The 115,343-nt window shown below is 42.2% G+C and carries 112 protein-coding genes, 1 tRNA gene, 2 pseudogenes and 2 riboswitches (1 of these 117 running past the window's edge); of the genes and pseudogenes, 55 read left to right on the top strand and 60 right to left on the bottom strand.

Annotation, left to right across the window (positions count from 1 at the left end; genetic code table 11):
• Positions 1-48, bottom strand: partial view of an RDD family protein gene (locus LC586_RS08625; RefSeq protein ID WP_229484151.1) — the 5' end (the start) only. 510 nt of this gene lie to the left of the window's left edge; the window shows 48 of its 558 coding nt (coding positions 1-48); the start codon lies at positions 46-48; the stop codon falls past the left edge of the window.
• A gap of 531 nt (positions 49-579) precedes the next feature.
• Here LC586_RS08625 and LC586_RS43395 point away from each other — a divergent pair.
• Positions 580-702, top strand: coding sequence for a DUF8629 family protein (locus LC586_RS43395; protein WP_041565249.1), 123 nt, complete (start codon positions 580-582; stop codon positions 700-702).
• Positions 703-1,001: 299 nt separating this feature from the next.
• Entirely contained in the window at positions 1,002-2,669 is a 1,668-nt protein-coding gene (locus LC586_RS08620) for an MBL fold metallo-hydrolase (RefSeq protein WP_229484150.1), read from the top strand.
• A 310-nt stretch (positions 2,670-2,979) separates the two neighbouring features.
• Here the strand turns inward: LC586_RS08620 and LC586_RS08615 are convergent, their stop codons facing one another.
• The 10 genes from LC586_RS08615 to LC586_RS08570 all read right to left on the bottom strand — a co-directional run bounded on the left by LC586_RS08615 (position 2,980) and on the right by LC586_RS08570 (position 10,020).
• Positions 2,980-3,291, bottom strand: coding sequence for a DUF6679 family protein (locus LC586_RS08615; RefSeq protein WP_012408115.1), 312 nt, complete (start codon positions 3,289-3,291; stop codon positions 2,980-2,982).
• Positions 3,292-3,509: 218 nt separating this feature from the next.
• Entirely contained in the window at positions 3,510-3,662 is a 153-nt protein-coding gene (locus tag LC586_RS08610; protein ID WP_229484197.1) for a hypothetical protein, read from the bottom strand.
• A gap of 245 nt (positions 3,663-3,907) precedes the next feature.
• Positions 3,908-4,126: a hypothetical protein gene (locus LC586_RS08605; protein ID WP_229454773.1), complete on the bottom strand. Its 219-nt coding sequence runs from the start codon at positions 4,124-4,126 to the stop codon at positions 3,908-3,910.
• Positions 4,127-4,417: 291 nt separating this feature from the next.
• Positions 4,418-5,206, bottom strand: a complete 789-nt coding sequence (locus LC586_RS08600; protein ID WP_229484149.1) for a Nif3-like dinuclear metal center hexameric protein — start codon at positions 5,204-5,206, stop codon at positions 4,418-4,420.
• Between the two features lie 39 nt (positions 5,207-5,245).
• Positions 5,246-5,995 (bottom strand): hypothetical protein, encoded by a 750-nt coding sequence (locus LC586_RS08595; RefSeq protein ID WP_229484148.1) that lies wholly within the window; start codon positions 5,993-5,995, stop codon positions 5,246-5,248.
• 281 nt (positions 5,996-6,276) lie between these two features.
• Positions 6,277-6,690: a secondary thiamine-phosphate synthase enzyme YjbQ gene (locus LC586_RS08590; RefSeq protein WP_229484147.1), complete on the bottom strand. Its 414-nt coding sequence runs from the start codon at positions 6,688-6,690 to the stop codon at positions 6,277-6,279.
• Positions 6,691-6,733: 43 nt separating this feature from the next.
• On the bottom strand, positions 6,734-6,958 hold the full coding sequence (locus LC586_RS08585) for a hypothetical protein (RefSeq protein WP_229484146.1): 225 nt from the start codon (positions 6,956-6,958) through the stop codon (positions 6,734-6,736).
• Positions 6,955-7,452: a hypothetical protein gene (locus LC586_RS08580; RefSeq protein ID WP_229484145.1), complete on the bottom strand. Its 498-nt coding sequence runs from the start codon at positions 7,450-7,452 to the stop codon at positions 6,955-6,957. Before LC586_RS08580 ends, LC586_RS08585 begins: the two co-directional genes overlap by 4 nt.
• A 2-nt stretch (positions 7,453-7,454) precedes the next feature.
• Positions 7,455-8,561 (bottom strand): glycosyltransferase family protein, encoded by a 1,107-nt coding sequence (locus tag LC586_RS08575; protein WP_229484144.1) that lies wholly within the window; start codon positions 8,559-8,561, stop codon positions 7,455-7,457.
• A gap of 265 nt (positions 8,562-8,826) precedes the next feature.
• Positions 8,827-10,020, bottom strand: a complete 1,194-nt coding sequence (locus tag LC586_RS08570; protein ID WP_229484143.1) for an aminotransferase class V-fold PLP-dependent enzyme — start codon at positions 10,018-10,020, stop codon at positions 8,827-8,829.
• A 299-nt stretch (positions 10,021-10,319) separates the two neighbouring features.
• Here LC586_RS08570 and LC586_RS08565 point away from each other — a divergent pair, with 299 nt between their 5' ends.
• The 10 genes from LC586_RS08565 to ftsH2 all read left to right on the top strand — a co-directional run bounded on the left by LC586_RS08565 (position 10,320) and on the right by ftsH2 (position 22,558).
• On the top strand, positions 10,320-11,780 hold the full coding sequence (locus LC586_RS08565) for a TM0106 family RecB-like putative nuclease (protein WP_229484142.1): 1,461 nt from the start codon (positions 10,320-10,322) through the stop codon (positions 11,778-11,780).
• Positions 11,781-11,911: 131 nt separating this feature from the next.
• Positions 11,912-13,096 (top strand): esterase-like activity of phytase family protein, encoded by a 1,185-nt coding sequence (locus LC586_RS08560; RefSeq protein WP_229484141.1) that lies wholly within the window; start codon positions 11,912-11,914, stop codon positions 13,094-13,096.
• Positions 13,097-13,381: 285 nt separating this feature from the next.
• Positions 13,382-15,010: a serine/threonine protein kinase gene (locus tag LC586_RS08555; RefSeq protein WP_229484140.1), complete on the top strand. Its 1,629-nt coding sequence runs from the start codon at positions 13,382-13,384 to the stop codon at positions 15,008-15,010.
• 95 nt (positions 15,011-15,105) lie between these two features.
• The gene (locus LC586_RS08550; protein ID WP_229484139.1) at positions 15,106-16,632 is read left to right on the top strand and encodes a serine/threonine protein kinase; all 1,527 of its coding nucleotides are present in this window, start codon (positions 15,106-15,108) and stop codon (positions 16,630-16,632) included.
• Between the two features lie 110 nt (positions 16,633-16,742).
• Positions 16,743-16,816, top strand: a tRNA-Asp gene (locus LC586_RS08545).
• Between the two features lie 138 nt (positions 16,817-16,954).
• A complete protein-coding gene (gltX, locus tag LC586_RS08540; protein ID WP_229484138.1) occupies positions 16,955-18,427 on the top strand; it encodes a glutamate--tRNA ligase in 1,473 nt (490 codons plus the stop codon).
• Between the two features lie 942 nt (positions 18,428-19,369).
• On the top strand, positions 19,370-19,630 hold the full coding sequence (locus LC586_RS08535) for a transposase (protein ID WP_229484137.1): 261 nt from the start codon (positions 19,370-19,372) through the stop codon (positions 19,628-19,630).
• 158 nt (positions 19,631-19,788) lie between these two features.
• Complete coding sequence (locus LC586_RS08530; RefSeq protein ID WP_229484136.1) at positions 19,789-20,283, top strand: hypothetical protein; 495 nt, start codon at positions 19,789-19,791, stop codon at positions 20,281-20,283.
• 3 nt (positions 20,284-20,286) lie between these two features.
• Positions 20,287-20,565 (top strand): hypothetical protein, encoded by a 279-nt coding sequence (locus LC586_RS08525; RefSeq protein WP_229484135.1) that lies wholly within the window; start codon positions 20,287-20,289, stop codon positions 20,563-20,565.
• A 106-nt stretch (positions 20,566-20,671) separates the two neighbouring features.
• Entirely contained in the window at positions 20,672-22,558 is a 1,887-nt protein-coding gene (gene ftsH2 / locus LC586_RS08520; RefSeq protein ID WP_229484134.1) for an ATP-dependent zinc metalloprotease FtsH2, read from the top strand.
• Between the two features lie 136 nt (positions 22,559-22,694).
• On the opposite strand, the gene LC586_RS08515 is transcribed toward ftsH2, so the two are convergent.
• Positions 22,695-22,970 carry a hypothetical protein gene (locus LC586_RS08515; protein ID WP_229484133.1) on the bottom strand — a complete coding sequence of 92 codons (276 nt, stop codon included), beginning with the start codon at positions 22,968-22,970 and terminating at the stop codon, positions 22,695-22,697.
• Positions 22,971-23,386: 416 nt separating this feature from the next.
• Between LC586_RS08515 and LC586_RS08510 the strand changes: the two genes are divergently transcribed.
• Together LC586_RS08510 and LC586_RS08505 are read left to right on the top strand one after the other, a co-directional pair.
• On the top strand, positions 23,387-23,710 hold the full coding sequence (locus LC586_RS08510; protein WP_229484132.1) for a winged helix-turn-helix transcriptional regulator: 324 nt from the start codon (positions 23,387-23,389) through the stop codon (positions 23,708-23,710).
• A 575-nt stretch (positions 23,711-24,285) separates the two neighbouring features.
• Entirely contained in the window at positions 24,286-24,831 is a 546-nt protein-coding gene (locus tag LC586_RS08505; RefSeq protein WP_229484131.1) for a hypothetical protein, read from the top strand.
• Between the two features lie 176 nt (positions 24,832-25,007).
• Here the strand turns inward: LC586_RS08505 and LC586_RS08500 are convergent, their stop codons facing one another.
• On the bottom strand, positions 25,008-25,277 hold the full coding sequence (locus LC586_RS08500) for a coiled-coil domain-containing protein (protein ID WP_229484130.1): 270 nt from the start codon (positions 25,275-25,277) through the stop codon (positions 25,008-25,010).
• Positions 25,278-25,503: 226 nt separating this feature from the next.
• The gene (locus tag LC586_RS08490; protein WP_229484129.1) at positions 25,504-26,814 is read right to left on the bottom strand and encodes an aminopeptidase P N-terminal domain-containing protein; all 1,311 of its coding nucleotides are present in this window, start codon (positions 26,812-26,814) and stop codon (positions 25,504-25,506) included.
• 393 nt (positions 26,815-27,207) lie between these two features.
• Here LC586_RS08490 and LC586_RS08485 point away from each other — a divergent pair, with 393 nt between their 5' ends.
• The gene (locus LC586_RS08485; RefSeq protein WP_229484128.1) at positions 27,208-28,443 is read left to right on the top strand and encodes an FG-GAP repeat domain-containing protein; all 1,236 of its coding nucleotides are present in this window, start codon (positions 27,208-27,210) and stop codon (positions 28,441-28,443) included.
• Positions 28,444-28,557: 114 nt separating this feature from the next.
• Here the strand turns inward: LC586_RS08485 and LC586_RS08480 are convergent, their stop codons facing one another.
• The 8 genes from LC586_RS08480 to LC586_RS08445 form a co-directional block, all read right to left on the bottom strand.
• Entirely contained in the window at positions 28,558-29,325 is a 768-nt protein-coding gene (locus tag LC586_RS08480) for an MBL fold metallo-hydrolase (RefSeq protein WP_229484127.1), read from the bottom strand.
• A gap of 3 nt (positions 29,326-29,328) precedes the next feature.
• Positions 29,329-29,928: an anthranilate synthase component II gene (locus LC586_RS08475; protein WP_118167945.1), complete on the bottom strand. Its 600-nt coding sequence runs from the start codon at positions 29,926-29,928 to the stop codon at positions 29,329-29,331.
• A 284-nt stretch (positions 29,929-30,212) separates the two neighbouring features.
• The gene (locus LC586_RS08470) at positions 30,213-30,668 is read right to left on the bottom strand and encodes a diacylglycerol kinase family protein (protein WP_229484126.1); all 456 of its coding nucleotides are present in this window, start codon (positions 30,666-30,668) and stop codon (positions 30,213-30,215) included.
• Between the two features lie 152 nt (positions 30,669-30,820).
• Entirely contained in the window at positions 30,821-31,348 is a 528-nt protein-coding gene (gene ybeY, locus LC586_RS08465; protein ID WP_229484192.1) for an rRNA maturation RNase YbeY, read from the bottom strand.
• Positions 31,349-31,387: 39 nt separating this feature from the next.
• Positions 31,388-31,543, bottom strand: a complete 156-nt coding sequence (locus tag LC586_RS08460; RefSeq protein ID WP_100899181.1) for a DUF3285 domain-containing protein — start codon at positions 31,541-31,543, stop codon at positions 31,388-31,390.
• A gap of 207 nt (positions 31,544-31,750) precedes the next feature.
• Positions 31,751-32,873 (bottom strand): peptide chain release factor 2 gene (gene prfB / locus LC586_RS08455; RefSeq protein WP_229484125.1). Its coding sequence is split into 2 segments (ribosomal slippage): positions 31,751-32,800 and positions 32,802-32,873, totalling 1,122 coding nucleotides; the frame shifts between segments, so codons are not numbered across the junction.
• 125 nt (positions 32,874-32,998) lie between these two features.
• A protein-coding gene (locus tag LC586_RS08450) for a PCRF domain-containing protein (protein WP_229484124.1) occupies positions 32,999-34,127 on the bottom strand; the annotation gives its coding sequence in 2 pieces (ribosomal slippage) (positions 32,999-34,051 and positions 34,053-34,127; 1,128 coding nt in all).
• Positions 34,128-34,259: 132 nt separating this feature from the next.
• Positions 34,260-34,988 (bottom strand): Bax inhibitor-1/YccA family protein, encoded by a 729-nt coding sequence (locus tag LC586_RS08445; protein WP_229484123.1) that lies wholly within the window; start codon positions 34,986-34,988, stop codon positions 34,260-34,262.
• A 336-nt stretch (positions 34,989-35,324) separates the two neighbouring features.
• Here LC586_RS08445 and LC586_RS08440 point away from each other — a divergent pair, with 336 nt between their 5' ends.
• On the top strand, positions 35,325-36,110 hold the full coding sequence (locus tag LC586_RS08440) for an RNA polymerase sigma factor SigF (protein ID WP_118167949.1): 786 nt from the start codon (positions 35,325-35,327) through the stop codon (positions 36,108-36,110).
• Between the two features lie 112 nt (positions 36,111-36,222).
• Positions 36,223-36,618 (top strand): four helix bundle protein, encoded by a 396-nt coding sequence (locus LC586_RS08435; RefSeq protein WP_229458469.1) that lies wholly within the window; start codon positions 36,223-36,225, stop codon positions 36,616-36,618.
• A gap of 94 nt (positions 36,619-36,712) precedes the next feature.
• Here LC586_RS08435 and bchD read toward each other — a convergent pair whose 3' ends face one another.
• Positions 36,713-38,740 (bottom strand): magnesium chelatase ATPase subunit D, encoded by a 2,028-nt coding sequence (gene bchD, locus LC586_RS08430; protein WP_229484122.1) that lies wholly within the window; start codon positions 38,738-38,740, stop codon positions 36,713-36,715.
• 91 nt (positions 38,741-38,831) lie between these two features.
• Between bchD and LC586_RS08425 the strand changes: the two genes are divergently transcribed.
• From LC586_RS08425 to rnc, 4 genes are all read left to right on the top strand, one after another.
• On the top strand, positions 38,832-39,419 hold the full coding sequence (locus tag LC586_RS08425) for a Uma2 family endonuclease (RefSeq protein ID WP_229484121.1): 588 nt from the start codon (positions 38,832-38,834) through the stop codon (positions 39,417-39,419).
• 179 nt (positions 39,420-39,598) lie between these two features.
• The gene (locus LC586_RS08420) at positions 39,599-40,207 is read left to right on the top strand and encodes a hypothetical protein (RefSeq protein WP_229484120.1); all 609 of its coding nucleotides are present in this window, start codon (positions 39,599-39,601) and stop codon (positions 40,205-40,207) included.
• Positions 40,208-40,720: 513 nt separating this feature from the next.
• The gene (locus LC586_RS08415; RefSeq protein WP_229484119.1) at positions 40,721-41,509 is read left to right on the top strand and encodes an NYN domain-containing protein; all 789 of its coding nucleotides are present in this window, start codon (positions 40,721-40,723) and stop codon (positions 41,507-41,509) included.
• Between the two features lie 138 nt (positions 41,510-41,647).
• Positions 41,648-42,334, top strand: a complete 687-nt coding sequence (gene rnc, locus LC586_RS08410; RefSeq protein ID WP_229484118.1) for a ribonuclease III — start codon at positions 41,648-41,650, stop codon at positions 42,332-42,334.
• Between the two features lie 75 nt (positions 42,335-42,409).
• Here rnc and LC586_RS08405 read toward each other — a convergent pair.
• Positions 42,410-42,622 (bottom strand): annotated as a pseudogene (locus LC586_RS08405) (RNA-guided endonuclease TnpB family protein); the annotation flags it as partial.
• A 195-nt stretch (positions 42,623-42,817) separates the two neighbouring features.
• On the opposite strand from LC586_RS08405, the gene LC586_RS08400 reads away from it, so the two are divergent.
• Positions 42,818-42,970 carry a DUF6364 family protein gene (locus LC586_RS08400; RefSeq protein ID WP_229484117.1) on the top strand — a complete coding sequence of 51 codons (153 nt, stop codon included), beginning with the start codon at positions 42,818-42,820 and terminating at the stop codon, positions 42,968-42,970.
• A gap of 75 nt (positions 42,971-43,045) precedes the next feature.
• Here the strand turns inward: LC586_RS08400 and LC586_RS08395 are convergent, their stop codons facing one another.
• Positions 43,046-44,236: a sensor histidine kinase gene (locus LC586_RS08395; RefSeq protein ID WP_229484116.1), complete on the bottom strand. Its 1,191-nt coding sequence runs from the start codon at positions 44,234-44,236 to the stop codon at positions 43,046-43,048.
• Between the two features lie 1,448 nt (positions 44,237-45,684).
• Positions 45,685-45,913: riboswitch (cyclic di-AMP (ydaO/yuaA leader) on the top strand.
• Between the two features lie 97 nt (positions 45,914-46,010).
• Here LC586_RS08395 and ntrB point away from each other — a divergent pair.
• From ntrB to LC586_RS08365, 5 genes are all read left to right on the top strand, one after another.
• Positions 46,011-46,862, top strand: coding sequence for a nitrate ABC transporter permease (gene ntrB / locus LC586_RS08390; RefSeq protein WP_229484115.1), 852 nt, complete (start codon positions 46,011-46,013; stop codon positions 46,860-46,862).
• A gap of 209 nt (positions 46,863-47,071) precedes the next feature.
• Positions 47,072-48,514 carry an ABC transporter substrate-binding protein gene (locus tag LC586_RS08385; protein WP_229484114.1) on the top strand — a complete coding sequence of 481 codons (1,443 nt, stop codon included), beginning with the start codon at positions 47,072-47,074 and terminating at the stop codon, positions 48,512-48,514.
• A gap of 152 nt (positions 48,515-48,666) precedes the next feature.
• Positions 48,667-49,503 (top strand): ABC transporter ATP-binding protein, encoded by an 837-nt coding sequence (locus LC586_RS08380; RefSeq protein ID WP_229484191.1) that lies wholly within the window; start codon positions 48,667-48,669, stop codon positions 49,501-49,503.
• Positions 49,504-49,541: 38 nt separating this feature from the next.
• A riboswitch (cyclic di-AMP (ydaO/yuaA leader) is annotated at positions 49,542-49,656 on the top strand.
• 247 nt (positions 49,657-49,903) lie between these two features.
• Positions 49,904-50,524 (top strand): universal stress protein, encoded by a 621-nt coding sequence (locus tag LC586_RS08370; RefSeq protein ID WP_229484190.1) that lies wholly within the window; start codon positions 49,904-49,906, stop codon positions 50,522-50,524.
• 261 nt (positions 50,525-50,785) lie between these two features.
• Positions 50,786-52,123, top strand: a complete 1,338-nt coding sequence (locus tag LC586_RS08365; protein ID WP_229484112.1) for an ArsB/NhaD family transporter — start codon at positions 50,786-50,788, stop codon at positions 52,121-52,123.
• Between the two features lie 625 nt (positions 52,124-52,748).
• On the opposite strand, the gene LC586_RS08360 is transcribed toward LC586_RS08365, so the two are convergent.
• Genes LC586_RS08360 through LC586_RS08350 form a run of 3 tightly spaced genes read right to left on the bottom strand, consistent with a single transcriptional unit; the run spans position 52,749 to position 53,469 of the window.
• Positions 52,749-52,961 (bottom strand): high light inducible protein, encoded by a 213-nt coding sequence (locus LC586_RS08360; RefSeq protein WP_229484111.1) that lies wholly within the window; start codon positions 52,959-52,961, stop codon positions 52,749-52,751.
• Between the two features lie 41 nt (positions 52,962-53,002).
• The gene (locus tag LC586_RS08355) at positions 53,003-53,215 is read right to left on the bottom strand and encodes a high light inducible protein (protein WP_229484110.1); all 213 of its coding nucleotides are present in this window, start codon (positions 53,213-53,215) and stop codon (positions 53,003-53,005) included.
• 41 nt (positions 53,216-53,256) lie between these two features.
• Complete coding sequence (locus LC586_RS08350; RefSeq protein WP_229484109.1) at positions 53,257-53,469, bottom strand: high light inducible protein; 213 nt, start codon at positions 53,467-53,469, stop codon at positions 53,257-53,259.
• A gap of 735 nt (positions 53,470-54,204) precedes the next feature.
• Here LC586_RS08350 and LC586_RS08340 point away from each other — a divergent pair.
• Positions 54,205-57,324, top strand: coding sequence for an MFS transporter (locus LC586_RS08340; RefSeq protein WP_229484108.1), 3,120 nt, complete (start codon positions 54,205-54,207; stop codon positions 57,322-57,324).
• A gap of 425 nt (positions 57,325-57,749) precedes the next feature.
• Here the strand turns inward: LC586_RS08340 and LC586_RS08335 are convergent, their stop codons facing one another.
• The 8 genes from LC586_RS08335 to LC586_RS08300 all read right to left on the bottom strand — a co-directional run bounded on the left by LC586_RS08335 (position 57,750) and on the right by LC586_RS08300 (position 62,255).
• Positions 57,750-58,580 (bottom strand): dienelactone hydrolase family protein, encoded by an 831-nt coding sequence (locus LC586_RS08335; RefSeq protein ID WP_229484189.1) that lies wholly within the window; start codon positions 58,578-58,580, stop codon positions 57,750-57,752.
• A 168-nt stretch (positions 58,581-58,748) separates the two neighbouring features.
• Positions 58,749-59,033, bottom strand: coding sequence for a type II toxin-antitoxin system RelE/ParE family toxin (locus LC586_RS08330; protein WP_229484107.1), 285 nt, complete (start codon positions 59,031-59,033; stop codon positions 58,749-58,751).
• Positions 59,021-59,215, bottom strand: a complete 195-nt coding sequence (locus LC586_RS08325) for a hypothetical protein (protein ID WP_229484106.1) — start codon at positions 59,213-59,215, stop codon at positions 59,021-59,023. The genes LC586_RS08330 and LC586_RS08325 overlap by 13 nt, the downstream gene beginning before the upstream one ends.
• Before the next feature lie 76 nt (positions 59,216-59,291).
• Positions 59,292-59,813 carry a DUF29 family protein gene (locus LC586_RS08320; RefSeq protein ID WP_229484105.1) on the bottom strand — a complete coding sequence of 174 codons (522 nt, stop codon included), beginning with the start codon at positions 59,811-59,813 and terminating at the stop codon, positions 59,292-59,294.
• 4 nt (positions 59,814-59,817) lie between these two features.
• The gene (locus tag LC586_RS08315; RefSeq protein WP_229484104.1) at positions 59,818-60,339 is read right to left on the bottom strand and encodes a DUF29 family protein; all 522 of its coding nucleotides are present in this window, start codon (positions 60,337-60,339) and stop codon (positions 59,818-59,820) included.
• 4 nt (positions 60,340-60,343) lie between these two features.
• Positions 60,344-60,865 carry a DUF29 family protein gene (locus LC586_RS08310; RefSeq protein ID WP_229484103.1) on the bottom strand — a complete coding sequence of 174 codons (522 nt, stop codon included), beginning with the start codon at positions 60,863-60,865 and terminating at the stop codon, positions 60,344-60,346.
• A 4-nt stretch (positions 60,866-60,869) separates the two neighbouring features.
• Positions 60,870-61,388, bottom strand: a complete 519-nt coding sequence (locus LC586_RS08305) for a DUF29 family protein (RefSeq protein ID WP_229484102.1) — start codon at positions 61,386-61,388, stop codon at positions 60,870-60,872.
• A gap of 243 nt (positions 61,389-61,631) precedes the next feature.
• A complete protein-coding gene (locus tag LC586_RS08300; protein WP_229484101.1) occupies positions 61,632-62,255 on the bottom strand; it encodes a class I SAM-dependent methyltransferase in 624 nt (207 codons plus the stop codon).
• Between the two features lie 93 nt (positions 62,256-62,348).
• On the opposite strand from LC586_RS08300, the gene hemH reads away from it, so the two are divergent.
• A complete protein-coding gene (hemH, locus tag LC586_RS08295) occupies positions 62,349-63,515 on the top strand; it encodes a ferrochelatase (protein WP_229484100.1) in 1,167 nt (388 codons plus the stop codon).
• Positions 63,516-63,968: 453 nt separating this feature from the next.
• Here the strand turns inward: hemH and LC586_RS08290 are convergent, their stop codons facing one another.
• The 5 genes from LC586_RS08290 to LC586_RS08270 form a co-directional block, all read right to left on the bottom strand.
• A complete protein-coding gene (locus LC586_RS08290) occupies positions 63,969-64,520 on the bottom strand; it encodes a DUF4126 domain-containing protein (RefSeq protein ID WP_229484099.1) in 552 nt (183 codons plus the stop codon).
• A gap of 314 nt (positions 64,521-64,834) precedes the next feature.
• Positions 64,835-66,130: an adenylosuccinate lyase gene (gene purB, locus LC586_RS08285; protein WP_229484098.1), complete on the bottom strand. Its 1,296-nt coding sequence runs from the start codon at positions 66,128-66,130 to the stop codon at positions 64,835-64,837.
• A gap of 40 nt (positions 66,131-66,170) precedes the next feature.
• Positions 66,171-66,722: a DUF421 domain-containing protein gene (locus LC586_RS08280; RefSeq protein WP_229484097.1), complete on the bottom strand. Its 552-nt coding sequence runs from the start codon at positions 66,720-66,722 to the stop codon at positions 66,171-66,173.
• 157 nt (positions 66,723-66,879) lie between these two features.
• On the bottom strand, positions 66,880-67,896 hold the full coding sequence (locus LC586_RS08275) for a YihY/virulence factor BrkB family protein (RefSeq protein WP_229484096.1): 1,017 nt from the start codon (positions 67,894-67,896) through the stop codon (positions 66,880-66,882).
• 287 nt (positions 67,897-68,183) lie between these two features.
• Positions 68,184-68,885, bottom strand: a complete 702-nt coding sequence (locus tag LC586_RS08270; RefSeq protein ID WP_229484095.1) for a bacteriorhodopsin — start codon at positions 68,883-68,885, stop codon at positions 68,184-68,186.
• 470 nt (positions 68,886-69,355) lie between these two features.
• Here LC586_RS08270 and LC586_RS08265 point away from each other — a divergent pair, with 470 nt between their 5' ends.
• Positions 69,356-69,997, top strand: coding sequence for a type I restriction endonuclease (locus LC586_RS08265; RefSeq protein ID WP_229484094.1), 642 nt, complete (start codon positions 69,356-69,358; stop codon positions 69,995-69,997).
• 414 nt (positions 69,998-70,411) lie between these two features.
• Here the strand turns inward: LC586_RS08265 and LC586_RS08260 are convergent, their stop codons facing one another.
• From LC586_RS08260 to tftA, 5 genes are all read right to left on the bottom strand, one after another.
• Positions 70,412-70,780 (bottom strand): hypothetical protein, encoded by a 369-nt coding sequence (locus LC586_RS08260; RefSeq protein WP_229484093.1) that lies wholly within the window; start codon positions 70,778-70,780, stop codon positions 70,412-70,414.
• A 533-nt stretch (positions 70,781-71,313) separates the two neighbouring features.
• A complete protein-coding gene (locus LC586_RS08255) occupies positions 71,314-72,171 on the bottom strand; it encodes a DUF4394 domain-containing protein (protein WP_229484092.1) in 858 nt (285 codons plus the stop codon).
• 634 nt (positions 72,172-72,805) lie between these two features.
• Complete coding sequence (locus tag LC586_RS08250; RefSeq protein ID WP_229484091.1) at positions 72,806-74,335, bottom strand: YifB family Mg chelatase-like AAA ATPase; 1,530 nt, start codon at positions 74,333-74,335, stop codon at positions 72,806-72,808.
• A gap of 371 nt (positions 74,336-74,706) precedes the next feature.
• Positions 74,707-77,304, bottom strand: a complete 2,598-nt coding sequence (locus LC586_RS08245; RefSeq protein ID WP_229484090.1) for a BsuBI/PstI family type II restriction endonuclease — start codon at positions 77,302-77,304, stop codon at positions 74,707-74,709.
• Between the two features lie 326 nt (positions 77,305-77,630).
• Positions 77,631-78,983 carry a hormogonium tapered terminus morphoprotein TftA gene (gene tftA, locus LC586_RS08240; RefSeq protein WP_229484089.1) on the bottom strand — a complete coding sequence of 451 codons (1,353 nt, stop codon included), beginning with the start codon at positions 78,981-78,983 and terminating at the stop codon, positions 77,631-77,633.
• A gap of 144 nt (positions 78,984-79,127) precedes the next feature.
• Here tftA and LC586_RS08235 point away from each other — a divergent pair, with 144 nt between their 5' ends.
• The 4 genes from LC586_RS08235 to LC586_RS08220 all read left to right on the top strand — a co-directional run bounded on the left by LC586_RS08235 (position 79,128) and on the right by LC586_RS08220 (position 81,927).
• Entirely contained in the window at positions 79,128-79,274 is a 147-nt protein-coding gene (locus LC586_RS08235) for a hypothetical protein (RefSeq protein ID WP_229484088.1), read from the top strand.
• Between the two features lie 41 nt (positions 79,275-79,315).
• A complete protein-coding gene (dnaG, locus tag LC586_RS08230) occupies positions 79,316-81,316 on the top strand; it encodes a DNA primase (protein ID WP_229484087.1) in 2,001 nt (666 codons plus the stop codon).
• A gap of 176 nt (positions 81,317-81,492) precedes the next feature.
• Positions 81,493-81,744, top strand: coding sequence for a hypothetical protein (locus LC586_RS08225; protein ID WP_229484086.1), 252 nt, complete (start codon positions 81,493-81,495; stop codon positions 81,742-81,744).
• A gap of 12 nt (positions 81,745-81,756) precedes the next feature.
• Positions 81,757-81,927 carry a hypothetical protein gene (locus tag LC586_RS08220; protein ID WP_229484085.1) on the top strand — a complete coding sequence of 57 codons (171 nt, stop codon included), beginning with the start codon at positions 81,757-81,759 and terminating at the stop codon, positions 81,925-81,927.
• A 229-nt stretch (positions 81,928-82,156) separates the two neighbouring features.
• Here the strand turns inward: LC586_RS08220 and LC586_RS08215 are convergent, their stop codons facing one another.
• On the bottom strand, positions 82,157-83,500 hold the full coding sequence (locus LC586_RS08215) for a DEAD/DEAH box helicase (RefSeq protein ID WP_229484084.1): 1,344 nt from the start codon (positions 83,498-83,500) through the stop codon (positions 82,157-82,159).
• Positions 83,487-83,648, bottom strand: coding sequence for a hypothetical protein (locus tag LC586_RS08210; RefSeq protein WP_220450965.1), 162 nt, complete (start codon positions 83,646-83,648; stop codon positions 83,487-83,489). Before LC586_RS08210 ends, LC586_RS08215 begins: the two co-directional genes overlap by 14 nt.
• An 88-nt stretch (positions 83,649-83,736) precedes the next feature.
• Between LC586_RS08210 and infC the strand changes: the two genes are divergently transcribed.
• On the top strand, positions 83,737-84,225 hold the full coding sequence (gene infC / locus LC586_RS08205; RefSeq protein ID WP_100899045.1) for a translation initiation factor IF-3: 489 nt from the start codon (positions 83,737-83,739) through the stop codon (positions 84,223-84,225).
• Positions 84,226-84,604: 379 nt separating this feature from the next.
• On the opposite strand, the gene LC586_RS08200 is transcribed toward infC, so the two are convergent.
• Positions 84,605-85,219 (bottom strand): TetR/AcrR family transcriptional regulator, encoded by a 615-nt coding sequence (locus LC586_RS08200; RefSeq protein WP_229484083.1) that lies wholly within the window; start codon positions 85,217-85,219, stop codon positions 84,605-84,607.
• A gap of 259 nt (positions 85,220-85,478) precedes the next feature.
• Here LC586_RS08200 and LC586_RS08195 point away from each other — a divergent pair, with 259 nt between their 5' ends.
• Complete coding sequence (locus tag LC586_RS08195; protein ID WP_229484082.1) at positions 85,479-86,789, top strand: HlyD family efflux transporter periplasmic adaptor subunit; 1,311 nt, start codon at positions 85,479-85,481, stop codon at positions 86,787-86,789.
• On the opposite strand, the gene LC586_RS08190 is transcribed toward LC586_RS08195, so the two are convergent.
• Positions 86,751-86,930: a hypothetical protein gene (locus LC586_RS08190; protein ID WP_229484196.1), complete on the bottom strand. Its 180-nt coding sequence runs from the start codon at positions 86,928-86,930 to the stop codon at positions 86,751-86,753. The two genes, LC586_RS08195 and LC586_RS08190, sit on opposite strands and share 39 nt — an antisense overlap.
• 7 nt (positions 86,931-86,937) lie before the next feature.
• Between LC586_RS08190 and devC the strand changes: the two genes are divergently transcribed.
• Both devC and LC586_RS08180 read left to right on the top strand, forming a co-directional pair.
• Positions 86,938-88,113, top strand: a complete 1,176-nt coding sequence (gene devC, locus LC586_RS08185) for an ABC transporter permease DevC (RefSeq protein ID WP_229484188.1) — start codon at positions 86,938-86,940, stop codon at positions 88,111-88,113.
• 95 nt (positions 88,114-88,208) lie between these two features.
• Positions 88,209-88,913, top strand: a complete 705-nt coding sequence (locus tag LC586_RS08180; protein ID WP_229484081.1) for a DevA family ABC transporter ATP-binding protein — start codon at positions 88,209-88,211, stop codon at positions 88,911-88,913.
• Between the two features lie 195 nt (positions 88,914-89,108).
• On the opposite strand, the gene LC586_RS08175 is transcribed toward LC586_RS08180, so the two are convergent.
• Positions 89,109-90,953 (bottom strand): tetratricopeptide repeat protein, encoded by a 1,845-nt coding sequence (locus LC586_RS08175; RefSeq protein WP_229484080.1) that lies wholly within the window; start codon positions 90,951-90,953, stop codon positions 89,109-89,111.
• A gap of 236 nt (positions 90,954-91,189) precedes the next feature.
• On the opposite strand from LC586_RS08175, the gene LC586_RS08170 reads away from it, so the two are divergent.
• On the top strand, positions 91,190-91,426 hold the full coding sequence (locus LC586_RS08170) for a hypothetical protein (protein WP_229484079.1): 237 nt from the start codon (positions 91,190-91,192) through the stop codon (positions 91,424-91,426).
• Between the two features lie 368 nt (positions 91,427-91,794).
• Here the strand turns inward: LC586_RS08170 and LC586_RS08165 are convergent, their stop codons facing one another.
• Positions 91,795-94,176 (bottom strand): hybrid sensor histidine kinase/response regulator, encoded by a 2,382-nt coding sequence (locus tag LC586_RS08165; protein ID WP_229484078.1) that lies wholly within the window; start codon positions 94,174-94,176, stop codon positions 91,795-91,797.
• Between the two features lie 482 nt (positions 94,177-94,658).
• On the bottom strand, positions 94,659-94,958 hold the full coding sequence (locus LC586_RS08160) for an adenylate/guanylate cyclase domain-containing protein (RefSeq protein ID WP_309143367.1): 300 nt from the start codon (positions 94,956-94,958) through the stop codon (positions 94,659-94,661).
• Between the two features lie 427 nt (positions 94,959-95,385).
• Between LC586_RS08160 and LC586_RS08155 the strand changes: the two genes are divergently transcribed.
• From LC586_RS08155 to LC586_RS08135, 5 genes are all read left to right on the top strand, one after another.
• Positions 95,386-97,032, top strand: coding sequence for a DEAD/DEAH box helicase (locus tag LC586_RS08155; protein WP_229484077.1), 1,647 nt, complete (start codon positions 95,386-95,388; stop codon positions 97,030-97,032).
• Positions 96,962-98,176 carry a DUF790 family protein gene (locus LC586_RS08150; RefSeq protein ID WP_229484076.1) on the top strand — a complete coding sequence of 405 codons (1,215 nt, stop codon included), beginning with the start codon at positions 96,962-96,964 and terminating at the stop codon, positions 98,174-98,176. Before LC586_RS08155 ends, LC586_RS08150 begins: the two co-directional genes overlap by 71 nt.
• Positions 98,177-98,191: 15 nt before the next feature.
• On the top strand, positions 98,192-98,428 hold the full coding sequence (locus LC586_RS08145) for a hypothetical protein (protein ID WP_229484075.1): 237 nt from the start codon (positions 98,192-98,194) through the stop codon (positions 98,426-98,428).
• 97 nt (positions 98,429-98,525) lie between these two features.
• The gene (locus LC586_RS08140; RefSeq protein ID WP_229484074.1) at positions 98,526-98,768 is read left to right on the top strand and encodes a hypothetical protein; all 243 of its coding nucleotides are present in this window, start codon (positions 98,526-98,528) and stop codon (positions 98,766-98,768) included.
• Positions 98,749-99,201: a type II toxin-antitoxin system VapC family toxin gene (locus LC586_RS08135; protein ID WP_229484073.1), complete on the top strand. Its 453-nt coding sequence runs from the start codon at positions 98,749-98,751 to the stop codon at positions 99,199-99,201. The genes LC586_RS08140 and LC586_RS08135 overlap by 20 nt, the downstream gene beginning before the upstream one ends.
• Before the next feature lie 28 nt (positions 99,202-99,229).
• Here the strand turns inward: LC586_RS08135 and LC586_RS08130 are convergent, their stop codons facing one another.
• Together LC586_RS08130 and LC586_RS40540 are read right to left on the bottom strand one after the other, a co-directional pair.
• Positions 99,230-99,919 carry a PD-(D/E)XK nuclease family protein gene (locus tag LC586_RS08130; protein WP_229484072.1) on the bottom strand — a complete coding sequence of 230 codons (690 nt, stop codon included), beginning with the start codon at positions 99,917-99,919 and terminating at the stop codon, positions 99,230-99,232.
• Between the two features lie 383 nt (positions 99,920-100,302).
• Positions 100,303-100,431: a hypothetical protein gene (locus tag LC586_RS40540; RefSeq protein ID WP_267921649.1), complete on the bottom strand. Its 129-nt coding sequence runs from the start codon at positions 100,429-100,431 to the stop codon at positions 100,303-100,305.
• Between the two features lie 53 nt (positions 100,432-100,484).
• Here LC586_RS40540 and LC586_RS08125 point away from each other — a divergent pair, with 53 nt between their 5' ends.
• Entirely contained in the window at positions 100,485-100,754 is a 270-nt protein-coding gene (locus LC586_RS08125) for a hypothetical protein (protein WP_229484071.1), read from the top strand.
• Between the two features lie 40 nt (positions 100,755-100,794).
• On the opposite strand, the gene LC586_RS08120 is transcribed toward LC586_RS08125, so the two are convergent.
• Positions 100,795-100,965: a hypothetical protein gene (locus tag LC586_RS08120; protein WP_229484195.1), complete on the bottom strand. Its 171-nt coding sequence runs from the start codon at positions 100,963-100,965 to the stop codon at positions 100,795-100,797.
• Here LC586_RS08120 and LC586_RS08115 point away from each other — a divergent pair.
• The 4 genes from LC586_RS08115 to LC586_RS40535 all read left to right on the top strand — a co-directional run bounded on the left by LC586_RS08115 (position 100,960) and on the right by LC586_RS40535 (position 102,477).
• Complete coding sequence (locus LC586_RS08115; RefSeq protein ID WP_229484194.1) at positions 100,960-101,184, top strand: hypothetical protein; 225 nt, start codon at positions 100,960-100,962, stop codon at positions 101,182-101,184. The genes LC586_RS08120 and LC586_RS08115 overlap by 6 nt on opposite strands.
• Positions 101,185-101,915: 731 nt before the next feature.
• Positions 101,916-102,134, top strand: coding sequence for a type II toxin-antitoxin system HicB family antitoxin (locus tag LC586_RS08110; RefSeq protein WP_229484070.1), 219 nt, complete (start codon positions 101,916-101,918; stop codon positions 102,132-102,134).
• Between the two features lie 2 nt (positions 102,135-102,136).
• Positions 102,137-102,289, top strand: a complete 153-nt coding sequence (locus tag LC586_RS08105; RefSeq protein WP_229484069.1) for a type II toxin-antitoxin system HicA family toxin — start codon at positions 102,137-102,139, stop codon at positions 102,287-102,289.
• Positions 102,290-102,351: 62 nt separating this feature from the next.
• A complete protein-coding gene (locus LC586_RS40535; protein ID WP_267921648.1) occupies positions 102,352-102,477 on the top strand; it encodes a hypothetical protein in 126 nt (41 codons plus the stop codon).
• A gap of 354 nt (positions 102,478-102,831) precedes the next feature.
• Here LC586_RS40535 and LC586_RS08100 read toward each other — a convergent pair whose 3' ends face one another.
• On the bottom strand, positions 102,832-102,972 hold the full coding sequence (locus tag LC586_RS08100; protein ID WP_229484068.1) for a hypothetical protein: 141 nt from the start codon (positions 102,970-102,972) through the stop codon (positions 102,832-102,834).
• A 798-nt stretch (positions 102,973-103,770) separates the two neighbouring features.
• Between LC586_RS08100 and LC586_RS08095 the strand changes: the two genes are divergently transcribed.
• The 4 genes from LC586_RS08095 (at position 103,771) to LC586_RS08080 (ending at position 109,254) form a co-directional block, all read left to right on the top strand.
• Positions 103,771-105,297, top strand: a complete 1,527-nt coding sequence (locus LC586_RS08095) for a PAS domain-containing sensor histidine kinase (protein WP_229484067.1) — start codon at positions 103,771-103,773, stop codon at positions 105,295-105,297.
• A gap of 670 nt (positions 105,298-105,967) precedes the next feature.
• Positions 105,968-106,564, top strand: coding sequence for a cytochrome b/b6 domain-containing protein (locus LC586_RS08090; RefSeq protein WP_229484066.1), 597 nt, complete (start codon positions 105,968-105,970; stop codon positions 106,562-106,564).
• 21 nt (positions 106,565-106,585) lie between these two features.
• Entirely contained in the window at positions 106,586-108,019 is a 1,434-nt protein-coding gene (locus tag LC586_RS08085; RefSeq protein WP_229484065.1) for a bifunctional orotidine-5'-phosphate decarboxylase/orotate phosphoribosyltransferase, read from the top strand.
• Between the two features lie 134 nt (positions 108,020-108,153).
• Entirely contained in the window at positions 108,154-109,254 is a 1,101-nt protein-coding gene (locus LC586_RS08080) for an AI-2E family transporter (RefSeq protein WP_229484064.1), read from the top strand.
• 243 nt (positions 109,255-109,497) lie between these two features.
• On the opposite strand, the gene LC586_RS08075 is transcribed toward LC586_RS08080, so the two are convergent.
• Positions 109,498-111,951, bottom strand: coding sequence for an ATP-dependent Clp protease ATP-binding subunit (locus tag LC586_RS08075; protein ID WP_233715514.1), 2,454 nt, complete (start codon positions 111,949-111,951; stop codon positions 109,498-109,500).
• A gap of 366 nt (positions 111,952-112,317) precedes the next feature.
• On the opposite strand from LC586_RS08075, the gene LC586_RS08070 reads away from it, so the two are divergent.
• Both LC586_RS08070 and LC586_RS08065 read left to right on the top strand, forming a co-directional pair.
• Positions 112,318-112,614, top strand: coding sequence for a DUF3288 family protein (locus tag LC586_RS08070; RefSeq protein ID WP_229484186.1), 297 nt, complete (start codon positions 112,318-112,320; stop codon positions 112,612-112,614).
• 687 nt (positions 112,615-113,301) lie between these two features.
• Complete coding sequence (locus tag LC586_RS08065) at positions 113,302-113,589, top strand: CPBP family glutamic-type intramembrane protease (protein ID WP_233715513.1); 288 nt, start codon at positions 113,302-113,304, stop codon at positions 113,587-113,589.
• 206 nt (positions 113,590-113,795) lie between these two features.
• Here LC586_RS08065 and aroC read toward each other — a convergent pair whose 3' ends face one another.
• Positions 113,796-114,884 (bottom strand): chorismate synthase, encoded by a 1,089-nt coding sequence (gene aroC, locus LC586_RS08060; protein WP_229484063.1) that lies wholly within the window; start codon positions 114,882-114,884, stop codon positions 113,796-113,798.
• Positions 114,885-115,101: 217 nt separating this feature from the next.
• Positions 115,102-115,343 (bottom strand): annotated as a pseudogene (locus LC586_RS08055) (photosystem II q(b) protein); the annotation flags it as partial.

Raw genomic sequence — 115,343 nt, 5'->3', positions numbered from 1 at the left:
AATTTCAGCCTTGGGATAGTGTTTTTGGGGAAGTCGTTCGATACTCATACAACACAGGTATTTTTATTGAGGGGTTGGGAAATAATTGCTCCTGTTTTTAATATTAAGGTGACGGCTTGGGTTTGGCGTTTAGACTAGTACCGCAAGGCGGAAGTCAAAAGTCAAAAGTCAAAAGTCAAAAGTCACGCATAATTGTATTCCAAGCTTTTGCGCCATTTGAAATGGTATGTTTATTTACGCCGTGCTGTACTAATTTTGGATGAAGAGAGCGTTTTTAGTAAAGTTTAGTAAATTATTAAAGGTTGTATCTAAAGAGCCTCAAAAGCTTATTTGAACAGTGGGTCAATCCTAACTACTGAGGATTTTTAGAGGGTGTAGAGGATTGCTCCTGGTGTCATATTGCTTTACATCTAGATCAATGGACAGGTGAACCGAAAGGTTCTACAATCTGACTGATTGCGGTAAATTTACCTATTGCCCAATCCACATAAGCATAGTAAAGATTTTCTAGTGATTACATTTGATTGCGGAAGCACTAAATTAATATAGGAAAGTCTTTAAGTAAGGGGCAGCAAAAAAATGGATGTAAAGCTGATTCTAGCTGGATTGACAGTTATCTTTACGCTTTCGTGCTTATTTTTTGGTACGAAAAATGGATTCTATGATTCAGATAACTATCACGGCAATGGCTCTGCACATTGAGATAAATCTGTAAATGCTTGGGCGACTTCCCGTAGGGTGAGTTGGTTAAGAGCGTTCAGAACTTGCAAAGGGAAAATAAACAAGAGGCATCCTTGAGCTAGTAGTTTGATGGCTTCTCGTTAGTCCACCTTTCTGAATCAGTGCGGGTTCAGTGAAGGCGTCCTCCCCAATCAAAAATCTGTATTCTCAGGGTGTAGGGGCGCACGATAAAACTTACCCCTAAGTCACAAAACCAAAATTTGTGTAATTTTTGGCTTTTGGGATATGTCCATGATGATGAGGTTTGAGGGGAGGAGAGCATGAGGGATAATCTGTCGGCATCCTCTCGCGTAGATGCTGCGGAAGGGGGTACTGAATTAGAATGTTTCCCCTATAGTGTCCAGCATTACGATGAGGGCGTGTGTTTATTGGTGAAAATGGGCCCACACCGCATCCTATTGGATTGTGGTTTGGAGGATATTTCATCGTTGGCGAAGGAGCTTACTAAGTCGGTACGGGGAGTTGGTTCGCCCTCACCAGCAGATTTCGTTTTGATTAGTCACGCCCACCCAGATCACGCCAGAGGCTTACTGGCACTACATAAAGCTTTTCCAAAGTTACCTATTTATGGTAGCGAAGTAACCAGCAAGTTACTGCCGTTGAATTGGCTAGACCAAGATCCTGAGAAAATTTCCGAATTTTGTCATGCCTTGCCGTTGCGATCGCCTGTGGAATTCCAAGATGGTTTGGTGGCAGAATTATTCCCCGCAGGGCATCTACCGGGGGCTGTGGCAATTCTCCTTACCTACACCACTAAGCAGCGTACTTATAAGCTACTGTATACAGGAGATTTTTTCCTGTCAAACTCCCGGTTAGTAGAAGGTTTGCGCTTGGAGGAACTGCGAGGATTAGACTTGGATGTGCTAATCATTGAAGGCAGTTATGGCACATCCCGTCATCCTCACCGCCGCAACCAAGAAAATCAACTAGCAGAAAGAATTAATCGCGCGATCGCTGACCATTGTTCTGTGATCCTTCCCACTCCTGCTTTAGGATTGGGTCAAGAACTACTAATGCTCTTACGCTCTCATCACCACTTCACCGGACGAGATTTAGATATCTGGGTAGATGGTGCTGTCGCTACTGGGTGTGATGCCTACTTAGAACTGCTACCCCACCTTCCCCCATCTGTACAGAACTTTGCCCGCCATCAACCCTTATTTTGGGATGAACGGGTGCGTCCCCGCGTGCGTCGTTTACAAGCAGAACATCGTCCCAGTGTGGGTAAGTCACCTTGTATAGTCCTCACCGACTCTACAGATGATTTAGGTAAGCACTGCCAACTAGACACTGGCCCTTGGCTAATTCTCCTACCAGAAAAAATTGATATAAAAGTTAATAAAGAATATTTAGCACCCACCACTGTTGAAACTTATCTCTTGGCTCAACATAGTGATGGCCCTGGTACTACGCAACTAATTCATAATTTGCGACCCCAGCACGTCATTTTTATTCACGGTTCTCCTGCCTACTTGGCAGACCTGACTAGCTTAGAGGAGTTGCAAAACCGCTATCATATACATTCCCCGGCGGCTAACACTTTAGTAGAATTGCCTATCGGCGATACATTTTTACAACCCGCAGCACCAGAAACTAATTACGAAGGCGAACTGACAGAGTTGGGAACAGTAATCACAATCACCCTAGCCGATGTGATTACTACCGATCCTCGTTGGCGGCAGTTTGCTGATACTGGTTTGATCGAAGCTCGTTGGCAAGGCGAAGAACTAGTATTGAGGGGATTGTCTCAACGAGAATTGCTCAACCAAAATAGCGATCGCTATACATGGACAGATGTAGACTGTTGCGGTACTTGCCGACATCAAAGGGGGCAGCGATGTTGGAATCCAGCTTCCCCGTTGTATAACTTTAAGGTAACTCTAGAAGGTTACTGTCCTGCTTTTGAAGGTTTGAATGATAGCCAATAGTCATTAATCCGATGCCCTTTGCCATTTTTAATTAATGACTAATGACTAATGACCCTTACGGGTGACGCTCGTGCCTCGCTAGCGCTGCGCTAACGCCAGTCGCTCATGAGGGAAACCCCCAAGACCGCGCTGGCTCACTAATGATATGATGTCCGGGAAATTAAGCATAATACCCCCAACCCCACCCCGCAAAAGCTACGCTTTCGCTCCCCTCCCCGCAAGCGGGGAGGGGTTGGGGGTGGGGTTCTTTTATTATGGGTAACTTGGCGGAGATGATATGACTAATGACTACTAACTAACTAATGACTGATTATTCTGGATTCGAGTCAGTGTAACGGTTGTGGATGCGTTCGGCTTCGGGACAATCTTCAGTCATCAAAGGCTCCACATTACCGCGTGGTACTGAAGCTAGTTTTTGCGTTACAGCACCAATGCTCTCGAGGCGAACCATTTCTTCCCAAGAACAAACTTCGTCCTCTTCTTCTGTTTCATAGCGTAGGGTCACTAAATCTCCCTCTATGTCGATGATGCGGGCGCGTTCAATCCAGCGTTGCTGGTCCCGCAAGAAAACACATACCTCGCGCCCATCGCAACAGAGTTGATAAATCTTGCGGTGTAGCATGTACTGTTTCTGCCTTTTTAAACAACGTAGTTAAACCTGTGAAAATCTGGGTTATACCCAATTACATTACACCTTTAAGAGGTTAATTTCACCGTTGAGAACAAGTACGCTTCATCACCCAATCCCAAGACTTGCTTGTAGTTGTCAAATATTAGGAAATTTAGGGTCATAAATCAATGCTTGCTTTAGCAATGAACTCAATCTCCCTCCGGCTCATTTTACTCAATGTCTGCTTCATCGAAGTCAAACAATTCGGAACCTGTCCTAACCAGGTTGATATTTGCTGGTGAGTCCTTGTTACTATTATGTAATAAAGAATACTCCAAACCAATCGTTGATTGCGGTTGTTTAACTTGCCTACTTTTAATCATTGGCATTGCTGGGAAGTCCGGGGACTTGGTTTTACTTTTACCCATGTGTATCTGATCTTAACTCATTCTCTTGCTGACCTTGATGATTTTCAACAACAACACCTAAATAATTTTGAGTTTTGAAGGTTTTTGCCTGATGATAGCTAAGGAAAAGGCAACGGAGTAGGGGCAGAAGCTTCAGGGGCAAAAGAAATGGGGGGCAGAGGGGAAACATGAGAAAATTACCCTCCACTTATTTTGGAGTATCAGCAAGATTTATACGGTAGCGGAAATTCCATAAGCACGTTCGACGAGGACGCTTCTCTTTTAATTTTACCTGCCCGAACTGCATCGTATAGGGCTGCGAGGGCTGACAAATCCTCTTCCTTCCAGCATTTAGTGACTAGCACTTGATGGAGTAATCCTTCAGATTCAACACTAAGATATCCAGTTTGGAAAGCAGATTCAACGAGTGTGCGAATCATCTTGGTTAGGACAGAGTAAACAAATTGCTATGTCAAGTGTGGAACATTTCCCTCTGATCCTAATTGATATGGAACATGAATAGCATGTGATTATCATTACACCTAATTAGTGATTTAGATCACAACAAGCGGTGACAATATGATATTTAGGTGCATCTATCTATTAACATACGGAGATTGATATTACAAAAAACTTTAGCCTCGGTACGGAGAGGGCACATAATTTAACAATATTAAAAGATAGGGAAATTTTTAAGCGAGTATCTTAAAAATGTAGTGAAACATAAGCAATCAAGCAAAAAACTGGCGGAAATCTTCATCCTTTTGACTTAATTGCACCCAGTCTAGGTTTAAGGACTGGAATTTTTGCGCCAAGCGATCGCAAGCCGGACGTTCGGTAGCGTAATGTCCGGCATCGATTAAAATGAGATTGCGATCGCGGCTTTCTTGAAACTGATGAAACTTACAGTCAGAAGTCAGATAAGCTTGGGCACCAGTTTTAGCGACGGCTGAAATGAAACTAGCCCCCGAACCACCCAAAACAGCAACTCGTGAAATTGTTTGCTGTAAATCAGCACTTGGGGAAAAAATCAAATTAGGGGGAGCAAGTCGCCCTTGAATGGCTGCGAGTAATTCCTGTAATGTTAGAAATGGCTCTAGCAAACCAATACGACCATATCCTAACCCTGCTTGTGTAGGTTGTATTGGAGTAACTTCTTTGAGTTCTAAAATTTGAGCTAAAACGTCAGCAGTACCATCCTGCACTTGGTCAAAATTGGTGTGGGCAGTGTAAACACCAATATTATGGGTAAAAGACAACCGTACCATTTCTGCGATCGCTTCACCAGTACGTAAAGATTTGGGAGGAGTAAAAATCAAGGGATGATGGGCAAATATTAGATTAGCATTTAGAGCGATCGCTTCCTGCATTACTGCCAAAGTCGGTGTCAAACATACCAAAACCCGTGCTTTCTCCTGCAACACTCCTGGTTCAATCTGCCAGCCGCAATTATCCCAGCTTTCACACCAAGCGGGATTTGCCCATGCTTCAAACCAAGTAATTAAGTCAGCAATTTTCATAATTATTTTATTCAGCAATTTTTAATTTTTAATTGCTAATCAGTGTTTCTGTGGTTGAATATTTAATTTTAATGCTAATTGCTGGCGCATTTCTTGGAAAGGTTTGTTCCAGACAGGGCTGGCATTCCAGTTCCACACTGCTACTGGGATAAGTTCTTCTTCAGCAAGACAAGTTAACAGACGATATTCATCTTCTGGTTCACGAGAAAAAGTGAAGGGATTACGGTAGCCTGTGTCACATAGTTTATAAGATGTAACCTGACCGTGATTAATCCGTTGTAAAAGTTCTTTCCCTTTGACGAGCAAATAATCCAAAAAAACCAGACTAAAAGGCTCTATATATGCGCGTTTTTGTGGCTCTTTTTGTACCCATCTTGCCCACTCAAACCCATACATAAAATCGTGAACGTAACGGAAGCGCATTTCCGTTTTATTTCCGAACATTTCTGTAAGAGAAACCATCTTTCTACCAAAAGATTTTAAAAAAGCTATAGCACCTTCATCTGCTACTAAAGCCTGCCTAAGCATACTACTTACCAGAAAATCAAAATCCCAGAATATGTTTTCTGGGAAGTTTTGCAACTGAGTACGGACTATGCTTTCGAGAGTTTCTTGAAGGGTTATGAGGAGTTCAATATCAGTGTTTTGTTCAGTAATTAAATTTTCCAATTCTGCAAAACTGGTAATTAATGTTTTCTGGGGATTAAGTGATAATAGATTAATAGACTGTTGGGCAAGGATTTCATCAATAAATTGGAAAATATGAGTTGGTGTCAGTTCTTGCTTCATAGTAATTGAAATAGCCCAGACAGCTTACAATAAATATTAGTTTATATCGAAATAAGTAGGGTTTTAAATAATCACAAATAAACTTTACTTTTTAATTTACAAATTGACATGAATTATTTAGCATGTATCAAATTAATTTTCATGACAAAGCGATCGCTGCAAAATTTATTTCATGTATATTACCGCGAGTTTATGAGATTATAGCCAAAAGGTAAGCTGGATAACTAGAGTATTTAAACTCTACAGAACTCTACCTTAAATAAATAAAACTTGAGAATCGCCTATCCAGAAATATGGACAACCAATTCTCTTAAATGACTGTGCTGGCGGTGTTCCCAAATATAAATTCCCTGCCAAGTTCCCAGTACTAAATGACCACGATTGATGGGGATATGTTCAGAAGTGTGGGTGAGTGCGGTACGAATGTGTGCCGGCATATCATCGGGGCCTTCTGCATCGTGAATGTATTTTCCCGATTCTGGCACAAGTTTTGCCATAAAGTTAGCTAAATCCACAAGGACATCGGGATCAGCATTTTCTTGGATGACTAAACTGGCTGAAGTGTGGCGTAAAAATAGAGTACAAAGACCAGTTTCAACTCCCGATTCTGCAACTGTGGCTTCAATTTTTGCAGTGATGTTGTAAAAAGATTTACCAGTGGTGGAAATTTTTAGTAATTTTTGGTAGTGAGTCATTTAAAACAGTAATTATTGATGACAGTAAAAGCTAATTAGCCGTTCAGTCTGCTTGATTTGGTTGTTGTTCTGCCGTTGCTTGATCGTTAGACTGAGTATGTCTTCTGCTAAAGAGACTTAACACCGCATTTACAAACTCTTTGAGGACATCGGGGATGATAGGTGTGTTAGGCAGATTGTGAGATAAAGCTGTAATGTTAGCCCGATCTGGCTCTGGCAGTTGTAAACTCTTTTTAGAGGATGTTATATCGTCTTGGTTGGTATTCATAGTTTTTGTAGTTCAGGAATGAAATAAACTGTTACTTTATGTAACAAGGCAACAAATGCGATTCCGGCAGTTACAAAAGTAGCATATGTCAATGATTGAGAAATATTCTCTACTTGCTTCTGATTTTCATTATAAGTCTCTCTCAAGTTAACTAACATCTGTGACTGGTATTCTTGAGGTGAAAACTTCAAATATTTATTCTGAAAATCGTCAGTTTCTAGGTTGGGGCTGACAAAAAATTTGCGTGGCAATAAAGATCGTATTAGTAGCATAAAGTTAAAAATTAGTAATAATATTTCTACTACACTGAGAAAACTAAATATTGCAATTAGTCTAGATATTGTTAGAAAACTTAATAATGCGGTGTTTGTGACAAATAGGATGTTCATTTGAGTGATTAAAATTTGCCGTTCTTCTTTTTGTCTTTCAATCACTCGACGCACATCTTGAGCGGCTAATTCCAACGTTTCTTCGTCTATTGTCGGATCTTCCATTATTAATGTATGTTGTTTTGAAGAACTTTATTCGACTCGAAATAATTAATTACAGCATGAGCGATCGCTTCATTACCATCCTTAGCAATTAGTTCAGATTGCTTTAGCGATTGAGGTAACTCACGCAGAAAATCCCAAGTCCCTTGAAAAAAGTCAGATGGGGTAATGATTTGATGCTGGTTATAATTTGTTATGCCTTCTATTATAAAAGTTGCTTCGGCAAAGTCCTCACGGGGGATGGTAACAATAGGTACTCCTAATAGCGTGGCTTCAGCAAAAGTACTGTAACCAGGTTTAGAAACGACTCGCCCACAAATAGGCATAAAATCTACAGGGCGGTATTTGCGGTCATCAATTTTAACTAAATTAGGCAAATCAGGGGCAGATTGATCAAAGACGATAAATTGCCAATCTGGAAATCGCCGCAGGTTATCGTAGGGAATTTGCTGTAAACCCAAGCCGCCAAAGGTCAATAAAATAGTTTTTTCTACTGGTGCAGTTATTCCCCAAAGAGAACGTAAATCATCAGCAGAGTAACGGGGAGAACCGCCTGTTAAGCCGACATCTGTGATATTGTTAAAAGCTTGCATAGGTTCGTGGAAGGGGAGACGAAATAAGCGATCGCATTTTGAGTACCAATCACTAATCCAATCTGCAACTGCGGTAAATTCACCTCCCCAATCTCGGTAGATAAAGTCCCAGCCAAAGTTACTCATCATCCAACAGGGAATATTTGCACCTTTGGCAAACCCAGGAGCGAGGAAGGGAATATCTGCCAAGATGAGATTAACGCGATTTTGGCGGATAAAATTGACTTCTGAGGCAATCAACGAATTTTGATGCTTCTTAATATCCAGCAACTTTTCTAAAGTCGCTACTTTATCCATTGTCAAACTATCGGTTTGCACCACACCCAAATCAAATGCACGGGGACGATAGATAAAATCGCCTTCTATGTAGCACTCTAACAACCAGCGTGGGGCAGTAGTTACCAGAATTAGCAGAACTTCTGGACATAATTTTTGAATTGTCGCAGCTACAGAAGCAATGCGGGTAGCATGACCAAAGCCGTGGTTAGTTATGGCTAAGTATAAGATTGGGCGTTCCATTTTCAAGTTAGGAGTTAGGAGTTAGGAGTTAGGAGTTATACCAATTCTCTGTAAACTTGCACGTAATAATTGCTCATTATTCCTTGGCGTACTTGGCGTACTTGGTGAACCAGCGCTGTAGGCGGGTTTCCCGCCGTAGGCGACTGGTGAACCCGAAGGGCGGTTCGTTTAATCAAATATTAAGTGCATCTTCATAGCGGAATGGTATTAGGAGTTAGGAGTTAAAATTACAATTCCCAGACTGATAACTTATAACTCCTAACTTTTAATTAATTTTGCAAAAACTTTGAATCGCCTCAATCAATTGGTCGATTTCCGATTCTAAAGTAAAGTAATGGACGGTAACGCGTATACAGCTAGGATCGGCAATTGTCCGAGTTAATATTCTTTGTGAGTCTAAAAATTGCACCAACTTGAGATGAGGCTGGGGCTGATTATTTATGAGTTGGAAGGATACTATACCGCTTTCGGGTGGGGAAGTTCGCAGACACTTGACATCAGGTAATGCCACTAAGCGCCGCCAAAGGTAGTCACTGTTTTGGCAAATTTGCTCGTAACGTTCCTGTGAGGTTCCCCATTGCTGATGGATTGCGATCGCCTCTCGTAACCCAACATACAACGGATAAGCTAATGTAGATACTTCGTATCGTCGCCCATCGGGAAGCCAATCTACAGGCTGAGATTGACTATCCACAACAATGCCATTCAAACCAATAAACGTAGGTTTCAGACTTTCTCGTGCTTCTGGTCGGACATACAAGCCACCAGCACCCGCAGGGCCACATAGCCATTTGTGACCAGTGAAAGCATAAAAATCTACACCCAATTCTGTCAAGTTTAAAGGCAACAAACCAGCAGATTGGGCAGCATCTATCAGTAGGAAAGAATGATTATTCCTGCATACTTCGGCAATTTTATCAAGAGGTAAAACTTGACCAGTATTCCAGAAAACATGACTTAATATTACAAGACGGGTATTAGGGCGTAAGTTCTGGGCAATGACTTTTACAGGGTCGTCCTCATTTAAAGTTGCCTTTAGGGGACAGGTGGTAACTTCCACCGCGAATCTCCGTGAGATTTCCTGTGTTGTGGCAATTACGCCTGGGTGTTCGCAGTCTGAAAGCAGTATATGGTCGCCAGCACGCCACTCGATGCCCCACATGGCGATATTACAGCCAACAGTGACATTCTGCGTAAGAGTAATTGTTTCGCTTGGTGCATTTAACTCTGAAGCGATCGCAACTCTAGCAGCTTGAGTCTGGGGCGCTATCCAGCGATACGCCTCATTACCAAAGGGGCCTATTTGCTGAACATAAGCTTGAGTTTGGGCGATCGCATCCATTGCCCTTTGGGGCATCGGCCCTTGCCCCCCATAATTGAAATAAATCTTATTTGCTAAAGCCGGAAATTGCTCTCGATGGCTATGCAACCTGGTTTGTGTGGCAGAAGTACTGGTCATACCAATTTTAGATTTTAGATTGTAGATTTTGGATTAGTCAAAAGTCATTAGACCTCTTGCAAAAGTCCCTAACACCCCACCCCCAACCCCTCTCGAAGAGCGGGGAGGGGAGACAAAGCGTAGCTTTGGCGGGGTGGGGTTCAAATTGTTTGATTTATGCAAGAGGTCTATTGATTGTTAGTTATTTTTTACTCATCTCCCTTATCTCCCTCATCCTCCTCATCTCCTCCATTCTCCCACTCCATCATTAGTTGTCTGAGTTATTCCCAGACTCTACTAATTCTTGTTAACTTAAAAGAATGCTAATTAATGCTGAACTCCTACTGCAATACCAACGCTGTAAACGTCGGACTTTTCTAGATATCCACGGTGACAAAAGTCAGCGTGATGCTCCCAATGAGTTGCTGCGGAAACTACAACAGGACAAAATCGCTCATCATCTGAGTGCTTTGGCAAAGGTGACTTATCACCAACCAGATTATTCTTATGGAAACTGGGAAGCGGCAGAGGCAGCAACTTTAGAATTGATGCAGGATGGGGTTGAGTACATCTATAAGGGAGTACTGTTAGCAACTTATTCTGAAGGATACACCCTGCTAAGTCGTCCAGATTTACTCGTCAAACGGCCAGGAAAATCTTGCTTTGGAGATTGGATGTACGTTCCGGCTAGTATTGAACTCGGTAAGCGCCCTAAGCAAGAATATCAAGTTGTTGCCGCATTTCACGCCCAAGTATTGGCAACAGTACAGGACTTTGCACCAGAAACAGCTTGGCTGATATTGCGTACCAAGGATAGAAATTATCCTGTGGATTTGCTCAAATGGACACCACGGATGCAGCAGATTCTGGAGGAGTTTATTCAAGTTTTAGAATTACCGAATCCGCCAGAGGTGTTTATTTCTCGGCAAAAGTGCAATCTTTGCCATTGGTATAGTCAATGTTATGCGATCGCTCAATCTGAAAAACATCTCTCACTATTACCAGGTGTAACACCCATTCGCTACACTCAACTGCAAGACGTAGCCATCACCACACTAGAATCTCTCGCTAACACCAGTCCCAGCACCTTAGAAAACCTAGTTGGTTTTGACAGGGAAGTAGCGCCCAAGCTGATAGTGCAAGCTCAATCTGCATTGGAAAAACGACCGTTAATATTACCCTACCCGCTACCAATAAAAGATATTACATTCACAGCACCTATAGAGCTTTACTTTGATATTGAAGCACAACCAGACTTAGATTTAAATTATCTTTTGGGGGTTTTGGTCGTTGATAGACTTGCCAATACAGAACAGTTTTATTCGTTTTTAGCAGATAAACCAGAAGACGAAGAATTAGTTTGGCAGCAATTTTTGGATTTAGTTTGGCAATATCCCGAAGCGCCAATTTACCATTTTTGTGTCTACGAGTTTGATACAGTCAAACGGTTGGCAAAGCTTTACAAAACTCCTTCCTCCTTAGTGCGTCCTGTACTGAGTCGATTTGTGGATGTGTATGAACAATTAACCCAAAGTGTAGCATTGCCTGTAGAAAGTTATGCCCTGAAAGCGATCGCTCGTTGGTTAGGATTCGAGTGGCGGGAAAAAGAAGCTAGTGGTGCTAAATGTATTTACTGGTATGATCAGTGGCTAGAAACAGGCGATCGCAGCTTACTAGAAATTATTCAAAGCTACAACGAAGATGACTGTCGCGCTACCCTCAGAGTGAAAAACTGGCTTGTAAACTTTTTTCAGGATGAATATGGTTTGCGGCTAGCTTAAGTAATTTCGTATTTTTTAAAGATTTTCAATTAGTTTGAATACATATTATTTGTAGCGGCGCACAGATGTGCAACCCTGCTTGCTTCAGCGTGATATCTTATTTGTAATTTTCCCATTTCAAGCAAAAATCTATGCAGCTAATGAAAAATATCTTCAAAATTCCACGAATTATTTACTTCTTTATCACAATTATAATTATCATCCTTTTATTAAAATTTTTACCTATAAATGCTGTTGAAATCAGTAGCATAGACTTTATCGGAGAAGCTACTTTAGCAAAGGGTTTAAACTTACAAAAAACTCAAATTGGAGGTTTATCTGGAATTACCTATGATGCCAAAAACAACTTTTATTATGGTATTTCCGATGACCGTGGACAAAAAGCTAATGCCCGTTTATACACCCTGACAATCGACTTAAGCAAGGGTTCCTTACAACAGGGTAGAGTTGTTCCTGTCAATGTAACCACATTATTAAATGAAAATGCTCAAACATTTCGCCCTGGTGAAACTGATACAGAAGGTATTGCCTTAACTAATAAAGCAACTGTATTTATTTCTTCTGAAGGCGATGCTGCAAAATTAATTAATCCTTTTATTAAAGAGTTCTCACTATCTTCTGGTAGAGAAATTGCAACACTTCCCATACCAAACAAATTTTTGCCAGATAAAAGTAATCAAAAAGGTATCCGCAACAATTTGGCTTTTGAAACCCTCACCATCACACCCGATAAAAAGCATCTATTCACAGCCACCGAAAATGCTCTAATTCAAGATGGTGTCGCAGCCAAAGCTAACATCGGTACTCCTTGCCGGATTTTGCAATACAACTTGCTCAACAACCAGCCAGAAAAGGAATTTCTTTACCAAACAGAACCAGTTTCCCCCTTTTTGAATGTGACTGGCAAATTCGCTAGTGGATTACCTGATTTACTTGCTCTCGATAATCAAGGACACTTCCTAAGTTTAGAACGGTCTTTTACTGGTTTAGGATTTGCTATTTCCCTATTTCAGGTTTCTTTAGAAGGAGCTGATGATATTTATAAGATAGATAGCCTTTTAGCAGTTGGCTCTAAGAATATTAAAACAGTTCATAAAAAATTGTTGTTAGATTTGAGAACCCTAGATGTACTGCTAGACAACATCGAAGGCTTAACTCTTGGCCCTAAACTACCTGATGGTCAGCAATCATTAATTCTCATCAGCGATAACAACTTTAACGTCCTGCAACGCACCCAGATACTAGCCTTTAAAATTAAAATTGAAACATCACTAATCAGATTATTACGCCGTTTACTCCCGAATCTCAACCGTTAGTTGTACAGAGGTATCGGGTCTTTACTGCCATTTACTTTCTCCTGTGTATTCACGGAATCTACTAGGCAGCTTTATCTAGCTTATTTGTAGTTTCCGTGTAATTTCTCAACCGTACTCCTTAATAAATATGTTAGACAATGGTTAGGAAATTTTGCAAACATATTAACCATGATTACAAAAGATGATTAGTTTTCTACAAATTTTGATCATTTTTAAATTTAAATTTAATAATTAGCTAGATTTATTCAAGTATTTTGCCAACAATATTTTTCATAAATGATTTTTATGTCACCAAGTAAAGTTGAGAATATGGTAGGGCAAAAAGCAGAATTAGACGATTACATTGGACAATTTTTAAATAATCGCTACTTAATCAGAGATTTGATTGGCAAAGGGGGCATGAGTAGAGTTTATTTAGCAGAAGATACTGCTAAAGGTGGTATGCCGATCGCAGTCAAAGTCTTATCATTTAATTTGGCTAACCAGCACATGTCCCAACGCTTTGCCAGAGAGATTTTCATTGGCGCTCAATTGGGTCGCAAAAGTAAACATATTGTTCGCATTTTAAGTTACGGCGTTACCGAGGATAAAACTCCATTTTATGTAATGGAATACCTCCAAGGAAAAAATCTCAAACAAATTCTCAAAATTCAGCCATTAACAATATCGAATTTTTTAGAGATTTGTAATCAAATTTGTTTAGGCTTACAATGTGCCCACCAAGGTATCAGCCTCAAAGGAGAGATTTATCCTATTGTTCATAGAGATATAAAACCAGAAAATATATTCATTACTGAAGATAATAAACAACGAGAAATTGTTAAGATACTAGATTTTGGTATTGCCAAGTTTTTAACAGAGCGAAGTGGAATGACTCTGACAGATTCTTTTATTGGCAGTTTACCTTACTGTTCTCCAGAACACATGGAAGGGCGCAAATTGCTAGATGTGCGCTCTGATATTTACAGTTTGGGAGTACTAATGTTTGAGATGCTGACAGGAAAGCATCCATTTCAGATTCAGACAAAAAGTAACTCTTTTGGTACTTGGTATCAAGCGCATCGCTTTCAAATTCCACCTACGCTTGAGGAAGTGAACCCGCAAGTCAAAATACCGCAGGTGTTAGAAAAAATAGTGATGAGTTGTTTAGCTAAAGAAGTAAGCGATCGCCCTCAACATATCAACCAAATATTAGAAGATTTAAAAAAAATTCATTTTCAGATTAATGATGGTATTCCTAGTAACAACAGTGATATTATTAAACTTTCATGTCCGGTTCAATTAGTACCTGCAACTTTATTATCAGAAAAAGAGTGCTTGCAGAAGAATTGGCCTAAAAATAAACCAATTGCGCCAATTGGGTTTCCCCATTTACTACAAACGACTGAAAGAGCTATACCAACTTTTTGGGCAATGTTACCCAAACAAGAGATTACAAGATTTTTGGATAAAATACATGGTACTGAATTTATAAGTCAAATGAATGTTTACCCAATGCTATTGTGGGTAACAGTACTATACGACGCCCAACCTTCTATGACTAAGTGGCTACCTTATTTTCTGGATTTGAAAGATAATAAGGGCCAGAATATAGCACGTACTTTAGCAGAAGTAGGTTACTATCATCTACTATTTTTTGCCATAGAAGATCCAACTCGTTGCGCTCATGTAACAACTTTAAACCTTACAGCTAACCAGCGCCAGCAACTTATAGATTGCTTAGACATGAGTCAGCCTTCAAATGAATTAATTCTGTCTAATCAAGCCAAAAATCTTCTAAAAACAGATTATGAAAAGCTAAAGTTAGACATCTTACGAAAGTTAGCCGCAGATCAAAAATCTGAGACAGAAGGTTTCAAAAATTGGATGGATAAATTTTTGGAGATGTTTTTAAAACTTTTATCACGTTCTTGAAAATTTGCAATCAAAATGCTTGCTACCATTACCTAATGATATTTTTATGTGTGTATTGTTAACTTTAAATAGACTCAGCAGCAGAGGTGAATAAAGTGAATAAGAGCTTATTTACATCTCCAAGTAGTACGGGCTTGCTTGCCAATCGTTATCAACTCAAGCAATTAATTGGTAGCGGTGGTATGGGTGAAGTTTTTTTAGCAAATGATATTTTGTTAGGAGGCATACCAGTTGCTATCAAATTTTTGACTCAAACTGTTGTAGATAACAAGATGGAACAAGACTTTGCTCGTGAAGCTTTAATGAGTGCAGTTTTGAGTCAAAAGAGCTTACATATAGTGCGGGCGTATGATTATGGTGTGAATGAGAAAGGAAAACCATACTATGTCATGGAATATCTATGTGGGAAGAGTTTAAAGGATTTAATTCCGCTACCAATGCCCATGTTTTTGACTCTCTCCCGCCAAATTTGTTTGGGCTTACAGTGCGCCCATCAAGGCATTAATATTGATGGTAAGATTTGTCCTTTGGTTCATAGAGATATTAAGCCTGCCAATATCTTAGTTATTCCTGATCCGATATTGGGTCAGTTAGTTAAAATTCTCGATTTTGGTATTGCTAGATTTTTGAATTATACATCAAAAACTAGTACAAACAGGGGATTTAATGGCACTTTACCCTACTGTTCTCCAGAACAGCTAGATGGGGAAAAATTAGATAGTCGCTCAGATATTTATAGCCTGGGTGTGATGATGTTTGAAATGCTCACAGGCAAAAAACCCTGGCAACCAGAAACTGATTACTTTGGCGCTTGGTATAAAGCACATCAATTTGAACAACCAAAAGCGATCGCAGATGTTAAACCCACTCTTAAAATACCTCAGAAGCTAAATAATTTAATCATGTCTTGTCTTGCTAAAAAATCTTGCGATCGCCCCCAAAATATCGCTCAAATTTTGCAAGTTTTAAACGGTTTGGAAGAGTCTTATTGTCCCAGTATACCTACAACTTTAGCCTCTAGTTCCATCCTTACCCGTCCTTTAGATTCAGGTTTACCAGTTACAGTAGAACAAAGCTGTCAGAAACTTTTGTGGCCTCAAAATAAACCAATTCAAGAAATTGTTTTTCCCCAGCTTCTAGACACCGCACAGGGAACTATGACAGCCCTATGGTTAATGTTGCCTAAACAAGAAATCAAAAACTATGCCCTTTCTACCCGTTACAACCAGTTTATCTTCATGACATCCCCTCATCCAATGCTGTTGTGGGTGACTGTACTCTACAATCGGCAATTGGCTCCTAAGTGGCTACCCTGCTACTTAGATATGCAAAATCCCCAAAATCTTAGGCTGGTAAGTTTGCTGGCTGAAAATGAACACTATCCTTTGATTTTCTTTACTCTGGAAGCACCAAATTCCTGCACCAACGTTCTCAGCAGTCGCATCGAGCCAACTCAGCGCCAAATGTTGAAAAACTGGGCGCAACAAATTCATAGTCTACCACCAGCTTCTGTGCCCCAGTTGAGCAAACAGCTATTAAAGCAGCAGTATAAACAAATCCAATCTCGGATATTGCAGCATCTGGAATCACAGCCACAGGTTGTATTATCAGGCTCTATTTGAGGAAAAATCCGCACCTTGGAGAGATGGGACAAAAAGAATTCCTAATTTCTAACTCCAAAACGCTTGACAAGTAGAAAAAAAATAGTGATAATAGCAAAGTTGCCAAACAAGGGACTGTAGTTCAATTGGTTAGAGCACCGCCCTGTCACGGCGGAAGTTGCGGGTTCGAGCCCCGTCAGTCCCGTTCTAAATTTATGAGTAGTGAATCACTGAACTGAACTTCGGTGATTTTTGATTTTGAATTCCCCAAAGGGATTGACTCAGAATTCAGGGTTTGAATATAAGCTACATTTATCATGCTTTGCGAAAGAGAGAATTAACTGTGACTGTCAGAGTCCGTATTGCGCCGAGTCCAACCGGGAATTTACATATTGGTACAGCTAGAACGGCTGTATTTAACTGGTTATTTGCCCGCCACCACGGCGGGAAATTTATCCTGCGAATAGAAGACACAGATTTAGAGCGATCGCGTCCCGAATACACCGACAATATTCTTGAAGGATTGCGTTGGCTAGGGCTTAACTGGGATGAAGGGCCATTTTTCCAATCTCAACGCCTGGATTTTTATAAAGAAGCAGTGCAAAAACTGCTAGATCAAGGATTAGCCTATCGCTGCTACACCACTTCTGAAGAACTAGAAACTCTAAGAGAAGCTCAGAAAGCTAGAGGCGAAGCTCCTCGCTATGACAACCGTCACCGCAACCTCACGCCAGAACAACGCGCCGCATTTGAAGCAGAAGGTCGCTCCTCTGTGATTCGCTTCAAAATCGAAGATGGGCGAGAAATTGTCTGGAACGACCTAGTAAGGGGAAAGATGTCTTGGCGAGGTAGCGATTTAGGTGGGGATATGGTCATCGCCCGCGCCTCAGAAGAAGGAAGCGGTCAACCTTTATACAACTTTGTAGTTGTAGTGGATGACATCGATATGCAAATCACCCATGTCATCCGGGGAGAAGACCACATCGCCAACACTGCCAAGCAAATTTTACTGTATGAAGCAATGGGTGCAAAAATCCCAGAGTTTGCCCACACGCCGCTAATTTTGAACATGGAAGGACGCAAGCTTTCTAAGCGGGATGGTGTCACTTCTATTTCTGACTTTCAGCAAATGGGCTTTACTGCTGAAGGCTTGGTGAATTATATGACATTGCTGGGTTGGTCGCCACCAGACTCGACGCAAGAAATATTTACCTTAGAAGAAGCAGCAAAAGAATTTGGTTTTGAGCGTGTAAATAAAGCAGGTGCAAAGTTTGACTGGGACAAGCTGGATTGGTTGAACAGTCAGTATATCCACAAGACGCCAGTAGATAAACTCACAGATTTACTCATACCCTATTGGCAAGCGGCTGGGTATAAATTTGATGGTGGACGCGTAGACGCGGAGCGGCTTCTCGTTAGAGATCGCGCCTGGTTAGAACAGCTAGTAACTTTAATTAGCCAGAGTTTGACTCGTTTAGTGGATGCAGTACCTCAAAGCCAACTGTTTTTTACTGACACAGTTGAATTTAGCGACGAAGGTAGTACACAACTCAAGCAAGAAGGTTCTACTGCTGTCCTTGAGGGGATTGTTACAGCTTTAGAAAATCAGCCGCAACTGTCAGAAGCCGCCGCCCAGGAGATTATTAAACAAGTGGTGAAAGAGCAAAAAGTCAAAAAAGGCTTAGTAATGCGATCGCTCAGAGCAGCCTTAACTGGAGATGTTCATGGCCCCGACCTCATACAATCTTGGTTACTACTAAATCAGATTGGTTTAGATAAGTCGCGCTTGAGCAGGGCAATAACAGAAGCTAATTAGCGATTACAACAATTTTTAGATGGGTCTGGGAGTGGGGAGAGACGCGATTAATCGCGTCTGTACGGAGTGGTAAGTGAGGGATTATAAGAATTCTTCCCCATTCCCTATTCCCCGCCTTCACCCAGAAATTTTGGATTGATCGAGTAATAGAGCAACTATAAGAACAAGAAATTATTGACCGGAATTAATGGGATACAGAGCTACGCCCTTCCAGGGCGGCTTTGATTTTTAATATATTCTTTCAACACTTCAATTGGTGCACCACCAACGGTTGAGTTCGCACTTAAATCCCCTACTGATGATAACTTGATACCCATGTAAGTGAAGGCGAGTACCCTAGAAAACCTAAGTCTTACCGTCCTGGTGCGGGATTGAAAGCACACAGACTACCAGTAATTTGGTAGCCCCTACATCTAAGACTGACTATCAATGATGTAAAGCGGGGGTGAAAGCAGAAATAGGCGGTAATAGCTGAAAGCGCCTACTGCAAGCAAGAGTACATGGGTAGAAACAACAAAGTGCCGATGAGCCATCGTTATACGTTACCAGGGATATAAGCTTGTAGACCTTGTGTCTACCTCCTGGGCTGGGAATATCCGGCAAGGGTAAGGTCTAGCAGGATCTTCCTACCGAGCTAGCGCACTACCTATAACCCCGATGGAAAGGCACCCCCTAACGACTCAGATCAATGAGTATCAGGAACGAAGGAACCCATCTGTGTGTTCCACTACGGTCGATTAGTAGGTAAGCGGTCAGGCTACATACCACAGATGGAAAGGATGGTTCAAAAAGCTAAAAGCCCAACCAGAAATAACTGGTAATGCTTGAAAAGAGATGGCGTAACTGCCGGGATACGCTGACATGAACCGCAGTGTGCAGAGAGCTAGAGGTGTAACTAGTAATGAATAAGCCTAATTCGGATTCCAAAGGGGATATCGAGGGATGGAGAAGTATCAATTGGCGACAAATTGTGGCTACCAATGGGGCAAGCTTGATTTGTCGGTAAGGGAGATAGTTTGCATAAATTGCAACTCTCATCATTGTCGAGATGGCAACGCCGCAAAAAATATAGAAAAAGTCGGGGTAGGGCATATCCACGACTCTAAACGGACACGGAGGGAGTGTAAGACCGAAATTTCGGCTATTCCCGATGAACTGTCAACCCGGCTAGAATACGAACAACTACGGTTGTTTGATTGCTAGAGAATCACCGTCCCTTTTAGGGCGGTGAGGATGTCAATAACTACTAATGAATTATCCCCAATTTCAAATCTAAAATAGGTAGTCAATTATCCTCACGTTGGGAACTTGGTGTGTAAAATTCATGTCTTCAAAAACACTTAGAAGCGAACGTAATTACAATGCCAACAAAAGCGCTCAATAGAGGGATGAGATTATCGTTCATGATAGTTACGCTGTTCATCACATCGGCAGTTAATACTGCCGTTGATGCTCAGGAAGCGCCAACGATATTTGGAGATGTCACCATTGGCCCTCAGTTTTCCCCAGACCCCCTGACAGTTCGCGGGATGAGTGGTGGTTCAATATCTGGCAGTCAAGTAGGTGGGAGAAGTGAAACAGCCACTGGCCCTTGCACCGGATTTGTTGATGAAACACCAGACCACACATTAGCGCTAACAAGTAAATTTGACTACCTGAAGCTGCAAGTGCAAAGTCCTGAAGACACCACCATGATTATCAAGGGGCCCGGTGGTACTTGGTGCAATGACGATTTTGAAGGCAAAAATGCTGGCATTATTGGTGAATGGCTGGCTGGAACTTACAAAATTTGGATTGGTTCCTACGAAAAAGACAAGTATCTTCCTTACACTCTAAAAATTACAGAAGTTAAATAGGGAATGGGGAATGGGGAATGGGGCATTGGGCATTGGGCATTGGGCATTGGGCATTGGGCATTGGTTATTTCTCTCTCCCTACTCCCCCTAATGATGATTGAGAGAGGCTGGAACGACACAAGGAGCATTCTGGAGAAATTATCCGTGTCTTTGCATCCCGTTGCGCTCCCTTTTCTCGTGCGATATTGTATTAAAATTAAGTTAACTTTGATTAAGATTCTTGTTGGCATCGCCATAATGCGCCAATCGCTGTATGGCGGTGCATATAAGAGATCAAATTAAACAAAATGGATTTATAGACATCCGTTTAACAGCTTAAAGTGACAGAGTGATGAACATTCGGTTGCTGAGGCTGATCAGTTGTATAGGCATCTAGAGGCAAATTAAGATGAAATTCTCTTGGAAAGTAGTAGTACTCTGGACATTGCCTGCTTTGGTAATTGGTTTTTTCTTCTGGCAAGGGGCCTTTGCAGGCGCTCCTACTGACATGAGTAAGAATGCAGCCAATACCCGCATGACTTATGGTCGGTTTCTAGAATACTTGGATGGCGATCGCGTCACCAGCGTGGATCTGTACGAAGGCGGTAGGACAGCAATTATAGAAGCCCGCGATCCAGACATCGAAAATCGTGTCCAAAGGTGGCGTGTGGATTTGCCTGTTAACGCTCCTGAGTTAATTAGCAAGCTCAAAGAAAAAGACATTAGTTTTGATGCTCACCCCATGCGGAATGATGGCGCAATTTGGGGATTATTGGGCAATCTCATATTTCCAGTTTTATTGATTACTGGGTTGTTCTTTTTGTTCCGGCGTTCTAGCAACCTCCCCGGCGGGCCAGGTCAAGCAATGAACTTCGGCAAATCCAAGGCGCGTTTCCAAATGGAGGCGAAAACCGGGGTAAAATTTGACGACGTAGCCGGGATTGAAGAAGCTAAAGAAGAACTGCAAGAAGTCGTCACCTTCCTCAAGCAGCCAGAAAGATTTACTGCTGTAGGCGCACGGATTCCCAAGGGAGTGCTGTTAGTTGGGCCTCCTGGAACTGGTAAAACTTTACTAGCAAAAGCGATCGCTGGTGAAGCAGGCGTACCTTTCTTCAGTATTTCCGGTTCGGAATTTGTGGAAATGTTCGTTGGTGTGGGTGCATCCCGCGTCCGCGATTTGTTTAAGAAAGCCAAAGACAACGCCCCCTGTATCATCTTCATCGATGAAATCGACGCAGTTGGACGCCAACGTGGTGCTGGTATTGGCGGCGGTAACGACGAGAGAGAGCAAACCCTCAACCAATTGCTCACCGAAATGGACGGGTTTGAAGGTAATACAGGCATCATTATTATTGCTGCCACTAACCGTCCTGATGTACTAGACTCAGCCTTGTTGCGTCCTGGTCGCTTTGACCGACAAGTAACAGTCGATGCACCCGATATCAAAGGACGTTTGGAAATCTTACAAGTCCATGCGCGGAACAAGAAATTAGATCCTAGTGTATCTTTGGATGCGATCGCTCGCCGCACTCCTGGATTCACTGGTGCTGACTTAGCCAACTTACTCAACGAAGCAGCAATTCTGACTGCCAGAAGACGCAAAGAAGCTATCACCCTCCGCGAAATTGATGACGCGGTGGATCGGGTAGTCGCTGGGATGGAAGGAACTCCTTTGGTAGATAGCAAGAGCAAGCGCTTAATTGCATACCACGAAATTGGACACGCTTTGGTTGGGACTTTGTTAAAAGACCATGACCCAGTACAGAAAGTTACCTTAATCCCACGGGGACAAGCACAGGGTTTGACTTGGTTTACTCCCAACGAAGAACAAGGGTTAATTTCTCGTTCTCAGTTGAAAGCCAGGATTACTGGTGCTTTGGGCGGTCGCGCTGCTGAGGAAGTGATTTTTGGGGCTGCGGAAGTCACAACTGGCGCTGGTGGAGACTTGCAGCAGTTATCGGGAATGGCAAGGCAAATGGTGACTCGTTTTGGGATGTCCGACTTAGGGCCACTGTCGTTAGAAAGCCAGCAGGGTGAAGTGTTCTTGGGTCGTGACTGGACAACCCGATCTGAGTATTCCGAATCTATCGCCTCTCGCATTGATGGACAAGTGCGAGCGATCGTGGAAGAATGCTACGAAAACGCGAAGAAGATTGTCCGTGACCATCGCACTGTCACCGATCGCTTAGTCGATCTGCTCATCGAAAAAGAAACCATTGACGGCGAAGAATTCCGCCAGATTGTGGCTGAGTACGCTGAAGTCCCAGAGAAGCAGCAGTACGTACCGCAACTATAGTAGCTGGCTTATTTCCAGTCTTTTGCCTGGGAATGATAAAAGAAGTAAAAAATTAAATGAGGATGGTATGTACTATCCTCATTTTTTATGTGAAATTTTGTAGTGCATTTTTGGGTTGGCAGACAACGAGTGACAGCTACGCTAGTTTAACGGCTATTTGTCTTCTACTATCGATGCGATCAATACCACGACCATTAGCGACAAAGATGTTGCCAGTTGATTCCTGTACGGCTACGCCTTGAGGAGTAGCAAGCGTCCCTGGAGTCCCTGGAAGTTCCCCTTGAGCTAGGTTAGCAGGTCTACCAATACTAGTATTGTATTTTAAGCTAACAGCCTTGACTTCGACGGCGGTTGCCAAAAGTAAGAATCCAGCACTGGCAATAGCTACTGAGAAAATTTTTACTGCTTTCATACAGTTGAACTCCTAGATTATGCAACTTTAACGGTTGTTCCTAAACAAGCGCAAAAACAACTGTGCAATTGCACACTGTTACGTTAGCAACACAGATGCCAATTATTGCGTCAATCACACACGACTGTTACTTGCTTTGTTTGTCAGATAGTAGGATTCTCTTAATCCTGATAGAGGTACGATAGCGGCTGTCCAAACTTATAACGGATTAGTTACTTCAATAGTTACTATAAGTTACCTAGTAAAAATGTAAAGTAGGTACTTTAAAGTAACTAAATCACCCCTGATAAACTACTTATGACTCTATTTAGGGAACTCCAAAAAATAAATTATTCCACTTAAAGTCGTTGACTGTTGACTGTTGACTGTTGACTGAAAACTCGTGAACCGTCAACGGTCAACAGTGAACAATAGCAATGGAATATTTTTTTACTTGGAAGTCCCTTAACGAACCTACAAGTTGTCCCATTGGCGTATTAACAAATTTGCTAACTGGGCCTTGGACACTAACCATTCTTTGGATTTTGCACTCCAAAGGCCCTACTCGGTTTGGTGCTTTAAAACGTCAGCTTGAAGGGATATCATCAAAAGTCCTAACTGAGAGGCTACGAATGCTTGAGGAGGCAGAGGTCGTTTACCGCGTTTATAAGCCGATGATTCCTCCTCAAGTTACTTATGGTCTAACAGAACGAGCGCAAGACTTGATTGTAGTTAGGACTTACGCACGAGTTACGGAATAACGAACCGCAGAGGCGCAGAGAAGCCAGTGCGCCCTTGCGGTTCCCCGACTTGAAGCAACTGGCGCGACACGGAGAAATCAGAGTTTGAGAGATATTTTGCGTAAGTCCTAGTAGTTCTAGATCAACTTGAAGCGATCGCCCATAAATGGTATGCACAGGAGCAGGAAAAGATAAAACCGTCAGTGAAAGGATAATACGAACTGCAACATTGAGTCAGGTTAAAGAATTTGCTAGGAACAATTGCTCCAAAATCGGTGTTTGGAACGCCCTTTCCTACCCACCGTGCTGGCCAATTTCCCAATTTGGGAAAACTTGTAGTGAGGAAATAAGCTCAGAAATTCTAACTTGCATTAATCCTTAACTACAATATTGGTGCTTTCTGCGTTTCTGTAAGCGTTAATAAATGATTGGGCAGTCATAACTTCATTAAGAGGATTTACAGAAGTTCAATCGTAATATTAATTTGTTGGTTTGATTAAAGTAATAAACCAATTCCACTATTCAACAGATTAAAAATCCGAAACTGATAACATAGGTATTGTATATAAACATATACCCAATTTTATTTGCAGCAAATGAATAGCAAAGCTAAATTACTGAGTCTTGGTATCGTAACGGTTGCTCTTTCTTCTCTAACTGTCGGCACAGTTATAGCACAGACAAAACTGACAAATCAATCGAAATTTTTCATCAATGGTGTTGGACAAGTTCGAGTTGGGATGACTGTTTCCCAAGCGGCAAAGGCTGCTGGTACTAAGCTAATTGGCGATTCACCTAATAACAATTGCTACTATGTTAAGCCGGAATGGGAACCTAAAAATCTTGGGTTCATGGTTACAGAAGGTCGCATTTCTAGGGTAGATGTGTGGAGAGATGGCAAAATTACTACCTTAAAAGGTGCAAAAATCGGCGACACCGAAGCACGAATCAAATCTCTTTATCCAGGACAAATTAAAGTCACACCGCATGAATACGTCGAAGGTGGACATTACCTAACATTCATCCCAAAAGACCAATCTGACCAGAACTATCGTGTAATATTTGAGACTGATGGTAAGCGTGTTACTCAGTTTCGGTCAGGTAAACTACCGGAAGTTGAATTTGTTGAAGGCTGTTCTTGATCTGAAATATCATCAAACTTACTTTCTTAGCTTTCGCAAGTTGCGTTGGCTATGCCCGCCGTTCGCGTAGCGTCTCGTAGAGAAAGCATCGCTGCACTTTACTCCCAAGATGATACTATGCATTTAAGCGTGATTGAGGGGTGATACAGTGCCGTACAGCGCCTTTAATCTCAGCCTCAGCAAAGTATTTGCTTGTTGAGCGTACGCATTTGTTTGTTGAGCGTACGCATTTGTTTGTTGAGCGTACGCATTTGCTTGTTGAGCGTACGCATTTGCTTGTTGAGCGACAGCATTTGCTTGTTGAGCGACAGCATTTGCTTGTTGAGCGTACGCATTTGCTTGTTGAGCGACAGCATTTGCTTGTTGAGCGTACGCATTTGCTTGTTGAGCGACAGCATTTGCTTGTTGAGCGTACGCATTTGCTTGTTGCGTTCATCCCGAAACAAGAGACAGATCCGAATCAATAGACCTCTTGCAAAAGTCGCTCAGGAAGATTTGATTTTGGAGAGAAAAAGCTAGTAATTGTAGAGAGCAGCAATCAGATTAAACCGCAAACTAAATCTTTTTCGGCGATTTCTATAAGAAAGGGACAAAATCTTAGGAATTCTGACAACGACTCTGATGGCTTGTCCTCAATTTTAGTTTGGGGATGGTACAAACCATCCCCATTTTTTATCTTTCCACTTCATCTACTGCCTTGGGAACTCCCGCAGTTAACACCTCATGTCCACCAGGTGTAACTAACACGTCATCCTCAATCCGAATACCAATGCCAATCCATCGAGGATCAGTCTCTGGTTGATCTTCTGCTAGTTTGGTGTCAGGCACAATATATAATCCCGGTTCCACTGTCAGAATTTGGCCTGGTTGTAAAATTTGCGGTTTGTCTTCACCGTGCTGGTAAACGCCCACATCATGAACATCCAACCCTAACCAATGACTGGTACGGTGCATATAATATGGCTTATATTTTTCTTCTTCAATTAACTTATCAATTTCACCTTTGAGGATGCCAAGTTCAACTAAACCTTCCGTGAGAACGCGCACTGCTGTATCATGAACTAATTTGAAGGGATTACCTGGTTGCACTTGAGCGATCGCTTGTTTTTGCGCCTCCAATACAATCTCATACAACGTCTTTTGTTCTGGCGTAAATTTACCCCCAACAGGAAATGTCCGCGTAATATCCGAGTTGTAATAACCGTAAGCACAACCGGCATCAATTAGCAGTAATTCTCCATCCTGCATTTGACGATTATTTTCAATGTAGTGCAGTACGCAAGCATTCACACCGGAAGCCACAATCGAAGGATAAGCTGGCCCCATTCCACCCCGCACTCGAAAGATGCGTTCCATCTCCGCCTGAATTTCGTACTCATAACGTCCGGGTGCGGCGATTTCTTGGGCGTAATTGTGCGCTTCAGTGGCGATCGCTACTGCTTGACGCATCAGTTCCAATTCCGCTTGACTTTTGATTAGTCTCATGCTGTTGAGGACAGGGCCAGTATCTTCAATAGCGATCGGCCCAGTACCGCGCTTAGGATAAGTCCGCAGTAAACTTTGGTAATGTCCTAGGATTTGGTCATTGAAGGCGCGATCGCGTCCTAAGTGATAATAAATTCGGCTGGCTTTTTCCAAATACTGTGGCAACTTTTCATCTAACTCGCTAATGGGGTACGCTTCATCAGCACCATAAATTTCCTTGGCTGCATCTACCCCTGAAAGATAACCAGTCCATACTTCCTTTTCGCGATCCTTCGGTTGGACAAACAGCACAAATCGATGTTCTGAATGATGCGGCGCTAACACTGCAACAGCCTGTGGTTCGTTAAAACCAGTCAGGTAAAAGAAATCACTGTCTTGGCGATAAACATACTCGACATCGTTGTGCATCACTGCCATTGGCGCACTGCGAAAAATGGCTGTGCCATCACCAATTTTTGCCATTAACTGCTCACGACGCTGCTGATATTCTGTTTGCATAGTTGATGTATTTATGAAAGTATTGTGTTATTTTACACTTTTGACAACCAGAGAATGCACAGATGGTGCTTCTGGGTAGTTGCTAATCTAAGTTATTTTAGCCAATATTTCTTTCTACTCAAGTCATCAAAACTTGAATAAAACAGAAAAACATAACCCATTTTTATTTATAAATCATCACATACATAAAATATTTTCTAATTGTTTAGATGGCACTTGAAAAATTTTCATAAATCATTTAAAACAAATACAGATTTGTGTTCAAAGACTGATATTAAGCAAAAAAAAATAGTTATAAAGAAATATTGAAAACCTGTCAAATGTTATTTGGTTACAGAAAGAGGCTGCAAAATAAAGTTAAAAAAAGATAACAACTAGTCATAAAAAATCACCATGTTTGAAAGTCAAAGTTCCTCAGACTTGTCTTTGAATATATCTGGATGGGCATCAGAATCTTTCCAAAAATCACGCCAATTAGCATCTAATTTTGATAATTTAGATTCTTTAATTTCTCTTGGTTCACTTTCTGGGAGTAAGAGTTCTTCCCAACTACAATCATCTGCGGTGGTGTCAGCAAATCCCAATCCTAATCCTTACTTAACCAGTGCGGCGATTACTCCTGACTTTAACGGTGATGGCAAAACGGACAAAGTTTGGGTCGATTCTACAACCGGTGAGATTATCATTCGCTTGATGGATGGTACAAGTGTTGTTGAACAGGGTTCTTTGGGTAATTTCGACCTATCCGCCTATGATTACAAAATTGCCGATTTCAACAGTGATGGCAAAACCGACTTCTTATTACGCAATAAGACAACCGGTGAGAATAGCGTTGTGCTGATGGATGGAACCAAAGTTGGCACTGCGGCTTCTCTAACTAGCGTTGATGCAGCGTGGAATCCTCAGATTGGCGATTTCAACGGCGATCGCAAAACCGATATCTTCTGGCATAATGCTACAACTGGTGAGAACGCTATTTGGGAGATGGATGGTACAACAGTTCTGAATGCAACTGTTCTAGACACTACAGACCCAGCACTAACTCCTACCATTGTTGATTTTGACGGCAATGGCAAGAGTGACATTTTCTGGCGCAATCAGACAACTGGCGATAACAGCGCTTGGTTTATGGATGGTACGCAAAAGACTGAATTTGCGCTGCAATCACAAGACGCAGCCTGGACTTATAGCGTCGGCGATTTCAACGGCGATTTAAGCACTGACTTGCTATGGAGAAACGCTCAAACAGGTGAGAACAAGGTTTGGACGATGAGAGGCATCTTAGTCACAGAAGGCGCTCTAGGGACACTTGACTCATCCTGGACTTCCAAAATTGGTGATTTCAACGGTGATGGCAAGACCGATATCTTCTGGCACAATGGAACCACAGGTGCGAACACCGCTTGGTTGATGGATGGTACAACAGTTGCTACTGAAGCTTTCTTACCGACTAATAACGCGGCCTTGACACCATCTCTTGGCGACTTCAACGGCGATGGTAAGACCGACATCTACTGGCGCGACCAGACAGCAGGTACAGACAACATTTGGACTATAAATGAGACGACAGCCGTTGAGACTCTCATCAGCGACGCAGATAAGCTTGGCCCACAGTGGTATACTTTCTAAAAGCTGGAGTTAGGAGTTAGGAGTAGAGACGCGATTAATCGCGTCTGTACAGGAGTTAGAAGTTAGAAATCTTTCACTGCTTCCCCTACTCCTCTGCTCCTCAAAACTTGTAACTCAAAATTTGTAACTTAAAACCTGAATCACGCTATTTTCCGGCAAATCTTTAGGGCTAATGGAAATACTATCTCCATTGCTACGCCGCACTGTCATACCTTGCATCAAGGTCAGAAAATTATCGAGTGGTGAAATATCGCATGTAGCAGCATCAGCCGCTTGTGTGCGGTAATGGGTTGGAATCACCAACTTAGGATTTAAGATTTGAACAGCCTGCTTTGCTTCCTCGGCATTGTAGGCTTTTGCACTGCCTCCCACTGGAATAAATGCTACATCGGGACGCCCCATCAGGATTTTTTGCTCAATGGAAATGGGTGCAGCAGCTCCGCCTAAGTGTAGGATATTAATTCCGCCTTGCTTCCAACTCCAAGCGGTATTTGAGCCAAACTGCTTACCACCTTTGCGATCGTGGTCTATGGCAATTCCTTGGAACTTAATACCTTTGAACTCGTAAACTCCTGGTTCGTAGATGAGTTTTGCATTTCCCGGTAGTACGTCCACAGCACCTTCATCCAGCAGTTGGCTGCTAATAAGTACTAAATCTGCTGCAACTTTTGGTTGACGATACCCAGCAGTACAACCGACCGCCCGAAATGGATTGACAAGAATTTTCGCACCGCCACCAGTAAAAAGAAAGCAAGTATGACCCAACCACTGAACTGATAAACCGCTAGATTGTGCGTCAGCTTGAGATTCAGAACCCAAGTTAGTAACCAAAGCTGTGACTAACCCCGCCCCAGCATAGCCCATCAACTGTCGTCGTTTCATTAATTATGCTCTCGACTGTAACTGTTCCAGAAAATTTCGCAATAACTGTTTTCCTGAAGATGTCAGGACACTCTCTGGGTGAAACTGGACGCCCTGAATATGAGGATACTTCCGGTGTCGCACTCCCATAATGGTGTTATCTTCAACCCAAGCGGTGATTTCTAACACATCTGGGCAAGTCTCACGTTCGATTACCAAACTATGATACCTGGTGGCAGTTAGAGGATTTTCTAATCCCCGGAAAACCCCCACCCCAGTGTGAGACACCTGAGAAGTTTTGCCATGCATCAACTCTGGAGCAGGAATTATTTTACCACCGAACACTTGACCAATGCTTTGATGTCCTAAACAAACACCCAAAATTGGCAACTCTTGTCCTAGCTGTTCAATCAATTCTAAAGAAATACCGGCATCTTCCGGGCGACCAGGCCCAGGAGAAATAACCACGGCTTCCGGCTTTAATGCCCGAATCTCATCTATGGATATTTTGTCGTTACGAAAAACTTTAATATCATCTGCCACTGGGAATTCTGCTGCCAATTCTCCCAGATACTGCACTAAATTATATGTAAAACTGTCGTAATTGTCGATAACTATAATCAAAGCTCATTACTCCTGGTTTTTACCACTCATCAGTTGCAAAAAGTATAGACAGATATCTCATGCTATTTGTTCGCTAGGTGTAAAAATAACGCTAACGTGGACGCCTAAAGATTACCAAGTAACCCTTTACTCAGGATGCTTGGCACGTAGGCGTAGCCCGTCGTAGACATCGCCCCACTTTTGAATTGCTTATAATGTGTTCTCCAGGGGATCGGACAGAGTGTGATCCTCTTATCGGTTCACTTGGCGATGCCTGGGTTGGGCTACGCCGGAGCAAATCACGTCTACAAAGCAGATATAATTAACGTTACCAGAGGAGGGAGCAGGAGCGTACCAGCTACCAGCATCGCTACCAAAGCAGAGACAAGCACTGCACCAGCCGCACAATCTTTAGCGATTTTTGCCAACTCATGGTATGTCTGCTTAACGGTTAAGTCCACAACCGACTCGATCGCTGTATTTAGTAACTCTAATGCCAAAACTAAACCACTAGTTACACCAATTACCGCTATTTCTACCGCTTGCAGATGTAGAAAAACGCTTAAAGCGATCGCCAACGCGCAAACACTTACGTGGATGCGAAAATTACGTTGAGTTTGAAAACTATAGCTGATTCCAGCCCAGGCATATTTAAAACTAACAAATAAATTAGAGGCTACTTTCCAGGAGAATTCCCGTTCGTTAGACACCAGTGTTTGTAACGAGGTGGGCGTTGGTGATGGAGAAATTTTTTGGGACATACACTTAAAAACACAAGAACAGAGTTGCTACAGTGGGAATATTCGCCGATCTTAATGGCGGAATTAACTTTGAGGCAATCTTTAAGAATTTTCCACAGAAGTATTATAAAAGTATTACCCAAAATTAATATTAAAGAATACATGAACTCCTGCTATTCCATGTCAACAGCAATACCTATTGCGTTCAGCAATCTCACTTGCTGTTCTAACATTCGCCCCAAACTTTCTTCATCAGGATGATCCCAGCCCAACAGGTGCAATAAACCGTGACTAGCTAACCAGGCTAGCTCAGTTGTTAAGCTATGTTCCTGCTGTTGAGCTTGACGTTGTGCTGTATTTACAGACACGATGATATCACCTAAGTATAATGGTACAGAAGCAAGCATCTCTATGCTTTGAGGAAAATCCACCTCCAAAGCAGCAAAGGCTAATACGTCTGTGGGCTTATTTTGTTGACGATACTGGGCATTCAGTTCTTGAATTTGCGAGTCATCTGTCAAACGCAGCCCGATTTCATAGCTTGGGGCTGGCGGAATATGAGGGTGAAGTATTTCCAACCAGTAATTAAACCAATTTTCCCAAGTTTCAGGAGGAATTCGGGGATCAGTGCCCTCAATTTTTACAGATGTTGTCGGGGACAACTCGTAAAAATCATCCTCCACGTATAGTTCAACGCTCAGGGGCACACAGTCTCCTAGTCTGAGGTTTACGGTTTGTCGTTAGTGAGTTAGGTAAGCAAGACCAACAAGGAGAGATAAAAGCCCTACGGCAGTCAACGCAAAATGCTTTAGGGAAGTTCCACCTTTCCGCACCATGTTTCGCATGGCGAGTTTTACGTAGCTAGGTTGAGGTTCTGTTGAAGGAGTGTTGCTCATAGTTATTTGTCCACAGACTCTTTTATAACTGTAACAGTTGGTCTAGCATAGAATGGCGATCGCCTGTATATAGAATAAGGAATTTCTCTGAAAACGCCCCAATAAGAGGAAATGCTATGCATTGCGCCAATCTGAAACACTAAAAATAAAGAACAAGTGCTAAGTAATATTAAAAATAATTACTTAGCACTTGTAAATAATCTCAAATTATGCAGAAGGATTTTCTACTAATTTATTTTCTTGGCGCAGATAAGCTTGAATGAATGTATCAAGTTCGCCATTCATCACATCGCCAATCGCTGTTGTTTCTGTATTTGTACGTAAATCCTTCACCATCTGGTAAGGGTGAAATACATAGTTACGGATTTGGTTTCCCCAGGAGGCTTCCACCATATCGCCACGAATTTCGGCAATTTCTTGGGCGCGTTGCTCCTTGGCGATGACCAACAGCTTGGCTTTAAGGCGATTTAGGGCTTTTTCTTTATTTTGCAGCTGCGATCGCTCTTCTGTACAGCGCACGGCAAGACCCGTGGGAAGGTGAACAATCCGCACAGCAGTTTCTACTTTGTTGACGTTTTGCCCACCTTTGCCACCAGAACGAGTTGTGGTGATTTCCAAATCCTTGTCTGGAATATCCAATTGCACAGAGTTATCAATCTGCGGCATCACTTCCACCCCTGCAAAACTGGTTTGCCGCTTGCCGTTGGCATTAAAAGGTGAAATCCGCACTAAGCGATGTGTACCCATTTCCGATCGCAAGTAACCATAAGCATAGCGACCAGTAATTTCTAGGGTTGCCGATTTAATTCCGGCTTCATCACCCTCCGACTCTTCAGATAAAATTACCTTATAGCCGTGAGCTTCGCCCCAACGGGTGTACATCCGCATCAGCATAAATGCCCAGTCTTGAGCATCTGTGCCACCAGCACCAGCACTAATCGTCAGTACAGCTCCTTCCGCATCATAGGGGCCGGAAAGTAACTGTTGTAACTCCCACTGATCCAGGTCACGATTCAGTTTAGTGATGGTAGATTCTGCTTCTTGCAGTAGCGCCTCATCAGTTTCTAACTCCAACAACTCAACAACTGCCTTAGTATCTTCTAGATTGGCGTGCCAGCGATCGTATTGCTGGAGGTGGGCTTTCAGGTCGTTAAGTTCTTGCAGAGTTTGTTGGGCTTGGGTTTGGTTATCCCAAAATTCTGGCTGTGCTGATATTTTTTCGAGGTCTTGAATTTTGGCTGTCAGTGCAGGTACGTCAAAGATAGTCCTGGGTTTTACCCAGGCGGCCAGACAACGTTTCGATTTCGCGTTTGAGTTCTAAAACTTCCATAGTGCTTGCTGAATGATAGATAGAGCGCTTTAGATTTGAAAATTGCCCTTTATTCTACTTATGTTTCTTGATTTTAGCTGTAGTTGGGCAAATTTTTTCTGCACTACTTGTATAAGTTACAAAATTTACTTGAAATTATCAAGCGCTTCTTTACCCATTGAAGTAGAGTGATTTAACTGTTGCAGATAGGCTTTGATAAACAAATCAATTTTACCGTCTAATACCTCTGTCGCAGCAAGTGTTTCTACATTGGTACGTAAATCTTTCACCTTGGTGTAAGGATACAAGATATATTCACGGATGAGCTTGTTGGATAGAGGTTTTATCTGTCGGGGTTGAATTTTGTCAATCTGGACACCTTGGGCTAGTGCGATCGCAAACAATTTACTCTTGAGAATAACTAAGGCTTTCTCTTTGTTTTGCATCTGACTGCGCTCTTGATCGCAGAATACACTAATCCCGGTAGGAATGTGAACCACCTTTACCCATGTTTCTGGGCGATTGACATTCCCCCGATGGCGCGGCAAAGTAATTTCCAAATGCTTCTCTGGAATCTCCCACTCAAAGGACTCATCCAATATTGGGATAGCTTCCACACTAGCTAGACTCGTCCGCAAGCTGTTAGTAACATCGAAGGGTGATATCTGCTGTAGTTGATGTGTGCCTGTTTCTGATTTGAGGTAGCCGTATGCATAACGTCCTGTAATTTCTAAAGTTGCATACTTAATTCCAGCAAAATCCCCACAAGATTCTTCCGCTAACACGATTTTGTAACTGTGACTTTCTCCCCATTTAGAGTACATTCGTAGCAGCATATATGCCCAATATTCAGCATCTGCACCACAAACCCCAGCATTAATAGTGAGAAATACACCTTTTTGGTCGTGGGGGTTGGACAGTAATTGTTGTATTTCTATTGTTTCGAGTTCTTGCTGGAGTTGGGTAAGGTTGGTTTGTGCTTCTTGCAATAATTCCTCATCAGCAGATAATTCTAGTAGTTCTAGTGCAGCCTTGATATCTTCTAGAATGAAGTGCGATCGCTGATATTTTTTCTTTGTAGCGTTGAGGAATTGAATTTCTTGAAGTATCTGATAGAAAGTGACAGAATTATGCCAGAAAGTAGCTTGAGAAATCAATTGGTTCAACTCTTCAATTCTTGCACACAGTTCTGGGAGGTCAAAGACAGCCTTCAGCCTTGGTCAAGATATTAGACAACCTTTCTACTTCAATTTTGATATTTAAGAGTTCAAGCATAGTTTTGCTCACTTGAGGCTTAACTTATGTACATATTCTACTGTTAAACAGATGAGAAAAACCGTGGTTGCTAAAAATTTAACCACGGTTTTTACTTTATAAAACTTTACTTGTGTTAGTGCCTACAGACAATTAATCGCGGCCATTTATGGCAATTAGCAACCGCAAGATAAAGACAAACAAGTTGATGTAAGTAAGGTACATCGACAAAGCAGCAGGCAGATATTGGTCATCGCTGTAAGTGCGGGGCAAGATGTAGAAATCGACAACAGAAACCCCAACAAACAGGAATACTCCTAAACCGGAGATAGCAATTTCTAACCAATTTGGAGTGTAAACACCAAACATGGCAAACCCAAATTGGACAAGGCACACAACCACCAAAGCGATAACGCCGAGATTGATGGTTTTCGTCAAAGCCATACCGTCTTGTTCAGAAAGATTTGAACCAATTTGACGGGCAGCAATAAAAGTGACGCCACAACCAAGGGCAGCCAACCCAATGCCTTGAATGCCAACACCTTGGGATCTCAAAGCGACAAATACCAAGCCACTGAGAGTATATCCAGACAAGAGGCTGTAGGTTGCCAACAGGGGTAGTGCAAGTCCCTTGTTACCTTTTTGGGCAACATTTTGGGCAACAAAGAACAAAATTAACTCCGCAATCACCGCACCAATGAAGGTGGGAAAGAATATTCCGGGGTTAGTACGGATAACTCCCAAACCGCCGTAGGTTCCTAATGCCGTTAGCACCAATCCACCACCAACGTAAGGGAGGGCGTTGGCGATTACGTTTGGGCCAACGAGGGCGTGAGATTTAGCCTCACGGAAAGCTTCACGAAAATTACTGGTATTGCTCATATTGAAAAACTGTTTTTAGGAAAACGTTCTGCCTATTTCTATTCTTACCAAGATTTAGGGCAAGAAACCAGTAAGGGGTTAGGTAAGGTAGGAGACAACTAAACAAAAAAGATTATGCAAGGTTGAAATTTTTATCTGAAAAACAAACATAACTTGCAACAGAGAAGGTAGCAAAATCATGCGTACAAATACTGAATTGTAGAGTGCGGCTCCTTATAAGTTCAGTGAAACGACGATGGCTTATTCTGCCCTAACTAAGGAAAATAATGACAGCTTAAAAGAAAATATACGCAACTCCATTTTTCCAGGAATAGGAGTTACAACAAAGGAATGTATATGGCAGCAAGTGAGTCCTCTTTACGAACTGATGGTATAGAATTATTACACTTGTACCACCAGAATCCTTCTATTAAACTTCGTAATAAACTTGTACAGTTACATACTGGCTTAGTGCGGAAGATGGCTCATAAATTTAGCCATCAATGTAATGAACCTTATGAAGATTTAGAACAAATCGGTTATTTTGGTTTGATTAGGGCAATTGAGCGTTTCGACCCTAGCCAAGGATATGCTTTTAGTTCCTTTGCTGTGCCATATATTCGCGGTGAGATGCTGCACTTTTTGCGCGATCGCAGTACTTTATTAAAAATTCCCCGTCGTTGGCAAGAATTATATAATGAAGGGCAAAAGATTCGCAAGGACTTGGCAATGTCTTTAGGTCGCCAGCCCAAGGATGCTGAAATTGCCAGCCACCTCCGGGTATCTGTGCAAGAATGGCAAGAAACCAAGTTAGCTGCTCAAAACCGGATGCCTTTGAGTTTAGATGCAACCGCAGTTAACTATGTTGATTGCCAAATAACCTTGGGTGAAGCACTTCCTTGTCCTCGTTCTCATGTTCTTCTGCAACAAGAAGAAGAACGCCAACAACTCCAAGGCGCAATCAATATGTTGGAAGAAAAGCCTCGCATGGCAGTTGAAATGGTATTTTTGAAGGAACTTTCTCGCAAGGATGCTGCTAAAAACATTGGTACTAGTCCAATGACAGTAACGCGGTATCTGCAAAAGGGAATTCAAGATTTGATTTGCTATTTGCAACCACAGGTAATGCCCACTGGATCGTAGTCATTTGAGGGAGATGAGGGGGATGAGGGGGATGAGGGAGATGAGGGGGATGAGGGGGATGAGGGGGATGAGGGGGATGAGGGGGATGAGGGGGATGAGGGAGTAGGGGGAGATGAGGGAGAACAGTATAAGAGTTATTAAAGATCACAAGGATTTAGAAGTTTATAAAATGGCTTTTGATTCAGCCATGATAATTTTTGAACTATCAAAGAAGTTTCCAGTAGAGGAACGTTATTCACTAACTGACCAAATTCGTCGCTCTTCACGTTCAGTTTGTGCTAATTTTGCTGAGGGATGGCGTAAAAGAAGATATCAAGCTGCTTTTGTGGCTAAGTTGAATGACTGTGAAGCAGAATCAGCAGAAACTCAGACCTGGATTGAGTTTGCTGTTAAGTGCAACTACATGAATATTGAAATAGGTCGAGAACTATATGGTACATACAACCAAGTTCTCAGCGGTCTAGTACACATAATTAACAAACCATCACCTTGGCTAATTAAGCATTAACCTCCCTCATCCCCCTCATCCCCCTCATCCCCCTCATCTCCCTCATCCCCCTCATCCCCCTCATCTCCCTCATCCCCCTCATCCCCCACTCTACTCAACGAGATTTTAAATCAGCGATCGCACCTTTGGTCATGGCAGCAATAGCTTGATCTGTCGCTTTTGGCAAATGATAATATTTACCGCCTGCTGTTTGTGATAATTCTTTAGCAAAGCCAGTAGACACAAATTTACTTTCCGTATCAATTACTAATAGTTGCATTCCCAAAGCACGAATTCTGGCAGCAATTTCTAATAATTCTCCTTTTATATCTGGCTTTTCTCCTGGTTCTAGCTGTTCACCTAAAGAACGCGCTAAGGGAATATTACCCCGCCCATCGGTGATTGCTACAAGGACAACTTGCCCAATATCTCCACTCATCTGAGCATTTAAGCCGACGCGCACAGCTTGGGTTAAACCATGCGCTAAGGGCGAACCCCCACCACAGGGCAACCTTTCCAAACGGTTACGCGCTAAGGCAATAGAACGTGTTGGAGGCAATAATACCTCTGCCTGTTCTCCCCGGAAGGGAATTAATGCTATTTGGTCGCGGTTTTGATAAGCTTCTGTTAACAGTTGCATCACCGCACCTTTAGCCGATTGCATTCGATTCAGGGCCATTGAGCCAGAAGCATCTACCACAAACACTACCAACGCCCCGGCTTTACGTACCAGGCGTTTCGAGCGAATATCAGCCTGTTCGACAATAACTTTTCTATCTGGTTGTCTTTCTCTTCGTGCTTTTTGATAAGGAGCCGCAGCTCTCAGCGTGGCATCTACTGCAATGCGTCGCGCTTTCCCCTTGGGCAACATCGGCTTAATGTAGCGTCCCCTGTCATCGGAAAAGATGACACTGCGACTACCAGATTTACCTTGCCGCTTCGCCATTTGAGTAAAATACAGCACGTTGTCATCAAGGATTACCCCTTCCGGATCAAAGATAAATTCTTCCGGGATACTAGGGGGTTCTTGCTCTTGATTCTCTTCTTGTTCTTCTTGTTCTTCGTCTTCTGATTCGTCCTGAGGTTCTTCTTGATTCTGTTGCGGCGGCGGTGGCGGCGGTGGTGGTGATTGTTCGGGTGGCGGTGTCTGCACAACTGTGGCGCGTGGTACAATCACCAGTTCTACAGCACGGCGCAAATCTTCGGCATTAACTGTTGTTCGCCCTTCTAAAGCCGCCGCAGCTTTGGCAACCCGCGCAGCGAATAACTCGGCGCGATGTCCCTGAACTCCTCCACGAATAGCTTCATCTACCAAGTAGGCAATTTGTTCATGGGTGATGATAACTTCTTTCAACCATTCCCGTGCCAAGATGATTTGGGTTTTCAGGGAGTCTAAGTCTTCGTTGTACTGCTTGAGGAAGTCTTGGGGAGATTTAGAATAAGCGATCGCAACTTCAACTGCTTCTACTCTTTGATCTAAGCCGAGTACACCGTCAGCAGAGAGTGCGATCGCAATTCTATCTAGCAAATGCTCCCGTAATCCGCCTTCTTCGGGATTATAGGTGGCAATAAATAGGGATTTGCACGGATGCTGAAAACTAATCCCTTCCCGTTCAATCTGGTTGCGTCCTTCAGATAATACTGTTAGAAGCTGATTTGATATTTGGTCATCTAATAAATTAATTTCGTCTACGTACAGTACACCCCGGTTTGCTGTAGCGAGTAATCCAGGCTGAAAAATGGTATCACCTTGTTTTACCGACTTTTCAACATCTACTGAACCTAATAGTCGGTCTTCTGTGATACCTAGAGGAATTTGCAAAAAAGGCGCAGGGATAATTTCAACGGGCACATCTTGAATATCTTTGTCTGCGTACTCCGCCAACAGTTGATCATCCCATTCTTCGGGGTGGTTGGGGTCACAATTACTGATTGAGCCTTTGACAACTTCAATCGGCGGTAGTAGAGCGTGGATAGCACGAGCCATTACAGATTTTGCCGTACCGCGACGACCTGCGATCGCTACTCCTCCCAAACCAGGATCAACGGCTGCTAACAGCAAGGCTAATTTAATTGCTTCTTGACCGACTACGGCTGTCAAGGGAAAGGCAGTGATGGTGGGGTTGATAGTAGGCGCAGGCATTGTTTGCTTTCATAGCGAGTCTTGGCCTTTAGCATACCAATTTCTGACACATTTAGAATAGGGATTATGGCAATGAGAGAAAGGTAAGGTTATGAGTATTGCTCAGGCTAAACGCTTCACACTGGATGAATACCACAGGCTTGGAGAATTGGGCTTTTTCCATGAAGATGACCACATTGAATTAATCAATGGGGAAATTATTGAAATGGCATCCAAAGGTACAGCCCATGAAACTTGTTTGCGAAACTTGTTGCGAGAACTGCCAAAACTTGTAGGTGATAGGGCAACTTTGCAATCTCAAGCTCCGATTGCTTTGCCACCTAATAGCGAACCTGAACCGGATTTTGCTATTCTTCAAAACCGAGATGATAATTATCTTTCTGGTCATCCTCAACCTGCTGATGTGTTATTAGTAATGGAGGTTTCAGATTCTTCTTTAGCTTATGACCAAGATGTGAAAATACCTCTCTATGCTAAAGCAGGTATTGCTGATTATTGGATATTTAATTTATTTGATAACTATTTGGAAGCTTACAGTGAGCCATATCAGGATAATCAAGGTAAACATGGTTATTTAAATAAGCGAATTATTTTGTCAAATCAGATAATAAATTTTCCTTGTTTTCCTGATTTATCTCTTGATTTAGTTAGGGTGTTTCCGCCCAAGATAATTTTTTAAACATTGCTATAGCAATGAAATAACATTGAGTCATATATATAGCAGTCCTAAATATAAATTATGCGTGAAAATATCTATTTTTTATCTCTCCGTGTTCTCTGCGTCTCTGTGGTTCGATTAAAAAATAAAACCCTTTTACAAATCATTTTGAATTACTATAAGACAAAGTAGTAAATTTTATGGCTTATAGTGATTTTAAACTTATTGAAGTTATTGATTCTTTTGGGTTAGTTATCCACGAATCATCTGGACTATTCGCAAATGTGCAGGAGCAAGAATGTAGTGATTTATTATCTACTATTCTTAGGGAAAATGTTGATTTAGCAGTAGCGATAAGTTCAGAAAAAGCTCGAAGTGAAATGATAATAAGTCCAATTTTATTAGAAATTAGACGCAAATTTAATTATGAGATAAGCTTTTTTTCTGGAGTTGATTTTACTGTTGATAGTCAACGAGGACTAAATGGCTTTTGTGATTTTATTTTAAGTCTTTCTTCGGAGCAGTTGCTTGTGCGTAGTCCGGTCATTGTCTTAGTAGAAAGTAAAAACGAGAATTTGAGGTCTGGTTTAGCCCAATGTATTGCCGAAATGGTAGCTGCTCAGTTATTTAACGAGAGAGGTGGAAATCAAATCAAAGCTATATATGGTGCTGTTACTATCGGTACGATCTGGCAATTTCTCAAGCTCGAAGGCAATATAGTTTCGATTGATTTGAGTGAATATTATATTAAGGATATTAAGAGGATTTTAGGTATTTTGTATGGTGCGATCGCTCAAAACAAACCATAAATTATTTATTAGCTTAAATATTTTTTAAATAATCCCATAGAGCATTTTTAAAGTTCATGGATATGAGTGAGCGCTTTTACTAAATCTTCATAAATAACTATATTGACATCCAGGAACAGCTATGCGAATGTATATTTAAGACAGCAAAGTAACCGCACTCTAAAGCGCAGGTTTTTGGTAGCTGTCTTAGCAGCAGAATTCCTAGTTTCCTGCCGAGCTTCGTGTCATCTCTTCGGCTGAGTATTTAGCCCAATGTCAAGTTAACTGATTGACTAGACTTTCAACGGGAAGACAAGATGTTTGATGAATGTTCAGGGGAAAGGATGACGCGAAACTTGGTAGTAAGCCAGGAATTCTACGGCTAAGACTTAAACCAAACCAAAGCGACGGTAGAAAGCTTTATTACAGGGAAGTACTTTTTGAGTATAAATTCCTCGTATAAAGCCCTGCTACTGCTAGATGTGTGATTTGTTGAAGCTGTCCAGTTCACCAAAGAATACTGGATATATTACAATGCCACACCCTAATCAATCTTCCAAAAAACAAACAAGCCAACAGCTACCTCTAGTTTCCATTTATTGGGATTATCAAAACGCTAAATTAAGTCCATCTCAAGCTAAATCATTGCTGGATTTAGCCCAATCCAAAGGGCGTGTAATTAGCACAAATGTCTACTACAATTCACAGCGTCAAGATCAAGCTGCTGTAAAGGATGATTTAGGCAATTTTGGTTTTAACTGTGTTGATGTTCCCTGTCCTTTAAAAAATAGTGCAGATAACCAATTAATAGCCGACTGCTTAGAGGAGATTCACAGTAATATGTCTCCAGATATAATTATGCTCATATCAGGAGATGGAGACTTTATAAAATTGGTTCACAATCTGCAAAAATTGGGGAAACAAGCCATCATTCTTGCTCAAATAGGTAATGTAAAACAAAAGCTTAAAGAATTAGCTGATGAATTTTACTTTTTAGATGATTTAGCCAGATTAATTAGCGAGAAAAATCAGCCTCAAATTATTTCCATTGTGTCTCAGATTAATTACAAAGAGGCTATAGAGTATCTAATTCAAGCTATCAAAACTGCCTCAAGCCAAGGTAAGCCTACCGTATTTGGTCGCATTGATAGATTGATGCGTCAACGTTGTGCTAACTATCAAGGATATTTATCTATTTCTACAGATGATGGCAAGAAATTTAAGAGTTTTAGCCAGTTTATTGATGTTGCTGTCAAGGATGGCAAAGTCCGAAAGCAAAATCAGGAGTTATTTTCAACTGAGTTAGATATACTGGCTGCATAAAATAGCTTTGAAAAACCCAGTCAAATAAAAAACTGGGTTTTCCCAAAACACCGCGCTTTGCGGTTTTTTCATGTCTAAACAAAAGAACACTTGTCAAGTTTCCCAACAGTCAATTTCTGCAACAAGACACAAGATAAAATGCACAAACTTCTAATATTCCATAATGAAAAAGTTCTGCGACAAGCACTTACCCACCGTTCTTATGTCCATGAAAACCCCGGAGAAGGCGAACATAATGAACGCCTAGAATTCCTCGGTGATGCTTTGCTGAATTTCTTAAGTGGCGAATATCTATATAAGTGTCACCCAGAAATGGGAGAAGATGAATTAACCCGGCGGCGTTCGGCGCTGGTAGATGAGAAGCAATTGGCAAAGTTCGCCGAGGAGGTAGGTTTAGACTTTAGAATGCGGTTAGGAAAAGGCGCAATTCGAGACGGAGGCTTCCAAAATCCTAATTTGCTCAGTAGCACCTTTGAAGCTGTACTTGGTGCTTACTATTTAGATAATGATTCCAATATAGAAGTAGTTCGTGCAATTATAGAACCGCTATTTGATTCTGTAGATCCTAAGCATATAGTTGTGTCTCGTTCTAATGTAGACTCAAAAAATCGTTTTCAAGAATGGGTGCAACGCAACGTTACTCCAAATCCCCCCAAATACTTTACAGAACAAATAGGAGGCCCTTCTCACGCGCCAGAATTCATAGCAAAAGTATTGGTAGATGAAAAATTTTACGGCGAAGGTAAGGGACGGAATAAGAAAGACGCAGAAAAAGCTGCTGCTGAGGATGCGCTAGATAAGTTGAAAAAACAAGGATTGTTTTGACATACTCCCCACCCTTGAAGGGTGGGGATTCTAGCTTCAGACAGCGATTGCAGGCAGAACCAGTCTTACATCACCTTGAGAACCTACTGATTGCCAAAATTGATTACGTTTTCTTAATTTGGCAATATGAGACTGAAGCTTTGCACAGTTTAAGTGTTTGCCCCATATTCGGTAGTAGCGTTTATGCAGAGCAATACAATGGTTATAAATCATCCCAGCAGCATTAATTGACCGCTTGAGGTATCTATTCCGTTTGTGTTGATAGAGCTTGAACTTCAGTGTTTTCATATTAGCCATGATACAATACGGTTCAGTTAAGGCTTAAATATTAGTCAAAGTCAATTTGTTTAACGTAGACGCTGCATCGGCTTGCCGGAGGCTACCGCAAAGGACGCAAAGAACGCAAAGGAAGAGAAGAAAGAAATGCTTAACTGAACTGTATTGAGCCATGATACCATCATTGGGTAGCCATTGGATAGCAACATGAAAGAAAGGCTGAGTATACGGGTTGACACTGAAAGGCTTGAAAAATTAAGAAGAATTGCCAAACAGAAACGCAAGACGATGACTCAGTTGGTTGAAGACTGGATTGATAGACTACAGGAAGAAAAGCCGTCCTTTATGACAGGGCTTTAGACCCAGTTTTTCGGTAATAATGTTTTTTGATTTCACGCAAAGGCGCAAAGTATAATTTTACGTCTTGGCGCGAAATCAACTCTCTATTTGTAAGGGCAAAATTACGGTGAAGGTAGAACCAACGCCTACCTCAGAGACTAGCTTAATTTCACCTTCGAGTAGTTTTACTAAGCGGGAGACGATCGCTAATCCCAATCCTGTACTATCAGCGAGATAGGGACGATCGCTAAAACTGACGCGAAAGTAGGGTTCAAATATCTGCGCTTGGTTTTCTGGTGCAATGCCAATTCCAGTGTCAGAAACCGCGATCGCCCATCTCTGATTCTCCAACACCTGACACATTATAATAATAGTCCCCGACTCTGTATAGCGAATCGCATTACTAATAAGGTTTGTAATAATTTGTTGACATTGAAAAGGATCTGTAATTATTTCTTTGGGAGCGCGTTCGCAATCGACTACGACTTTTAAATTTTTCCCAGCAGCTAAAGGTTCCAACATTTCACAGACATTATTGATTAATTCACGCACATCGGTGGGTGCTAGGTGGAGTTTTATCTGCCCTGCGTCATACCGCGAAAGTTCTAATACATCGTTGATGAGGTGGAGTAATTGTCTGCCATTGCGTAGTACCCGCTCAATATGTTCGAGATTGGCAGAAGTGTCTTTTATCTCAGGCTTTCGTCGTTGTTGGCGTAAAAACAGATCCGAGTAACCAATAATGGAAGTTAGGGGATGTTTCAATTCGTGGGCTAGTTGTGAAAGATACTCTTGATTTGCGCTAATCAAGCGTGTGAGTTCATCATTATGAAGCGTTAGTGATAACTGTAACTGCTGTAATTCTCGCAACCGCTCCTCAACATAACTCTTGAAACAGCGAGCGATCGCTTCGTCTATGATAGCGTCAATTAAACGCATGGAACGAATTATCTCTACAGGTGTTCCCTCCAATAAATCTGGTTGTAGAGCATCAAATATTACTGTTCGCAGCAGATGATATTCTCTGGCAATTTCTGCTGGGTCAAAGCCTTGTTCCGCTCGAATAGCTCCATGCTGAAAACTGGCAGTAACTATTGACTGAATATCATTATCCTGAAATTTTGCAAGCACTGTCACCATTGCTTTCAAAACATCAGGGATGTGATCCTTTACTGCTGTGTAAGATAGGTCATCAGCACTTTCAATCCGTCTATCCTTGCGAACTGCTGCAACCCATTTATCGATGATGGTGTCCGTTTTTTCAGCCAGTACTTGACTAAAATCCATTATGTTAAATATCAGCTAGGAGATAGATGAGTAAACTTCCATATCCAATTAGTTTAGCGAGTACAGGCAGGTTTTACCAAATTTAACAATTTTGTTCACCTACCAAAAGGAATAGATTATAAGCTGTCGCGCATTTAACTTGCACATCTTTTCGTGTTGGTTGTTGACTGTTGACAGTTGACAGTTAACCGTCAGAGGTCAAGGAACTTAGGAAGTGACTATGTAATTTAAAAGCGTAATAGCTTATGTAGCGATGATTGCACTCACCAACAAACTTTGGTCATCAATGTTACAATGTTGACTCTTAAGGTTACAGCATTAAGCCTTAGAGCTAGAACATTTTGCCTTAAGGTGATAACATTAAGACTTCAGGTTATAACATTTTGCCTTAAGGTTACAACATTAAGTCTTAGAGCTAGAACATTTTGCCTTAAGGTTACAACATTAAGGCTTAAAGTTAAAGCGATCGCTTGGAATACAGACCATTTGTAGGGGCACAGCAATGCTCATTGGTGTCAAATTAAGCTTAAACGCTTATTCCACAGGCATTTTACCCCTCCCCTCAATCCCCTCCCCGATGCCTTGGGGAGGGGAAGTTTTGGCTTTAGACAAAACTGGGGTGAGGCGGATAGTGATTGTAAGCAAGTGGACTTAATACCAGGTGATATCAAGTTCGGCAAATCACTTACGATATGTCATTGCGTTCGCCCTTGGCGTTCCCGAAGGGTATGCAACGAAGTGAAATGAAGCAATCGCAAAGGTTTGGGATTGCCACGCTCCGCTCGCAATGACATAAGTATTAAGTCGGACATGATATGAGTTCGACAAACCTCTCCCTGACTTAAACTAAAGTTCAAGTCTGTCCCTCTCCGAGTCGGAGAGGGACAGGTTTTGCGTAGTAAAAGCAGGGAGAGGTCTTTGTGACGTGTCGAACTCACGTTAATACCAGGTGATTCTAGGGCTTTCACGTTAAGTTGACACGAATGAGCAATGCTGTGCCCTATTGTCTATTGCTTAAACATAAGCTGATATGCGTCTAAATTATATAAATATTCTTTATAATCGTTGACGGTTGACGGTTGAGGGTTATCGGTCATCAGTCAACGGTCAACAGTCATCAGGTAAATGTACTAGTTTTATGCGTAACAGCTTACTTACTCTTTTGTTTACTGATTAACAACCGTATATAAAATTTTCTCAGCATCATCTATTTTGTATTAAAAAATATTAATCAAGCATGTAACATTCCTGATGCTTGGCTCGACTATATTATTTATCTGTCTGTGCAAGGAGTTCACCACAACACAACTAAAATTAAAAGTTTTATTTATTACAAACAATTAAATGAAAATACTTAATTTTAGTATTATAATTAACAACATTTATCATAAGATAGATGGCTTTTACTGAGGATCGATGTTATATTGTGCATAATTTAGTAATCCATTAGAGTAAGTCAGCCTAATTCAGCGTGTCACAGTGCATAACGCTGGAGCGGAGGAACCAAATTGTGGGGCGTATCTCATAGAAAGTGAGGAGTTGAGAGTGAGGAGTTGGAAATTACTAATACTAATATTTAACTCATAACTCATAACTCCTAACTTATAACTTTCTTGTGAAGGGCATCTCTCAGCCCTAGCCCGTCAGCTAACTTCGTAGGCATTGAGAGGAGACTGAAGAGACGGCATTTTTATAGTGTTCCGATCTCATCGGTGTCCAAGGCTGGTACTGCTCGGATTTTTTGTACCTGCACTTAAATCTGTTGAGGTCGTAAATGATATTTCAATTAAATTTAGCAGCGATCGCAGCGATCGCTGGACAAGCTGCTTGGAAAAAGACAAAACCTGTCATCGTTAGAGATGTCTTCTTTCTACCTGTGTTGGGGTTCTTGGGAATAATTGTGTTGTGGTGGATTATTGCACTTGTCAACCATGAATTAATGCCCACCCCGCCAGAAGCGTTAATTGCTAATCTAGACTACATTTTAAATCCCTTCTACCAGCGAGGCCCGGGCAATTTAGGAATTGGTTGGCTGTTGATCGCAAGTCTGCGCCGGGTATTAATAGGCTTTTTGTTAGGTGCGGTAGTAGCGATTCCTCTGGGGTTTCTAATTGGCATGTCTAGACCGGCAATGCTAGCGCTCAATCCGATCATTCAAATTTTTAAACCTGTATCGCCCTTAGCTTGGCTACCCATCGCCTTAGCAATTTTCAATTTGGCAGATCCTTCAGCCATTTTTGTAATCTTTATTACTTCTTTATGGCCGACAATTATTAATACCGCTTTAGGAGTTTCTAGCGTTCCCAAAGATTATTTAGATGTGGCACAAGTCCTAGAAATGCCCCGTTGGCGACGGATTACAAAAATAATTTGGCCTGCAAGTTTGCCATATATTTTTACAGGTTTGAGAATTAGTTTAGGGATAGCTTGGCTGGTAATCGTTGCCGTGGAAATGCTCACAGGCGGTGTTGGTATCGGCTTTTTTGTCTGGGATGAATGGAGTCGCTTAAACCTGAGTTCAGTCTTTTTAGCTGTGTTGATAATTGGTGTAACTGGGTTAATCCTGGATTACGCCGTGGGTAAAATCCAAGAATTAGTAACCCATCGTCCTAAAACTTCCAACTAACAAAATTCGGCTGCTATAGCAGTCCTATTTGAGTTGTGAAAATTACTTTTTTTAACGAACCGCAAAGACGCAAAGGACACGAAGAAAAGAAAGAAAGCAAGAAAGAAAAAATTTCACGAATCATTTAGGGCTGCTATATCAAAACAGCAAGATGTAAGGAGACTCTGCGTGTGAAGCGTGAGCAATTAATCACCAATGGAGCTACAAGAATGGGTGATATTAACTGGACTCGACGAGATATTATCAAGGGAATAGGAGCAACAACGGCGGGAATGGCGCTGTCCTCCTGTGGCATTTCAGGAGATAGGTCAGCCAAAGGACTAACTGAAGAAGCTTTAGCTGTGCAACCAGTAGTTAGATCCCAAGACCTAGAAAAATCTGATCTTACAGTTGGTTATGTTCCTGTTAATGATTGTGCGCCATTTGCGATCGCCTGGAAAAAAGGCTTCTTCCGCAAGTATGGTTTGAACGTTACACTCAACCGCGAAGCCAGTTGGGCCACCTCCCGCGACGGTTTAATTTTTGGTCGCCTGGATGCTTCACCTGTAGTATCTGGTGCAGTCACCAACGCCAGAATTGGTGCTGAAGGCGCACGCCACGCCCCTTTGTGTGCAGCCATGACCATACACCGCCACGGTAACGCCATGACAATGAACAAAGCCATGTGGGATTTTGGGCTGCGTCCGTGGTACGAGTATCAAGAAAAATATGGCGATGGGGCGCTACAAGCCTTTGGGCGCGATTTCCGAGGCTACTTTGACAAGCAACCGCCAGAAGGCAAAGTTTGGGCAGTAGTATTAAGTTCAGCCATTTACGAATACTTTATCCGTTACTTATCCGCCGCCGCAGGTGTTGATCCCCTTAAAGAGTTTCGCGTCATCATCGTTCCGCCACCCCAAATGGTGACAAATGTGCGGATTGGTGCAATGCAAGCTTACATGGTTGCAGAACCCTGGAATACGCGAGCAATAACAGGTAACGAAAACATCGGCTTTACCTTCGCACAAGGTAAAGAAGTTTGGTTGGGACACCCAGATCGACTTTTGGGGGTGATGGAATCTTTCATCGACCAATATCCCAAAACCTATCGTTCTTTAGTCAAGGCGATGATTGAAGCCTGTCAGTATTGCAGCAAAGCAGAAAACCGCCAAGAAGTAGCCGAACTGATAACAGACCGTTCCTTTACAGGTGCTAGACCTAAAAAGAAAGATGCCCCAATTGCGAAATTTACAAGTCCGGGAATTCTCGGCAATTACAACTATGGCGGCTTTGACGGCAAAGACCGCACCATCAAAGCCGCTGACACCACGATTTTCTTCGATATTCCTGACAACCTTCCCAAACAGCCAGGAGAACACTCCACATTCTTATGGAGATCGAGAAGTATCTGGCTGATGACACAAGCAGCACGGTGGGGACAAATTAAGGAATTCCCCAAAAATGCCGATAAACTAGCAGAACTTGGCTGGAAAACAGATTTATATCGGGAGATAGCATTTGAAATGGGCATCGAATGTCCCAAGGATGATTACAAGGTCGAACCACCAGAAGTATTTATAGATAAGAAAGGCTTTGACCCCAGTGATCCTGTGGGCTATCTGAATAGTTTTGCCATCAGGGCTAATGCTCCCACTAACTTTTTCATGTCTTAAGCTGTGTGCATTTAATTTGCACAGCTAGGGCGGGCAAGATGCTCACCCCACAAGAGATTTATTTTTGGGAGGATGCAAATAAAAAAATTTTAGCTGAAATCCCAAGTTCAAATATTGACTGATGACTAAATTATTTCTGGAGCATTTTGATGATGGAATATACCTCATTACCTATTAATACCCAGACCAAAGTTATGCCCCGCCGTGGATTTTTAGAAATTGAAAATTTAGTTAAGTCTTATCCGACACCTGATAAAGATAACTTTGTTGTTTTAGATGGGGTTAATCTGACGATTGGTGAAAATGAATATATTTCTGTAATTGGTCACTCTGGTTGTGGAAAATCAACCCTACTAAAGATAGTAGCGGGTTTAGAAAAAGCGACTTCCGGCTCAGTAAGGCTAGATGGACAAGAAATTCGTCAGCCAGGAGCCGAACGGATGATGGTATTTCAGAATTATTCGCTGTTACCTTGGTTAACCGTGCGAGAAAACATCCGTTTAGCTGTGGATGAAGTGTTAAAAAATGCTAATCGGGCTGAAAAAATTAGTATTGTAAATCAACACTTGGCAATGGTAAACTTGACGGCGGCGGCTGACAAATATCCTGATGAAATCTCTGGAGGTATGAAACAACGAGTAGGTATTGCCAGAGCTTTAGCAATTCGTCCCAAAATGTTGCTGATGGATGAACCTTTTGGGGCGCTAGATGCACTAACTCGTGGCAAATTACAACGACAGGTATTGGATATTTGGGAAAATAATCGTCAGGCAGTGATGATGATTACCCACGATGTAGATGAAGCAATTTATATGTCCGATCGCATCGTCTTGATGACCAATGGCCCAGCTGCTAGTATAGGAGAGATATTAGAAGTTCCTTTTGAACATCCACGCGATCGCGCCGCCATGCGAAACTCAAAAGAATATTTTGATCTCCGCAACCACGCCCTGAATTTCCTTGATCGATATTTTGCCCAAGACGAGTAAATTAGATTATCATTTTTTTTAGTGGGTAGCCTAATTCAAATTCATGAAAGCTGAATTTGGAACGGAGGAACCAATGTTTGGGGCTAATCTTACGAGAGACACCTTCCAGTCTTAGCCCGTCAGCTAACTCCGTAGGCAATGGAAGGAACCCCCAAGACTTTGGCTGTAATACAGTTCTTATTGGGGTTTCCTTGACTGATTTAAGATTTGAAATTTTGGTTATCGTCACTCAATCTAAAATCCAAAATCGTTCGACTGAGCGACTTGTGCCGAGCATCTCGACTTGCGGACATGGAACCGGAGCCGAGGTAAGCCAAAGTCCAAAATCTCAAATTGATCGCCCTGCTTCTCATTGTTAATTCATTTCATTGGGAGAAGTAAAGCTGTGCAAATTAAGCCAATGTTAGCACGTCTGCAAAGTGCCACAGGCCGAGATGACTTAATTGAACAAATGGTACTGTTGCCAGAACCAAAAAAACCTTTTTCTAAAAAACCTCAAAAAGCAAAAGCAGTTAATTTAATTGTTGCTTATGACGCATCTCCTAACAGTCATACGGCGCTAGATATTGCTTTTTGGATTGCCCATCAAACACGTTTAGCCACCAATGCAGAAGTCACAGTTCAAGCCGTTTATGTGCTAGAAGACAATTCAAAAAGTCAGTATCCAAATGTCTTAAGCTTACCAATACAACAGCCTCCATTTGAGTGCCAAATCAGTGAAATATCAAAGTCTGCCACACAGGTATTAACTCAACCCCAATTGCAGACAGTGGTAACTCCCCTGCAACAAGCAGATATAATTCTCTGGCAAGCCCGAAGTCTGGCTGAAGAGTGGCAGGGTTCCTTCAAATCTCATTTACGGTTTGGCTGCATTTCTACAGAACTTAACAAAGTTGTTGAATCAGAAGCTGCTGATATTCTGTTTCTCGGTTGCAATTCTGTCAATCATCCGATGATTGAGGCACTAGGTTCTAATTTCCCCTGCGCTGTTTTGGGTATTCCCAGTTGTATTGATGAATAATCACTGTTAAGACTTTCAGTAATTTTTATCTAATTGTAATCATAGATAAGTCACCTATAACTAGGTGGCTTTTTTCGCTAATATGCAACCAATTAAACCATGTCCGCTTGATTGCTTATTAAACCCGAAGAACCCCACCCCTTAATCCCCTCCCCGCTCTTCGGGAGGGGAGACAAAGCATAGCTTTGGCAAAGTGGGGTGCAATGACTATGCAAATCATAACTAATTACCCGGGCATGATATTAAATTCGAGAGGTAAGTGTGGAAAACTGGCAAGCAATCCTCAGTGTGATTACATTTATAAGCGTCATTATTTTAGTAATGACAGAATGGGTACATCTCACCATTGCGGCATTATTGGGAGCATTGTTGTTAGTTTTTACCAACGTCATGTCTTTACAAGAAGCTGTTGGTTACATTGGCAAAAGTCATGGAACACTCGGTTTATTCTTTGGAGTTATGGTGTTAGTGCGGGCTTTTGAGCCTACCAAGATATTTGATTATTTAGCTACTCAAATAGTACTCATAGCTAAAGGACAAGGCAAACGTCTATTACTCGGTATTGTGGCTATTGTTACACCCATCTGTGCAGTTTTACCAAATGCCACAACAGTAATGCTATTAGCACCTTTAATTCCACCAATGGCTCAAGAAGTTGGGATAAATTTCGTACCCTTGTTGATTTTAATGGTGTTTGTTGCTAATAGTGCCGGACTCCTGACTTTAGTTGGAGATCCAGCTACATTTATTGTTGGCGATGCTGTGAATATTAGCTTTACAGATTATTTATTGAAGTTGAGTTTAGGAGGAGTAATTGCCATTGTCATAGTGATTGCAACATTACCATTTTTATTCCGTAAAATTTGGAATACACAGTTAGATAATCTTGAAGAACTGCCACATCCACAAATCAATCATCCACGAGCTTTAAGCGTTGGTGCAGTTATTGTATTTTTCGTCCTGCTATTTTTTGTTATCGGAGAATCTTTACCAGTTCCGATCTCGCCTGCTGCCGCAGCTTTGTTAGGAGCAGCTTTAGCTTTGCTTTTATCTCACCACAGCAAAATAGATTCAGTTAACAACATTTTGCGGGATGTAGACTGGAGTACATTAATATTTTTTATGAGTATTTTTGTGCTAATTGGAGGACTAGAAAAAACAGGCGTAATTAATGGTTTATCAGGAGTATTGGCAGCAATTTTAGGAAAAAATATTATCTTGGGTTCCCTAGTTTTATTATTTTCTGTGGGGATATTATCCAGCGTAGTGCCTAATATTCCTTTAGTGGTGGGGATGGTGCCCTTACTCAAACAATACATTGTTACTGTCGGATTAGCACCCGCAGAAGTTTTAGCACAAGACTTTCAAGGACAGTTTCCGCCAGAAGTATTACCATTGTTTTATGCAATGATGTTTGGTGCAACTTTGGGAGGTAATGGCACACTAGTAGGAGCATCATCTAACATTGTAGCCGCCGGGATTTCTGAGCAACATGGACGCCGTATATCATTTAAAACTTTTCTACACTACGGTATTCCAGTGATGATATTGCAACTGGTAGGTTCGGCTTTGTACGTATTAGTTCGCTTTTTGCTTTAGATATAGCGGTTCCCATTCAGATGCGGTACAACATTACATAACGAGGTGTAGGGGCAAGGCGCAATGCCCATTGGTGTCAACTTAACGTGAAACCCTTGCAATGACGTTATATCAAGCCTACTCAATTACTAATTATGCCCTCGCAACCCCACCCCGCTTTTGTCTAGCGACAAAATCTCCCCTCCCCGTTCACGGGGAGGGGATTAAGGGGAGCCAGTGCGGTCTTGGGGTTCACCTGCGTGGAGCCGGATAGCGTGTGGGGTAAAACGCCTGTGGGATAAGCGTTTTAGCTTAAGTTGACACCAATGGGCATTGCGCCTTGCCCCTACGGGTGTACCTCACGTAAACGAGAACCGCTATAAACCTAATTAAATATAAAATGCTCAGGAGATAAGTTCCCGACTTTTGGTGAGAAGCCGGGTTTATGGGTATTATGTTTATTTATACCCAATTATATCATGTCCGCTTGATTCCTTATTAAACCTGAAGAACCCCACCCCTTAATCCCCTCCCCGCTCTTCGGGAGGGGAGACAAAGCGTAGCTTTGGCGGGGTGGGGTGGAATGACTGTGGGAATCATAACTAATTATGCGAACATGATATTACTTATCAATCCTGAGCTATTGCTAATATCCAATTAGGTGTAGTACGTCCCTTAAGACGCTATAACCAGACAAATCCCAAAGTAAATAGGCTAGAAAACCAATTGCTGCCAAGCGACCATTCCAGATTTCGGCTTGAGGTGTCCAGCCAAACAGAAATTCATTGCGATCGCGCCCATTGTATTCTGTTGCAACAGGTGGTAAATCTGTAGATGGACGAGTTCCTTGAGTTGCCATTTTTTTCTCCGATATCTAGTAATGTTTCCGGTGTTTAATCTCTAGTAGCCAACTATGCGTAAAACGTCACGAACAACGCTATAGCCTGCTAAATCCCACAATAAATAAGCTAGAAAACCAATTGCTGCCAAGCGACCATTCCAAATTTCGGCTTGAGGTGTCCAGCCAAACAGAAATTCATTGCGATCGCGCCCATTGTATTCTGTTGCAACAGGTGGTAAATCTGTAGATGGACGAGTTCCTTGAGTTGCCATTTTTTTCTCCGATATCTAGTAATGTTTCCGGTGTTTAATCTCTAGTAGCCAACTATGCGTAAAACGTCACGAACAACGCTATAGCCTGCTAAATCCCACAATAAATAAGCTAGAAAACCAATTGCTGCCAAGCGACCATTCCAAATTTCGGCTTGGGGAGTGAAGCCAAACAGAAATGCATTGCGATCTATGCCGTTGTATTCTGCTGCAACAGGTGGTAAATCTGTAGAAGGACGAGTTTCTTGAGTTGCCATTTTTTTTCTCCGATATCTAGTAATGTTTCAAGTGTTTAATGTTCTAGTAGCTAACTAAGCGCAAAACGCCACGAACAACGCTCTAGTCTGCTAAATCCCAAAATAAATAGGCAAAAAAGCCAATCATTGCAAAATGACCGTTCCGAATTTCGGCTTGAGGAGTCTAGCCAAACAGAATTTCATTGCGATATTTGCTATTCCATTCTGTTGGAAATAGTGGCAAATCTCTGGAATAACGAGTTGCCATTTTTTTATCCTCAACGATTCATTTGTTAACTTTAATGTAGCTGTTTATAACTAGACTTATTTCTGTCTATGGGTACAAACCGTAGCCACTTCTTCTGGACGATTATCAGAAACGTATTTTTTTAGACAAATCCACCTTGAGAGGGTGACCAAAAACAAATATGTAAATAAATGTAAAGAACTTACAAAAAACTATAATTCAAACAGAATCAATCGCTACAAATAAGCAATTCAAAAGTAAAAATTAGCTATACATAATTAAGAATAGGTGGTAATTTGATTAAGATTCTCACGGAAGGATAATAAAAGTTATATCTTTCGCTGGATACACTTTTCAATCTTTAGAGAGATGCTTTAAATAGCCAAATTCCACGATTCTGAGCTAATGAGTTAGGTATTGCCATAGGTACAAACATACATAAATACTAAGAGTTGCTTCTCAAGAAAATCTTAATTCCCCAAATTTAAACCTTAGAAGAAGGAAATACAATGTTCCAAAGTACGGAAATCATGCTGGGACTCTACAAACCACTATTGTGGTTGGCACAGGTTCCAGTAGAATCCTCAAACGTCACGCCAGCAGAGGCATCGGTTCTCACTTCCGGGCCGCGCTTTTTTGTGGCTTTAATCTCCGGCGTGATTTTAGCCTTTGCTTTCCAATTAGTTCTAACTAATCTTTCCCTTGCAGCCGGTATTTCCTACCTGGGGCACTCATCTGACTCAGATTCAGATAGTGGGGAAGCCGGAAGTTTGGGCGGTAACATTCGCAAAATTGGCACAGCAGTAGGGATTTGGACATTAGTCACTGTGACGATCGCCTTATTAATCGCTTCTTTTCTCGCGGTTAAATTAAGCCTGGTAATCTTAGACCCAGTATTGGGGGCGATTCTCGGTTTGGTGATTTGGGGCGCTTACTTTTTGCTCCTCGTCTGGGTAAGTTCCACCACCGTGGGTTCCTTAATTGGCTCAGTTGTCAATACGGCAACTTCCGGTTTTCAGGCGATTATGGGTACAGCCACGGCTGCACTGGGTGCAAAGGCTGTCAATAACCAAGTTGTAGCGACAGCTGAAGCCGCCGCAGCTGCTGTCCGCCGGGAACTAGGAAGCGCCATCGACCCTGGAAGTATCCGGGAAAATATAGAAGATTACTTAGACAAGATACGTCCTCCAGAGCTAGATTTGTCAAAGATTCGGAGTGACTTTGAGAATTTACTCAACGATCCGCAATTAAAAGCGATCGCGGGGACTCCAGATATTCGCAACATCGACCGCCAGAAGTTTATCGAGTTAGTCAGCAGCCGCACCGACCTTTCCAAAAAAGATGTTACCCGCATTGCTGATACCTTATATAAGGTTTGGCAGCAAGTGGTAAGTCAGCAACCACCCACCGAAGATCGGCTGGGTGAGTTAATGGATTATCTGAAATCACTTCCAGCAGGACAAAACAAGACAGATGAACTCAATGCCAAACTGGATCGATTAGTAGCAGAAACGCGAGGCTCTAAAGAAGCTGACCAAAAGGCAACCCCTGGGCCAATTCAAAGTACACTCCAGCAAGGACTATCTGCCTTAACTGGTATTGTGTTGGGACGCACAGATTTGCCTGATTTGGATGTGGAAAAAATCTTGCGTAGCCTCACCACCGCCAAAGATAAAGCCACCCAACAAGCAGATAAGCTAGGTTTGCCAACACCATCACAACCCTATAGCCCAATTCGGGCTGATGTCGAAAATTACCTGCACAATACTTATGCTTGGCAACTAAGTCCAGAAAGAATCGCCCAGGAATTTCGTGATGTCCTCTACGACCCAGCAGCTGACCCTGGAATCGTCCGCAGGGAACTAGAACGACTATCCCGTAACGATTTTGCTAATATCTTGCAACAACGCGGACTCCTTACCCAAGCCCAAATTCAGCGCATTGCAGATCAGTTAGAAACTGTCCGCAAAGATGTACTAGTGATAGTTACAGGTATTGAAGAAAGAGAGATAGTCCAAGACTTGCAACGGGCAGTGGAAAGTTATCTGCTGGTTACTCCGAAAGCCGATTTGACAGCAGAAGGCATTGAGCAGAATTTCAAACCACTGGTGCAAGACCCAGATGCAGATTATGAAACTCTGACATTGCGACTAGCCCACCTCGATCGTCAGGAAATGCGGGCGATATTGCTGCAACGTAATGATGTCCAGCTATATGAAGTAGACAGCATTCTCGACGAGTTGGAAAAACAACGCAATCGCGTCTTGGTAGAATCCAAAGGATTGGCAGAACAGGCGCAATATCAAGCAGAAACCCTGTGGCTGAGTGTAGAATCATATCTGCGTAATACAGGGAAATCAGAACTGAATCCTGATGCCATCCGCGCAGAATTCAAAAGATTACTAGAAGATCCCCAAGCTGGAATTAGCTCAATTCGGGCGCGGTTGTCTCGCTTTGACCGCGATACCTTGGTGCAATTGTTGAGTCAACGGCAAGATTTGAGTGAAGATCAAGTTAATCAAATCATCAATTCTGCTGAAGAGTCGTGGCATAGTATTCGCCAGACACCCCAAGCTGTAGTGGATAAAGCCAAAGAGCAATACGACTCTGTTACTACCACGATCGCAGATTACCTGCGGAATACTGGTAAACAAGAATTGAACCCAGAAGGTATCCAGCGAGATTTTACCAGATTGTTTGAAAATCCCCAGGAGGGAGCCGTAGCACTGCGCCGTCGGTTGTCGCAGGTAGACCGGGATACACTGGTGAAGTTACTCAGTCAACGTAAAGACTTGAGTGAAGAACAAGTCAATGAAATCATTGATTCCACGCAAACTTCGATTCGTAACTTTGTGCGTGCGCCTCGTCGTTTAGCTACCCGCACACAGCAAAGAGCGGAAACATTCAAAGCTTATCTGGAAGAGTATCTGCGCCAAACTGGTAAGGAAGAACTGAATCCTGAAGGTATTAAACGTGACTTGCAACTACTCTTGCACGATCCGCGAGTTGGGGTAGAAACTTTTAGCGATCGCCTTTCCCATTTTGACCGTTCTACCATCATCGCCCTGCTAAAAATTCGGGAAGATATTTCCGATGAGGAAGCGGCGCGGATTGCCGATAACATTGTGTCCGTAAGGGATCAATTTGTAGAACAAGTGCGGAATATCCAACGAGGCATTCAAGATGCGATTGATGGGGTTTTCGCCCGCATTCGTAACTATCTCAACTCCTTGGATCGCCCGGAACTTAACTATGATAGTATCAAGCACGATGTTCGCACATTTTTTGACGATCCCCAGGCAGGGTTCGATGCTCTGCGCGATCGCCTATCTTCTTTTGACCGTGATACCCTGGTGGCAATCATGAGTTCTCGTGAGGACATCTCTGAGGAAGATGCCAACCGGATCATTGACCAAATTGAACGCGCACGCAACACAGTATTGCAACGTGCAGAACGCATACAGCATGAAGCCCAACGCCGCCTAGAACAGGTGAAAAATCAAGCACAGAGGCAAGCGGAAGAAACCCGCAAAGCCGCAGCTTCAGCAGCTTGGTGGCTGTTTGCCACAGCAACCGTCTCCGCAGTTTTCTCTGCATTAGGAGGAGTGATTGCTGTAGCTACCCAGTAGGTTGATAAGTTTTCTCCGCTAACTTTTAAGCCTCCCGCGATGGGAGGCTTTTTTGTAGATACTTGAATTCAATGAATTTATAAGTTCATTACAACAATTGCTGCAATCACTTAAGCCTTTCTTATATATGGAAGAGTAATTGTTGCAAAGCATTAAGCCTTTGCTGCAACTGATTATACGTTTGCAAGAAATACTTAAGCCTTTCTTATATATGGAAGAGTAATTGTTGCAAAGCATTAAGCGTTTGCTGCAACTGATTATACGTTTGCAAAAAATACTTAAGCCTTTCTTATATATGGAAGAGTAATTGTTGCAAAGTATTCAGCGTTTGCTGCAACTGCTTCTACATTTGCAAGAAATACTTAAGCGTTTTTGATATATGGAAGAGTAATTGTTGCAAACAGGCTTTTCTATGTTCGGCAGACTTAGACGCCATTCTCCTTAAACCATGCCAAAAGCCGTTTCCAACCGTCCTTAGCATCTTTCTCGCGGTAGGAGGGGCGATAATCGGCAAAAAAAGCGTGGGGTGCATCGGCGTAGACGATGATTTCAGATTTGCTGCTGCTTTGCTTTAAGCGATCGCGCATCTGCTCTACTGTATCAACGGGAATACCTGTATCCTTCCCACCATAGAGTCCGAGAACGGGGACTGTCAGTTTTGATGCAATATCGACGGGATACTTGGGCTGAAGTTCGGTAGCATCGCCCACGAGTCGTCCATACCAAGCTACACCTGCCTTCACTTTCGGATTGTGTGCTGCGTATAACCAGGTAATGCGGCCGCCCCAGCAAAAGCCTGTAATCCCCAATTTATCGGCATTACCTTTAGCTGATTTCACAGCCCAGTTTACCGTCGCATCAAGATCGGATAACACTTGGGCATCTGGTACTTTGGCGACAATTGGGCGAATTTCGTCTATGCTGCTTAATTTAGTGACATCGCCTTGACGGATAAATAATTCAGGTGCGATCGCCAAGTACCCCAACTGGGCAAAGCGACGGGTGATATCCTGAATATGCTCATGTACACCAAATATTTCCTGAATTACCAGAACAATTGGGAAATTTTTACCAGTCGCAGGTGCTGCTCTATAGGCAGGAATTTCGCCATCTTTGACGGGAATTTTCACCGCACCAGCTATCAACCCCTTAGCATCGGTGCTGATGACTTGAGCAGAAATGGGTTGCACTGCCAGGGCAAAACCCGTCGCCACGGTGGCTGTTGCGATAAATTTGCGGCGTGTTATTTCTTTCATCATCTCTACCTTGCAATTAGCGAAAACTTTTATTCTTTGTTACAGGTACAGTACTACGACAAAAAATACTACAATTTATCAATCAGTTTACCGTAATCTTGGCTTTCTTTGCTACCTCAGTTTTCGCCTGTATAGAAATAGCGATCGCTATCAAAACATAAGCATTAATTAAAGCTTAAGCTGCCTTGAAGAATGAAACACGGTTAAGATATTTACCTCATCATTGCTGACTAAATATACGATTCGGTAATTACCAAAGATAATCTCTCGAATATCCTCTTGAGCGATTTCTGGTACTACACGCCCTGATAGCGGAAACTGTTGTAGACGTTCTACAGATTGAAATACCCTGTCTACAAATACCTGGGCAAAACTTGGTGCATCCCGTGCAATAAAATCGCCAATTGCTTCTAAATCAGTTAAGGCTTGACTTGTCCAGCTTACTTGTGCCATATCTTAATCTGCTTTTTGGCTTCTGCATGTGAGATGGTATTACCAGTCTCAACTTCCTTTAAACCTCGATCAACTTTGTACAGGAAATAAAGACGTTCCATCACTTCGTCAAAAGTAACGTCTTGGGGCATTTCCTCTACTGCTTTGAGGACTTGATATTTTACAGTAGTATCTGCTGTCATTTGTATTCCCTTCCAGAGGTTACGGTGCTAATTTGAATTTAACACTGGTATCATTGCCGAACAAATAGCGATCGCTTTATTTTTCCCGATTTATCCAATCTTCTCCACCAGCCAACTGACTGAGATAATCATCCATAATCGCTGGTAATTCCTTTGGCGAAAAAGTATATGTTAAAGCCAGTAAACTAGTAGCTGTAGTTAAAATCTGGCTTTTATCTAGCATCGAAGACAACTCAGAGCGAGTAAATTTACCGTTCATCACTTCCTCACTCGCATCAGCGATCGCATCTTCAATAACTTCCTCTTCTATCAAATTTCCCCATTCATCTAAATTAATGTAGTAAGACTTTTTATTGTCTTTAATATTCACTTCTTTAATTTCGCGGATGGCGTTGCGAATAGAAGCAGCCCAAGAATTTGTTAATCTCTGTTCTAGTTTATTCTTAATCAAATGAATCAGCAAAATTCTTAAAAACGATTTAATCTGCCGCAAAATTGCCTTTTTACTCATCCCCTCTAATTCATCTACAATTGCCAAGGCATCTGCATAACGTCCTTCCAAAATACTCTTTTTGAGGTCTATTAGTTCCTGCGTCATTTTTTTACCGCCTACGTACTTTCCAATCTTCTCCACCGGTTAGCTGAGTTAAATTTTCAGCCACTACTGCGGGTAACTCCTTAGCTGAATAAGAATAAGTTAGCGCCAAAAACTTCAACGCAGTCTGAATAATTTGGTTCCTATCAACTATTTCAGCCAGTTGAAATTGATTATATGCTCCATTCATTACTTCCTCACTCGCATCAGCGATCGCATCTTCAATCACTTCCTCTTCTATCAAAATCTCCCACTCATCTAAATTAATGTAGTAAGATGTTTTATTATCTTTGATATTCAGCTTTTTAATTTCTCGAATTGAATTACGAAGAGAAGCCGCCCATGAACCAGTTAATCGTTGTTCTACTTGGTTTTTAATCAAATGAATCAACAGAATGTTTAAATAAGCTTGGATATTCCGTAGAATAGCCTGTTTGCTCATGCCTTCTAATTCATCTACAATTGCCAAGGCATCTGCATAACGTCCTTCCAAAATACTCTTTTTGAGGTCTATTAGTTCCTGGGTCATTTTTTTATCGCCTACCTGCTTTCCAATCTTCGCCACCGGGAAGCTGAGTTAAATTTTCAGCCACAACTGCGGGTAACTCCTTAGCTGAATAGGAATAAGTTAGCGCCAAAAACTTCAACGCAGTCTGAATAATTTGGTTCCTATCCACCATTTCAGCCAGTTGGAATTGATTATATGCTCCATTCATTACTTCCTCGCTAGCATCAGCGATCGCATCTTCAATCACTTGATCTTCTATGATTTTTTCCCATTCATTTGAATTGATATAATAAGATGTTTGATTGTCTTTTAGATTGACTTCTTTAATTTCGCGGATTGAATTGCGAATAGAAGCAGCCCAAGAATTTGTTAATCGTTTTTCTACTTGATTTTTAATCAAATGAATTAATAGAATTCTTAAAAAGGATTTAATCTGCCGCAGAATTGCCTTTTTACTCATGCCTTCTAATTCATCAACAATTGCCAAGGCATCTGCATAACGTCCTTCCAAAATACTCTTTTTGAGGTCTATTAGTTCCTGGGTCATTTTTTTATCGCCTACCTGCTCTCCAATCTTCTCCACCGGTTAGCTGAGTTAAATTTTCAGCCACAACTGCCGGTAACTCCTTAGCTGAATAAGAATAAGTTAGCGCCAACAACTTCAAAGCAGTCTGAATAATTTGGTTCCTATCCACCATTTCAGTAAGTTGGAATTCATTGTACATTCCATTCAAAACTTCCACACTGGCATCACGCACTGCTATTTCTATTTCATCTTCAATACAAGTATCCCATTCATTTAAATTTATATAATAGGATTTTTTATTGTCTTTGAGATTGAGTTTCTTAATTTCTATAAGTGAATTACGAATAGAAGCAACCCAAGAATTGGTTAATCGCTGCTCTAGTTGGTTTTTAATCAAATGAATCAGCAGAATCCTTAAATAAGCTTGGATATTCCGCAGAATAGCTTGTTTACTCATGCCCTCTAATTCATCAACAATTACCAAGGCATCTGCGTAACGTCCTTCCTGGATGCAACTTCTGAGGTCTATTAATTCCTGTGTCATTTGTTATTAACCTCAAAATTTCATCATGCTAATTTGAATATAGCAGTTCTCACCTGGGTGCAATACAGTCGCAACCTCACCCCGTATTTGATGGGTGCAAACACTCCCCTGTCCTTGACAAGGAGAGGGGTTGGGGGTGAGGTTTAAAAATGTACTTCATGCAAATGAGAAGTGCTATATAACAATCACCTATACTTTATTAATAGCAGAGTCTCTTACCTGCCATTAATAAAGCAGTATTGTTCACTTCTGAGCCTGTATCACTTGCAAACTACCACCTGCATATAAAGTTGGCTCACCCACTTCAAAGCCAGTCTCAGTTAACAATCCAGGCAAATCAGTTTTCAACAATTGCCAAGCTGTTTCCGTCTCAAACAACAACAAAAACACTGATACCCCAGGCCAAAATATCGGATTCGTAGGAGCATGAAAATCTACGAGTGTAAACACTCCTCCTGGCTTCAACACCCGATAAACTTCACTAATAATTTTTCGCAATTGCTGAGGCTGCATCTCGTGTAATGCAACGCTGGTATGCACCACATCAAATAGATTATCTGCAAATGGCATCTTCTCGGCAAAAGCTTCGAGATAGACTGCTAATGGTACATTTTGCCGCGCCCGTTGCAAAGACTTGGGTGAAGCGTCCAATCCTGTTACATTTTGTGATAATTTTACCAAAAATTGCGTTGTTTGACCACTGCCGCAACATAAATCTAAGACTTGAGTATCTGAGTGAATTGTTAAGCCTTGCAAAGCAAGTTGTCGAAAACGGGCTTCACCACCTACACTTAAGGCTGCTAAACGAGAGATACCATCATACAGCCACTGATAACGGTAACTCCAATCCCTTAAAATTGTTGCCATTGCATATTTCCTTGCTATTAAGCTTTATATTTAATAAAGATATATTGTTAACATTAGTAAAAAACCTGAAAAGATTGGGGGAAAGTAACTGCTATGGGTCGTGTAGGCGTCTTATTACTCAATCTCGGTGGCCCCGATAAGCTAGAGGATGTCGGGCCGTTTTTGTACAACCTATTTTCCGATCCGGAAATTATTCGCCTACCATTTCGCTGGTTGCAAAAGCCCCTAGCCTGGTTTATTGCCTCGCGGCGAACCAGAACATCTCAAGAGAATTATAAGCAAATCGGTGGCGGTTCCCCACTGCGGCGGATCACAGAAGCGCAAGGCGAAGCTTTAAAAGAACAGTTGAGTCATTTAGGGCAAGAAGCCAATATCTACGTCGGAATGCGTTATTGGAATCCCTATACAGAAGAGGCGATCGCACAGATCACTCAAGATAATATAGAACACCTGGTAATATTACCATTATATCCCCAGTTTTCTATCAGTACGAGTGGTTCTAGCTTCCGGCTTTTAGAAAAACTTTGGCAAGAAGACCCAAAGCTTCAACCCATTGATTACACCGTCATTCCTTCTTGGTACAAAGAACCAGGCTACCTACAAGCAATGGCGGAACTCATAGCCCAAGAACTCGAACAGTTTCCTAATCCAGACGAGGTTCATATATTCTTCAGCGCTCACGGCGTTCCTAAAAGCTACGTTGAAGAAGCTGGCGACCCTTACCAGCAAGAAATTGAGGAATGTACTGCCCTGATTATGCAGACCCTCAATCGACCCAATGCCCACACCTTAGCTTACCAAAGTCGCGTCGGCCCAGTAGAATGGCTCCAACCTTATACTGAGGATGCCCTCAAAGAACTAGGCGCAAAAGGCGTGAAAGATTTGGTTGTCGTGCCAATCAGTTTTGTCTCAGAGCATATTGAGACACTGCAAGAAATTGATATTGAGTATCGGGAAGTAGCAGAAGAATCAGGAATTCACAACTTCCGTCGCGTTCCTGCTCCCAATACGCATCCAGTGTTTATTAATGCACTTGCAGACTTGGTGATTGATGCGCTGAAAAACCCCAGTTTCAAGCTTTCGCAAGCTGCCCAAATGAAAAAAAGGGTGAAAATGTACCCCCAAGAGCGTTGGGAATGGGGTCTGACTACTAGCGCTGAGGTATGGAATGGGCGAATTGCCATGCTGGGTTTTATTGCATTAATCATAGAGTTGATTACTGGTCATGGCTTCTTGCACATGATTGGACTTTTGCAATAAAGGGAATTGGGCATTGGGCATTGGGAATTGGGAATTGGAAAACTCTTCCAAGTGAAGTTTGAAGGGTAAAGGAACGAACCTTATTAGGCGCAGAGGGCACAGAGTCAGAGAAAAAAGAGATGTTTAAGAAGTGTCTCACCCGTCAAAGTTAGCTTGACAGACCACTAGTGGTCTGTCAAGCGAAGTTTGAAGGGTAAAGGAACGAACCGCAAAGGACGCAAAGAGCGCAAAGGAAGAAGGAAAAGAGAGAAATAAAAATTTGATTTACCAAGCATTGTTGACTTGCCAGACTACTAGTAGTCTGTTCCATTAGTTTTGATAGGTGAATTAGTTTTAAATTTCTCTTCTTTACCTCTTATACTTCGCGCTCTTTGCGTCCTTTGCGGTTCGTTCTCTTAACTCTCAGAATTAATGGGACAGACCACTAGTGTCCTATTCCCCATTCCCCATTCCCTATGCCCTATGCCTTATCCCCTTGCGATACCAGTCATACCATTGTTTAGCACTACGAACTGCAAACCAAAGCAGTATTAAAGCAATTAATCCTCCTTGCCAGGGAGCATCAAAGGCAAAAAGTACTAGAGCAACACACAAGGTATCTTGAAGAAAGACTGCCCATAACGGTAAGCCGCGTAAACGATAGAACCAACCAACTTGAACTAGCTGGAGTACTAAAGCTAACGAACCCCCAATACAGGCAATCAGCCAGGTTGGTGTTGCTGTTGCACTAGCTACTGCTAACCCCATAATTGCCCCCACGACGGGAGACATGAATAATTGAACTATTTGTAGCAATCTTTGCCCCCATAGCTTTTTTGAGGCTAGTAATTCAACTAAAGACCAACAGCTGAGGCAAGCTAACAATATTGGTGGAGAAATGTGAGATAAAATCGGAACTTGCGACCACAAGCTACTACCCTGCAACAATCCAATGATCAGCAGAGGTGTACCTATTCTCATTCCTGCTGCCGCAGAGGCTGAAAGTGTGGCTAGGATTTCAATCATTAAGGCACTCGAAGCACTAATAAATAAGTAAATATCTGTTATTTATACTACCCAGTGCTGGCAAAAATTCCAGCACCAAACTAATACCAATTTGAAAAAAGAATGCGACAGATGGGTAGGGGCACAACAAATGTTGTGCCCTTACAAATAATTGATGTGTCGCAAACATTATTTGAATTGGTATAACAGTCTTCAGCAATGCAATACTAAAGATTTTTGGTATTTTTATATATTCTTTTTTGAAAAAATTTGTGTATTTTTTGAGTAACAGGTTAGTAGTAAGCGCTTAAGCGCTCACTACAAGCAAATTAATCCTAAATTCCTAACCGTTGATAAACCTCTTCTAAATGGTTCAGATGCTGCTGGGGGTCAAAACAGACTTCTAGTTCTGCTGGGGACAACTTTTCGGTAACGCGAGGATCTTTGCTAATCAAGTCCTGAAAATTACCTTCTGGCTTGTTCCAAGCGGCGTGAGCGCTTTCTTGAACGATCGCATAAGCTTCCTCTCGGCTGCTTCCCTTGTCTATCAAGGCAAGTAACACTTTTTGGCTGAACACAACACCGCCGTAGCAGTTGAGATTTCTTTCCATGTTTTCAGGATAGACCAACAGGTTTTTCACCAAGTCGGTTATTTCTGTCAACATAAAATGCGTCAAAGTGCAAGCATCTGGCAAAATCACCCGTTCTACAGAACTATGGGAAATATCCCTCTCATGCCAGAGAGCGACGTTTTCCAAAGCTGCACCGGCATGGCTTCTGACGAGTCGCGCCATTCCCGTCAGCCGTTCCGAACGGATGGGATTGCGCTTGTGTGGCATTGCCGAGGAACCTTTTTGACCTTTGGAGAAGAATTCTTCAACTTCCAGAACGTCTGTTTTTTGCAGATTGCGAATTTCTACAGCAAAACGTTCGATAGATGCTGCTACTAAAGCTAATTGTTGCACATAGTCGGCGTGGCGATCGCGGGAAATAACTTGCGTTGAGGCCGTATCAGGTTTAAGTCCGAGTTTTTGGCAAGCGATCGCTTCTACACGCGGTTCAACGTTAGCATAAGTTCCCACCGCACCAGAAATCTTACCCACAGCGATCGTTTCGTGGAGAATTTTTAAGCGTTCTTGATGTCGCAACACTTCTGCTAACCAGCCAGCTAGCTTGAAACCAAAAGTGATCGGTTCAGCGTGAATACCGTGCGATCGACCAGCCATTACTGTATGACGATGTTCCTGTGCTTTTTGGCGAATTACCTGAATCAAATCTTCCAGACGCTGCAATAATATATCCAGGCTGGCAACCAATTGCAGTGCTAAAGCTGTATCCAAAACATCCGAACTAGTTAAACCCAGGTGAATGTAGCGTCCTGCATCACCAACATATTCATTGACATTTGTCAAGAAAGCAATAACATCGTGGCGGACTACAGCCTCAATTTCCAGCACCCGCTTTGGGTCAAAATCTGCCTTGGCTTTAATTTCCTCAACCGCCTCAGATGGAATGTAACCCAGTTCAGCTTGAGCCTCGCAAACAGCAATTTCGACTTGCAGCCAAGTTTTTAGCTTATAGGCTTCACTCCAGAGATTAGCCATTTCGGGCAAAGTATAACGCTCAATCACAGTTTGGCACAGAATACAACCGTCATATTTTACAGTTTAATTAATGTACATCGCTTTTTAGTACTGCTTTTTGCTCAGGGGCAGAAGTAGTTTTGGAGTCGAAGGTGATAATACTAATACTGCCGTCAGCCTCCATATATGCAAACTTCACATCTGCTAAAAATTCCACACCTTGCTGACGTAACTTGCTCATCAACTCATCGTCTGTAATTAACTCTCGTTGTAAATGACGCTCAATCATCCGACCATTTTTTACTAGTAGCAGTGGTGGCTGATTCAGAAAACGTTGGAACTGGGGTATTTTATAGCCCAACCAGTTCAGCAAGTAGCTCCAAAAAATCACAGTTCCTACCAAGATAGCCCCTTCAGTAATTGATGTATAATTACTCGCCATAGCGTTTTGGGCAGCTTCAGCAAATAGCACAACTACGAGTAAATCAGTAATCCCTAGTGTTCCTAGTTGTCGGCTAGGAAGCACGCGTAGCACTGAGAACAGCGCTAAATAAACTAGCGAACCACGAATAATTAACTCAAAGATGCTGATGCTAGGAATAAAGATTGCCTGCCAATTGATAAAAAACCATTTTTCCATTAGCACTGATTTTCTTCCTTTCTCAATAGACTTCTGGAAAAAATCCAGTATAAGGGTTATTTATCTGCGGTCTTATTTCATAAGACTAACTTTTATTAGAGGTGAAATATTTCAACATCTATCAGATTTATAAACCTAAATTCCTAACAATCAGGAATTAAAATCGCTGATTTTTTCTTCTCTGTTTTAAACGCTTGGGCTTATTGAAAGACTGAAACAAGCGATTAATAAAATTAGAAGAAGGCTTTTTCTTAGTCGATGCTTGTCCTGTTGGAGCCTTGCCATTATATTCCGTGTTATCAGATAAAGGTATAGCATGTTTAGATGGGGTTATGCCGCTACCGTACCTTCTGGCATAAACTTGGGTAAACTCTGCACCGAAGAAAAGAATTTGCGCGGCATAGTTAACCCAAGCTAAGATTACCACCAGTGAACCAGCTGCACCATAGGCTGAACCAAAACTGCCATTACCTAAATATTGTCCTAACAAAAATCTCCCGATAGAAAACAAAAAGGAGGTGAGCATAGCTCCAATTAAAACATCACTCCAACCAATTTCGACATCTGGTAGGACTTTAAAAATGAGTCCGAATAGGAACGTAGTGATGGCAAAAGAGAGGATGAAATTGATAATCTGCCAGAGGAAATCGACACCTGGCAGCAAGTTGCTAAAGTATGTTACTAATGCTGCTAATGCCGTACTAATTACTAAAGAAACTAAAAGTAAAAAGCCAATACCTATCACCATTGCAAAGGACAAAACCCGTAGGCGAATAATGTTAGTTACGCCGCGTCCGGGTTTCGGTTTAACTTCCCAAATCGTATTGAGGGAATCTTGCAACTCGGTAAATAAACCAGTAGCACCCAATAACAAAATTACAACACTAATAATGGAAGCGATCGCTCCTGTTTGTGGTTTGTTAGCATTCTGAATTGCTGTTTGGATAAATTCTGCGCCATCTGGGCCGACTAAACCTTGAATTTGTCCAACGATTTGCCCTCTTGCCGCTTCCTCTCCAAAGACTGCCCCTGCGATCGCAATTACAATAATTAGCAATGGTGCAATAGAAAAAATCGTGTAATAAGCCAACGCCGCCGCTAACCGTGAGGCTTTATCCTCACTCCATTCTTTGAACGTCTCTTGTAATAACTTCCAAATCGCCTGCAAATTCATCCAATCAGTCTCCTTAGGGAATATCGCTTACTTCCTGATATATTGGATACTGATTGACTGAGTAGAGGCATCCTCCCAAGGGAGTTTCTGAAGCGTCCTTGAGGAGGAATTTAGCAGAATCGATAATTTCCTTAATGGGAATATCTATAAATAATTTGCTTTTTAGTAGAAAATAGGTAGTGCGATCGCTTTAGCATATAAAATGCAGTGGCAGCGATCGCATAATCCCTTATTGATTCCCCTAATTCGGTTAGCTATTCTATTGCCTCTGACTGAAAATTTATTACTTACTCATATAACGCTTCCGATTCAGTAACCGATTCTCCCGCCTGTTCTAAATTACGTAGGGTGTTTAACGATAGAAAACCAAACCCGACTTTAGAGGCAATATCTAGTAGCGTATAACCCATTGTTTCCCCACCTTGACCAAAAGCGTTAAACCATTCTGGACTAAGAATCCACACAATTGGATAAAGTGTCCACAGCACCAAATGCACAGTTACCAGCTTGCGGAATGCTTGCTTGGATCTCGGATGTTTGCGTTCTGCCTCGAGCCGGTAGGGTTTCACTAATAAGTAGAAAACCGCCACGTAAGCACCACAACTCACAATATACCAGATGTAGCTGATCGGCTTGGGTGTAATTGTGGCAAGGAAGCCAGTGGCAAGCATATAGGCGTTTGCTCCTAACAAGCTACCTGTAATCAGCAGACTGGTTTTTCCCAAGAAAGTCAGATCCAACAACAACAGCGGCGTTGAGCAAAACCAAGTGACAAATCGCACCCAATAAGTTGGACGATCATTGATGATGTTAACTCCTTGACCGAATGCCATTGCTAAGTACAGCCCACTAGCAATTAAGCAAATGAAAAAATTAAGTGTATACAGTATTTTCCAGCGTTCATTTTTACCGTTGTGTGCGCCTACGCCGAAAAAAGCACAACCCAGCGCCATACTGATGACACCAATCCACAGCCAAGTTTGAACCATAAATATTTTCCTGCTTGTTGGTAACTATTAATGATAAATTGCTAACGAGAACTTTCACTAGTTAGCCTTATTTGTTTTTGCTTGCATAGAAACCATTATTTGTATTTATTATTGTACTAGTCTTAATCATTAAAAAATGTATTTCAAGGGAGATTTTAGATTAATAAAAAATTAGTAAAAATCTGATTTAAATACAATCAAAAATTAGACTTTAGTCGCTTGCACTTTAGTTCAGCACAAGCAGTCTCCTCTAGAGCAATACTTTCTTGCTAAATCTGCAATAGTCCGTGCTAGTTTGAGAATGCGATGTCTACGATGGTCACTGACTTGTACTGAGCGCAGTCGAAGTAGCTTGTCGTTCGCGCAGCGTCTCGTAGAGAAGTGCGGGCTATTCGGCGTCGCGCCAATTGGCGATAATTAAAGATCCGCCCATGTTGATAATATAACAAAGCAACTGTTACCTAAAACCAATGACACAGACGGCAGCAATTACAGAAGCGATTACCACTCTTGAGGATGCAGAAGATCGATTCGGTTTTGTCCGTGTTGAAGACGAGAAATTTTTCTCAGAGTGGTATGAGGGATTGTCTGAAATTACAGAAGCGGAAAAAGCCTCTGTGGATGTCGTGCGGCGTAGATATCTTTATCACCGTGCCGGAGGTGATTTACTAGAAGGGACAGTCATATTGTTGTTGGTGTCACCAATACTTGCACTCTCTGGATTTTACGATCCTCCTTTCAGAATTAAGGCTGAATCATCCGTGGAACTAGTGCTAGATGATGGAGAGGAGATACTGCGCGGACGGATTGATGTTTTAGTGTTACAAGAGCAGTTGTGGGTGATGGTGTTGGAGTCAAAAAAAACCACGCTATCAGTTTGGGCGGCTGTACCGCAAGCCCTAGCTTATATGATGGCAAACCCTAACCCCAATCAACCTGTGTTTGGGATGGTGATGAATGGAGACGATATTTTATTTGTTAAAGTGACGCAAACAAATACACCACAGTACGATTTGTCAAGGGTCTTTGCTCCGTTTGCATCCGCGAGAGAACTGTACGCCGTTTTGCAAATTCTCAAGCGTATTGGTGAGTTGATTTCTCCTGCGTCTTAGAGGTTGTTTGAAAAGTATCAAGTTTAGGACTTACGCACTGTACAAATGCATCGTGATGTGCATTACCTAAAATGGGAAGTTTTCAGGCTTTTCTTAATTATCCTGCGATCGTAAATAGACGATGCTGTAGGGGCACAGCAATGCTGTGCCCTTACGAAAGATATGGTTTTTAACCTTAATCCATATTTGGTATTTATTGTCAATGCGTAAGTCCTAAAGTTGTATAAAGATCCCCCCTAACCCCCCTTAAAAAGCAGGGCTGTTTCATTCCATTTCAAACAGGATTTGTCAAGATGGTTAGTGGGAAAAATGGTAAGTGAGGGTGACGATGAGATGAACATTTAAGCACTTAAAGATCAGTAAAATAGTTCATTTTATCGGCACGCTAGGAACAAAATAACCAATTTTTAATTGCTAGAACCCTTGATTTTTAAAGCTCTTTCGGGAATGAAACAGCCCTGCCCTTAAAAAGGGGGGAACCGGAATCAAAGTCCCCCTTTTTAAGCGGGGTTGGGGGGATTTCCTGGGCAAAATATCACTACCGAAACGTATTGGGTGATATTCCCAGTGAAAAGGCTCAACTTCCGAGTCAAAAGGCTCAACTGCCGAGTCAAAAGGCTCAACTGCCGAGTCAAAAGGCTCAACTTCCGAGTTAAAAGGTTCAACTGCCGAGTCAAAAGGCTCAACTGCCGAGTCAAAAGGCTCAACTGCCGAGTCAAAAGGCTCAACTTCCGAGTTAAAAGGCTCAACTGCCGAGTTAAAAGGTTCAACTGCCGAGTTCAATAGAGCAGGTGCGCTACAAATTCACTGAACCCAACTGTTCCTCTTTAGATTTCTTTATAAATAGCCTCTAAGCCGAAACCAAATCATTAGAAACCGCTCGTCGAATAACTTGGAATCGTCCACGAAGTTGTTCCTCGACAGTGAAAATTATAATCACTACTTCCCTAACTTCAATAATAGACCTCTTGCAAAAGTCCCTAAGACCCCACCCCCAACCCCTCCCCGCTTGCGGGGAGGGGAGACAAAGCGTAGCTTTGGCGGGGTGGGGTTCAAATTGTTTGATTTATGCAAGAGGTCTAATGTTTAGGCGAGGAGTAATTTCTAAATTTATTCTCTGGAAAAGAGCGAATCTTGTTTTAGCGTGGAAAACACAAATCACGAACTTTTCAAGCATAGTTCGTGATGTGTTTATGAGGAGTTCGTGAGAGTTTCTGAAGCGCCTACTCTGCTCTCGATTGGATATCTTAACAATCAAGAGCAGGGCATACGCGTTTACGCTTTTAACCAATAGATCAAGTCGAGCTTGGGGATGCCTACTTAGATGTAACGGCTAAACCAATGAAGTTACCTTTAGGTACATCGGCGATTTTAGTTGCAGTGCCAGTAGATAGGTTAATAGTGTAAAGAACTGAACCAGACAGTGCATAGGCAGTATTTTTGTGTTGTGCATCTGTAAAGATGTCGAACCCGCTTATCGGTGCAAAGTTAACACCAAGCTTGCCGATTGTTCTGAGAGTGCCATCATTGGGTGGGTTTTGCAGTACTAACACGTCAAGATCGTAATCAATGCCAAAAAGTTGAGTTGTCGTGGCTCCAGCAACCGAATTTGTGTAAGCGACACCGGTAATGTTGGGGTCAACTGTGGCGTTGACATCATCAGTAGCATACGCCAGGGTTGTATCGACGGTGACTGCACCAGTATCTACATTGGTACGAAAATTTTGGTCATTGCTACCTACTGTCCGTAAGCGGTCTGGTACGGGATTGAAGTCAAACCCTGACTGAAATCCTCCATTAAAGCTGCTAGATAGTTTGCTCACAAACGTAGCCTGACCAGTTCTAGAATTGATCGTGTATATGTTGTCAGTATCTGTGACACCATAAAGCAGACCGTTTGCTGGACGGAAGTCAATACCTTGTAAGTTGCCGTCAATTCCTTTGACTTGAATTGTGAAAGCAAATCCACTCGGATCTATATTTACAAGAGTATTATTTGAGGTTAAGCCAATGAATCTTAAAGGAGACCATTTGCCTGTAACAATGTTGATTTGAAGGATATCACCTATTTTGATGATCCCAACGTCAGCTAAAATTTTGTTAGCACTCAAGCCAAGACTTGCAGTGACTACAGTAACTACAAGGGCAATTTTACGTGTGATAAAACCTTTCATCCTACACTCCAAAATAATATCTTCTGGTTTTGATTCAGCAACGACTTATCCTTTACTAAAAGGATTAATGGTTAAAACTTACTGATGACTACAGATTACACCGAAATCATTTTTTACAGGTTAAGAAAAAATTAATTTTTTTAAAAATAGTACGCTGAACCTCTCAAGAATGAACTTCAAGAAAAGTTTATTTAATGCTTTATAGAAAATATCCTACTTTTCCTACTAAACCCACTTTTAAGTGTTGGCTTCAACACGATACTGTGGAAGTTCCAAAAGGGTGCATCCCAGTTTTTATTATTCGATGAAATAATAAAATTTAATACAGCAGATTGCAACAGGCGTGAGGTACAGATATCGTAGGGGCACAACATGTTGTGCCCCTACCCGTGTACTTCATTTACCTGAAATACCCTGTATGTCATTGCGATCGCGCTACCATCTTCTTTATTTTCCAGCAAAATATTGAATTTTAAATTTGCGGTCTGTGATTCTGATAAAGTATTGATTATCATAAAGTTTAGACTCTGACTGATTTATTAGAATCACAGCTTTAGCCTTACTGTTCTAGCTGCTGGGAACACGAACTATCTGCCTCAACCCTTAACAGACTTAAGCCATCATCACAAGATTCTTACTGCATTCTATCGATTGTGCGATACTGAATCGCTTCCGCTACATGATTGGTTTTTAACTCATCTTCTCCTGCTAAATCTGCAATAGTTCGTGCTACTTTGAGAATGCGATCGCTTGCTCTTGCCGATAAACCTAATTTTCTAATTGCTACTTCTAATAAATTGCGGCTAGGATCATCTAGCTTGCACCATTTCTGGAGATGACGACTTTGCATGTGAGCATTGCAACGCAGATTTGCCTCTCCTTGGAAGCGGGTAATTGCGCGATCGCTTGCTTGTTGCACTCGTTGTAGCACTGTTATTGATGCTTCTCCCGTAGGTTGTTGGGTAATTTCCTCTGGTTTCAACCGATTCACCGCAACTTGTAAATCAATTCGATCCATCAACGGCCCAGAAAGTTTTGCCCAATATTGCTCGCGTTGGCGGGGAGAACAAGTACATTGTTGGATGGTATCGCCATAGTAACCGCATGGACAGGGATTAGTACTCGCCACCAAAGTAAACTGCGCGGGAAACATTACTGATAGTTTGGTGCGGGAAATTGTCACATAGCCATCTTCCAAAGGTTGACGCAGAAATTCTAAAACATCTCGTTTAAATTCCGTGAGTTCATCAAGGAACAGCACACCCCTGTGAGATAATGAGATTTCCCCAGGACGAGGGAAGCTACCGCCACCTACAAGAGAAGGCCCGGATGCTGAGTGGTGGGGACTGCGAAAAGGGCGATCGCGTACCAACGAACCGCGATTTTTCAATAAACCAGCCACCGAATGGATGCGAGTCACTTCTAAAGATTCGGCAAAACTTAGCGGCGGTAAAATTCCTGGTAAGCGCCGTGCTAACATGGTTTTCCCACTACCAGGCGGCCCGACAAAAATTAAATTGTGTCCACCAGCAGCAGCAATTTCTAAAGCACGACGCGCATGAGCTTGTCCTTTCACATCATGCAAATCTGCGCCAGGGTAAGATACTGTTGCTATCTCCGTTGTATGATCAATTTGCACAGGTTTGTAACGTCCGGGATTATTTAAAAAATCCACCACATCAGACAGATGTTTGCAGCCGTAAACAGCCAAGTCTTGAACCACTGCTGCTTCTTGGGCATTATCAGCAGGGATAACTAAACCTGCAATTCCCATCTTTTGGGCTGCTGCTGCGATCGGTAAAACACCAGCCACCGGACGCAAACTGCCATCTAGAGAGACTTCGCCCAAGAATAGATAATCCCCCAACAAATCAGCGCTAACTTGCTCAGAAGCCGCCAAAATTCCCACACTAATAGGCAAATCAAAACAGGGGCCTTCTTTCCGTAAATCTGCCGGAGTTAAATTGATCACAATTTTTCGCATGGGAAAGGCGAAACCTGCATTCTTCAGCGTTGCTTTGACTCTTTCTCTTGATTCTTGAATCGCTGAATCTGGCAGTCCCAAGACAACAATTCCCGGTAATCCCCCTGACACATCGACTTCCACGCCGACTTTGACGGCATCGATGCCTACAATTGATGCACTCCAAACTCTGGCAAGCATTTATTATATAACAGTAAACCTTTCAAATCTCTAGCAGATGAGTCGCTACATTGGCATTAGTGAAACTACAGAGACGATTTTTTGAGCAAAATAGTTACACCAATTTTCAGGTAAATAAACCAGGCGGTAGCAAGCACAGCATGTGTACACCGTAGCCTTTTTAAAGAGGGTTGGGGGCAATACGGTTCAGTTAAGGCTAAAAAATAAAACTGGTGTAGGTTGGGTTGAGGAACGAAACCCAACATTATCAAGGCTTTGTTGGGTTGAACGAAGTGAAACCCAACCTACGATTCTTCTTAACTGAACCGTATTGGGGTTGGGGGTATCTTCCGGGGCAAAATATCACTAACACCAAGCATATTGCTTTATATTCAAGAAGTTTGCTTATTTTCGATTTGGTAAGCCTGCAATAGATATTCACCATTGAAATGAATCAGGTGAGTTGAATCATCAGCAACCCAAACATCTGTTTCCCAAGCAATCTCTGCCAGATATGCCACCATTGCCTTACGGCTGAGAAATGTTGTTACCATCACTAGAGGTATTTGGACATCTCTGAATAAGACTTCAAGTTCCTTTTTGCGTTTAGCATTAATTGGGCCATGTGAGGTTACAGCTTCAATCAACACCAACCAGTTATTTGTTGTAAAGTGAATAATCACATCTGGCATTTTGCCGTGGGAATCAATATTAACGCCCAAATCTGCCAACGCTGTTTCATCGAAGTGGGCGAACTTTTCATCTGTATCGCCAACATAGATAAGTTTTCCACTAGGAGTAAAACGAGGGGCAAAATCATTAATAATTTTTTCAATCAGAATATTCTGACCACCTGGCGATAAAGTTTTAATTTCTCCGTTAATTACTATGGAAATACGGGACATTTCGCGCTCTTGAGCATATTGCTTTTTCAAAGTTTCAACTGAAGCAAGGTAAGTAAAAATGCTCTTTTCCCATTCGTCAGTACCGTAGGTTCGTAATAGTTCGAGCGCACTTTCGTCGATTTGATATACAGTTTTGGGACTGTTGATAGGGAGGCTTAAATCATCTGGATTAGCAACTATCAAAGCTGCATCCAGAAATTGATGCACTGTCTGGCGGCGAACTGTTTCCCGTGTGTTGGGCTTATAGGTTTTGCCATAATGTTGAGCCATAAAGTTCATCATTGGTGTAATTCCCATCAAAGGAGAAGTTGCTAATTGCCAAGAGTCTGTCGGTTTTAAGTCAAGCAACGCCAAGAGAGTTAAAGCTGACCGTTCGTTAAGCTGTGCTCGTGGAAAACCCAATTGTGTCAATATTTGCAACGCTTCATCAATTCGAGACTTAGTTGCAATTGGATTATTCTCTGACAGATTCGACATACTCAGTAGCTTATTTTCGATAAGTTCATCAATTTCCCGCAAAGAAGGAAACTGCTTTTTAATCCCCGTCCCTAATGACAATAGCTGTGACAAATTAGGGTAATTTAATTTTCGCAAATCTGTTGCATTGACCTGAGTATGCCCATTGAACAACCGAAAAAAAGCATCAACTAGGGTTGAATTGAGATAAACAGCAAGCCCACGAGCCAAGGTAAGGCTAAGTCCACGCCCATCTTTATGAAAGTAATTCAAGTGATTTTCAAAGCCGACATAGGCATAATTAAATTGGTCGGCATCATAAACCACCGCAACAACACGCCTTTTCTCTTCTTTCGATGAAAATCTTTTGCATAAGACATAATGCTCATTTGGTATTAAAATATTCGCTGTTTTTTCTATATGAACTATTGCTTGGGGCTTTTTAGTTATTTTTGGGTACTCTACATATCCATTTGATAAATTCACCGGATAAATTAATGGAACAGTATTGTTTTCTGGATTTTTCATTAGATAATCTTTTACTCGGAAATCTACTACCCGTCCGGTTGAAACTGTTAGTCCTAAATCTTTCAACCTACAGCTTAAAAGTGCCATTTTTTGAACGATTTGCTGGCTAATCTTATCTGGAATAATGTGAATAAACTGCTCTAGATCATCAGGTTTAACTAATGCTGTATATGGTACAGAGTGTGACATGATCAAGTCATCATTAGCACCAGAACTGGTATTGATGATGACGCTGCTAGATTTTTGCCTTTGTTTTATAGCTTGGATGATGATAGTTTCCTGCAAAACCTCATCGTCACTAAATGCTTCTTGCCGCGACTCAAAAAGATGTACTTGCTCTAAAGCCATCATTTCTAAAAACATCTTGCGAAAGTCACGAAAATAGGGCCCATTACAAAAACTGCGCGGGGTAATCGCTACAAACTCCCCATTTGGTTTTAGAAGTTGCGCTGTAGCAGCCATAAAACCAGTATAAAGATTGCTAGTCTCCAAACCGATGGAACGCAGCAATTCACGCACCTTGGAATGAGCATTGATTTTCAAATAAGGCGGGTTGAGAATAGCATGAGTAAATTCTGTTGCGTAGTTTACCGCCGTAGGCATCGCACTATTCAATAAACCAAGCTTTTGCAGCCTGACTGCATCTTCAATAAAATCAGTCTCACGAATTTCATAATTGAAGGAAATACCCACATCTTCACATTCCTTCTCACACAACTCTAGAGTCTGATGCAAATATCGAATTAGAAAAGGGTCAATTTCGTATGCTACAACGCGCAAACTTGACGTGGGTTTTCGCTGTTCGCATACTTGTGCCACAAAAGCCGCTAGTAATGAACCGATTCCTGCTCCAGCATCAAGCAAGGATATTTCAGGCAAATCCAGGCTAAACATCCCAGCCATCAATTGGGCTACTGAAGCGGGAGTGAGAAACTGACCCATCGACCCTTTTTTATCTTGCCTTAGCTTTAAACTTGCTACAGCCCGACTAAGATCAACTTCTGCAAGCAAGTTTCCACTTGATAGTTTTGCGAGGCTGGTAAACTTTAAACTACTGTTATGACTTGCTACTAACGCTCTACTGCTTGATGGAACGATCACGGTCTGTCTTCTTAATTGCTATCAAGTTTACAACAACTTTACGGCATTTTTATGCCTGAAGCAGACCAGGTTTGCGAGCAATACGGTTAGGTTGAACATTTGTGTTACCCAAAAAACCCCGCAAAATGTTGGGTTTCGTTCCTCAACCCAACCTACACATTTTTATTTTTTGGACTTAACCGAACCGTATTGGGTTTGCGATCGCGTTGTGCAGAACCTCATATCATTTCGCTATGAGGATGCACTTAATATTTCTTAAACGAACCGCCAAGTACGCTAAGAAAGAGAGGGTTCAAGTAATTAGTGCAAGTTTATTTACTCAATACTCAAAGAAGTCCTGCTGATTCATATAATCGTTTGAGCATTGCTGAAATCTTCGTGCCATAATCTAAATCTGCTGACCACCGCCCTGATAGCTGATCAATTAATGGTGCAATCCCGCGTGTGACAAAGCGAAACCTTGGATCTACTACTTCCTGTACCAAAGGTTCTAAACTTGCGTAAGCTTTCAAATGTTGGATGTGTGCCCTCACTCCAATTCTGGCACTCGGAAAAGATGCAGCTTCCGAACCACCACCGATCGCACCTAAGCCTGCAAAGTTATTTTGCTCAGGTCTAATATCGCCACCAAACCGTAAAAATCCAGTTTCTACACACATTTGGCAAAAGGCAATATCATAGTTCACTCCCTCTATACCTGCTTCTTCCCGATAAAGTTTTGGGATGTCAGGAAAGCTTACTAAAGCATTTTCATTATTGTTTCTAAGAAATAATTGTAACTGTACTTCGGAAGTATTACCGTTCGACATCACCCGCGAAAATTGACCAGGGCAAACCACCAAATTCGATCGCAAGCTAACAGTACGCGTTGCAGCATCCCAACTTACTGCAATATTAAAATCTCGCAGTTCGATCGCTTTAACATAAACTACTTTGCGATAGGTAATCCGATTGACATTAGCCGTTTTTGAAAGGTCAATCTGCAAACGGTCTACTAAATCAATGGGAATGTAAGCATTACCATTAACTAAAACTCCTTGCTCTGAGTATTTTTGTCCATTAATATTAATATTAATTGGCGGATAATTTGCTTCGATCGGAGTTCCAGGAGTGGGGTCAATCACACGACTCCAAGTTACTAGTCCATCGACAATTCCCAAAGCAAAATCGCGGCGACGACTTTGCAGCAAAGCCCGATCCTCTGGATTGCTGAGAAACGCCACTTGCATCACTAAAGCTGGAAGCGTTGTCTGGCGACAGAATGCTAAACTACCTAAGCCACTATTTGTATCTGGCTTGACTCCCCGATTCGGCAATTGGGGTACGCGGCGCAACAACCCCACTAGCAATTGTTCAGCATTGGTCTTGCGATCGCTATTATTAGCAATGTAGAAAACGCTAGCTCCACGCACAGAAGGGCTATTAGCCGCATCCGATTCAATTTCTAGGGCGACATCACCCCGGCGGCCGCGGGAATTAATCCAGGTGATAGTTTGGGCGGCACTCAAGTCATCAGGGACTGCCAAAATTTCCACATTCCGCGCCCTCAGTTCCGTGACAATCAAATCCCGCAGCAGAATCATTTCTTTGGCTTCAGTTGTACCACCTGCGATCGCACCTGGATCAATTCCTCTGGCTTCTTTACCTCCGTGAGCCGCTGAAATAAAAATACGCCCCATTTTAAGTAATTCCTCTGATAAAATTAAATGTAAGCAATTATATAGATGCTTCTTGGTCTAGCAACAAGAATATAATAGCCATCAGAAGTCTAAAGTCATTTATCCTTTGTTATTTCTCCAAAGTTAATGTCCAGGGAGTGGGGAGTGGGGAGTGGGGAGTGGGGAGTGGGGAAGATGAGGGAGATGAGGGAGATGAGGAAGCAAGGCAGAAGAACTATTAATTATTGTCCAATGCCCAATGCCCAATGCCCAATGCCCCATGCCCAATGCCCAATACCCAATGACCAATGACCAATGACTAATGACCAATGACCAATGACTAATGACTAAATATGCAAATCCCCCGCTTGCACCCAGACACAATTGAGGAAGTTAAACTACGGGCTGATATTGTAGATGTCGTCTCGGAATACGTAGTTTTACGCAAACGCGGGAAAGATTTCGTCGGTTTGTGCCCCTTCCACGATGAAAAATCTCCCAGTTTCACTGTCAGCCAAACCAAGCAAATGTACTATTGCTTCGGCTGTCAAGCCGGAGGAAATGCCATTAAGTTTGTCATGGAGTTGGGAAAGCGTTCTTTTGCTGATGTGGTGCTGGATTTAGCACGGCGTTACCAAGTACCTGTACAAACACTCTTACCCGAACAACGCCAAGAATTACAGCGTCAGCTATCTTTGCGTGAGCAGTTATATGAAGTTCTGGCAACGTCCGCCCAGTTTTATCAACACGCGCTGAGACAATCACAAGGGCAAAAGGCACTTCAATATTTGCAATCTAACCGCCAACTCAAAGAAGAAACTATACAGCAATTTGGTTTAGGTTATGCCCCCGCAGGTTGGGAAACTCTCTATCGTTATTTAGTGGAAGATAAACATTACCCAGCGGAGATACTGGAAAAAGCGGGATTGATTAAGCCACGCAAGGAAGGAGGCGGTTATTATGATGTATTCCGCGATCGCTTGATGATTCCCATCCGTGATGTCCAAGGGCGCGTCATTGCCTTTGGTGGTAGAACCCTGACTGATGAACAACCTAAATATCTGAATTCACCAGAAACTGAACTTTTTAGTAAAGGTAAAACATTATTTGCCCTCGATCAAGCCAAAGGTGGGATTTCTCAACTTGATCAAGCAGTGGTGGTAGAGGGATATTTTGATGCGATCGCTCTCCACGCTGCTGGTATTAATAATGCCGTCGCCTCGCTCGGTACAGCCTTAAGCTTAGAACAAGTCCGGTTAATATTACGCTACACCGAATCGAAACAATTAGTACTCAACTTTGATGCTGATAAAGCCGGAACCAATGCAGCCGAAAGAGCGATCGGTGAAATTGCCGAATTAGCATACAAAGGCGAAGTTCAGCTAAAGGTTCTCAATTTACCCGATGGTAAAGATGCTGATGAATACTTGCACAAGCGTTCCCCAGAAGATTATGGAGAACTACTAAAAAATGCGCCACTTTGGTTAGACTGGCAAATTCAGCAAATTATTCAAGACCGTGATTTGAGACAGGCTACTGATTTTCAGCAAGTAACTCAGCAAATAGTCAAATTACTTAAAAATATAGCTAACAGCGATACACGCAACTATTACGTTTCCTACTGTGCAGAAATACTCAGCTTAGGAGATACCAGACTTATACCCCTACGAGTCGAAAATCTGCTAACTCAAATTGCTCCCCCTCCGGCTACATACTCTAAACCTGTATCAGTCAGAAAAGCATGGGGGGGTAGCAAATCCCCACTCCCTAGTACAGACGCGATTAATCCCGTCTCTCCCAACTCCGTACAGACGCGATTAATCGCGTCTCTCCCCACAGAACGCAGTCTTTTAGAACACGCAGAAGCCCTATTATTGCGAATTTACTTGCATTGTCCTGAACAGCGTCAAGCGATTATTGACGAACTAGAGGAGCGAGATTTGCAATTTAGCCTTTCCCACCACCGATTTTTATGGCAACAGATTTTAGAAATTTCATCAGTTGATGGAGAGACGATAAATTTGGCGTCTCAATCAGATTTAATTTCCCGCCTGCAAGACCAGTTCTTAGAATTTGGTAGTGAGATGGGGTTAATTTCTCATTTATTTCATGTGGATGAAAAAAACCAGAAAGAAATACTTCGGACTCCGCAAGTGGTTCAAGCTGCGATCGCTTGCATGGATTTAGTGATGCTTGAAAAACGCTATCGCCACTTTTTGGAACTATGGCAACAAACCGATCCAGAAGCTGAACCAGAGCGGTATCAATCTTATTATCAGGCTTTCTACGCTGAAAAAATTAAGCTTCAGAAAATAGACCGACAACGGTTATTTTCGATTACAGAGTTGTTATAGCCTCGCACTTACACTCAACCTAATTCTTGATTAGAAATGACTTTTCACGTTATGTAGAAAAGAAGAGAGCGAAACCTAACCCCCTAGTCCAATACTGCGTAGGTTTTGAAGATTTGTAGCGACTGTTTTAAAAGCCAAGTGACGCCGAATAGCCCGTCGTAGACATCACTTTGTTTGTGGAGATTTATGAAAGCGATGCCGAACGCGAGTGCGTCTCCAAGAGTTGGCGGGCTATGACGCTCGATAGCGTAGCGTTAGCGACGCAGGAGCGTCTGACTCGCTACCGCAACGCTTACGGCGTCGCACCTGTGTACTTGATCGCGGTGCGACAAAGTTTGAAGTACTCCAACACGACTTCGGAGTACCTCAACACGACTTTGAAGTACCTCAAAACGACTTTGAAGTACCTCAAAACGACTTTGAAGTAGCTCAAAACGACTTTGAAGTACCTCAAAACGACTTTGAAGTACCTCAACACGACTTTTAAGTACCTCAACACGACTTTGAAGTACCTCAACACGACTTTTAAGTACCTCAACACGACTTTTAAGTACTTCAACACGACTTTTAAGTACCTCAACACGACTTCGAGGTATCTGTTGCTTATATAGCAGTCCTAAATCATTCGTGAGAATTTGAGATCGTTTTAACCCCCCTGTAGTTCCCCCCGATGAAGAAGGGGGACGGTCTACTACTATTTCTAAGATACAAGGTTGGGTTGAGGAACGTAGACCCAAAGGGGCTTCCCGCAGGGTAACCCAACATTTTCGGGCATTTGTTGGGTTTCACTTCGTACCCCTACATGGAAGTGAGGTTTTCCAGTTGAACAGCTAAAGAAGATTAGCGATCGCGTTTAGCAGAACGGCGCGATGCCGACGAACGAGCACCAGGCTTATCGCCATTCGTAGCCGGTGGCGCTGCCTTACGTTTAGCCGATGTCTGTGGTAAAGGTTTAGGAGTACGAGCCGGACGCTTATCATGTTCAGGTTTGGCTCTGTGTTGCCGTCCATTTGGGATTGGTTCGGGATTGATATCGGGGTTGAGCGCAAAACCCGCCACTACTTCCCTTGGCAAGCGCTGCTCAATCAGTTTTTCGATATCTTTCAATAGAGGGTATTCATCGACGGACACCAGCGATACGGCTTCACCTGACGCGCCAGCGCGGCCAGTACGCCCAATGCGATGAACATAATCCTCTGGTACATTGGGTAGATCAAAGTTAACTACATGAGGCAGTTCGCTGATATCAAGACCCCTAGCAGCAATATCTGTAGCCACCAATACCTGTAAGCTGCCATTTTTGAACTTTGCCAGAGCATTGGTACGCACCGGCTGGCTCTTATTCCCGTGGATTGCCAGTGCTTGAATGCGGTCTTCGCCCAACTGCTTAACCAAACGATCAGCGCCATACTTAGTGCGGGTGAACACTAGCACTTGATACCAATTATCTCGACGAATCAGGTGAGCAAGTAATTGGCGTTTCTTGTCACGGTCTACCTGATAAATTTTCTGTGCGATCGTCTCGGCGGTAACGTTGCGGCGTGCTACCTCAATCATCGTCGGGTTATTAAGCAGACCGGCGGCGAGTGTCTTAATTTTATCCGAGAAAGTAGCGAAGAATAGCAAATTTTGTCGCTGTTTGGGCAAGAGTGAGAGGATGCGGCGGATATCATGAATAAAGCCCATGTCCAGCATCCGATCTGCTTCATCTAGCACCAAAACCTCAATATGCGATAGGTTCAGCGTGCCCTGCTGTACATGGTCTAACAGTCGCCCTGGAGTAGCGACTAGAATATCTACTCGGTTCTTCAAACGCTGTTTTTGCAGATTAATACCGACTCCGCCGAACATCACCATTGAGTTTAGCTGCAAGTACTTGCCGTACTCGCGCACGCTTTCTTCTACCTGTGCGGCAAGTTCACGAGTGGGGGTAAGAATCAGCGCCCGGATCGGCGGGTATCCCTTATATGTACCTTTGATGCTCTTGTCAGACGACAACCGATGCAGAAGCGGTAGGGTAAAACTAGCGGTCTTTCCAGTACCAGTTTGTGCCCCAGCTAGCAAATCGCTACCCGACAAGACGGCAGGAATCGCCTGCATCTGAATTGGCGTGGGTTCAGTGTACCCGCGTTCGGTAACCGCACGGATAATTTCATTGGACAAGCCGAGATTAGAAAAAGACATAAAACTCCAAAAATAACATCGGCCTGTCGCCAATGGCGGCGTCAGTCTTAGGCGGACGGATAAAAAAGCGTTGAAAGGCTGATGGGCAATAGCGCAAAGACTGAAGAGCGAGTGCCGCAATTCCACATTTTAACAGATTGTAGTCCATTGTGTCGTTAAAGTTGCTCTAATTCAGCGTTGTGTTAAATTAGCATTACTTGGAATGTAAAATGTTGAACAATTAGGAGAAATTCGTTATCGCAATCCAAAAGCAACTGATTAATTCACAAATCAAGTCACCTAGCGTCTTCTTGATTGACCATGAGAATAACAATCGTGGTCTGATCGACACCAATGAGGCGCTACAGCTAGCCGAGAGTTTAGAGCTTGACTTAGTTGTAGTCTCCCAAGGTAAAGAGGCTCCAATCGCCAAGATTCTCAACTATGGCAAGCTTCAGTATCAAAAGAAAAAACGTCAGAGCCAGAGTGCTAGACCCACGGTAAAGGAAGTTCGATTTGGCCTAAACGTGGGCGTGGCTGATTACAATTTACGCATCCAACAAGCAGGTGAATGGTTGAGTAAAGGCGATTCAGTCAAGTTTGCCATCCGTTTACGAGGCCGAGAACATCAATATCGTGACAAAGCGGGAGAACTGCTAGACCGAATTGCAAATGATCTCAGTCAAGTAGGTAAAATCCAATCGCTGGATAAACGCGCACTAGTTGTTCAAGTGATTCCTGCCTAGTTAATCTTGCGATCGCTAGAGGATATATTGGTGAGAGCTTGTTAGGAACAAAAAAAGCTGGAGGCAACACTGTAGCTTCTATGGAAAAAACATTGAGATTCTCCCCACTGAAGACAGCAAGGGGATTTTTTCGCTGTGCATCCACTCCCGCTTGCACAGAGCTACACTGGAGATGAGGATGGAACCTTAAACCAGTGGGGGATGTCATAACCCCAAGTACTGGGACATCAAAACATCTCAGATCCTTTGTACGAATATTGATTTCTGCAAGCCGCACTGACATTTAAAAGTGCGGCTTTTGGATTTATCTAATGCGCTTTACGTATAAAAGAGGCATTGGGGGATTGAAAATTCTCTTCATTTTATCGATTGTTAAGCATCAATCAGTGCATTTAGTGATTAGGTGTGTCAAGGCATCAATCAGGCGATCGCTTTCCATTGGTACAATGTCCTGTCCATGCATCACATTTTGAGTAATATGAAAATGCACCAATGCTCCTAAGAGAATTCTCGCTGTTGCCTCTGGGTCAGGTATGTTTAATTCAGGAGCCGCTAAGTAGTGAGTGAGAGTTTCCGCTACTGGCTTAATCATCGCCTGAACACAAATTTGAGCTAACTCAGGAAAACGCCCAGATTCTCCGATTAGTACTCGCATAAATGCACTATGTTCTTTGTCGTTAAGCATCTGCTCTAATGCTTTGGTTGCTACCTGGTGCAGTATGGCGGCTGGTTCTCCCTCAATAGGTTCTGTGCCAAAAATAGAGATGTTCTTTTTGCTTGCCAGTTGCTCTAACAGTACTTTAAAAAGTCCTTCTTTATCTTGAAAGTGGCTGTAGACTGTCGCTTTAGAAACACCTGCTGCTACTGCTACCCGATCCATACTTGTGCCAGCATAACCATGTTGAAGGAATTCTTGCATTGCCCCTTGCAGAATTTGCTCCACTTTATCAACGGAATTGTCTCGATCAACTTCGTCAGCTTTGATGCGTACCATTTATTAATCATCCTTTCTTATAAACAATATTAATAGATGCTGCAAAATGCCCCAGTACAAAATGGCGAAAATAAATATACCCTTCGTTGAAGGAGGCAGTTCTTGCTGGAGGCAGGAATAGCATTTCGCTGCATAATGCCTTTGCAAATTAATTGACAAGTTTAGTTGTATCATATTGACTAAACTAGTCCGTTTAGTTTAGCATTAATTGAACTGGACAGTTTAGTACAAGTTGCTACTGGTGGTAAGGGAAAATAGTATGGAGCAAAACAGGAATTCAGAGGGTTTAAGGTCTTCTCAGAATCTTGTGCGATCGCCTGTTATACTTGCAATAATTACATCTCTAGCAATAGGCGGAATCAGTGTTTATGCTGTGATGAAGTTTCAGGCTACAGCTAATGAAAAACAAAAAACACCAGTAGCAGTTCAGCCTGTGGTAAAAACGGTAACAGCATTAGGGCGGTTGGAACCAAAGGGAGAGGTAATAAAACTGTCAGCGCCTTCTTCAAGTGGTGAAGGAAATCGGGTAGAACAACTATTGGTAAAAGAAAGCGATCGCGTTAAAGCTGGGCAGGTAATTGCGATTATGGACAACCGCGATCGCCTACAAGCTAGTTTGGCTGAAGCACAAAAACAAGTTCAAGTTGCCAAATCTCGCCTTAACCAGGTAAAAGCTGGAGCCAAACAGGGAGAAATTGGAGCGCGTCAAGCTACCGTGAATCGTTTGCAAGTAGAACTAGAAGGAAACATTAAAACTCAGCAAGCCACAATTAATCGTATAGAAGCAGAACTCCTTGGGCAACAACGGAGCTTGCAAGCAACGGTGGCTCGCGTAGCAGCCGAGAGACGTAATGCCGAAGCTGACGTGCAGCGCTATGAGACTTTATATAAAGCAGGAGCAATTTCCAGCCAAGAAGTTGATAACAGACGCTTAAACGCCGAAACTTCCACTCAAGCGTTAATTGAAAGCCAAGCCACCCAGACAAGAACTGTCGCAACCCTACAACAGCAACTTAACGAAGCAAAAGCCAACCAGGATCAAACCCTCGCCAGCTTGCAACAGCAGATTAACGAAGCAAAAGCTAACTTGAATCAAACTGCTGAAGTCCGTCCAACAGATATAGCAAACGCACAAGCAGAGGTAGACAGCGCTCAAGCCACGGCGGATAAAATTAGAGTACAACTGGCGCAGGCATACGTTGTAGCTCCTAAAGCCGGTCGAATTTTGGAGATTAATACACGAGCCGGAGAAACTGTTGGCAATGAAGGAATTGTGGCTGTAGGTCAAACCGACCAGATGTATGCAGTAGTAGAAGTCTACCAAAGTGATATCAAGAAAGTGCGTCCCGGACAGGAGGTGCGGGTAAGTAGTGATTCCCTACGCAATGAATTAGAGGGAAGAGTGGATTGGATTGGTATGCAGGTAAAGCGGCAAAATCTGATCAACACTGATCCCTCTAGCAATATTGATGCCAGAGTAGTGGAAGTCCATGTGCAACTGAATAAACTATCTAGCCAAAATGCTTCTAGCTTAACTAATTTGCAAGTCAAGGCAGTAATTGAACTTTAAAGGGAATTGAGCATTGGAAATTGGGCATTGGGCATGGGGCATGGGGCATTGGGCATTCTTCTTGTCCCCCTCATCTCCCTTGTCCCCCTCATCTCCCCCTGCTCCCCCTGCTCCCCCATCTCCCCACTCCCCACTCCCCACTTCCACTATTATGAAATTAATCGAACAAGTGCGGCGACGAACGCCTTTAGGATGGTTGCAACTGAGTCATGAAAAAGGCCGTCTTTTGGTAGCATTGTCAGGCATTGCCTTTGCCGATGTTCTGATGTTCATGCAGCTAGGGTTTCAGAATGCCCTGTTTGAAAGTAACACAATCCTACATCGCAGTATGCAGGCTGATATGTTTGTCATCAGTCCCCAAGCACGTAACCTAGCAAATATGTCTAGCTTTACGCGGCGACGGCTGTATCAAACAATGGATATACTAGGTGTAAAGTCAGCAGAAGGAATGTATATCAACATTGTTGATTGGAAAAATCCCCAAACACATCAGAAGACGACAATATTAGTTATGGGGTTCAATCCCGATCAGCAAGTGTTTAACTTAGCGGATGTGAATCGCCAGATAGATGCTGTTAAGCTACCAGATACCGTTTTGTTTGATCGCGCCTCTAGAGGAGATTATAATGATGCGATCGCTAAAATTGAACAAGGTAAAACTGTCACAACGGAAATAGAACGCCGGACAATTACCATTAGCGGCTTATTCTCTGTCGGGGCTTCCTTCATAGCCGATGGTACTTTAATCACCAACGACCAGAACTTTCTGCGACTATTTCCCAGACGAGAAGCTAGCGGTGTCAGTCTAGGTTTAGTGCAACTACAACCAGGCTACGACCCAAAGCAAATGAAAACAACTTTAGAAGCTTATTTGGATGATGATGTTAAAGTTTTAACTAAAGCAGAATTTATCGAATTTGAAATAAATTACTGGAAAACAAATACGGCTATCGGGTTTATCTTCAGCCTGGGTGTAGCAATGGGGTTTATGGTGGGCGTGATTATCGTCTATCAAGTTCTTTCTACAGATGTGAATTCTCATATAAAAGAATACGCCACTTTCAAAGCAATGGGGTATAACAATCTCTACTTATTAGGTGTGGTGTTTGAAGAGGCGATAATTTTGGCAGTTTTAGGTTTTATTCCAGGAGCGATCGCACCTTTAGGACTTTATCATTTAACTCGTAATGCTACCAATTTACCACTTTATATGACCGTAGGCCGGGCCTTAACGGTATTAACTCTAACTATGATTATGTGTGTAATTTCTGGTGCGATCGCCACCCGGAAATTACAGTCAGCTGATCCGGCAGATATGTTTTGAAATTAGTCCTTTGTCATTAGTCATTTGTCATTTGTTACTCAAAAGGACTAATGACTAAGGACAAATGACAATCATCACGAGTAATCGAGCTATTTATGACTAGCAAACCCGTCATCTCTGTTAAAAATCTCGACCACTATTTTGGTCATGGTCAACTCCGCAAGCAAGTTCTCTTTGATATCAACCTGGATATTAACGCCGGCGAAATTATTATTATGACTGGGCCTTCTGGTTCTGGTAAAACTACACTTCTCACCTTAGTCGGCGGCTTGCGTTCTGCCCAATCCGGCAGTTTGCAAATATTGGAACAAGAACTGTGTGGCGCTAATAAAGGACAACTTACCCAAGCGCGACGCAGTAACGGTTATATTTTCCAAGCGCACAACTTGCACGGTAGCCTGACAGTACTCCAGAACGTCAGAATGGGCTTGGAAGTACATAATAATATTTCACCTGCAGAAATGAAAACCCGGTCAGCCCAAATGTTAGAGGAGGTAGGATTAGGGCATCGCCTGAATTATTATCCTGATGATTTATCTGGGGGACAAAAACAAAGAGTTGCGATCGCTCGTGCGTTGGTCGGTCGTCCTAAAATTGTCTTAGCAGATGAACCCACCGCCGCCCTTGACAGTAAATCGGGACGAGATGTAGTTAACCTGATGCAAAGCCTAGCTAAAGAACAGGATTGTACTATTCTCTTAGTTACTCATGACAACCGCATTCTAGATATTGCCGATCGCATCGTATACATGGAAGATGGCAAGTTAGTAAATGACACTGCTGTTGTTGCAGCCAGTTAGGTTGGTTTTTTATTAGGATTTTACGCAGAAGAGATCCCCCAACCCCTTAAAAAGCAAGACTGTTTCATTCTGCAAAGAGCTTTAAAAATGAAGGTTTCTAGCAATTAAAAATTGGTTATTTTGTTACCAGTGTGTCGATAAGATGAACTATTTTACTAATATTTAAGTGCTTAAATGTTCATCTCATCGTCACCCTTAAATATCTTGTTTATATTCTTCTAACAATTGCGGAATGTGATCATACCCATCTACACCAATAACCGCAATGATTTTAGGGCGATGTTGCTGTAAGAAATTTTGAAAAGCTTCTGCCCCTATCTGTCCTTGTAAAATTGTTAGTAATCCTGCCGCTTGACGCCATTCCCGAGAAGCAATTTGCTCCAAAAGATACATTCCCAAACAGCCAGTGTAAACAGTTTTTTCAGAGTTTTGTAGATGGTAATAAGCTTCTGATAAATAAGCTAAGTTACGCCCTTGAAGATACAAATCACCGGAAAGTTGTGCTGTTTTAAAGCCATCTTCAAGATATTTAATTGCAGTTTGGTGTTCTCCAATTACTAAATAGGCAATTCCTAAACTGCTGACACATAAGGCTTTACTTTGAATATCGCCTAATTTTTCTGATAATTTTAAACCTTGTTCTAAATAGTTAATTGCGGCTTCATAGGTTTCAGGTTCTAGATTCTCCAGTTGTTGAGCTTGCATAACTTCGCTGTAACCTAAATTTACCAGCGCGTTTGCTTCCCCTGTGCGATCGCCTGCTTGCCGACTCAGTATTAATGCTCGTTGACTGTAGTTAATTGCCTCAGCATAATTTTGCTGTTGCACATAGGTGCGGCTGAGGTGGTTGAGATTGGCGATTTCACAGGGGCGATCGCCTGCATTTCTGGCTATCTCTAACGCCTCCTGATGAAAATCAATAGAGCGCTGGTATTGTCCTAAAGCACGCTGCGAATAGCCTAAAAGGGTCAAAATCCGCGCCTTTTCTTGGGTTCCCTCGCCTCGTCGTAGCGGTTCATCCAAATAATCTAGGGCATCTCGCAAATAAGTGCCAGTAAAAGAGGCAAAAATCCCGCCGTAAAAGGGAAAATATGGACGCTGGGCAAAGGTTCGCAAAATCTGGAGCATAATTTGAGAACAGGCATCGCCGTAAACTTTCCCAATGCTGCCAAAACCACTTGCTAACTGACTCCAAATCACTGCAAAGGTCAAAAAAGTGGAAATGGACAACTTTGGCCCGGCTTTAACATCGTAAGCTTGTTGGTCAAACCAGTTAATTAGTCCCCGTTGCAAGTACTGTAAAATCAATGCCATTTCCACCCAATCTCTAAGGGTGATCCCCCGTTGTCGCTCGGCAAACTCTATTGCAGATTCTTCCATAGCTAAGGTGCGAAGCAGTGCTTGGGGTAACTCACTATTGAGTTGTTTCGCCCAACTTGCCCAAGGGCCACGTTCTCCCGGTACGCCGCCAAATCCCAGAGATTCTTTTTGCTCGTACATCCAACTGAGCAAGTTGTCTTGCAATCGCTGCCAAGAAGCTAAACCACGGGTAATACCTTCGGAAAATTGTTGTAAATCAGCATCTGCCTGGGCAAATTGCTGTAATGCTTTTGACAACTGCTGTAGCTGTTGTAAATTTAGCGGATACTTCTGATTGGGATCAGTAACCCTTAAAAACACCGCTAGACGCTCGTCAGCAGTGGCTGTGGTAATTTCTGTAACTGCGGAGGCGATCGCTTCTGTGGCTTTGTTTTGCTCTTGCCAGCGTTGCCATTGACTTTGAATAGTTTTAATAGCTCTCAAACTCCGAGTAGCTTTAGCTTTTTTGAGTTCGTCTTTTTCACTATCAACTTGGCTTTGGAGAACATTCAGGCGATCGCTCAAAGCTAGCTCAAAGACTTCCCCTGTACCGGAAGTAATTCCTTTAAGCAGCATTTGATACACCATCTCAACAGAGCTAATTTTGCCCTTGAGGGTGGTTTCGACAATTTCATCGATTAAGGCAAGATAGCGATCGCGCAATGGCAAAGAGTCTGGCACTTTGGCTACTAGAGAACGTCACGTCCATTCTAATTCTAGTCTGAGTTTGACCGAGTGGATTGGATGCCTGTAGGGATTGAGAGCATTCGAGGGGTAGGCAATGTCTGACGGGCTGACTAAGGTGGGGCGTTTATACATCTCATAGTGTGTCTAAAAAAAGTTAAACGGAGGTATTGATATATCAATGTATTTGCTATACATTTCTTATGTAAGTTTTAATTTTAGAGGTTTTACGAATGGTTATTAAAATTTTAGAATTAGGTATTTTGACGGTGCTTACCGAAGAAGAAGAAGAAAGCTATAAAGGAGGTATTGCAGAGACCGTTACTGACGTTACCGGAGCCGTAAAGGCAATCGTTAATAACACGGGTGGTACTACCATTCCTTTGACCATAAGTGGTGCTAAGGATGCTGTGAAACTCACTACAGATCCCCTAATAGATGTTGTGCAAAAACAACCTGAAACAACGTAAGTATAAGTTGCTACTAGCAATTTTATAAGATAGAAAGCAGCTATTGTTCCTACGTTTAAAAAGGTGGTATTGAAACAAGAACCGGAGAAGACAAAAAACTTCTCCGGTTTTGCGCCTTGTATCTAGTGCATTTTCCGCTAATATAAATTTTCTACTTTAGTAGGACTTACGCACTGTACAAATGTATCGTGATGTGCATTACCTATCTTGAGGAAGTTTTCAGGCTTTTCTTAATTATCCTGCGATCGTAAATAGACCATACTGTAGGGGCACAGCATTGCTGTGCCCTTACGAAAGATATGGTTTTTAACCTTGCTCCATATTTGGTATTTCTTGTCAATGCGTAAGTCCTATTTTTATTAAACTATTCAAGTACGCCCAGTGAGATTGGCAACTACAGCTGCTAACTCGGCGGGATTAACTGGCTTGGGCACATGGAGTTGAAAGCCTGCTAAGAGGGCTTGCGTGCGGTCTTCTGCCCTAGCATAGGCTGTCAGCGCCACTGCTGGAATCCGCCCACCTTGGTCTGTTGGTAGCGCCCTGACTTGACGAATTAGTGTGTAGCCGTCTTCTTGTGGCATACCAATATCGCTCACTAGTATATGGGGGCGAAATTCTTGCAGGGCAAGCAGTGCATCACTTGCACATGGAGCAGCCATGACTTGGGCCCCGTACTGTCCCAGAATCATGGTGAGCAAATGACGCGCGTCTGCCTCATCATCAACAATCAGCACCCGCAAGCCATCTAGGTTTGGCAGGTAATTGTTAGCGTCTTGGGTATCTCCAACAGATGAAAGCTGCTCTGCGGTATTAGCCTCTACATAAACGGCTTTCATTGGCAGATTGACAATGAATGTTGCCCCCTGTCCAATTCCTGGACTTTCGGCAGAGACTGTGCCGCCGTGTAATTCTACCAAGTGGCGGACGATCGCTAACCCTAATCCTAATCCACCATGCGATCGCGTGATCGAACTGTCTTCTTGACGGAAGCGTTCAAATACATGGGACAGGAATTCGGCAGGAATTCCTACTCCTGTATCGCTCACCCGAATTTGCACGTAGGATTCAATGCGCTCCAATTGCACATCAATTCTTCCCCCCTTGGGTGTAAACTTAACGGCGTTAGAGAGCAAATTCCACACAACCTGTTGCAAGCGGTTGGCATCACCCACAACTACCCCTATTTCAGGGTCGAATTTACACTTGATGCTAATCTCTTTCGCCTGGGCTGCTGGGTACACAGTATCGATTGCTGCCTCTACAAGTGGTACAAGTTTTACCCGATGCATGTTTAAATGAAGTGTGCCTTTAATAATCCGCGAAACATCTAGGACATCTTCGATCAGTTGAGCTAGGGATTTGGTGTTACGCTCAATTGTCTCTAGAGCTCGGCCAGTGGTAGCCTCATCAAACTTGCGATTCCTAAGTAGCTGCGTCCAGCCCAATATGGCGTTTAAGGGTGTGTGGAGTTCGTGGGAGAGTGTAGCGAGAAACTCATCTTTCATGCGGTTTGCAGCTTCTGCATCGGCGCGTGCTGTCTGTTCGCACTCAAGCAATTGTTCGCGTTCTTGCTCTGCTCGCTTGCGTTCTGTAATGTCGCGTTGAGTTCCCCATGCTCTGACTAAAAGGCCATTTTCGACAATTCCTACCAGATTATTCAAAAAATATTTAGAATTACCTTGCTTATCTATTTCATGAGACTCTGCATCGATGAGTCGGTAGTTACAACGGATAAAATTATACAGATATGCAATATTATGTGGATCGGAGGGAACGAGAAAGTCTCCTAGTCTGGCGCTGATAATTTCTTCGGCACGAGAAAAGCCATACATGTGTGCCATAACGTTGTTGCATTCTGCTAAGTAACCATACTGATAAAAAGATTGAATTTGTTCATCTTCTGGACAATCTGGCGAAATTGGTACTTCCAATTCCATACACCAAATACCTTCTGAACTCTGCTCTAAAAAAGCGCGGTAGCGTTCTTCGCTTTTGGAAAGGGCAAGTTCTACTTGTTTGCGTTCGCTTAAATCAAGTACAAAACAGATAACATCCTCTGGATTATTTTCTAACAAGGCGCAACCTAATAGGATGGGAACGCGGCTGTTATCTTTGCGGATGTATTCGTTCTCAAAAGGCTGACACACGCCTTTGGTTTTGAGTTCTGCGTAGGCGTAGCCCGCCGTAGGCATCGCACTGTTGTTAGCTTCAATATATTCTGGTGGTATCATGTCGCGCCATCGAAGCCCTGCTAGCAAATCCTCTTGCGAATAACCTACCATTGTTAAAAAAGCATCGTTAGCTTCTGCGATCGCCCCGTCCATATTGGCTACAATTACCCCAATGATGTTGGACTCTACCAACCTTCTAAATTTTGCCTCGCTCACCTGTAGCTTCTGCAAACTCATTTGAAGATGTTGTTTAGCAGTGCGTAACTCTGAGGTGAGCAAGCTAATAAGTGTTGTCACCAGCATAAATAAGCCTAACCGCACTATGCTGTCAAGATTATCAACAAAAAGCGAAAACACTGGCTCTAAGAAAAAGAAGCTGACGCCTAAAGTAGACAAAGCAGTAGCTAGTAACCCTGCTTTCATTCCGCCATACCAGGTACTAACCGCCACGGCAGGAAAAAATAACAGGAAAATACTTGGTTTCAGTAGTGGCTGTAGCAATAGTGTTAGTAGCAATGCGCTACCAACAGCTAATAATGTCACAGCATAGGGCGCTAGAAGGGAACGTATTCCTTTCAATGTGGCTTCTCCTTGTATGCAGCTAGCTAAAGGATTATTCCCAAAATCAGCTAGACAATGCGTTGGCGTAGCCCGCACTTCTCTACGAGACGCTCTTGCTAGCTTGCTTCCACGTTCGCGGAGCGTGCCGTAGGCAAGTGGTACGGCATGGTTCGACTCCCTTCTCCTGTCGGAGACGCTAACGCGAACGACTGCGCTCAGGGCCAGCCGCTCACCAGCCGCTCAGTGACCATCGTAGACATCGCTCAACATTTATTATGCATCGGAAAAATACACATCTAAGCAGTTAATTGCTATGAATCTATCTAAAGTAGTAAAACTTAGTTTTAGTAAAGGTGCAATAACCTGATAATTGTCGCTCTAATTATATATATTTATTTTTGATTCTCCATCAAAAAGCATAGAGATATTAAGTTTTTAAAGCATTTTTCTTAGGATGTAAGTCATCATTTCTCCCTTGCCTATAACCCAATACAGTTCAGTTAAGCATTTTTTCTTCTCTTTCTTCTCTTTCTTCTCTTCCTTCGTGTCCTTTGCGTCCTTTGCGGTTCGTTAAAAAAATTCACTTTGACAAAGAGTAAAGCCTTAACCCAAGCGTATTGGCCTATAACCTGAATTAAACCTCGTTTATCCAATAAGTATTTATTCTTTAAAAGCTGATAAGTTGCTTCACCAACTTGGATACTACCTGCTATACCATGTGATTCCATTCTACTAGCAGTATTTACTGTATCTCCCCAGAGGTCGTAGGCAAACTTTTTTAGCCCAATTACCCTCGCCACGACTGGCCTAGTATAACGCCAATACGGATGCGAAATAATTGGTTGTTTTCTGCCATAAAAACCAAGAGATAAGATTGATTAATTCTACTAAAATACCGATTTTAACAGAATATATATTTTTCTAATTGTGAACTTGTGCAAATAAAAAATTAGATTAAACTTAAGCAAAGAATTAGCATAATCTGCGCCTGCAATTGCAGCCGTTTCAGCAGAAAGGTTTGTTGTTGTTATTTGTATGATTCGGCAAGGTTATTGTTGGTTTGTCGCTCATACATTCCATTACTAAGAGCGTATCTAGTTGGGTTTTGTCAGAGTTACTTGGATGAATCATGCACTTTTTGCGTTATTAGTAATCAAGGGACTAGGGACTCAATTCTACCCAATCCCCAATCCCCAGTACCCAGTACCTAATCCCCAATCCCCATAAATGGCTCGTACTCCTACATTAAATTTTGATCGTGGCACATTAATTTTGCATCCACCACCACGCGGCAAAGGTTGGATGGATTATGCAACGTGGGATGATAGAGTTGAAAAATTCCGCATTCCAGCAATTAGATACCGATCGCTAGTGGAAGCACTACAAGCGGAAGATGTGAATTTTATCGATGAGGCAAAGCAATTTTATCCTGTAGATTTGGTTTCCAGTCTGGAAATGGAACCATATCCCCACCAGACTGAGGCGCTAGCAGCTTGGAAACTGGCGGGTAGACAAGGGGTTGTCGTACTTCCGACGGCGGCGGGAAAGACTTATTTAGCGCAAATGGCGATGCAGTCAACGCCGCGCACGACGCTAATTGTGGTGCCAACTTTGGATTTAATGCATCAGTGGTATGCACACTTGGTAGCGGCTTTCCCCGATGCTGAGGTGGGATTGTTGGGAGGTGGTTCGCGGGATAGAACAGCTATTCTCGTTGCAACTTATGATAGTGCAGCAATTCACGCTGAGACGTTGGGAAATCAATATGCGTTGATTGTTTTTGACGAATGTCATCATTTACCGACAGATTTTAATCGGGTGATTGCTGAATATGCGATCGCACCTTATCGTCTGGGACTCTCCGCTACACCAGAACGCACCGATGGTAAACACGCTGAGTTAAATATCCTCATTGGTCAAGAAGTATATCGCAAACGCGCTGAAGATTTGGCGGGTAAGGCGTTAGCAGAACATGAAATTGTCCAAATTAAGGTAAAGTTATCGCAACTTGAGCGGGAAAGATACAATCAACTAATTCAAACCCGCAACGACTTTTTAAAGCAATCAAAGATTTCTTTGGGGAGTCTGCAAGGTTGGCAAATGTTCGTGCAAATGAGTGCTAGATCGCAATCTGGACGTAGGGCTATGTTAGCGCATCGAGAAGCGAAAGATATCGCTTTGGGTACTGATGGAAAGTTGCGAATTCTGATTGATTTATTGGCAGAACATTATCCGGCAAGAATTTTGATTTTTACTGCTGATAATACGACGGTTTATCGCATTTCTCAAGAGTTGCTAATTCCGGCAATTACTCATCAAACTCCTGTGAAGGAACGGCATGAGATATTAACAAAGTTTCGAGAGGGTAAATATAATACTTTGGTTGCTTCTCATGTGTTGAATGAAGGGGTTGATGTGCCGGCGGCTTCTGTGGCGATTATTTTATCGGGGACGGGTTCGGCTAGGGAGTATACTCAGCGATTGGGGAGGATTTTACGGAAGGGGAATATTGAGAATAAGCAGGCGATTTTGTATGAAGTGGTGGCGGAGGATACGAGTGAGGAGGGGACTTCGGCTAGGCGGAGAGGGGAGAGGAATAACGAACCGCAAAGGCGCAAAGAACGCGAAGGGAAGAAAGATAAGGAAGGGAAGTTACAAGTTGTGTATGGGAGTGGGAAGGAAAGGAGTTTGAAGGCTGCGGAACAGTTAGAAATTAATTATTCAGTCCAAAATTGTTCGACTGAGCGAAGTCGTTCGCGTAGCGTTCCGCAGGAAAGTCCAAAATCTAAAATCCAAAATTCAGATGTTACCGACAGATTTACTGATGCATCGCCAAAACGGGGAGGAGATCATTCCGAAGAGACTGAAGATTGATCAGAAAACTTCGGAGTTGGCGATTGAGTTAATTAATTATTTTCAATCAGCAGTGGGGAAGACTCAAGGTGTGCTTGAACGACAACTGACTGATTTTGAAGGAGATTCTACGGATTATCGGGTGAAGCGAGGGTTAGGTTATATTCTCAAAAGCAGTTTTTGCACTTTTGAGGTGGTTAGTCCTTTGGAGCCACAGATGTTAAGAGAACGGGTGTTTTCGTTGGCTGCAAAATCGGTTTCTAGTCGGGAATCAACACAAGTTACTCTGAGTAAAATTGCTGATGAGTTAACTCAAGAACTTGAGCGGGAAGTTTTATTAGAACAGGTTCGGAATGGACTCTATGCTGATTTATCTGAAAATAAGATTTTAACTGTTTTTGATGCACCAACAGCGCCAGATTTGTTGAATCGATATAACTTATCTCAGGTGCAGGGTGTATTTTATAAGGCCAGTCAACTGGTGTTAAATGCTCATCGCAATGTTCCGGGTGAATATAAACTGTTATTTCGCTATTTAAAGTTGTTTCAATTGATGGCTTATATTGAGGGCGATGCTGACCACGGGTTTACAATTACCATTGATGGGCCAACGAGTTTGTTTAATCCTAGTACACGATATGGGTTAGCGATCGCTAAACTTATTCCGGCTTTACTTCACGTTACTAAATGGAGTCTTTCTTCCATTCTCCAAACTCGTGATGCTTATACAAATACTTGGAAAACTGGACGTTTTACTCTCAATTCCGAATGTGGTTTGGTATCCCATTATCCACCAGGTAAGCCCTACGATAGTATGCTAGAAGCATCCTTTGCTGATAAGTGGGATGCGTTGAAAAGTGGCTGGGCGTTAGAGCGAGAAGTTGATTTGATACCAATTCCCGGTAGTGTGATGATTCCTGATTTCCGCTTAGTGCATTCTGATGGACGCACCTTCTTATTAGAAATTGTTGGTTATTGGCGACCAGAATATTTACAAAAGAAGTTTTCTCAGGTACGGCGTGCTGGACGTGATGACTTAATTTTAGCAATTTCCGAGCGACTTAATTTAGAAAAGGCGGGAGTAAAATTAAATGATGTCCCTGCCAGAATTGTTTGGTTTAAAGATAAGTTATTGCCGAAAACTGTGTTAGCTGTAATGGATTGATTAAGGAGGAATGAGATGAAAACTATAGAAACAATTGCCACAGTTACCAAAGATGGTAAGATTACAGCGCAGTTACCATTGGATATTCCAGAGGGTGAGCATCTGGTGGTGATAGTAATTGATGAGAAGCCTTTGACTGAGGAAGAACACAAGAAAGAAAATAAAGCGCCTTTCAAATTTCCCGCCTATCCTGTAGGATTAGTCTCAGAAAGTTTAACTTTCCGCAGAGAAGACCTTTATGCAAACGACTAATAACTCGGTATTCATCGATACGAATATTTTAGTTGATGCAAATGTGTCCGAATATCCCTTTCACCAAGCAGTGATGTATTAATCTAATAGAAATAATATGAAAACTATAGAAACAATTGCCACAGTTACCAAAGATGGTAAGATTACAGCACAGTTACCATTGAGTATTCCAGAGGGTGAGCATCAGGTCGTGATAGTAATTGATGAGAAGCCTTTGGCACAGAAAGTAGAGAGCAAGGAAAAACGCCCTCCTCTAAACTTCCCTGTAGATAATTATGGTTATTGGCCTGAGAATCTTTCTCTAAGACGTGAGGATATGTATGGTGATTGGGGTCGCTAACTCTGTATTTCTGGACACGAACATCTTAGTGTATGCAAATGTGTCCGAATCTCCTTTTCACCAAGCAGCACTACAGGCTATTGAAAATCTTTATAACGCAGGAATTGAATTATGGATTAGTCGCCAGGTGTTGCGGGAATTCTTGATGACTCTCAGTCGTCCACAAGCATTGATGAATCCCCGACCTGTTGCGATCATAATTGAGCGTACCCGATTTTTTCAAGCTCAATTTCGAGTAGCTGACGAAACCGCCCAAGTGACAGAAAGACTTTTATCTCTAATGGAGCAAATTGCTATTGGTGGTAAGCAAGTTCATGATGCAAATATCGTCGCTACAATGCTAGTTTATGGTATTCCTCAATTACTCACTCACAACACAGGTGATTTTGCTAGATTTTCGAGATTAATTACTGTTTTACCATTACAAAATTAGACTGCTTGATATTTTACAATCCCCCTCCTCAACCCCAAACACTTCTGCGTTCCCAATATTCAGCGACTCTTTTTTCCCACTGCTCCCAATAATCTTTGATGACTGCTGATTCAAACCAAAATACCTCAGCCGGCATTTCTGGAATCGCTACTACCAACAGAGCGTGCTTTAGCTGAATGCCATAATCTTGATAATACTCGTTAGCTGCTCCTATGTACGCCGTAAGTTGCAGTGGATGTTCATATAAATGCTCAATTGAGCCTTTGGGTTTGTCTGCTGTTTTCCACTCGCAAATACAAGGAATACCTTGATAGCTGGCGATACAATCAACTTTGCCAGAATAACCCAAATCATGATGGAAAACTGAGCCTTCCACCAGTCTAACTATGTCGATTTGTTCTAAAACTGGCTTGATACTTTCCCAATAAGGGCGACTCGCTTCGGGACAAACAGGGTTTTGACCAAGAAGGTAGCGCTCAATTTGTTTGTGTGTTTGGGTTCCCCGACGACTAGCAGTTGTAGTAATGCGGGTAGCTTCTTCTGTTCCAACACGCGCTTTCCAGTTTAATAATCTGTCTCTGTCTGCTTGTGATTTGGTGGCATTAAGTATTGTAGTCACGCTGGGAAAGCGATTTCCCTTGGCATCTACATAATATTGTTTACCATTTTCTCTTTTGGCTGTGGCATTAATGCGTGGTAGCAGTTGGGTATCATGCATCAGTTGGTGTGTTGACTTTGAGATTCCCTGAAGAAGGAAAGTGAATAAAACCCTATTCCATTGTAAGGAATGGGGCTAATCTGGAAGTTTTGTGTTCTGAGGTTGAATGATGGTGTTGTAAAGGCGTCACCCAACAGCCCGTCGGAGACATCGCTTACCTAAAAACTACTAAACTCAAGTAAGTCTGAGATATTGCATCTGTTGCATTACCCGCCATAGGTTAGAAACCTATGGCTAATAGCTAAAGTCTTCTAAAGAAGACTGAGAATGGGTTTTAGTCCACTTGAGTGGAGTTGGGCTATTAGCCTTGCAATTGATTGCAAGGCGGGATATGGGGTTAACTGCTAAATATCTGTGATATATTTCCGAAATAGACAGAGCTACTAAATTATGGAACCTGTAACATTAACAGCAGTTGCAACTGCGTAGGCGTAGCCCGTCGTAGACATCGCTACTATAGTTTTAACTAAAGCTCTAGAAAAAAACAGGCGAAAAGCTTGGGGAAGCTGCATTAAACAAAAGTCGTGAGTTAATCGAACAGCTACGTCATAAAAATAAGTTACCCTTGCTAGCAGATGCAACACAGCAGCCATTAGATTATGGCAAAGCAGTGCTGGAGTTAAAAGCAGCAGCAGACGCAGATACCGAAATTGCTCAATCTGTGCGGGAAGTCGAAGCAGCAGCAAATGCTGATCCCCAAGTAGCGCCGAAAGTCCAGGCGCTAGCGAATGACCTAAACTCGCAACCAGCAGGCGTTATCAATTCTACAAAGTTAGCTGACTCTATTAAAAACGTCTTTCAGGGAAATACTTTCACTGGTACTAATAACTTCTGACTGTACACGCCTGTTGGGGAACGGGCAAAGTTAAATCCCTCTACTGAAACACCGCAAAATTTACCCCTGAGTGGGGTGGTGAAGTTTGTTGGACGTGAGGCTGAACTGCAAAACCTGCATGAGATGTTGCAGGAAAATAATCAAGTGGTAATTGCAGCGATCGCTGGCATGGGTGGACTGGGTAAAACAGAACTGGCCTTACAATATGCAAAGGTGTACAGATTTAGAACAGGCAGAAGAATTAAAGCGATCGCTTTGCCGGGTAATGGTAGCAGTTGCCCAAGATATTCCTTACTCGTCCACCCTTGAGAAAATCACCGCCGTTTCTCCCGAAATTCCTCATATAGCTGAAGTAGCGAATCATCCAAATACTATTACTGTTCGTAAAAATTTAGCAAATTTGCGCGATCGCCTCCCCCCACCACAGTAAGATTTGACTTCTCAGCAAAGCATACCGTGATAAAACTGAAAAGCGCAATCGCTTTAACTCGGCCTTTCCTGTTCTGAACTCTGAGGTAGAATGAGGCTCCCCAATCTACGCCAGTTTTAGTTTTTAGCCTTAACCTCCCCTCAAATCCAGAATAAACTACATGGAGCTACAAATTTACAGGTTTTATGAAAAGCGTACCGTAATAAAACTTGAAGGAGCGTTAGCGTTCGCGCAGCGTCTCGTAGAGAAGCTCACCGAAGGTATCGCCTAGACTAAAATTCATATTGAACTAAGTAAAAATGCCTGATTACTTACTCAAAATGGCATTTGACTTACTCAAAATGAGCTTTTGCTTTCTCAAACCCCAGTTTGCTTTCTCATTTTGGTGTTTTCCGCAAGTAAAATGAGCTTTTGCTTTCTCAAACCCCAGTTTGCTTTCTCATTTTGGTGTTTTCCGCAAGTAAAAGGAGCTTTGACTTACTCAAAAGCAGCTTCGACTTACTCATTTTGGTGTTTTCCGCAAGTAAAAGGAGCTTTGACTTACTCAAACCCCAGTTTGCTTACTCATTTGAGTAATTCACGCATTCATTTTGGTATATCATTGAGCCGAAAGAAAAGCGTAGGCGTAGCTGCGGCACTTATGTGGGTGGTTGTGAATGATAGAGAGATGCAGCCCCCGCAATAAAAAATCAGCTACGATCAATCATATAATTATCCTCACGAACACAAAAATGTTAATTACATACACTGCAAAATATACAAAAACTAATAGCGGATATATGGGACAACTTATTGAATGGCAAGAAGTCATTACAGAAGGAAAAACCCTAGAAGAATGCAGGGCTATGTTACAAGACGCAACGAAAGAAATGATTCTTGCCTATCGCCAACAAAATAAATATTTTCCCACGGGTGGTTCTTTGCTCGAACAAATTCCTATAGAGGTTTGAGTGTGTCAGTCAAACGAAAAGAGCTAATTAAATACTTAGAACAAAATGGCTTTTATTTATTAAGGGAAGGAGGAAATCATTCTATTTATACTAATGATATAAAAACTCTTCCTGTAAAACGGCATCGTACCATTGATCGTATTACTGAAGAGTGAAATATGTAAACAAGCGGGTTTATTACCTAATTTTTAACTGCCACTTAGAACCATCGAAGGTAATGAAATTTTGGGCAGCTTGTAAACTAGGTCAAGGCGACTATTTGCAACTTAAAGAAAAACTGTTTGCTGAAGAAACAGTTGCCAGTTTATATACCAAAGTCAAAGAAAATCAAAATAAAGCCTAGTGTTCCTAACTAGAAGGGGCGACGCCAAATAGCCGATCGTAGACATCGCTCTAGATAAATAAGTGTAAATCGACAAGCGATGTCTACGACGGGCTACGCCTACGCTGTTATTTTTCTTCACTGTCATGAAAAATATCTTCAAAATCCCGATCTCCGCTCAATACCCTCTCAACTTGGATAAGCTGTTACGCAAATAAGATTGCACATCAACTGGTGAGGTTGTCCAAAGTCAATTGTCCTTTGTCCTTAGTAAACACAAATGACTAATGACTAATGACTAATGACGGTCTACATAGTTTTTTATATCTTTTAAATCTTGCTTGGCAGCAGCACTCAAAATATATCTGCTCATTCTTAATCCTGCTGCGCCTGTTGAATTTCTTCCCGCAGTTCCCTTAATACCTCTTCGCCATCAAATACATCACCGCGATCTGAATCTCCAATTCCAATAGCAATTTCTTTGCGGAGTTCCTCTAATCTGAGTAAACGTTCCATCTCCCGTTCTTCTAGCAGTCGTAAGGCGGCGCGAACTACCTCAAAAGCAGATGAGTACTACCCCTTTTGACTGTTGACTCAACAAACTGCTCTAATTCTGGTGTTAAAGATATATTCATTTGAGCCTTCTTTGATTGCTGCTTCCATTCCTTGCTTAAGGATAACGTCTATTGACTAATCCAGAAAGCGATCGCTTATCGGCAAATCTTAAAGGCTATTCCATTCTTCTAGCGTGATTTCCCGCTCTAGAATCACCTCAACTTCCCCAATCATCACCCGCAATTACGGTACAGAATACTCATCATTAGAGGGAATGACTGGCTTTTAGTAGCAATACTACTTCATCTATAGTCATTACTCATCGGCTCTAAAGCATGAAATTTTCTCACACCATTCTTCTTTGGAACTCAATGTAGCCTGTCTTCTATGGATAGCAGCCAGTCGTTTCCCAAAAAGCTACAAACAAGGCTTGACAATTTTTTTGTATCCTGAAACATTTGACGTGACTTCGGCATAGAATTTTTTTTACAAATTTTTTCGAGTTTTTAGGTAATTATATGTGATTTGAACTACTTTTTTTAGACATATCTTAGAATGTAGATGCACACAATGGAACTATTTTTTTCTAAAAATGGCCACTGCGATCGCATTACCTTTTTCTAAATTCCATCCAAATTGATGATATGGGCAGTGACAGCCTAATCAACTAAGTAGACGATTTATCCATAACTGAATCGTCAGGGTGCTAAGACAGCGTAGAGAGAGCTACAGGATATCTTCCTCATCGTACCAGCAGCTATGCATATCGAAAAACCCGTTACCCATGAACCGAAAGCTCTATCAGTACAAGATTCCCAGAGTTTCCCAGAAACAAAGGACTTATCTCAAGAAAATTTAGATACTTGTCAATGCTCACAAGCCGCTTTACAAATGGCATTAATAGCTAGTGGCTTGGGGTTGTGGGATTGGAATTTAATAACCAATAAAACCTATTATGATCCTCACTGGAAGGGCATCCTGGGATATGGAGTAGACGAAATCGATAATGACTATAAATCCTTTGAGCAACTTGTACATCCACAGGATTTACCGAGAATCCGCCAGGTATTGCACGATTACCTGGAAGGATGCACACCTGCGTTTGAAGTCGAATTGCGAATGTTGACTAAATCCGGTGAGTGGAAGTGGATTCTGGCTTGTGGGAAAGTATTTCAGTGGGATGAATTCGGTAAACCAGTGCGGATGGCGGGGACGCACAAGGATATTACTCAGGATAAAGCGATGTCTACGACGGGCTGCGCCTACGCTACTCAACAATACCAACTATTTGAACAACTCCAATCTACCGAAGACCAAGTTAGGGAAAAATCACAGCAGCTAGAAACTACCCTCGAAGAACTCAAATATACCCAAAAGCAGTTATTGCAGAACCAGAAAATGGCTAACCTCGGTCAACTGGTGGCGGATATGACTAACGAAATTAACAACCCCGTTAGCTTCATCTACGGCAATCTCCATCCTGCGAGTCAATACGCTGAAGACTTAATCAGAATCATTGAACTTTACCAACATCACTATCCCACACCGACACCAGTCATAGCCTTACAGCTGCAACGCCTTGACCTTGGTTTCGTGAAAAAAGACTTTTTGAAACTGCTGTGGTCAATGCGAGCCGGATCTGAGCGCGTTAAAGAAATTGTTTTCGCCTTGCGGAATTTTTCAACCTCTGACGAAGGTCAAATAAAAAAGGTTGACCTGCATAAAGGACTTGATAGTGTTCTGAGAATTTTGCAGCATCGTCTGAAAGAAAAGCCTGACAGAGCCAGGATTGAAGTAATTAAAAACTTTGGGGAATTGCCCTTAATCGAGTGTTACCCTGGTGATCTAAATCAGGTATTCATGAACATTTTGACTAATGCCATTGATGCCTTAGAAGAAAGGATGAAACATGATCATTCCTTTACTCCCAATATTTTTATTCATACAGAAATTATTAGCAGTCATTTATCATTAGTCAATAGTAATGAACTTTGGGTAAATGATAAACTAGTAGGAAAAAAACACAAAGTTATAATTAGTATTTATGACAATGGTAAAGGCATACTTCCCCATATTCAAAGACAGATATTTGAACCATTTTTTACGACTAAACCAGTAGGCAAAAGTCAAGGGCTAGGGCTATCAATTAGTCGGCAAATTATAGTTGAAAAACATCAAGGTAAACTTAAGTGTAATTCTCAATTAGGTCAAGGCACAGAGTTGGTTATTGAGATGAATACAACAGCAAGACACTATACCGCTATTAGAAAACACGCCAGTTTTTAGGTAATTAACCTTGGGCAGAAGGTGTTAATTTTTGCAAGTCGATGCATTAATAAGGCGGCCTTCGCATTCACAATACCTGAGTTCGATAGATTTAGTCTTGTCTTTTCTACACCTAAATTACAGCACAAGCCATCCCACAAATGAAGGTACAATGTGCTACTGGATAAACGATAGACTTTTCTTGCTACATATAATCATGATTTAGGTGATTCTTGCTATCAGGATTCGTATCGCAGAGTTCTACTAAGCGTAAAGTCAGGGATATAAAAGTATAAGAATATATAAGTATCACAGTAGTAATGTTCACGTTTCACCTAATCGACGAGAGTAACGCACGCGCTATCCTAAGTTGGCGATATAAGCCACCTTATGATTTATACAACTACTTAGAGACTGCATAGAATATCTTTGATCGTGGGCACTAAAACAGGTTACAGCATCTTAGCAGCATCACTCAACAGCCCGTTCTAGACATCGCCCAATTTTGAAAATTTAGCTTAAAACAACCTTAGCCACACTAAACTGACATTTAAAACCGCAGATGGTAGACCATCAATGTCAGAATACTGAGTCATAGGATGGGAAAATAAAGGTGAGTAATGTCCACCCCCAAATTTGCTGGACTATTTACCCAAGACAGATAAACAACAAATTTTATCAGTCAAAATCTATGACTTTGACCCCCTCTCAAACTCGAAAGCCACCCACCCAAGCAATAGGAGCCAAAATTTTCCACTGGTGTAACATCATTAGTCTATTTATCATGCTCACCAGTGGACTACAAATTTACAACGCCAACCCTGTTTTTGGTGGACGTGCAGGTTTGCACATTCCTCCGATATTTACGTTAGGAGGTTGGCTCGCAGGAGGTAGACACTGGCATTTTGCAGCAATGTGGCTATTTTCGCTGAATCTCCTGTGGTATGGAATTTACGTTTTAATTACCCGACGCTGGCGACATCGCTTTGTAGGTGCTAATGACTTCAAAGCATTACAAAAAAGTCACAATTCCAAACGTCTAATTTATGCTTGGCATCGGATTGCGTATACAGCAATTATTCCTATCTTGCTGCTAGCGTTATTGACAGGAATAGGAATGTATAAACCTGCTCAATTTCCCTGGATTGTGGATTTGTTTGGCGATTGGCAAGCATTGCGAATTGTTCACTTTGCCTCAGTGCCGATGGTTATCTTATTTGTAGCAATTCACTCTCGATTAGGGCGGAAAGCTGGTGGTACTGAATTAACAGAATCAATGTTTTGGTAAACGAACTTTTTTACTAAAAAAATGAACTTTTTTGATAAATTGAATCGTAATATCTTGCAAAATCAAAGCTTACTATTTGTAGGACTTGATCCAAATCCAGAAATGATGCCTGTGCGTTATGAATCTGAAGAACTCATCATTGGTTTGGAGAAGTGGTTGCAATTCATTATTGCGGAAACTTCTGATTTCGTTTGTGCTTATAAACCGACACTTGGCTTCTACGAGGCGCTAGGTATTCCCGGTTTAGAATTGCTGTACAAAACCTTAGCAGCTATTCCAGCCCATATTCCAGTAATTTTAGATGCCAAACACAGTGACTTAAATACTAGTACCATTTTTGCCCAAACTGTGTTTAAACAATGGCAGGTGGATGCAATCACTCTCAGCCCCTATACAGGACAAGATCATGTAGCACCTTTTTTAGTCTATCCTGATAAAGCGGTGTTTATTTTATGCTGTACTTCTAATCCAGGCGCAGAAGCTTTACAGCAATATCCTACAAACGAATCACCCCTTTATTTACAGGTAGTAAAAGAATCAAAAACTTGGGGAACTCCAGAACAATTGGGTTTGGAAGTGGGAACTACAAATCCTGAGATTTTAGCACTTATTCGAGCGATCGCGCCTGAACGAATTATTATGGCGCGTAGCATCTGGGCGGAAGGCGCAAACCTGAAGCAAATTTTAGAAGCGGGTTTGAATACTAACGGTGATGGTTTGCTGATTCCTGTTCCTCAAGATATGTTGGGAAACACCCAACTATCTGAGGAAATCCAGTCTCTACGCGCAGAAATTAATCAAATCAAAGCTGAGATTATTCACGAAAATTCCACATGTTCTGTGTGGTTCCCTGATGTTTGTTTTCTAAATCAGCACCCCCACCAAGATTTGATTTTACAACTTTATGATATTGACTGCATTATGTTTGGCAGCTTTGTCCAAGCATCAGGAGCTATATTTCCTTATTACATCGACTTACGCAAAATTATTTCCAATCCCCAAGTTTTTAATCAAGTTCTCACTGCATATCAGGATATTTTGAAGAATCTCATTTTTGATAGATTAGCAGGTATTCCCTATGGTTCTTTACCTACTGCGACTGGTTTAGCTTTACGCCTTCATTGTCCGATGATTTTCCCTCGTAAAGAGGTAAAGGCACACGGAACTCGGAGAGTAATTGAGGGTAACTTTCATCCTGGTGAAACAGTTGTAGTTGTTGACGATATTCTCATCAGTGGTAAAAGTGTCATGGAAGGGGCAGGAAAGTTGGAATCAGCAGGATTAAAAGTTAATGATATTGTGGTATTTATCGACCATGAACAAGGAGTGAAAGATAGGTTACAGCAAAATGGTTATCGCAGTCATGCAGTTTTAACTATTTCGGAAATTACTAATACTCTGTATCAAGCAGGGCGAATAAATGAGGAGCAATTTTTAGCTTTCGCTGAAAGTTAGTGATTGGAATAATGGGGAATGGGGAGTAGGGAATGGGGAATGGGAAAAGATTTTTATTGTCTACTTCCTATTGAGCAGATTTAATTACTCGGTTCAATCTAGTAACTAGAATAATTTGGATTTTTAAATTAATTATGAATTTTCCACTGAATCAATTACTTAGATGGTTAATTTTTACGGTGTTATTTCCTTTAGTGTTTCTCAATGGTTGGCTAGCGTTTTTGCTGGTTAAAAATTTTCAACCTGTTGTAACAATTCTTGTTTTGGCTACTTTACTTGCATTCGTTTTAAACTATCCTGTTGCCATTCTCCAAAAGCGAGGAGTGAAACGTGGCTATGCAGTAGCATTAGTTTTTATATCAGCATTGATAATTATCGTTGCTCTGGGTATCACTTTGGTTCCCATTGTTTTAGAGCAATTTAATGAGATGGTGAAAGTCCTTCCCAAATGGATTGATTCTAGCGAAGAAAAACTTCAGATTTTAAATGATTGGTTTTTTAGGCACAAATTAAATGTAAATTTAAGTCAGTTATTAAATCGATTAACTGAGCAATTACCCAATGAATTAGAGTTTCTTTCAGATAAACTTTTAAGCATTCTCATAGATACGATTGATAGTATCTCTGAGGCATTAATCACAATAGTATTGACTTTCTATCTGTTGTTAGATGGCCCAAGTATTTGGGAAGGGATATTTAAAAAGCTACCTGGAAGTTTTGCTCAGAAGGTAAGCCAATCTATTCAACAAAACTTTCAAAATTACTTGATTGGTCAGGGAACTTTGGCTTTACTAATGGGAGTTTCATTAACATTATTGTTTTTAGCTTTTCAAGTCCAGTTTGCTTTACTTTTTGGTTTGGGGGTTGGGCTTTTGAGTTTAATTCCCTTTGGCGATGTCGTTAGTCTTATTGTAATAACTTTAATAATAGCCACACATGACTTTTGGCTAGCAGTGAAGATTTTTGCGGTAGCTGTTGTCATTGACCAGTTAATTGATCAGGCGATCGCACCCCGTTTATTAGGTAAATTTACTGGCATCAGACCAATATGGGTATTAATTGCTTTGCTTGTAGGAACCAATGTTGGTGGAGTTTTAGGTTTGCTAGTTGCGGTACCTGTAGCTGGTTTTATCAAAGATGTTGCAGATGGTTTTTCTAAATCTGGTAATTCTGATAATGTAGTTAAGAGTGAAGTAGCATCAGAATTGTTGTCCAAGGAATCAATATCGCCATGAGTTGTTGATTTGTGGAGAATATAAAGCGCACAGCTAGCTGTGCTACCATACCGTGTGTTGCATCCAAAAGAAAATTGCATAAAAAAAGCCCCCAGCATTTCTACTAGGGGTGAAAGATATAATACCATTTCACTTTATGTTTGCCGCAGATGCCCCTGTTGGTGCCTCTACTTATATCAGAGGCTGGAGTATTTCTCAAATATTACAGCAAAAAGTGATTGGGTATAAATATTAGCCGACATATTAGCCAACATTTGCCAAGAGCAATTCTCGTTTTTCTGATTTTTGTACTCTCACCTGAGAGTCATCATCAACATCGATAAGCGCTGTGTCTCCTTCTGTAATTTGACCAGACAGCATTGCTTCGGCGAGAGAATCTTCTAAAAGGCGCATAATTGCCCGACGTAATGGCCTAGCACCGTAGCTAGGGCTGTAGCCTTCTTGGACTACAAGCTCTTTGAAGCGATCGCTAACTTCTAAGATAATTCCCTTTTCTGTCAACCGCTTAGAAACTTCACGAAGCATAATCTCAGCGATTTGCTTAACTTCATCCCTAGAAAGCTGGGTGAAGACGATAATTTCATCGAGACGGTTAAGGAATTCAGGACGGAAGTAAGCTTTCAATTCCTCATTTACCAAGGTGCGGATGCGGTTATAACTAGCGTCGGCTTGAGTATCGAAGTCAAAGCCTAAACCACTACCGCCTTTTTCAATCACCTTGGAACCGATGTTGGAAGTCAAAATGATCAGCGTGTTCTTGAAGTCCACTTTCCGACCTTTGGCATCGGTAAGATGACCGTCATCCAAGATTTGCAGCAGCATATTGAATACATCGGGGTGTGCTTTTTCGATTTCGTCGAATAGCAACACTGTGTATGGTTTCCGCCGCACGGCTTCTGTAAGCTGTCCGCCTTCATCGTATCCCACATAACCAGGAGGCGAACCAATGAGCTTGGCGACGGTGTGGCTTTCCATGTATTCGGACATATCTAGGCGAATCATGGAGTCTTCCGCACCGAAGAAGTAGGCAGCTAGTGCCTTCGCCAATTCTGTTTTACCGACTCCGGTAGGGCCAGAGAAGATAAAGCTAGCAATGGGACGATTGGGATTTTTTAAGCCGACACGGGCGCGACGGATACCGCGAGATACAGCCGAGACTGCTTGCTCTTGACCAATAAGCCGTTGATGCAGAGTGTCTTCTAGGTGCAGAAGCAACTCTGACTCAGATTCAGTAAGCTTGTTGACTGGTACGCCAGTCCAAGAGGCAACGATTTGGGCGATGTCTTCTTCGTCAACTACAGTAGAGTTGACAGGTTGATCGTTTTGTGCAAACGTTGCTTGCAGTTGTTCTGCGAGTTTTAACTCTTGGTCGCGCAGTTGTGTAGCTTTGTCAAAATCTTGGACTCTGACTGCTGCTTCTTTTTCTTTGGTAACGCCAGCGAGTTCACGCTTGAGTTCTTTATTGGGAGAACTTTGAGAGTTCCGCAGACGAACGCGAGAACCAGCTTCATCAATTAAGTCTATTGCCTTATCTGGCAAGAAGCGATCGCTAATGTAGCGGTCTGATAATTCTGCTGCTGCTACAAGTGCTGAATCCAAAATTGTGACTTTATGGTGCTGTTCGTAAGCGCCGCGCAAGCCGTAAAGAATTTGTACGGTTTCCTCTACTGAGGGTTCCCCAACCATAATTGGTTGGAAACGACGCTCTAGGGCGGCATCGCGCTCGATATGCTTACGATACTCATCGAGGGTAGTTGCGCCGATGCACTGGAGTTCACCCCGTGCTAAGGCAGGTTTGAGGATGTTGGCTGCATCCAAACCACCTTCTGTACCACCAGCGCCAACCAAGGTGTGAATTTCGTCAATCACCAAGATGATATTGCCCACAGTGCGGACTTCTTCCACGACTTTTTTGATGCGTTCTTCAAAATCGCCACGGAAGCGAGTTCCAGCCACCAATGACCCCATATCGAGGCTGATGACTTGCTTACCCTGTAAGGTTTCGGGAACATCCTGGTTGATAATTCGTTGAGCTAGACCTTCTGCGATCGCAGTTTTACCAACTCCTGGTTCTCCAATCAACACTGGGTTATTCTTAGTGCGGCGACCGAGGATTTGGATCGCCCGCTCAATTTCCTTCTGGCGACCAACTACGGGGTCGAGTCTGCCTTCTTGTGCTAATTTGGTCAAATTCCTACCAAACTCTTCCATAGTTAGCGGTTGAGTGCGCTTTTGACTACCACCACCAGCTATAGCTGGTGCATTTTCACCCAAACGGCGAACTATGGCGCTGCGGACAGTCTTGAAGTCAACTCCTAGATTTTGCAATACTTTGGCGGCAACACCTTCACCAGCCTCGGTCAATCCTAAGAGTAGATGTTCAGTGTTAATGTAATTCTGTCCCAGACTATGAGCTTCTTTAAACGATTGCTCGAAGAGGCTTTTTACTTTAGGAGTAAAAGGAATCTCAGGTGGTACAAAGCCAGAACCCCTACCAATAATTTTTTCTACCTCGCGACGTGCATCTTTGAGGGTAACGCCTAATTCCGCCAGCACTTTAGCAGCAACTCCAGTTCCTTCTCCCATCAAACCCAGGAGAATTTGTTCAGTTCCTACAAAATTGTGTCCCAGGCGACGTGCTTCCTCCTGAGCTAACATAATTACTCTAATGGCTTCGGAAGTGAAGTGTTCAAACATAATGGGTTCTTGCTCCCTCGGTGCTTGGACTTTGGGTGAGATAAAATTCACCCTCATCTAAAGTTTTTTGTATTTTCTTAAGAACTAATGTAACTTTATTTAAACTTGAGTGGCAGTGGTGAGAGCCGTAAGACATCAGGTGTACTTGCCGTCTAAGAAGAGTTAGGAGTTAGGAGTTAGGAGTTAGGAGTAGAGACGCGATTAATCGCGTCTGTACAGGAGTTGTCAATTTGACAATTAGCTTGTCAGTGCAGAAGATGATTTTCTTTTGCCTTTTCTGCTCCTCAGCTCTTTTGCTAAACTTAAAACTCAGGACTCAGCACTGGCTCAACTATAGCTATCCGCTAACAACACTCAGGATTCATGATGACTAATGCACCCGCAGGCAAAGACCAACAACATCCTCTTTATAGCCGCGATCGCCCCCTTATTGATATTTTACTCTCTCAAGAGGCGACAGACTATAACTTAGCAGAATTAGCTAGGCTGCGAATGCGTTATCAAGGGTTTCCAGGGGCAAGAGATATCCAAAAAGACCTTGATAAAGTCTTGCAGCAGTGGGGTTTGACCGAGGCCGAACTTTATGAGAAAACTCGCCAAATTCACAACCTGGGGGGTATTTACAAAAGTCGCGGCAAGAAGGAAGAACAGGATTGGAATTAGGAATGGGGCATTGGATATTGGGTATTAGGCAACCTAACCTACTGTGTTGCTTATAGTGTAAAAAATGAATACGCTTATCTTCCGTGTACACCACGTAATTTTAACAATTCCTTCTCCTCAAGCTTGGCTATACTCGGCAATATTAGTAGTATTATTTGCAGTGCTTTCTTTGCCTATAGGGTTATATTTCAAATTTTTCAAGTTTGAGTTGTTTCAAAAGTCATCATTAGAAGCAGCTAAAATCATATAATTTCTATTTTTGCCCCTGCAATAGCAGAAGAATTATTTTTTCGTGTTTTATTACTTCTAGGACTTACGCATTGACAATAAATACCAAATATGGCTCAAGGTTAAAAACCATATCTTTCGTAAGGGCACAGCAAAAGCTTAGCCCCTACAGCATGGTCTATTTATGATCGCAGGATAATTAAGAAAAGCTTGAAACAACCTATTTTAGGTAATGCACATCACGATACATTTGTACAGTGCGTAAGTCCTAACTTCTACCCCTTTCAAGGTGACTCGTAAAATAAGATTGTTTTTTCTCAGCGCTCTCAGCGCCTCTGCGGTTTAAAAGTGATTGATTTAACCGCAGAGGCGCTGAGAACACAGAGTAAAGAGCTTAAAGAGGAATTTATTGACCAAAATTTTTACCCACCTTGAAAGGGCTAGTCCTAACTTCCTCATTTGACAGAAAATGTTTCAATAAGTGACCAATGGCTATGGGGATGTCTCAGTTTAGTAATTTTTGTTATTTATCATCCTCTTGAAGCCATCACAGTGTATAAAGCAGGGTTTCCTACATTCATTAATCCAGTCTTTCTTTTATTAGCAGCACTCTTAGGAAGTTTCTGCATAATTATATATTTTCAAACAGGTTCTTTATGGACATCTGTTGTTATTCATTGGATAGTTGTAATAGTTTGGCTACTCTTCTTGGGTGGATACAGTAAATTAAGTACTCACCAAGAGTAAGACTGGAATTAGGATAGCGGAATGGCGATCGCTAATTCTGTGCCTTTGCCTAACTTTAGATGTAACTGTGAGTTGTCCACCATGTTTTCAACGTATCCGCGAAAGTCCCCACCCTCAAAGCAAGTGAGCGTTTAGCAAACGATGCTTAGGGTGCTGTCGGGATACGTTGAACAAGATATTAAATATTTTTTGTAGATGTGTAGTGCCTACAAGACCTTACACTGCCCATGATGCCGTAACAAATGGTCACACAGCACCAACGCCACCATTGCCTCAACCATTGGAACTGCACGCGGCAATACACAAGGATCATGGCGTCCTTTGGCTGCTAATAGCGTTTCTTCGCCTTCACGAGTTACAGTTTTCTGCTCTTTTCTAATTGTTGCTGTCGGCTTAAATGCAACTCGCAAAATGATATTTTCTCCGTTGGAAATCCCCCCTTGAATACCACCAGAACGGTTTGTTAGTGTGCGGATTTCACCACTTTGATCAATATAAAATTCGTCGTTATGCTCAATTCCTGTTAGCAGGGTTCCCCCAAAACCGGAACCAATTTCAAAGCCTTTGCTAGCAGGAAGAGACATGACACCCTTAGCGATATCAGCTTCCAATTTATCAAATACTGGTTCGCCCAAACCTTTCGGCACATTTCGCGCCACACATTCTACTACACCGCCGATAGAATCACCTTGTCTACCTATTTGCTCAATTAATTCAATCATGCGATCGCTGCATTCAGCATCGGGACAGCGAACGATATTGCTTTCCACTTGTTCTAAGGTGACAGTATTTGGATCAACTACACCTTCCAAGTCTTTGATGCGCTTAACGTAAGCGATAACTTCGACATTGGCGACTTGACGAAGAATTTTTTTAGCGATCGCACCTGCTGCTACTCTTCCGATTGTCTCACGCGCTGAGGATCTACCCCCACCTTGCCAATTGCGAATGCCATATTTGGCATCATAAGTTGCATCGGCGTGAGAAGGCCGATATTTCTCGGACATCTCGTCGTAGTCTTGGGGACGAGTATCTTTGTTTTGCACCAAAATTGTTATAGGCGTTCCCAGAGTTTTGCCTTCAAATACCCCTGATAAAATCTCGCAGGTATCCGCTTCTTTGCGAGGCGTCGTAATTTTACTTTGCCCGGGACGCCTTCTATCTAGTTCTACTTGAATTTCTTCTGCCGAAATTTCTAGTTGGGGAGGACAACCATCAATCACAACCCCCACACCGCCGCCGTGAGACTCGCCAAACGTACTAATGCGAAATAGATGACCAAAAATATTGCCCATGATTTTGAAGAAAAAGGTGAGGCTTATGTATTCTACCTAGAGTTCTTACAAAAGTTTTTTTGCTCTTATGTTTGTAGAACTTTTCGCTATTTTTTAGTATTTATCAACACTGTCTCTGAGTTTTTATCCAACTCCATAACAGTATCTGTTACTAACTTAAATTAAAAACGCCCTCCCAATTTGGGAGAGCGCTTTTTGATTTAGTTAAACTTCAGAATTAACCGTTAATAGCAGGAGCGCTCATAGCCACAGGAGCAACATCACCAGCAGCCAAATCTAAGGGGAAGTTGTGAGCATTGCGCTCGTGCATTACTTCCATACCCAGGTTAGCCCGGTTGATTACATCAGCCCAAGTGCTGATCACGCGACCGCTTGAATCAATGATTGATTGGTTGAAGTTGAAACCGTTCAAGTTGAACGCCATTGTGCTTACACCCAAGGAGGTGAACCAGATGCCGA

It is taken from the genome of Nostoc favosum CHAB5714 (assembly GCF_020829495.1).
GTDB lineage: Bacteria > Cyanobacteriota > Cyanobacteriia > Cyanobacteriales > Nostocaceae > Nostoc > Nostoc favosum.
This window is presented reverse-complemented; position numbering and strand designations above follow the sequence as displayed.

What these genes read in the sequence shown, in the direction of transcription:
- LC586_RS43395 (WP_041565249.1), top strand. Translation starts at nt 580, where the DNA reads ATGGATGTAAAGCTGATTCTAGCTGGATTGACAGTTATCTTTACGCTT.
- LC586_RS08620 (WP_229484150.1), top strand. Translation starts at nt 1,002, where the DNA reads ATGAGGGATAATCTGTCGGCATCCTCTCGCGTAGATGCTGCGGAAGGG.
- LC586_RS08615 (WP_012408115.1), bottom strand. Translation starts at nt 3,291, where the DNA reads ATGCTACACCGCAAGATTTATCAACTCTGTTGCGATGGGCGCGAGGTA.
- LC586_RS08610 (WP_229484197.1), bottom strand. Translation starts at nt 3,662, where the DNA reads ATGATTAAAAGTAGGCAAGTTAAACAACCGCAATCAACGATTGGTTTG.
- LC586_RS08605 (WP_229454773.1), bottom strand. Translation starts at nt 4,126, where the DNA reads ATGATTCGCACACTCGTTGAATCTGCTTTCCAAACTGGATATCTTAGT.
- LC586_RS08600 (WP_229484149.1), bottom strand. Translation starts at nt 5,206, where the DNA reads ATGAAAATTGCTGACTTAATTACTTGGTTTGAAGCATGGGCAAATCCC.
- LC586_RS08595 (WP_229484148.1), bottom strand. Translation starts at nt 5,995, where the DNA reads ATGAAGCAAGAACTGACACCAACTCATATTTTCCAATTTATTGATGAA.
- LC586_RS08590 (WP_229484147.1), bottom strand. Translation starts at nt 6,690, where the DNA reads ATGACTCACTACCAAAAATTACTAAAAATTTCCACCACTGGTAAATCT.
- LC586_RS08585 (WP_229484146.1), bottom strand. Translation starts at nt 6,958, where the DNA reads ATGAATACCAACCAAGACGATATAACATCCTCTAAAAAGAGTTTACAA.
- LC586_RS08580 (WP_229484145.1), bottom strand. Translation starts at nt 7,452, where the DNA reads ATGGAAGATCCGACAATAGACGAAGAAACGTTGGAATTAGCCGCTCAA.
- LC586_RS08575 (WP_229484144.1), bottom strand. Translation starts at nt 8,561, where the DNA reads ATGGAACGCCCAATCTTATACTTAGCCATAACTAACCACGGCTTTGGT.
- LC586_RS08570 (WP_229484143.1), bottom strand. Translation starts at nt 10,020, where the DNA reads ATGACCAGTACTTCTGCCACACAAACCAGGTTGCATAGCCATCGAGAG.
- LC586_RS08565 (WP_229484142.1), top strand. Translation starts at nt 10,320, where the DNA reads ATGCTAATTAATGCTGAACTCCTACTGCAATACCAACGCTGTAAACGT.
- LC586_RS08560 (WP_229484141.1), top strand. Translation starts at nt 11,912, where the DNA reads ATGCAGCTAATGAAAAATATCTTCAAAATTCCACGAATTATTTACTTC.
- LC586_RS08555 (WP_229484140.1), top strand. Translation starts at nt 13,382, where the DNA reads ATGTCACCAAGTAAAGTTGAGAATATGGTAGGGCAAAAAGCAGAATTA.
- LC586_RS08535 (WP_229484137.1), top strand. Translation starts at nt 19,370, where the DNA reads ATGGAGAAGTATCAATTGGCGACAAATTGTGGCTACCAATGGGGCAAG.
- LC586_RS08530 (WP_229484136.1), top strand. Translation starts at nt 19,789, where the DNA reads ATGCCAACAAAAGCGCTCAATAGAGGGATGAGATTATCGTTCATGATA.
- LC586_RS08525 (WP_229484135.1), top strand. Translation starts at nt 20,287, where the DNA reads ATGGGGAATGGGGAATGGGGCATTGGGCATTGGGCATTGGGCATTGGG.
- ftsH2 (WP_229484134.1), top strand. Translation starts at nt 20,672, where the DNA reads ATGAAATTCTCTTGGAAAGTAGTAGTACTCTGGACATTGCCTGCTTTG.
- LC586_RS08515 (WP_229484133.1), bottom strand. Translation starts at nt 22,970, where the DNA reads ATGAAAGCAGTAAAAATTTTCTCAGTAGCTATTGCCAGTGCTGGATTC.
- LC586_RS08510 (WP_229484132.1), top strand. Translation starts at nt 23,387, where the DNA reads ATGGAATATTTTTTTACTTGGAAGTCCCTTAACGAACCTACAAGTTGT.
- LC586_RS08505 (WP_229484131.1), top strand. Translation starts at nt 24,286, where the DNA reads ATGAATAGCAAAGCTAAATTACTGAGTCTTGGTATCGTAACGGTTGCT.
- LC586_RS08490 (WP_229484129.1), bottom strand. Translation starts at nt 26,814, where the DNA reads ATGCAAACAGAATATCAGCAGCGTCGTGAGCAGTTAATGGCAAAAATT.
- LC586_RS08485 (WP_229484128.1), top strand. Translation starts at nt 27,208, where the DNA reads ATGTTTGAAAGTCAAAGTTCCTCAGACTTGTCTTTGAATATATCTGGA.
- LC586_RS08480 (WP_229484127.1), bottom strand. Translation starts at nt 29,325, where the DNA reads ATGAAACGACGACAGTTGATGGGCTATGCTGGGGCGGGGTTAGTCACA.
- LC586_RS08470 (WP_229484126.1), bottom strand. Translation starts at nt 30,668, where the DNA reads ATGTCCCAAAAAATTTCTCCATCACCAACGCCCACCTCGTTACAAACA.
- LC586_RS08460 (WP_100899181.1), bottom strand. Translation starts at nt 31,543, where the DNA reads ATGAGCAACACTCCTTCAACAGAACCTCAACCTAGCTACGTAAAACTC.
- LC586_RS08445 (WP_229484123.1), bottom strand. Translation starts at nt 34,988, where the DNA reads ATGAGCAATACCAGTAATTTTCGTGAAGCTTTCCGTGAGGCTAAATCT.
- LC586_RS08440 (WP_118167949.1), top strand. Translation starts at nt 35,325, where the DNA reads ATGGCAGCAAGTGAGTCCTCTTTACGAACTGATGGTATAGAATTATTA.
- LC586_RS08435 (WP_229458469.1), top strand. Translation starts at nt 36,223, where the DNA reads ATGAGGGAGAACAGTATAAGAGTTATTAAAGATCACAAGGATTTAGAA.
- bchD (WP_229484122.1), bottom strand. Translation starts at nt 38,740, where the DNA reads ATGCCTGCGCCTACTATCAACCCCACCATCACTGCCTTTCCCTTGACA.
- LC586_RS08425 (WP_229484121.1), top strand. Translation starts at nt 38,832, where the DNA reads ATGAGTATTGCTCAGGCTAAACGCTTCACACTGGATGAATACCACAGG.
- LC586_RS08420 (WP_229484120.1), top strand. Translation starts at nt 39,599, where the DNA reads ATGGCTTATAGTGATTTTAAACTTATTGAAGTTATTGATTCTTTTGGG.
- LC586_RS08415 (WP_229484119.1), top strand. Translation starts at nt 40,721, where the DNA reads ATGCCACACCCTAATCAATCTTCCAAAAAACAAACAAGCCAACAGCTA.
- rnc (WP_229484118.1), top strand. Translation starts at nt 41,648, where the DNA reads ATGCACAAACTTCTAATATTCCATAATGAAAAAGTTCTGCGACAAGCA.
- LC586_RS08400 (WP_229484117.1), top strand. Translation starts at nt 42,818, where the DNA reads ATGAAAGAAAGGCTGAGTATACGGGTTGACACTGAAAGGCTTGAAAAA.
- LC586_RS08395 (WP_229484116.1), bottom strand. Translation starts at nt 44,236, where the DNA reads ATGGATTTTAGTCAAGTACTGGCTGAAAAAACGGACACCATCATCGAT.
- ntrB (WP_229484115.1), top strand. Translation starts at nt 46,011, where the DNA reads ATGATATTTCAATTAAATTTAGCAGCGATCGCAGCGATCGCTGGACAA.
- LC586_RS08385 (WP_229484114.1), top strand. Translation starts at nt 47,072, where the DNA reads ATGGGTGATATTAACTGGACTCGACGAGATATTATCAAGGGAATAGGA.
- LC586_RS08380 (WP_229484191.1), top strand. Translation starts at nt 48,667, where the DNA reads ATGGAATATACCTCATTACCTATTAATACCCAGACCAAAGTTATGCCC.
- LC586_RS08370 (WP_229484190.1), top strand. Translation starts at nt 49,904, where the DNA reads ATGTTAGCACGTCTGCAAAGTGCCACAGGCCGAGATGACTTAATTGAA.
- LC586_RS08360 (WP_229484111.1), bottom strand. Translation starts at nt 52,961, where the DNA reads ATGGCAACTCAAGGAACTCGTCCATCTACAGATTTACCACCTGTTGCA.
- LC586_RS08355 (WP_229484110.1), bottom strand. Translation starts at nt 53,215, where the DNA reads ATGGCAACTCAAGGAACTCGTCCATCTACAGATTTACCACCTGTTGCA.
- LC586_RS08350 (WP_229484109.1), bottom strand. Translation starts at nt 53,469, where the DNA reads ATGGCAACTCAAGAAACTCGTCCTTCTACAGATTTACCACCTGTTGCA.
- LC586_RS08340 (WP_229484108.1), top strand. Translation starts at nt 54,205, where the DNA reads ATGTTCCAAAGTACGGAAATCATGCTGGGACTCTACAAACCACTATTG.
- LC586_RS08335 (WP_229484189.1), bottom strand. Translation starts at nt 58,580, where the DNA reads ATGAAAGAAATAACACGCCGCAAATTTATCGCAACAGCCACCGTGGCG.
- LC586_RS08330 (WP_229484107.1), bottom strand. Translation starts at nt 59,033, where the DNA reads ATGGCACAAGTAAGCTGGACAAGTCAAGCCTTAACTGATTTAGAAGCA.
- LC586_RS08325 (WP_229484106.1), bottom strand. Translation starts at nt 59,215, where the DNA reads ATGACAGCAGATACTACTGTAAAATATCAAGTCCTCAAAGCAGTAGAG.
- LC586_RS08320 (WP_229484105.1), bottom strand. Translation starts at nt 59,813, where the DNA reads ATGACGCAGGAACTAATAGACCTCAAAAAGAGTATTTTGGAAGGACGT.
- LC586_RS08315 (WP_229484104.1), bottom strand. Translation starts at nt 60,339, where the DNA reads ATGACCCAGGAACTAATAGACCTCAAAAAGAGTATTTTGGAAGGACGT.
- LC586_RS08310 (WP_229484103.1), bottom strand. Translation starts at nt 60,865, where the DNA reads ATGACCCAGGAACTAATAGACCTCAAAAAGAGTATTTTGGAAGGACGT.
- LC586_RS08305 (WP_229484102.1), bottom strand. Translation starts at nt 61,388, where the DNA reads ATGACACAGGAATTAATAGACCTCAGAAGTTGCATCCAGGAAGGACGT.
- LC586_RS08300 (WP_229484101.1), bottom strand. Translation starts at nt 62,255, where the DNA reads ATGGCAACAATTTTAAGGGATTGGAGTTACCGTTATCAGTGGCTGTAT.
- hemH (WP_229484100.1), top strand. Translation starts at nt 62,349, where the DNA reads ATGGGTCGTGTAGGCGTCTTATTACTCAATCTCGGTGGCCCCGATAAG.
- LC586_RS08290 (WP_229484099.1), bottom strand. Translation starts at nt 64,520, where the DNA reads ATGATTGAAATCCTAGCCACACTTTCAGCCTCTGCGGCAGCAGGAATG.
- LC586_RS08280 (WP_229484097.1), bottom strand. Translation starts at nt 66,722, where the DNA reads ATGGAAAAATGGTTTTTTATCAATTGGCAGGCAATCTTTATTCCTAGC.
- LC586_RS08275 (WP_229484096.1), bottom strand. Translation starts at nt 67,896, where the DNA reads ATGAATTTGCAGGCGATTTGGAAGTTATTACAAGAGACGTTCAAAGAA.
- LC586_RS08270 (WP_229484095.1), bottom strand. Translation starts at nt 68,885, where the DNA reads ATGGTTCAAACTTGGCTGTGGATTGGTGTCATCAGTATGGCGCTGGGT.
- LC586_RS08265 (WP_229484094.1), top strand. Translation starts at nt 69,356, where the DNA reads ATGACACAGACGGCAGCAATTACAGAAGCGATTACCACTCTTGAGGAT.
- LC586_RS08255 (WP_229484092.1), bottom strand. Translation starts at nt 72,171, where the DNA reads ATGAAAGGTTTTATCACACGTAAAATTGCCCTTGTAGTTACTGTAGTC.
- LC586_RS08250 (WP_229484091.1), bottom strand. Translation starts at nt 74,335, where the DNA reads ATGCTTGCCAGAGTTTGGAGTGCATCAATTGTAGGCATCGATGCCGTC.
- tftA (WP_229484089.1), bottom strand. Translation starts at nt 78,983, where the DNA reads ATGGGGCGTATTTTTATTTCAGCGGCTCACGGAGGTAAAGAAGCCAGA.
- dnaG (WP_229484087.1), top strand. Translation starts at nt 79,316, where the DNA reads ATGCAAATCCCCCGCTTGCACCCAGACACAATTGAGGAAGTTAAACTA.
- LC586_RS08215 (WP_229484084.1), bottom strand. Translation starts at nt 83,500, where the DNA reads ATGTCTTTTTCTAATCTCGGCTTGTCCAATGAAATTATCCGTGCGGTT.
- LC586_RS08210 (WP_220450965.1), bottom strand. Translation starts at nt 83,648, where the DNA reads ATGGACTACAATCTGTTAAAATGTGGAATTGCGGCACTCGCTCTTCAG.
- LC586_RS08200 (WP_229484083.1), bottom strand. Translation starts at nt 85,219, where the DNA reads ATGGTACGCATCAAAGCTGACGAAGTTGATCGAGACAATTCCGTTGAT.
- LC586_RS08195 (WP_229484082.1), top strand. Translation starts at nt 85,479, where the DNA reads ATGGAGCAAAACAGGAATTCAGAGGGTTTAAGGTCTTCTCAGAATCTT.
- LC586_RS08180 (WP_229484081.1), top strand. Translation starts at nt 88,209, where the DNA reads ATGACTAGCAAACCCGTCATCTCTGTTAAAAATCTCGACCACTATTTT.
- LC586_RS08170 (WP_229484079.1), top strand. Translation starts at nt 91,190, where the DNA reads ATGGTTATTAAAATTTTAGAATTAGGTATTTTGACGGTGCTTACCGAA.
- LC586_RS08155 (WP_229484077.1), top strand. Translation starts at nt 95,386, where the DNA reads ATGGCTCGTACTCCTACATTAAATTTTGATCGTGGCACATTAATTTTG.
- LC586_RS08150 (WP_229484076.1), top strand. Translation starts at nt 96,962, where the DNA reads ATGTTACCGACAGATTTACTGATGCATCGCCAAAACGGGGAGGAGATC.
- LC586_RS08145 (WP_229484075.1), top strand. Translation starts at nt 98,192, where the DNA reads ATGAAAACTATAGAAACAATTGCCACAGTTACCAAAGATGGTAAGATT.
- LC586_RS08140 (WP_229484074.1), top strand. Translation starts at nt 98,526, where the DNA reads ATGAAAACTATAGAAACAATTGCCACAGTTACCAAAGATGGTAAGATT.
- LC586_RS08135 (WP_229484073.1), top strand. Translation starts at nt 98,749, where the DNA reads ATGGTGATTGGGGTCGCTAACTCTGTATTTCTGGACACGAACATCTTA.
- LC586_RS08130 (WP_229484072.1), bottom strand. Translation starts at nt 99,919, where the DNA reads ATGCATGATACCCAACTGCTACCACGCATTAATGCCACAGCCAAAAGA.
- LC586_RS40540 (WP_267921649.1), bottom strand. Translation starts at nt 100,431, where the DNA reads ATGCAGCTTCCCCAAGCTTTTCGCCTGTTTTTTTCTAGAGCTTTAGTT.
- LC586_RS08115 (WP_229484194.1), top strand. Translation starts at nt 100,960, where the DNA reads ATGCAAAGGTGTACAGATTTAGAACAGGCAGAAGAATTAAAGCGATCG.
- LC586_RS08110 (WP_229484070.1), top strand. Translation starts at nt 101,916, where the DNA reads ATGTTAATTACATACACTGCAAAATATACAAAAACTAATAGCGGATAT.
- LC586_RS40535 (WP_267921648.1), top strand. Translation starts at nt 102,352, where the DNA reads ATGAAATTTTGGGCAGCTTGTAAACTAGGTCAAGGCGACTATTTGCAA.
- LC586_RS08100 (WP_229484068.1), bottom strand. Translation starts at nt 102,972, where the DNA reads ATGGAACGTTTACTCAGATTAGAGGAACTCCGCAAAGAAATTGCTATT.
- LC586_RS08095 (WP_229484067.1), top strand. Translation starts at nt 103,771, where the DNA reads ATGCATATCGAAAAACCCGTTACCCATGAACCGAAAGCTCTATCAGTA.
- LC586_RS08090 (WP_229484066.1), top strand. Translation starts at nt 105,968, where the DNA reads ATGACTTTGACCCCCTCTCAAACTCGAAAGCCACCCACCCAAGCAATA.
- LC586_RS08085 (WP_229484065.1), top strand. Translation starts at nt 106,586, where the DNA reads ATGAACTTTTTTGATAAATTGAATCGTAATATCTTGCAAAATCAAAGC.
- LC586_RS08080 (WP_229484064.1), top strand. Translation starts at nt 108,154, where the DNA reads ATGAATTTTCCACTGAATCAATTACTTAGATGGTTAATTTTTACGGTG.
- LC586_RS08075 (WP_233715514.1), bottom strand. Translation starts at nt 111,951, where the DNA reads ATGTTTGAACACTTCACTTCCGAAGCCATTAGAGTAATTATGTTAGCT.
- LC586_RS08070 (WP_229484186.1), top strand. Translation starts at nt 112,318, where the DNA reads ATGACTAATGCACCCGCAGGCAAAGACCAACAACATCCTCTTTATAGC.
- aroC (WP_229484063.1), bottom strand. Translation starts at nt 114,884, where the DNA reads ATGGGCAATATTTTTGGTCATCTATTTCGCATTAGTACGTTTGGCGAG.